Origin of the sequence: Agathobaculum sp. Marseille-P7918 (genome assembly GCF_964248325.1) — a bacterium.
Classification (GTDB): domain Bacteria; phylum Bacillota; class Clostridia; order Oscillospirales; family Butyricicoccaceae; genus Agathobaculum.
In genome coordinates, this window is sequence record NZ_CAXTXI010000004.1 from 110819 (window position 1) to 218644 (window position 107826).

Below are 107826 nucleotides of genomic sequence, written 5' to 3' on the forward strand. Positions count from 1 at the left end.
CAGCGTCGTCGTCGCAGTAGGCGTCGTCCTCCTCTGCCTGCCGAAAGCGGCACAGCCTGCCGTCCGCCGTGCCGAACCACAGCTCGTTATCCAGAATGGCCAGACACTGTGCGGGTACATTGGTCCAGTAAAACCATGTGGGACTGCCGTCGGTATCGGCAAGCGTGCCGTCCGCAATATAAACATGTTCGTTGACCACCAGATAGTATTTGCCCTCAAAGACAATTGCGCAGGCGTTTTCCAGTCCGGGCTCGGTTTCCAGACGGGGTGTTACCACATCTGACACAGAATGGATGGTTCGCTGCTCGGCAACGCTTGTGCCGAACACACCCTGCACACCGTGAGCGGACAGAAACAGCGGCAAATCGTTCAGGGAGGCGAAGCTGCGTGAGCAAATGGCGCCTTCGCCCTGCGCACCCTGTGTCAGCGGATAAAGCGCCGTACCATCGTCGGTGAGGGTGAACGTGCGCCGGTAGCTGGCGGATTCCTGCGCACCACCGGCCTTGACAATGAGCTGGCTTTCATACTGCTTGAGATAACCGACAATCGCGGAGGCGTCCGTGCCCATACGGGTATAGCCGGTATCCGGGAAGTAGGTTGGGTCGTACAGGCCGCTTTGCCAGTCGCAGGCAGGCTCGTCCGGGTTGCCCGCGAGAAATACGCGGGTGTCGTTTTTGCCGCCGTACAGCCCCGCAAAGCGGCAGCGGTTGATTTTGTCAGCATAGCCTTCGACCGTTTTGGAAAAGGTGATGGCGACATTTGCCAGTCCATTGCCGCTGGCGGGGGGAGCGGCAAGCGTCACCAGTCCGGTGGAACGATCGACGGATGAAACCGTTACCGCTTTGTCGTCAACCGCGGCAGTCACCGTGGCATCATCCAAATCCTTTGCATCCACCTGAAACTGCGTCGCCGAGCCGTTTCCGATGAAGGTGTTGATGCGCTTGGGGGTCAGCAGGTTGACTGCTTCATAACTGGTGCCGCCGCCGGTTGGCTGCGCGGAAATGGTTGTGGTTGGCACATAGGCGATGTCCTGCACGCGCACAGCTTCCCAGCCATCCTCGGATTGCTTGCGGCGCACGGCGCGGAAGGTTGCGCCGTCGAGCAGATAGAGCACGCCGCTCATCACGAATGACTGAGTGAAGTCCTCCTTCATATCCGCGCACAATTCGGTTTGTGTACCGTCCGCCTGCCGGACATACAGCTTTTTGCCCGCGTGTACTACGCAGCCCGCACTGTCCGGCAGGGGAAACAGACCGTAGATTGCCCCGTCAAAGGTGTGCTTGGTTTGCCAGCCCGTGCGCTTGACCAGATAGTCGTTCTGGTCGCAGATAAGATTCTGCATATCAGGGGAGCGCGAGAGCGACAGCTTGGTTGGATGGGTGCGGAAATCCACGCCGCCGAAGCTGCTGACGATAGTTTCATGCACGGTTTCGGGCTGCGGAAATTGATAGGCGCGCATCAGATCATCTCCTGTACGGCGGTTAGCTGCGCCGGGCAGTGACTCAGCAGACGCTCGGCATATTCCGAGGCAGTCCAGTTGAATTTTGCTTTGTCATCATCGGCCACAAGCAATGCAGCCAATCCATAAGGAAAGCATTCGCTGACAAGGCAGTTATCCGCGGGGATGTCCTCCTCCAGTGAAGTTAAGCGCGGCGGCACGGTCAGCAGCTCTTCGTGCTGTGCCGCGCGCAGCGCATTGATTTCACGCAGGCTGTTTGTGAGCAGCTGATTGAGTGCGCCAAGCGCAAACTGCTCGTAGTATGCGCCGGTGTCGCGTGTTTCTCCCAAGAGATTGAGCGCAGCGTAGTAGCATTCAGTTCCGGTCATAAAAACTCCTTTCCTCCGGTTGCAGTCACCGGAAAGCGGCGGCTGCGGCCACTGCCGGAGCAGTGGCCGAACAGCCGGTCATGGGTTAGCCTGCGACCACAGGGGACGGATATTTGCTTTCTTCGGTTGCATAGGCGCGGATCTGGCAGCCGTCCTCGGCGGTCAGTTCGGTTTCCGCTACATAATCCTTGGCGGAATCCGAGTAGCGCGGGTCGGAGCCGTCCAGCGTATAGCGGATCGTGCCGGAACCGGTGATTTTTTTGCCCGAAATGCTCGGTGCGGCGGAAATCGAACCGGATGCCACCAGCGCATACACACCGCCGCACTTCGCGCCCAGCACGTAGGCGTCGTAGTAGTGACGGCCCTCAATGAGCGCACCGGACACGCCGACCGGGTCTTCGTGTACCTTCGCGTCCGCAATCTTGTACGGCATGAGCACCGCATCCTTGTGCGTAACGAGGAAATAGACGTTGTCCGGCAGGTAGCTCTTGGGTACGCGCACGACGTTCATACCGAACACCTCGCCGCAGACACCCTTGGCGATGGACTGACGCGCGAGTACGTCCACACCTGCGAATTCGTCCGAGGTGCAGACCAGCTTGTACATTTCGCTGGTCAGATACAGATAGCGATTATCGTCCGGCACCAGCGCGTCGTCGAGCGCCTGCGAAGCGTCTGCAATCTTGGAAATGATGTTCGACTTGGTCGGCTTTTCGCTTTCCGCCAGCGTGCCCGCCATGGTGACAAAGCGCTGGAAGGCATATTTGTCTGCCGCAGGCGTGGACTTTTCGTTCAGCTGCAGGCGCAGCATGTCGGCCGCATTCTTGACCAGATTCTGGTCGAGGTTGTTGCCTTTATCGATGGTCAGCGTGAAAGCCTTGTCCTGCGTCATGGTCAGTTCCTGTACAACGTCCTGCATTTCGGTCACGTCGCCGTAGCGCTTGAGGCCACCGTCGCGGTCGTAGTCGACCTCTTCCACCGTGATCGGCGTGTACACCTTGAGGGTTTTCACACCGGTCAGGTCAAAGGTCTCGGCGGTCTTGCCCTTGATGAAGGATGCGCGGGTGAATACTTCTGCAATCTGATCGGAATATTTGGTTGCAAGATTGATAGCCATAAGTATAATACCTCCTGATTATACGATTTGTTTACTTTCCTAGCAGTGCCAGCGTGACCGGGTCAACGCCCGACGGTTCGCCGTCACTCTGCGCAGGACCGACCGCGGCGCGGCGGTTTTTCTGGTTCATCTCGAGCGCGGCCAGTTCATCCTTGAGCGTCAGGATCTCCCACTTGCGGTAGGCAGAGACGAGCGAGCCTTCCTGCTGCGCCCATTCCCACACCTGCGGCGGGATTTCTTCCGGACGCACATTCGGATATTCCTCGACAAACGCCGCATAAATCTGGCCGTTAGGCATGCCGTTTGCCGCGCGGTTACGGCGAATGTAAGCGTTCTGCTTGGACAGCCCCAGGCTTGCCGCCTGAATCAGCTCATCCAGCGTCAGCTCACGCATCTCGCCGTCGACCGGCACCGGATAGGTCTGCTGCCCAGCCTGTGCCGCCTGCTCGTTGGGCGGCACCTGTGCGGTCTGCGCGGTGTCGACCGCAAACGGGTCGACGGGTGCGGTCGGGGCTGCGCCGGTCTGCTGGTTACTGGTCGTTTTCTGTCTGGTTTGCATTTGTATTTGCCTCCTTTTGCTGCTGTCGCTGCATGCGGAGTGCGTGCAGCAGGTCGTTTTTGCCGCGCACCTGATAATCAGGCACGTTTTCCAAATACACAAGCGGGTCGGTGATGACGCCGCTTTCGAGCAGATGGTCATTGGTCATGGTCTGCATGGTTTCCGACCAGTAGCTCGCCGCACCCACATCCACCTGCAAGCGCAAATCCTGTCCGGCGAGCTGGGAGAAGTCAAAGCTCTGTCGGTAGGGTGTCTCGCCCTCCTCGTCAGCCACGACAAGCGTGCGGATGCCGTAGTGCGCGCCCATCAGGTCGAGGAAGATACGCGCCCAGTCCTCGGTGAAGCGGTAAAACTCCATTTTGGTCAGCTCAAGCGGGGCGGCGGTCGCGTTCTGCACCGCCACAATAGCCGAGGTGTTGTCCGGCTTTACTGTGCCGAGCGCGGCTTCACTGGCGCCCATCAGCTCGGCGGTATCGCTCATCATCTGTTTGAGCAGCCCCAGCACCTGCGAGGAAATGTCGGGTGCCTTGAACGCGGTTGCAATCGCCTCGTTCGGGTTGCCGCGCATGCCGACCGCCTTGCCCACATCGTTGGACCAGCCGTTCGGGAAACGGGTCATGTCGTAAATGATTTTGGGGAACGCCACCTGCTTGATGCACTGCACATACATGGAGTACAGCTTGTTGATGGCGATTTGGTTGGGGATGGCCTCGGTCAGTGGGCTTTCGCCGTGGCACGAGCCGCGTACGCGGTTCCAGCACAGGTGCGTGACCGGATAATAGCGGTAAGGCAGTTCCTTTTCGCGCATGACGGTCGCGGTGCGCGTGGTTTTGGTGAACGCAATGCCATGCTCGGTCCGACGCATGTGCAGCAGCACGGTCACACGGTCGTTTTCGCCGTTTAAGCGATAGCGCAGATAGTCCTCGGTGTCGTCCGGCACGATGGCCTCGGCTTCGGCTGCGGACAGGCCGTTTTCCCGCGCTTCCTTGCGCACCTCGTCTACATCGCGGCGCATGGAAAGAATCAGGTATGGCTGGCGCTGCACCTCGTCGGAGGCTGGGTTGCCGAAGCAGACGTTGGTGGAATCAATCAACTCGGCCACGATATCGCCTTTCACCGCCTGTCCGGTTTCGAGCGCAGGGTCAAAGTGCATGTAGAAGCATGCGTCGCCGTCCACGCAGGCGTTTTTGAGCAGCGGGCGGCCAAGCGCTTTCACGCCCGAGCGTTCGATGGCCGACGCGAACGCGCGCTCGAGTACACGGGCGGTCTTGCGGCCGTCGCCGTCCATGTCGAACGGCTGGGCGCGTACCGCTACATCGTCCGAGACCAGCATGGACACAAACAGGTTGACGCAGCGGCGCAGCACGTTGAAAATCAGCGGGTCGAGCGACTGCACGCGCAGCCCCTCCCACTGACGGCCGAGGTAGAACGCCTCGTTGCGGCGCACGCGGTCGTACAGGTCAATCGAACGTTTATAGTCGCGGTCGCGCTCGTATTTCCGCCAGATGGCGGTAGGGGACGGGTCAAATTTCATCGCTGCTGTCCTCCCGTCCGTAAGCCATCAGCGCGGCCAAATCGCGGCTGAGCGCATCGTCCGCGGGTGTGGGCGTATCGCTGTCGCCCTTTGCGGAACGGTGCGGCAGACGCAGACCGCCGGATACGACCGCGCCGGTCAGCACCAGAAGTGCCGCGCCGATGCAGTAAAGTAAAATGGTCATTGGGTTCCTCCTTTTAATAGGCGAGAAATTCGCCGACTTCACAGTCATATGCCGTGGGGCGGACAGGTGCGGGCGGCTCGTACACGGTTGCGGCATAACCGCGCAGCGCGTCGGGCGCGTGGGTCAGCTCGTGCGGCGTGTTTGCCACGTCGGACGGATTGCGCGCATCGTGCTGCAAGGCAGGCAGCGTGCGAATCAGGTTGCGGCAGGTGTCGAAGATGGTCAGTCGCGGGCGGGGCTGACCCTGCTCGTCCTTGCGCGGGGCGAGCAGTTCATGCAGCGCCAGCCAGCCGGCAACGCGCTCGTTACAGCTTTTTTCAAAATCCAGTCCGCAGTCTGCAAACAGCTCGACCGCGCTTTTGCCGGTCTCCTGCCGCCGGTTCCACAAGTCAGGCGGGGCCAGGCGGCAGTCGATATGCTCGCCGGAAAGCTCGCAGGCGAGAATAGCTGCCGCGGCTTCTGAGATAATCAAACCGGACTGATATAACTCTCTGTATACGACGCTGTACCCGTCCGGGCTTTGCGCAATCCAGAGCGCGGCCAGCATGTCCAGACCGTAGTCGATGGTCAGATACCGCCGCCAGTCACGGGGGATGGGGTATGGCCGCACGACATGCAGGGCGGGGCTGAACTCGCTGAAGTATCGTCCTTCGTCCAGCTCCCACACACCGTCCAGCAGCGCGCGCCGGTCGCGTACCGAAAGCAGCCGCAGCCGCTTTTCATAGCCTGCGTCCGCGCGGTGCAGGAAGGGGTTGTCCGTAAGCCGCGCGGGCAGGAACAGCCGCGAGCCGCCGTCAAATTCGGTTTGGGTGTCGGGCGGCATCGGGTCGATGTAACGCGCTTTGACCCATTGATGCCCCACGCCGCCCGGATTGGTCGTGCTTTTGACCTGCTTGGGGTAGTCGTTCGCCCCGCGCACACGCGAGATGAGATAGGTGAACTGGCTTTCGGTGAAGTGGGTCAACTCATCGAAACGCAAAACATCGTATTCCGCACTCTGGTACTTGGTCACATCGCTTTCCGCGTCGCAGTAGCCGAACTCAAGCGTCGAGCCGTTTTTGAACTGCCATAGATGGTCGCTGACCTTGTAACTGGCAATCGACCGCGGGAACAGCCGCAGAGACGCGGGCACGAGCGAGCGCTCCAGCTCCGGCATCGTGCGCCGCAGCATGAGCTGCCGCGAGCCGGGGTAGCAGACGGCGAAGCGCAGCGCGTCGAGCAGCTGCCCGTGGCTTTTACCGCCACCTGCCGCGCCGCCGAACAGTGTTTCAAACGCGCCCGACTGCACGAATGCCGCCTGCCGTCGGGTTACGGGGAATTCGTATCGTCTACTATGCGGAACACGATCTCGATCGGTGCAGCTTCCTGCTCTTCGCCCACCAGCATCGCGCCCTTGCCGACTGTCCGGTCGAGGATCTCCTTGATCGCGCTCAGTCGGCTGTTTGCCGGTGCATCGGCGTCCCCGGCGATCTCGTAGAGCATCCCGACGAGTCTCCCGGGGTCGTCTGAACTTCGCAAGATGGCATCAACTCCTTCTGGGGTGGATTTGCTTGTCTTCCCGTGAGACAAAGAATAGCCGACAAACGGAAAAATAACAAGAACAAATGTTTGATGTTTTTCAGGCTTGCAATTTATTGCCCTCTGCGGTATCCTGAATAGGAAATGGGAATATACAGGGGGAAAAAGAAACATGCAAAACATCAAACTGATCGCGCTCGATTTGGACGGAACAGCGCTTACACCGAACAATACGGTGTCTGATGCAACGGTTGACGCAGTGCGTCGTGCGCGGGAGGCGGGCGTGCATGTCGTGATTTCGACCGGACGTATCTGTGGTGAGGCGCGTGATTTTGCCGTGCAGATGAAAGCGGACGATTTGATGGTGACCGCCGGCGGCGCGTCCATTTCGCGTGTGTCTACCGGACGGTGCATGATGCGCATGTCCATGCCGTGGGAGCCTGCCGTGCGTGCGGCGGCGGCGGTGGAGCGCATCGGGTTGATGGTGATGGTTTACGTAGGAGAAACCCTGCTCATTACCCCTTATGATGAAATGGAGTTTGCTAAATACAGATCCAACGAGGGTTATCTTGCGGTCAAGCAGGTTGTGCCTTCAATTGCGGAGTTTATCGCGGAGGGACATGTGTCGGTGGATAAAATTTTCGCCCGCAGCAAAGATCCGGTCACTCTGCAGATGGTGCGCGATCAGATTCGGCAGATACCGGGCGTGCGCGTCATGAGCTCGGCGGAGGACAATATTGAAGTGGTCACGCCTGCGGCAGACAAAGGCACGGCGCTGGGGATGCTGTGTCGGGAGCTGGGCACCGATCTGTCTCATGCGGCGGCCATTGGTGACAGCGAAAACGATCTGGAAATGCTGCGCGCGGTCGAGCTGCCCATCGCCATGGGCAACGCCAATGACGCGGTTAAGGCAATCTGCAAGCGGCATACGCTGACCAATGCGGAGGACGGCGTGGCTGCGGCGATTGATCGGATTCTGGCGGAGAACGGATAATCGTGCGAAACACATCATTTTTGCGGAAAATGGTGGTATCCGGCGCGTAGATATGCTATAATAATTTTGTATGTAATATTTGCCCCATCAAAAGGAGACATATTTCATGAGTTTATGGTTTGCTATTTTGCAGGGTCTGGTACAGGGCCTGACCGAGTTTCTGCCCGTGTCATCGTCCGGTCATCTGGTGCTGGTGCAGACTCTGTTTGGCGACGGTGTAGAAACCAACTATATGCTGTTTAATGTGCTGCTGCACTTTGGCACATTGCTGAGCGTTATCGTGGCCTTCTGGAAGGACATCAAAGAGCTGTTTGTGGAGTTTTTCGGCTGGATTCATGACGGATTCAAGATTAACGGCCATCCGTACCGCCGTTTTATTGTCATGCTGCTGCTGACCATTGTGCCGATGTTTGCGATTCTGCCGGTCAAGAGCAAGCTGGAGGAAGCATTTTCCTCTCCGCTGTTGGTAGGCCTTCTGCTGCTTGTGACGGCAGCCATATTGTACCTGTCGGAGAAAGCGCCGAAAAAGCATAAGACCGAGGAAAACGCCACTTGGCTGGATGCGCTGATTGTCGGCATCGGCCAGTGCTTTGCCGTTCTGCCCGGCCTGTCCCGTTCGGGCACCACCATCTGCACCGGTTTGTTCCGCGGTTTTTCGCGTGATTTTGCGGTGCGTTTCGCGTTTATCATGTCCCTGCCGGTGATTCTGGGCGCGAATATTCTGGAACTGGTCGACGTGTTCAAGGACCCGGCGGCGGCAATGGGCGATGTGTCCATTGCCTGCTATCTGGTGGGTATTATAGCGGCGATGCTGTCCGGCCTTGCGGCGATTCGCATGGTGCGCTTTGTTTCCAAGCGCGGCAATTTCCGACCGTTCGTGGTGTATTGCACTCTGATCGGTACCATCACCATCGTGGTAAGCCTGATAAAAATGATATAATGCCGTCTGCGGGCGCATATACCGCAGAGGTTGAGAAAAGTTCCGGATAACGGGACTTTTCTTCGCACTTATCCGAAAAATACCGGCCATTGGCCGGCATCATCCGCACACTGAGACGTGCGGGAAAGCAAATAAAGCGAGGGAAAAACACTTTGGCTGCAAAGAAAACCACAACCAAAAAGACTTCGTCGCGCGGGAAAACAGCCGCGCGGCGTGCGCCCGAGCCGGAGCCGGTTATGTCCCGTGCCACATGGGGCGCAATCTGGGGCGTACTCGGGCTTTTATGCCTGCTGGCGATTCTGCCGATTGACGGCGTGCTGCTCGACTGGCTGCACCGCGGCATCGGCGCACTGATTGGCAAGGGCGGCTATCTGCTGCCGTTTGCGCTGCTCGCGCTGTCAGGCCTGCTGTTTGCGCGGCAGAAGGGGCCGGTGCGGCTGCGCGGTACGAGCATCGCGCTGCTGCCGCTGTTTATCGGCAGCATTGTCCATGCATTTGCCTGTGCAAATGAATATGATTTCTCCATGAAAACGCTGTTCGACCTGCTGACAACTGGCATGGAGGGGAAGTCCGGCGGCTTGCTGGCGGGCGGCCTGTATATTGTGCTGGAGTGGGCGCTGTCCTCGGTTGGAGCGCTGCTGGTGCTGCTGGTGCTGACGGTCGCGGCGATTCTGGTCGCGTGCCGCATCACACCGCAGGCTTTACTGGAAATGTTCCGCCCGCCGGAATATGAGTATGAGGATGAAGAAGAGCGTGAGCGCTATGAGGCGCCGCGCAAGCTGCCCAACGTACACGAGGCGGTCAATGCGCACGCGCAGCGCCGTGAGGAGCGCCGTGCGGCCCGCCGAAAGGCAGATATCGATATTCCGCTCGACACCGAGCCGCCCGGCGAGGACAAGCCGGGGGCGGACCCGGATGCGCCCGTGCGCCGCACGCATGGCGGCAAGCCGATGGCGCCGGATGAATATCTGCGCTCTTTGAAGGAGGAAACCACGGGCGAGCAGGTGAGCATCCTTGACCTTGTGGAAAACCGTGAGGAGGAGCCGCCGGCCGAGCCTGCGCCCAAGCCGGAAAAGCCGGAAAAGGCGGAAAAAATCAGTGAAAATGAGCAGGCGGAGCTGAGTGAGCAGATGGACGAGAGCCAGAAGGCGCCTGTGCCGGTGTATGACTATCCGCCCATTGACCTGCTGAGCAAGGGAAAACATACCTCGGTTGCCGGTGCAGAAGCAGAGCTGAAGGAAAATTCCGAATGCCTGATTGATACGCTGGAATCGTTCAATATCGATGCACAGATTATCGGCATCGTGCGCGGCCCGTCGGTTACGCGGTTTGAGCTGACCATCCCGCGCGGCATCAAAATCTCGCGCATTACCGCCCTGTCGGACGATATTGCGCTGTCGCTGGGTGCGGCAAACGTGCGTATCGCGCCCATCCCGGATAAAATCGCGGTCGGCATCGAGGTGCCGAATAAGACGGTCAACACCGTGTTCATCCGCGAGTGTATTTCGTCTCCCGCGTTCACCAACGCGCGCAGCCGCCTGTCCTTTGCCGTCGGTAAGGACATCACCGGCAAGCCGGTTATCGGGGATATTGCCAAGATGCCGCATATGCTGATCGCCGGCACCACCGGTTCGGGTAAATCTGTGTGCATCAACTCGATGCTGATTTCGCTTTTGTACAAGTCCACGCCCGAAGAGGTGCGCCTGATTATGGTCGACCCCAAGATGGTCGAGCTGGGCAACTATAACGGTATCCCGCACCTGCTGATTCCGGTCGTGACCGACCCGAAAAAGGCGGCGGGTGCGCTCAACTGGGCGGTTGGCGAGATGGAACGGCGCTACAAGCTGTTTGCCGACCATCAGGTGCGCAATCTGGTGGGCTATAACGACCTGATGCGCGCCGAACGCGCGAAGGTCGAGCAGGAGGAGGGCGGCACGCCTGAGCAGTATCAGGTATTGCCGCAGATTGTCATTGTCATCGACGAGCTGGCCGATCTGATGATGGTCGCCGCCAAGGAGGTCGAAACCTCGATTTGCCGTATCGCGCAGAAGGCGCGCGCGGCGGGCATGCATCTGGTTGTTGCGACGCAGCGCCCCTCGGCGGATGTCATCACCGGCATCATGAAGGCGAACATCCCGTCCCGTATCGCGTTTGCGGTGGCCAGCCAGATTGAGTCGCGCATTATTCTGGATACGACCGGCGCGGAAAAGCTCATCGGCAAGGGCGATATGCTGTATGCGCCGCTGGGCGAAGGCAAGCCCACCCGTGTGCAGGGCTGCTTTATCTCGTCCGACGAAATTGAAGCGGTCATCGCGCATATCAAGCAGACGAGCACTGCCGAATATAATGAGGAGATCCTCGAACATATCGAGCGTCAAGCCGAACAGGTGGACAGCAAGGGCGGCGGCGCGTCCGGCGATGCGGGCGGTGACGAGGACGAGATGATTGAGGAAGCGATCGACGTTATCATGGACTGTCGGCAGGCGTCCACGTCCATGCTGCAGCGTCGGCTCAAGCTGGGCTATGCGCGTGCCGCGCGCATCATCGACCAGATTGAGGAACGCGGCATCATCGGGCCGTCGGAAGGCTCCAAGCCGCGGCAAATCCTGATAACCAGAGATGAGTGGCAGGAAATGAAGCTGCGGCGGCACGATATCCCATAACCATGCAAGGAGGAATCCCTATGTCTTTTACAAAAATCAACATCGCAGAACAGAGTTTTAACCCGTTTGAGTTAATCAGCAAGCAGTGGATGCTGATTTCCGCCGGTACAGAGGAAAAGTGGAATACCATGACCGCCAGCTGGGGCGGCGTGGGCGTCATCTGGGGCAAACCCTCGGCAACCTGCTATATCCGCCACAGCCGTTATACCAAGGAGTTTGTTGATAACTCAGAGTATTATACGCTGTCTTTTTTACAGGATGGCCACCGCGACGCCTTGAATCTGCTGGGCAGCAAGTCCGGCCGCGATATCGATAAGATGCATGACAGCGGCCTGACGCCGGTCATGGTGGACGGGCAACCGGCTTTTGCCGAGGCGGAGCTGGTGCTGGTTTGCCGTAAGCGCTGCAAGAGCGAAATTGCACCCGAGGACATTCTTCAGCAGGAGACGCTCGACAGATGGTATGGCGATAAGGATTACCATACCATGTATATCGGGGAAATTGTCGCGGCGTATCGAGCGGAAAAATAAAAAACGTCACAGATTGTTCACCAAACCGACAAGCCTTCGGGCCTATACTGGAAGAAGGAGGGCGGCGGAGCATGTCTCCGCTGTCTGTATTCAGCCCGAAACCGGAGGGAATCGCAGTGAAAAAAAGAATATGCAGTCTGCTGCTGACAGCGGCGCTCATGTTAGGGTTGCTGCCAAGCGCATTTGCAGGCTATGAAAACTTTACCGCGCAGACAACATACACGCTGGGACAGTTCACCGACGTGGCGGATAACGCCTGGTATGCGGATAATGTGCGCGCGGCCTATGAATATGGTCTGATTAACGGTCAGTCTGCCACCCGCTTTGCACCGGACAGCTCACTGACCGTGGCGGAGGCCGTTAAGCTGGCAGCCTGTCTACACAGCATTTACAACACCGGCAGCGCGGAATTTGCATCCTCCTCCCCATGGTACCGGACCTATGTGGATTATGCGCTGCAAAACGGCATCCTGACCGCCGAGCGTTCGGACTATACGCAGCCGGCGTCGCGCGCGGTGTTTGCCTCCGTGCTGGCGGCGGCGCTGCCGGCCGATGCGCTGGGTGCCATCAATACGATTGAGGACGGAGCAATTCCGGATGTATCGAGTTCCGCATCCTATGCAGATGCGGTTTACCAGCTGTATCGCGCCGGCGTGCTGACCGGCTCGGACAGTGCAGGCCGTTTTATGCCGTCCAGCACAATCAAGCGCAGCGAGGCCGCCGCTATCGTCACCCGTATGGCGGACCCCAGCCTGCGGCGCACGTTCTCGCTCGCGGTATCGACCGAACTGACGGCGAGTGAAATTTTTGAGCGCTGTATGCCGGCGGTATTCAAGCTCTATTCTTATGATGCGCGCGGCAATGTGCTCAGTATGGGCAGCGGCGTAATCATCAGCGCGAACGGCGATGCAGTCACCTGCGGGCATATCGCCAACGGGGTGCAGCGTCTGGTCGCGGAAATGAAGGACGGCACCAAGCGGGAGGTCACCATATACGACATTGACACAACCGCGGATATCTCGCATATTCGCGTGGTAGGCAGCGGTCTGCCCTATCTGGAAACCTCAACCGATGTGCAGACCGGGGATACCGTGTATGCGCTCGGGTATCCCGGCGGCGGCAGTGCGAAGGTGACCAGCGGCGTGGTGACCAATCCGCGCAATCAGGACTACCTTACCACGCTGATTGAGAGCACCGCTTCGGTCATCAGCGGCAACTCGGGCGGCGCGCTTGTGGATGGACAAGGCCGTCTGATCGGCGTTACGGTCAGCAGCCGCGGCAGCGGTACACCCTCGTATTCGGTCCCGATTTCGGTTTTGGAGACGCTGGAGGGAAGTACAGCGGTCAGTCCGGCGGTTTATACCAGCACGCACCAGCCGGATGCATCCAATTGCTATGCCAAGCTGTATCCTGTGCCGGATTTTGGAGCGATTACCGGCGTGCCACTGCTCGGCAGCGTTAAGGATCGCGGCACAACGTATTTTTATTACCGTTTATCCGACCTGAGCGGGGACGGTACACAGCAGATGCTGCAATACTTTGCCGCGCTCAATGGCAATACCTTTTATCAGTTCTCGGACGGTGTATTCACCTCCTCGGCGGGGTATCTGCTGTCTGTTAAAATGGTGGAAACAAATTATCGCGGGGTGCAGGCATTGGGCATCTGTGTGTCCGGTATCTCCTCGCAGCCGATCGGCGGCCTTGTACAGGCCGCCGATCTTTCTTTTGCAGGTATTTGTGCATCCTGCGGCTTTTCATGAAACTCTCCCGGCATTTCGTTTGATTTCACAAAAAGTGCGCTAAAAGTGCCAATTATGATAAAATTGTTAATTTTTTTGTTTAAAAATGCGAAAGAAATGATAATATATACAAGTATAATCTCCTGATTTTTGCGGAAATAACAATAAAATCCATCAATTTGCACAAGAAGGAGGGGGCAAATCGGTGAATTCCTACAATGGAACACAAAGCGTCCGGCATGCTATAATATTCTTGCGCGATTGAAGTGTGTTTAAGAGAGCACCAAACGAAATGGAGGAAAGACCCAAATGAAGAAGTACGTTTACATGTTCCCGGAAGGCAACGGAAAAATGCGTGAGCTGCTTGGCGGCAAGGGCGCGAATCTGGCCGAAATGACCGGACTCGGCATGCCCGTACCGCAGGGCTTTACCATCACCACCGAGGCCTGCACCCGGTATTATGAGGACGGCAAGACGATCTATCCGGACATTCAGGATCAGATTCTTGAGTACCTCGATAAATTGGAAAAGGTCACCGGCAAAACACTGGGCGATCCGGAGAAGCCGCTTCTGGTTTCGGTTCGTTCGGGTGCGCGCGCTTCCATGCCCGGCATGATGGACACCATCCTGAACCTCGGCATGAACGATGAAATCTGCGACGCAGTCGCAAAACTGACGAATAATCCGCGCTTTGCGCGTGACTCTTACCGCCGCTTCATTCAGATGTTCTCGGACGTCGTGATGGAGCTGCCCAAATCCACCTTTGAGACCTTCATCGACCAGGTTAAGGAGAAGAAGGGCGTCAAGCTGGACAACGAGCTGGACGCAGACGATATGAGCGAGCTTATTGTTCTGTTCAAGGACCACTACAAGAAGTCCCTTGGCGAGGACTTCCCGCAGGACCCCAAGAAGCAGCTGATGGAAGCGGTCCGCGCGGTATTCCGTTCGTGGGACAACCCGCGTGCCAACACCTACCGCCGCATGAACGATATCCCGCACTCTTGGGGTACCGCAGTTAACGTACAGTCCATGGTATTCGGCAACATGGGCGATACCTCCGGTACGGGCGTTGCGTTCACCCGCAACCCGGCAACCGGTGAAAAGAAGCTGTACGGCGAATTTCTGATGAACGCACAGGGCGAGGACGTTGTGGCCGGTATCCGTACCCCGCAGCCGATTTCCGCACTGGCGGACACCATGCCCGAAGTATATCAGCAGTTTGTGGATATTTCCTCCCGTTTGGAGCAGCACTACGGCGATATGCAGGATATGGAGTTTACCATTGAAAACGGCAAGCTCTATATGCTCCAGACCCGTAACGGCAAGCGTACCGCACAGGCGGCGCTCAAGGTTGCAGTTGACCTCGTGGACGAAGGCGTCTGCACCAAGGAGCAGGCCATCATGAAGGTGGAGCCGAAGCAGCTCGACGCGCTGCTGCACCCGACCTTTGTTCCGGCGGCTCTGGAGGCAGCCACCCCGATTACCACCGGCCTGCCGGCATCTCCCGGCGCTGCCTGCGGCGCGGTATATTTCACCGCGGAAGAGGCTGCGGCGGCTCATAAGACCGGTCTCAAGGTTGTTCTGGTCCGTCAGGAGACCTCGCCGGAGGATATCGACGGCATGGCGGTTTCCGAAGGCATCATGACTGCCCGCGGCGGCATGACCTCGCACGCAGCGGTTGTTGCACGCGGCATGGGCACCTGCTGCGTGGCCGGCGTCAACGGCATCAAGGTTTCCGAGGAAAACAAGACCCTGACCTTTGCCGATGGCACGGTCGTCAAGGAAGGTGAGTTCATTTCGCTCGATGGCTCGACCGGTAACGTATATCTCGGCAAGATTGATACGCAGGACGCGGAGCTGACCGGCGATTTCGGCCGCTTCATGGGCTGGGCGGACGAAATCCGCACGCTCATGGTCCGCACCAACGGCGATACCCCGCGCGATGCAACGCAGGCGCGCAAGTTCGGCGCGGAAGGCATCGGCCTGTGCCGTACCGAGCATATGTTCTTTGAACCCGAGCGCATCAAGGCAGTGCGTGAGATGATCATTTCCGATACCGTGGAGCAGCGCAAGACCGCGCTGGCCAAGATTCTGCCGATGCAGCGCGGCGACTTTGAAGCCATCTACCGCGCAATGGGCGGTCTGCCGGTAACCATCCGTCTGCTCGATCCTCCGCTGCACGAGTTCCTGCCGCAGGAGGATGAGGATATTCAGGAGCTGGCAAGCGAGATGGGTATTCCGTTTGAGAAGCTCAAGGCCAAGGTTGCTGACCTGCACGAGTTCAACCCGATGCTCGGCACCCGCGGCTGCCGTCTGGACGTGCTGTATCCGGAGATTGCCGAGATGCAGACCGAAGCCATCATTTCCGCTGCGATCAACGTTTGGAAGGAAGACGGCCTGAAGATCACGCCCGAAATCATGGTGCCGCTGGTCAGCGAAATCAACGAGCTGCGCTTTGTCAAGAAGGTTATCAAGGCCAAGGCGGATGCGCTGATTGAAGCATCCGGCCTCAAGATGAAGTATATGATTGGTACGATGATTGAGACGCCGCGTGCGGCCGTAACTGCCAACGAGATTGCGCAGGAGGCTGAGTTCTTCTCCTTCGGTACCAACGACCTGACCCAGATGACTTACGGCTTCTCCCGCGACGACGTGGGCCGCATTCTGGAGACTTACTTCGAGAAGAAGATTCTCGAGTCCGACCCGTTTGCCCGTCTCGACCAGAACGGCGTCGGCAAGCTGATCCGCTACGCAGTAGCAGAAGGCCGCCGCACCCGTCCGGACATCAAGCTGGGCATCTGCGGTGAGCACGGCGGCGATCTGTCCTCCGTCGAGTTCTGCCACAATGTCGGCCTGAACTATGTATCCTGCTCGCCCTTCCGTGTGCCGATTGCCCGTCTGGCGGCGGCGCAGGCCCGTGTGAAGGAGCTTGGCATGGCGTAATCGCCTGTTCGGCAAGAGAACGATAAAAATATTGTCCTGCTTCCGTTTGTGCTGTTTATGCAAATGGGAGCAGGACATTTTTGTGTGCGGGGTGTTTCCCGGGGAATCGGATGTGTCCGTCAAAATGATTACAAGTAAGTAAAGCAGACGTCTTTTGTGTTGACAGAACGGTTTTACACCTCGTATAATAAGACAAATCAGAATTGCGGAGGATCGTCCTATGAAACGAATCCCATTTGCGTTGCTGGGCATCTCGCTGGCCGGTATGCTGGCGCTCAGCGCGTGTTCTTCAACCAATCAAACGGCAGGTACGAACACGACCGGACAAGGCATCACCGATGCGCAAAGCGGCAGCGGACAGACCACCGAGCAAGCCGGTGTGCTCAGCAGCTTTTCTGCCACCGATTTGGATGGAAATACCGTTGATCAGTCGGTTTTGGCGGATTATGATTTGACCATGGTCAACGTATGGGCAACCTTCTGTGGTCCCTGTATCAATGAAATGCCTGATCTGGGTGAACTCGCACAGGAATATGCCGATAAAAAGGTGCAGATCATCGGTCTGGTGTCCGATGTGCTCAATACGGACGGAACGATCAGTGAGGAGCAGGTGCAAACCGCCCGCGATATCGTGGAGCAAACCGGCGCAAGCTATCTGCATCTGCTGCCTTCCGAGGACTTGTATGGCGTTCTGGGGCAGATTTCCGCTGTGCCGACCACGTTTTTTGTCGACAGTGAAGGGAAACAGGTCGGTTCGGCTATCGTCAGCGCGCAGAGCAAGGACAAATGGGTGCAGACTATAGATGCGATGCTGACAGAGGTGCAGGGATGAGCTTTCTTCGCCGTAACCGCGCCGCTGTAATTACGTTGGCGGTTGCTGTGCTGTTTCTTGTGCTGGGCGTACTGCGCGAAGAAACGCAAATCGTATTCCGCAAGGCGGTCAATATCTGTATGGAGTGTATCGGCCTTGGGTAAGCTGCGCGACCATGCCCGCACGCTGGTCCAGCTGCTTTTCGCTGCTTTGACAAACGGTTACGCCGCCGGTTTTGCCAAAGGCAGCATCTATAAGGGACAGAGCAAGCTGATTTGCGTGCCGGGGCTTAATTGCTATTCCTGTCCGGGCGCGCTCGGCTCCTGCCCGATTGGCTCATTTCAAGCCGTCATCACCAGCCGCACCAACAAATTCACTTTTTATGTGATAGGCTTTCTGCTGTTGTTCGGCGCCTTGTTCGGCAGACTGGTCTGCGGCTGGCTCTGCCCGTTCGGGCTGGTGCAGGATCTGCTGCATAAGATACCCTTTCCCAAAAAGCTGCGCCGACTGCCGGGCGATCGTGTGCTCAAATATCTGAAATACGTCATTCTTGTCGGGTTTGTCATTGTTTTGCCGCTGACTGTGCTGGATATCGTGGGACAGGGCCAGCCGTGGTTCTGCAAATATATCTGCCCGTCCGGTACGTTGTTTGCTGGAATTCCGCTGATTGCATCCAACCCGCCGCTGCGCGCAGCGCTCGGCTGGCTGTTCACCTGGAAGGCAGCCATTCTCGTCGTGCTGCTGGTGCTGAGCGTGGCGGTATACCGCCCGTTCTGCCGCTATTTGTGTCCGCTCGGCGCGATTTACGGCTTGTTTAATCCGATTGCACTGTACCGGTTCCGGATTGACGCGGAAAAATGCACGCAGTGCGGCGCTTGCCGGCAGGCCTGCAAACTGGATATCTCTGTGTGGCAAACGCCAAACAGCATGGAATGCATCCGCTGCGGCGATTGTCGGCGCGCCTGTCCGCATGGTGCGATTGAAACGGTCAATCCCTGCCAAGGACAGCGGCGAAAAGATGCCTGAAGCGGGATGCATGTATTTTTTCCGCGGAGTCGGATAAAGATAATTGTCAACCTCTGTTTCATCGTGGTATAATAGGGATACCATTTACTTCAACGCATTACACCAACACGCAAATCTTTAGGGGGAATTTTCTTGACTGCTGTATATGCCATTCCGGTATCCGCCGTGAATCCGGACGACAGCGCATCTCGTGCCCGCTTATCCCGTGGTCGCCTGGAACAGATGGACCGACGCCACGGAACAGCCAGAGCGCAGGGCTTTGCGGCATCGCTTTTGCTGGAATATGCGGTCTCGCAGCAGTATCCGTGGGTGGTTCACCCACTTGCCATTTCGATTGCTGAGGGCGGGAAACCGTATCTGGTATCCGAACCCGGCATCCATTTCAGCCTGTCTCATTCGGGCGACTGGGCGGTGTGCGCGCTTAGCGACCATCCGGTCGGTGTGGATATTGAGCGCTGCGAGCCGGGGCGGCGGGATGTTGCCTCCCGCTTTTTCCACCGTGAGGAGGTGCGTTACCTCAACACGGTTCTGCCTTCCGCGCGGGATGATGCATTTTATAAGCTCTGGACACTCAAGGAGAGCTTTGTCAAATCCACCGGACGGGGACTCGACCTGCCGCTGCGCAGCTTCTGGATTGACATTCATCGCATGCCGCCGCGGCTGGACTGTGACGAGGTCGCCGGCAGCTATTCGCTTTTCCTGCCCGAGTTTGCCGACCGGGATTACCGTCTTGCGGTGTGTGTGGAGAAGGCGAACGCAGAGCAGCCGGTTTTGCACATCATGAACTGACATATCCAAAGAAAAAGGACGATGCCTGTCGCATCGTCCTTTTTTCTTATGCTTTTTTCTGTTCGTATGCAGCGCGTACTGCGGTCGCGAGTTGATCCGAGCAGCTGGTTCCTTTGCCGCTGCACGAAATGCCTTTGAAATACCCCTCGATTTGGTCGACGGTCATACCCTCCACCACACGGCTGATGGCCTGTAAATTGCCGTTGCAGCCGCCTTGAAAGGAGACGTTGTGCACCTTATCCCCGTCCAAATCGAATGAAATCTGCATCGGGCAGACGCCGCGCGGCTTGTAATCGAAATGTTGCATATTTGCTTTTGTCCTCCTTACAGCAGCGTGCGGATATGGTCCGCCGCCTGCATGAATGTATCCGCCTGATAGTATGCGCGCGTTTCCTGCGGCTGCGGCAGACCGGTCCAGTTGAGCCAGATTCCCGCCACGCCGACATCCATTGCGCCTTGGACATCATGCCGGAAGTTATCGCCCACCATCACGGCCTCGTGCGGCAGACAGCCGCATTTTTGCAGCGCCAGCCAGAAAATCGGCGCGCCCGGTTTATCCATGCCCGCCTCCTCGCTGGAAACCAGATAGTCAACGCGGTCCGCAAGACCGAGATACTCCAGTTTTTCCATCTGGATATCCGCCATCATATCCGTGCAGACGGCAGTCTTAACGCCGGCCTGCCGCAGATCGTCCAGCAGCTCGGTCACGCCCGGGCGCAGCTCCATTTTTTCGAGCACCGCATCCCAGTAAACCCGATGCGCCTTGCGCGCATAACGAATCGCATTGCAGCCCAGCCGCTCGAGCGCGCCCTGCGCGAACAGCACGCGGTCGTGTATCGGCGGCATGCCGGGCTGCTGCCGCCCCAGTCGGTGGCGGTTGACACGAAACGCCTGCGCAAAGTCCTCGCCGGAGAGCCCCAATTCCTGTTCCGCCCAGACGGCAAGCCGCTCATACGCATAGGCGTCACACACGCCGAAACTGCCGTACAGCGTATCGTCCAAATCAAAAAGTACCGCTTTCAGTCCCATAAATCCCTCACAACAGTTTTTCGTTATACACCGCGCGGCTGCCGCCGACGAATTTGGCGCGACGGCGTGCGCAAAGCAGGATGGCCTCGCCAATGTGCTTGACCTCAATGCGCAGCGGCACGACAACCGGCTTGATGTGCATGCCAATCAGCGTTCCGCCGATGTCCATGCCCGCGTATGCGGACTGCTTGAGGCTTTCCACTGCGACCGGGTCGGCAAACCGCTTGTAAGCGGTGGTTCCGAACGAACCGCCCGCCTTGGGCTGCGGAATAACGTTGACCTCATCCAGTCCGAACCGTTCGCACGCGGCCCGCTCAACAATGAGCGCGCGGTTGAGGTGCTCGCAGCACTGCGCGGCAAGATAGACGTCGCGCTCATGCAGTACGCCATAAATGCCCTCAAACACCGCTTCGGCCACCTCTACGCTGGAATGCGTGCCGATTTTTTCTCCGCACACCTCGCTCGATGAGCAGCCGACCACAAACAAATCGCCTGCGCGCAGCTTTGCTGCGTCGCACACCAAAGCTGCCGCCTTGGCGCTCTGTTCTCTGATTTCAGAAAGCTCCATATTTTATGCCTCCTTTGATATTTACAGTATACCACAGTTTATCCATGCTTTCACCGTCTTTTTTCCTGCGGCATACATTGAGATTGAGGCAAGGCCTCAAACCGATAAACAAGGAGCAACCTGCATATGAATACGACCAATCCTTCGGGCGATCAGGCGCTGCCTGCGGACAGCATTGATCCCCGTCTGCTTTCGCTTGCCATGGCATTCGTGCCGGCGCAAAGCTTTGATACGCCGTATGAACCCGCGCTGGCCTTCAGCCGCGGTACGATTTTTCCGGCGCTCGATAAACCCTTCCTCGGAGAGGAGGCCGTTCCGCAATGACCGAACGCGAAAAACTGCTCAGTCGTGTGCGCATGTATGATTTTGCGCTGGTGGATGTGATCCAATACCTTGACGGCCACCCGAAAAACGCTGCGGCATTGGCTTATTACAGCAAAATGCGCACTGCCTTTGATAAGGCCGCAGCCGAATACGAGGATGCTTTCGGCCCGTTGACCGCACGTGAAGTGGATACCCGTGTCGGCAACTGGCGCTGGATTGACGACCCGTGGCCGTGGGAAGGAGAGGATAACTAATGTGGTCATACGATAAACGCTTACAATATCCCGTTAACATCAAAAATCCCGATCCGCAGACGGCAAAAATTGTCATTACACAACTTGGCGGACCGGATGGCGAGATCGGTGCGGCGATGCGCTATCTCAACCAGCGTTATGCCATGCCGTACAAAGAGGGCAAGGCAATTCTGACGGACATCGGCACAGAGGAACTTGCGCATCAGGAAATGATCGCAGCCATCGTCTATCAGCTGACGCGCAACCTGACCCCCGAGCAGATCAAGGAGGGTGGATTTGACGCCTACTTCGTCGATCATACGACCGGAATTTATCCGCAGTCCGCGGCGGGCATTCCGTTTTCGGCCTCTGCGCTGCAAAGCAAGGGCGACCCGATTACCGACCTGTTTGAGGATCTGGCGGCCGAGCAAAAGGCACGCACAACGTATGACAACCTGCTGCGTTTAATTGATAACCCGGATGTACGCGAACCGCTCAAGTTCCTGCGAGCGAGAGAAATTGTACACTTCCAGCGCTTCGGCGATGCGCTGCGTGTGGTACAGGATCATCTGGACAGCAAAAACTACTATGCATTCAACCCCGCGGTGGATCTGCGCAAATCTGCGCGCAAAACCGCAGCGTCTGCGGAGACAGACACCGCCGCCACATCGGACTGACGGCGGACAGTCGGTGCATCCGAACGCGGAAAATACGGTGTGAAGAATAAATAACTGCCGAGAAAAGGGTGCTGATGGAATCGTCAGCACTCTTTTCGTCTTGAAAATAGAGGGGAGTTGGTGCAGGAGCGATTTGCTTAATGAATACGCTTTTTGTGCAGTATTCTGCTTGACATGCAGGCAGCGACAGACTATAATGAACGATGTTCATATTGGGGTGATGGAATGAATACAGTCGTGACATCAAAGGAAGAAATTCTGAAAACAAGCCGGGAACTGATGCAGCAGCAGGGCTGGTCAGCGGTCAATATTCGCTCGGTTGCGGCGGCATGCGGTGTTTCGGTCGGGTCCATTTACAATTATTTTGCCTCCAAAACAGAGTTGGTGGGCGCTGTTGTAGAAAGCGTTTGGTGCGAGATTTTCCATCGTCCGGAGGACGAGGCGGTATTTCAGGATATCCGGACATGCATCGCCTGGATGTACGAGCGCATGGAATACGGCTGCAAGCAATATCCCGGTTTTTTTGCGATGCATTCGCTGGGCTTTATGCAGGAGGATAAACCGGATGGAAGACGGCGGATGCAGCAAACCTGGCAGCATATTTTAGATGGATTATGCGCGGTTTTAAAGCGGGATATCAACATTCGGCCTGATGCTTTCGATGAACAGTTCACGGCTGAGAAGTTCGCGAATATCCTGTTTTCGCTGATGCTGTCTGCGTTGCAGCGGCAGGAGTATGACCCCTCGGTCGTTCTGGAAATTGTTCGCAGGACGCTTTATTGATGCATCCTGTACTGCGGTGGGAATTTTGTCTTGAAAACTGAACGATGTTCACGGGAAAGGAAGCAAGATATGAAAGTGAAGCGTAATACACTGCTGCTCATTGCCTGTCTGGTATGGTGTGCAGCGGGATTTAATATTTTCCGTATCGGGGTTCTGGCCTATCCGGCCTATATCACGGTATGGAATCTGCTGTTGTCCGTGGTGGTTTTCGCTGTTTTCCAAAAGTTTATTTTCGGGAAACTGGTGCAGAAGCACACGGCGCGCATTACTGGCTATGCAGAGGAGCGGCAGTTTTTCCTCAAATTTTTTGACGGAAAGGCCTTCGGCATCATGGCGGTGATGATGACCGGAGGTATCGGTTTGCGGGTGTCCGGCATTGCGCCCGACCGGTTTATCGCAGTGTTTTATTCCGGATTGGGTGCTGCGCTGCTGCTGGCCGGCATTTGGTTTGGCTGCAACTATGGTAAAGCGGCCTTGGCCGCTGTCAAGGTGCAGGAACGAGCAGAAGGAAAGGATGTGTAACACATGCAGGCAATTATGGAAACACTTTTTGATATTGTATATCTATCTTTGGTCATTACTGTTGGAGTTTTGATGATTCGGGGCAGTAAGGGCAACCGCCAGTTCCGCTTGTTCGGATGGATGGCTGTCATATTGGGGAGCGGCGACGCCTTTCATCTGGTGCCGCGTGCGGTGGCGCTTTGCACGACAGGTCTGGAAAACTATACGGCTGCATTGGGGCTGGGGAAGTGTGTCACTTCCATTACCATGACGATTTTCTATGTGCTGCTGTATCGTGTCTGGCGGCAGCGGTATCAGGTCACCGGACGCGGCGGTTTAACGGCAGCGGTGTACGGTCTGGCCGGGCTGCGCATTGTTCTGTGTCTGATGCCGCAGAATCAGTGGTTAAGTGCGGACGCACCGCTTTCCTGGGGCATTTACCGCAACATTCCGTTTGCGCTTTTGGGGCTGCTGGTGATCGTACTGTTCTATCAGGCGGCGAAAAAGCATCAGGATCGTGCCTTTCGTTGGATGTGGCTGACCATCGTGCTGAGCTTTGCGTTCTATATTCCGGTGGTTTTGTGGGCCGATGTTGTGCCGGCGGTCGGGATGCTGATGATTCCCAAGACCTGCGCATATGTATGGGCCGTACTGATGGGTTATTTCGCCATGAAGCGGGAGTGCCGATAGGGAAAACAGAAAACGGCATGGCGAAAAGCCATGCCGTTTGTATTTAATAATGGTTCTGATGAGAGACGCCGTGGGGCGTCTCTTTTGCATTCAGTTGAGAATCTTGAGAAACAGCTCCCGGTTGAACTGTTTGTGGAACTGCTCAACCTGATCGGCAATGCTTTCGCAGCATTGCTTGACTTCGGGATTGGCCGAACCGTTGGCGTTGCGCTCTTTGAAAACATGCCCCCACTCGGTCAGGTCAATCTTAAAAATGAAGTTGCTCGGAATGCTCAGCATATACAGCCCGCGCTTGACGTCCGGATTGTCCGCCATATCCTCTCGGATATATCCGTTGACCGCCTTGACGTATTTCACCCCGTCGTGCTCGATGGTCTGCGGTACCGCAAGTCCAAGTTCCTGCAAAGCAAGGTCGGTCGGCAGAATTTTGTCCTGATACCACGCCGACATTTCGTAAGAAAAGGAGGCAAGGCGGGTGCTCGAACGGATGATGCGGTTGTTAAAGCGCTTGGCATGTGCGTCCCAGTCATCCTGACCGGCGCGGTGCAGTCCCTCCACGGTGACAGACATGTCGATAAACCGCAGCATGGTGGTATGCTTCCAGCCCCATTTGGTGAGCTTGTCCATCCAGTCGGCGAATTCGGCAAATGCATCCGCCTGAGCGCTGTCATATTCCCGCAAGCCGCCGTCCGCACGCAGTACCGTGCGGCAAACTTCCCGAATATGCAATTCCTTTTCGCGTGTCCATGACCGCTTGCTCATGAACATGGAAACGATTGCGTCGTCGATGCCCGAAATCTGATTCAAATACGTTTTCATCGGTGTTCCCTCACTTTTTTACGTTGATTATAGCATGTTTGCAATCGCGCCGCAATATCAGACCGTAGAAATCCGTGCGGGCCGCTGCTCTACAGCACAGCAGCGGCCTGCACAAAGCGCGCGCGGGATGCGCTTGGAATCGTTATGCATTTTCTTGGAGCGCGTCGCGCAGTTTTTCCAGTGCCCGTTTTTCAATGCGCGATACATACGACCGTGAAATGCCGAAGCGTTTGGCAATTTCGCGCTGCGGCAGCGGTGCGGCCATGCCGAGTCCATACCGGAGCCGTATGATTTCTCTTTCGCGCGGGGAGAGCGATGCGGCGAGCGCGCGATGCATGGCAAGATAGCGGTCATGCTCTTCCACCGCTGCAAGGCCGTCGTCCTCGCAGCAAATGATATCCTGCAAGGCCAGCGCATTGCCGTCTCCGTCGGTTTCGAGCGTGTCGGATAGCGATAATTCTCCTGCATTTTTTCGTTTTTGCCGGAAGTGCATCAGCAACTCGTTTTGAATGCATTTGGAAGCATAGGTTGCCAGACGGATGCTCTTATCCGGGCGGAATGTGCTGACCGCTTTAATCAGTCCGATGGTGCCGATGGAAATCAGGTCATCCTGTTCGGCGCTGGAGGCGTAGTATTTCTTGACAATATGCGCCACCAGCCGCAGATTGTGCTCAATCAGCTGTTCGCGGGCTTTTTCGTCTCCTTCCTGCTGCATTTTTCGCAGCAGCTCTGCTTCTTTGTCCGGCGGCAGCGGCTTGGGGAACGACCCGTCCGCGCCCTGCACGCGCAGGACGAGAAAAAAGAATGCGCCGCCCAGCGCAAACAGGGCGGGAAACAGCATGCAAACGCACCTCACTTTTTTCAGGATACCGTTACGTTATGCATGTCGATGGCTGTCCTATGACGCAGAAAATAGGGCTTGTAATTTTCATACGAATCCATTATAATATGGTAGTATTCATGGCAAAAATGCACGAGGAGGTGTAAGCAATGCCAGGTGCTCAGGAATACCTGACAGCGATTGGTCAATTCGCGCCGCTTGTTGTCCTGATCGTTTTGTTCTATTTTCTGATGATCCGTCCGCAGCGTAAGCGCGATAAGGCCGAACGCGAGATGCGCAATTCGATTGATGTGGGCGATGAGATCTCCACGATCGGCGGTTTTATCGGCCGTGTTGTCAGCGTGAAGGATGATGTGCTGGTAATCGAAACATCCAGCGATCGTACTAAGCTCAAGATTTACCGTTGGGCGATTCGCGGCAAGGAGGCTCCGGCGACGGAAACGGTCGAGGCGCCCAAGGATGCGGATAAGAACGCAAAGTAATAAACAGGTTTCTTGCCGAATAGGATAAAGCAAAATCATTCGGCGGGAGGATGCGTAAGTTATGAGAAAAACCAATGAAGGACCTTCGCCCGTCGGCGTGTTGTTGCCGGCGGCAGTGGTCGGCCTGCTGACAACCTTGCTGCTGATGCTGATTGGTGCGATTTTTGTGCATCGTCGAGTATTGGCAGAACAGGCAATCGCCCCATGCGCATTAATCTTTTTGGCAGTGGGCTGTGCAATCGCCGCACTGATTTCGGCAAAGCGCGCTCCGGGAGGGAAATTCCTGTGGGCGATGGGCGCCGGCATTCTGGTTTTTCTGATTCTGCTGTTGGTGAGCATCATTCCGCTCGCCCAGCCGATGGATGTTGTGCGTATGGCGGTCAGCCTGCTTTGTGCGCTGGCAGCTTCGGCGCTCGGCGGCTTTGCCGGCGCCAATATGCGTAAACGGAACAAATATCGTCATTTAAAAAAGTAGGAGGGAAATTTCCATGAAGCATGTATCTACGCTGACCTCTGCAACCCTGAAGCAGACTGCAGCACACGGCGGCTGCGGCGAGTGCCAGACTTCCTGCCAGTCCGCGTGCAAGACCTCTTGCACGGTGGCAAACCAGAAGTGCGAGCACGCGAAGTAATCGCGGGTTTTATGAAGTCAATCGCAAGGCGTGCCGGTTGCGGCGCGCCTTGTTTGTTGCGTATCGGAGGAAGATTAAAGAAATGATTCATCGTTATCAAAAAAACGGTTTGAATTTTGTGCTGGACGTCAATTCGGGCGCAGTGCATGTGCTGGATGATATCAGCTATGCGGTGTCCGGCCTGATTGACGAGAATATGGCGGATACCTGCCCGCAGCAGATTGTGGACGAGCTTTCGCAGTATCCGGCGGACGAAGTGCGCGAGGCGTACAGTGAGCTGGCAGAGCTGAAAAAGGCGGGCCAGCTGTTCGCGCAGGATGATTACATCGATGTGAGCAAGTATATTCCGGTCGGTGCACCGGTCAAGGCGCTGTGCCTGCATGTCGCGCATGACTGCAACCTGCGCTGCAAATACTGCTTTGCATCCACGGGTGACTTTGGTCAGGGACGCAAGATTATGCCGCCGGAAATTGCTAAAAAGGCGATAGATTTTGTTATCGCGCGCTCAGGCAAGCGGCATAATATCGAGGTGGACTTCTTCGGCGGCGAGCCGCTCATGGCGTGGGATACGGTTGTGCAGACGGTGGATTATGCGCGCAGCTTGGAGGAGAAGTTCGATAAAAAGTTCCGCTTCACCATCACCACCAACGGTTTGCTGCTCGATGAGGACAAGCGCGCCTATATCAACGAAAATATGGATAATGTTGTGCTGTCGCTCGACGGCCGTCCCGGGGTCAACGACGAGTTCCGCAAGACCGTGTCGGGCGCAGGGAGCTACGATGTTATCGTGCCCAAGTTCAAGGCGCTGGTGGATGCGCGCGATCCGGAGAAGGATTACTATGCGCGCGGCACGTTCACTTCGCATAATCTGGATTTTGCCGACGATGTGGTGCACATTGCGGACGCGGGCTTTGACCGCCTGTCGGTTGAGCCGGTAACGGCGGAGTGCGGCTGCGGCTACGATTTAACCGAAGCGGATCTGCCAAAAATTGAAGCAGAATACGACCGCCTGACCGAGATTATGCTCGAGCGCAGAAAGGCGGGCAAGCCGTTCTCGTTTTTCCACTTCATGGTCGATTTGGATCAGGGTCCGTGCGTGGTCAAGCGTCTGCGCGGCTGCGGCGCGGGCTATGAATATGTGGCCGTCACGCCGGACGGCGATATCTATCCCTGCCATCAGTTTGTCGGCAAAGACGAATTCAAGCAGGGCAGCGTGCTTGACCAGTCGTTCGACATGGACATAGCGGCCAAGTTTGCGGGCATGAACATTTATACCCGCCCGAAGTGCCAGAAGTGCTGGGCGAAGTTCTACTGTTCAGGCGGCTGCTCGGCGGCAAACTACAACATGAATCATGATATGAATGATTCGTATGATCTCGGTTGCGAGATGGAGCGCAAGCGATTGGAATGTGCAATTTATCTGAAAGCGGCGGAGAAAATTTGCGCAGATTAGTCAATGCGACAAAAATGTATCAAGAAACCGTAAAAGTCGTTGCGGACACCTGCAAAGCTGCCGTATAATGACTACTGTATTTTTCAATGTCCCTCGGTGAAGGAGATGATGATATGCCGCAGAACGTATTGGTGTCCGTGCTGGGTGAGGGGGAATATCTGCCCCATCTGGTTCGTGCCATTCTGGAAAAAGAGGTAATTCCGGCGCGCAACCTGTTCCTGTCCTCTAAAAATCAGGTAGCCTGTCAGGCGGCCGAGGGCTATGATGTGCGCATCTGTGAGGATGACCTTTCCGCTGTGATCAAAAGCGAAATCGTTTTGGTGACAGCGTCCAAGCGCGAAATGCCGACCCAGTTGGCTATGATCTCCAGCAGCTCGCAGAAGCGTGTGGTTGTTACCGTGTGCGATAGCGAAAAGGTCGACTTGGCTTATGTAGCCGATCGCATCGCAGCCGCAACCGAGCTGATTGCCGCCGTGCTGCATCGGGACGAGAACGGAAAGCTGTACGCCACGTATGAGATCAGCCAGAAGGCGCGCCTGTTCCTGCATCAGCCGTGCCGTGATTTGGTCAACGCCATGTGCGAGCGAATCAATGAAATGGGCTGAGTTCTAAAACGGTCAAACCGGGAATATGCTGTATCATGACCTTCCACGAGGGGGAGACGGATGAATAAACAGCATATTCTCGGTTTTTTTGATGATCTGGTGCGCACGCCCGCGTTTCTGTTTCTGTGCGCGATGTTTTTGTGCGGTGCGGTAGCGGGCGGGCTGACCGGTCTGCGTGCCAGCGAAGGGGACAGCGCAGTGGAGCTGACAGCGTTTCTGGCGCAGCTGCCGGGACAGGCACTCAAAAGCGTGCTGTGCGCGCTGTTGTGGATTATGCTTGCGCCGCTGTGTGCGCTGCTGCGGCCAGCACCGCTGTTCCTGTCCGCTGTGGTAGCCGCCCGCGGCTTTGTGCTGGCGCTGACGATGGCGGTCGGGCTGGGACAGGAGGAAGGGGCGCTGCTGTCCCTCGGCATGGCGGCGCTGCCCGCAATGCTGGGCGTGCCAGCGCTGCTGGCCGCCTGCTCCATGGTGTGGCAGAGCGGGGAGGCAATGGGACGGTATTCGCTGCGCGCCTGCCGCGCACCGTTTGCGGTGTGTTTATTGCTGGCGGCAGCGGGTGCGCTGCTGCGCGTGGTCTTTGCGCTGCTGTGGAACATATGACAAGAGCCGGACGCATCTGCGTCCGGCTCCTGTTTATTCGGCGGGACAAAGCTGCGGGGAGAGAAATGCCGCGCTTGCCGGGAGATTGTCATACATACAGGTAGTCCGCCATGACAGGCTGTAAGCCGTGGGCCTCAATGGCCTGATAGACCTCGTCGACCGAGCGGTCGTCCGAAATTTCAAACTGCTCGTCGCCCTTGTCCTCGCCCGAGTGGCCGCCGATGCCGACGTCCACGCCCGCCGAAATCTTGGTTGCGGCGATGCCGATGATGTTATCGCGGAAACCCGCGCGTTCGCGTGTCGAGATGGTGATGGACGCGAACGGCATAAAGATGCGGTAGGCACACACGACCTGCAGCAGCTGCGGTTCGTGTACGTCCTTGGGATTGATTTTGTCATTGTTGATAATCGGACGCAGACGCGGGCAGGAGAAGGCAATCTCCGCGTGCGGATATTTGCGCTGGAGGAGGTAGGCGTGCAGGCCGGTAGCAAAGGCATCTTTGCGGAAGTCGGAAAGGCCCAGCAGTGCCGCAAAGCCCACACCGCGCATGCCGCCCATCAGAGCGCGCTCCTGCGCGTTCAGGCGGTAGGGGAAAATGCGCTTGTGGCCGCCGAGATGCAGGGTTTGGTACTTATCCGCATCATAGGTCTCTTGGAACACGGTGACGTAATCCACGCCGCACTCGTGCAGATAAGCGTATTCGTCAACGTTGAGTGGATAGATTTCGATGCCGATGACGCGGAAGTATTGGCGCGCGAGCTTGACCGCCTCACCGATGTATTCCACTGGCGACATCGTGCGGCTCTCGCCGGTCAGCAGCAGGATTTCCTGCAATCCGGTTGCGGCGATGGCCTGAAGCTCCTGCTCGATTTCATCCATGTCGAGCTTAGCGCGGCGGATTTTGTTGTGGCAGTTGAAGCCGCAATAGATACAGTAGTTTTCGCAATAGTTGGCGATGTACAGCGGGGTGAACATCTGTACCGAGTTGCCGAAATGCTTGCGCGTCTCCATCTGTGCGCGCTGCGCCATCTGTTCCAGAAACGGTAAGGCGGCAGGGGAGAGCAGCGCGGCGAAATCCTCGGGCTGGAGCACATCGCGGTTTAAGGCACGCTGTACATCGGCGGCGGTGTAGGAATCCGCATCGTAGGCGTTCATGCGGGAGATGACTTCGTCTTGAATCTCCGAGCCGATGTTGTCCATGCCGGGCTGATAGGCCATGTGGTCGGTCTCGGCGGTGATATATTTTGCGGAGATAACCTCCGATTTGTTTTCATACATGACAATAATCCTTTCTTGGTTTGTGCTTCCCCCAAGGCGGTGCGGGCAATGCCGCTGCGCGCGGCGGGCGCATAAGAAGGAGACAACCTGCGGTTTTCCCCTTCTTGTGAATCAACCGCTTTCCCTTCAGGGCGCGCTGCGCGCGCAAAGCAGAGTTCCGGTTTTTGCTTGCCGCCCATTTTACAGAATCAGAACAGCAAGGGCGGTTGCCACCCCAGAGGAGGTGCCTCAGTCGCGCAAAAAGCCTGTCAGCGGGGAGGATGCCGAGGCGCACTCGCGCACACGGCCCAAACCGGACAAATAAGCCGTGCGGCCGGCCTCGATTGCCTTTTTGAATGCCTCGGCCATCGCCGGAATATCGCCTGCCGTGGCGATTGCAGTGTTTGCCATCACGGCGGCCGCACCCATTTCCATCGCTTCGCACGCCTGCGACGGCCGGCCGATGCCTGCATCCACGATGACCGGCAGGTCGATTTCGTCAATCAGAATTTGAATGAACTCGCGCGTGGCAAGTCCCTTGTTGGTACCGATGGGTGCGCCGAGCGGCATCACGCAGGCCGCACCCGCGCTGACCAAGTCGCGCGCAACGTTCAGGTCGGGATGCATGTACGGCATGACGACAAAGCCCTCTTTTGCGAGGATTTCGGTCGCGCGGATGGTTTCCTGATTGTCGGGCAGCAGATATTTACTGTCGCGCATGATTTCGATTTTGACAAAATCGCCGCAGCCAACCTCACGCGAGAGCCGCGCGATGCGCACCGCCTCGTCCGCGTTGCGTGCCCCCGAGGTATTAGGCAGAAGAGTGACTCCCTTGGGGATATAATCGAGGATGTTCGCCGTGCCGCCTTCGTTGGCGCGGCGCAGCGCGAGCGTGATAATCTGTGCGCCTGCATTGTGTACGGCGGCGTTGATTAAATCGAGCGAATATTTGCCTGAGCCTAGAATAAAGCGGGAGGTGAATTCGTGTCCGCCCAGAATCAGCTTATCTTCCATGGTTGTTCTTCTCCTTTATGTGAAAAGTTGTGTTAAGGTTCGGTATGTCCGAGCAGCAGACGCAGCACCATAGTGGCTTGCTGCGCAGCGCAGACGGCGACACGCGGCGCCATCAGTCCAATACCGTCCGCAATGTCGCTCGTTCCGTCGCCGCAGACGTACAGCCGACCGAAGCGGCGCTCGGTGCGCATCAGGTTTGCTGAACCGCAGCCCGCCATGCCGCTGCCCGAAACAATAGGCGTGTCCGGCAAACGCTCCAGCAGTGTTTCAATCAGCATGGCTTTTTGGTCAGCGCGGTCGAATGCTTCGCAGACAACGTCGCAGCCTGCAAACAAGCGCGCGGCGTTGGCCGGGACGATGCGTTCAGTGTGCGGTTCGTATTGCAGATAGGGGTTGATGGCTTCCAGCTGTTCGAGCAGCGCCAGCGTTTTGGGGATGCCGATGTCCTTCATCGTGTAGTGCTGCCGGTTGAGGTTACTGATTTCCACCGTGTCGAAATCCACCAGCACCAGCCGTCCCACACCCAGCCGCGCCAGATGCACGGCAATGTTGGAGCCAAGTCCACCCAGTCCTGCGATGCCGACTGAAGCGTGGTCGAGCTTTTGCTGGATGTCCGCGCCGTGCCGCTCGACGAGCGCGGCGTGCAGTTCTTCTTTGGTCAAATGCATGCTTTCAGCCTCCGCCGACAAACTGCACAATTTCAATTACATCGTCCTCGTGCAGTGTCTCTTGTGAAAAGCGTGTGCGCGGCACAATTTGTCCGTTGCGCTCGACCGCGACGCGCTGCGGGTCGTTTCCGCGCTGCTCCAAAAGAGACAGCACAGTCATACCCGCGGAACAGGTACACGCCTCGCCGTTTATTTTCATAAAATCCCTTCTTTCAGGAAATAAAAATACCCCGGTTTCACCATGCGGTAAAACCGGGGCATTGAGTTTTTGCGATGCGACAGCTTCCCTACGATGGTGCTAACCAACAGGTTCAAAAGGTTAGGCTCTCGCCCTCTCAGCCGCTCATCACGGCACCCTTGCTTGCAAATCCAGTATAGACCAGTGAAAAGTGGTTGTCAAGGCGCAAATTCTCTGCTACAATAAAAGAAAACAAATGTTCGATGGGAGGGGGACGCCGTGGAGCGCACGATTTTGCACTGTGACTGCAATTCGTTTTACGCATCGGTCGAGACGCTGCTTGACCCGACGCTGGCGGAAGGGCCGAGTGCGGTCTGCGGCGACCCGGAGAGCCGCCACGGCATCATCCTTGCCAAAAACGAAAAGGCCAAGGCGTTCGGTGTGCAGACGGCGGAAACCATCTGGCAGGCAAAACGCAAATGTCCTGACCTGCGGCTGGTCCCGCCGCACCGCGAGGAATACGTCAAGTATTCGCGCCGCTGCAACGAGTTGTACCTGCAATATACCGATTTGGTCGACCCATTCGGCATTGATGAATCCTTTCTCGACGTGACCGGTTCGATGCACCTGTTCGGCACGGGCGAACAGATTGCGAACGAACTGCGCCGCCGTATGCGCGAGGAAATTGGGCTGACGATTTCGGTCGGCGTGTCGTTCAACCGTGCGTTTGCCAAGCTCGGAAGCGACTACAAAAAGCCGGATGCGACGACTGTCTTTTCTCCGGAGAACTTCCGGGAGCGCGTCTGGCCGCTGCCGGTTAATACGCTGCTGTACGTCGGCAAGCGCGCCGCCGCGCGGCTCGACGGGCTGGGCGTGCATACGATTGGTGACTTAGCCGCGTGTGAGCCTGCATTTGTGCACGGTATTTTCGGCAAGCAGGGGGATATGCTGCTGCGCTATGCCCGCGGCGAGGATGATGAGCCGGTGCGCTCGTTCTATGCCGAGCGCGAGGTCAAGAGCGTGGGCAACGGCATGACCTTTGCGCATAATCTGCTGGGCGAAGAGGCGTGCCGCATGGGATTGACCGCACTATGCGACAACGTCGGCCGCCGTCTGCGGGCGCGCGGGATGGTGTGCCAGACCGTGCAGATTGGCATCCGCGACCCGGAGTTTCACAACCGTTCGCGGCAGATGACGCTGGCGCAGCCGACCAACTCCACCCGCGTGCTGTTTGAGACGTCGCTTGCGCTGCTGCGCGCGCATTGGCCGATGGATAAGCCGGTGCGGCTGCTGTCGGTCACAGCGGCTAACCTGCTGTCGGAAAATCAGGCTTGTGAACAGCTTTCCCTGTTTGACAGTCCGCAGCAGACGCAGACACGGCAAAAGCAGCGCGAACTGGATAAGACCGTGGACGCATTGCGGCAGCGGTTTGGGAACCGGTCGGTCATTTTTGCAAATTCTGTTCGTAAACCAAAGGAAAACGGGAAAAAAGATGAAAAAGAGCCATGATTTTATCATGGCTCTTTTTTCGTCCACGCCTGACGCAGCAGTGCTGCGGCCTGGTTGATTTGCGCCTCGGTCATACCGGCGTAACCGAGCACCAGCGTCGCCTTGGGCGGCTGAACCGGTGGGGTGTAATAAGCGGACAGACCGTACACCCGCACGCCGACGGCCGCGGCCCGCTCCATCAGCTCACGTTCCAGCATGCCGTTTCGCATGTGCAGCAGCAGGTGCAGGCCCGCCTCCGAGCGGGATACCTCATGCGGCAGGTCGGCCAGTTCACGTGCAAGCGCCGCCAGCAGCGCGTCGCGCCGCGCCTGATATACCTTGCGGCTGCGGCTGATGTGCCGCTCAAAGGCGCCGGTGCGCAGAAAGGCCGCAAGTGTGTGCTGCTCGAAGCTCGGCACGGTGGATGAGTAGAGTGAGAACCGCTCGCGGTAGCGCGCCATCAGCGCGTCCGGCAGCACCAGATAGCCGATGCGCAGGCCGGGCGCAAGACTTTTGGCAAAGGTGTTCACATACACGACCCGCCCCGCGCGGTCAAGCTCACCCAGCGCGGGGATGGGACGCGAGGCATAGCGGAATTCGCTGTCGTAGTCGTCCTCGATGATATAGCGGTCGGGCGCAGCGGACGCCCAGCGCAGAATCTCGAGCCGCCGTGCGGCGGGCATGACCGTGCCGAGCGGGAAGTGATGCGAGGGAGTCAGGTACACGACCGATGCGTCGGACGCGGTCAGTGCGTCCGCGCGCAGACCGCTTTTGTCCAGCGGCAGGGGACGTACTGCTGCGCCGCCCGCGGCAAAAATCTGATAGAGTTTGCGGTAGCCCGGATTTTCCAGACCATATACGCGGTCGCGTCCCAAAAGCTGGATGACCAGCTGCATCAGGTATTCCGAGCCTGCGCCGACCAGAATGTTGTCGGGCGAGACGTTAATGCCGCGGAAGTCGTATAAATAGCGCGCGATTTGCTCACGCAGTTCGGGTGCACCACAGGGGTCGGTTGCGCGCAGCAGCCGGTCGGAATATTCGCTCAGCACGCTGCGGCTGAGCCGCGCCCATGTGGAAAATGGAAAGCAGCCGTTGTCCACAATATTGGTGCGGAAGTCGTAAAGATAGTGCTGCTCTTCCGCGGGGGATGGCTGTACCGCGACACGGGGCGCCTGCGTCTGCGCGGGCACGGCAAGCTGCGGCTGCACGAAGTAGCCGCGGCGCGGCGCAGAGGCGAGATACCCTTCGGCCAGCAGTTGTCCGTAGGCGGTTTCCACCGTGATTTGGCTGACATGCAGGTTAGCGGCGAGCTGGCGCTTGCTGGGCAGCCGGTCGCCGCCTGCCAGTGCGCCCGACATGATATCCGCGCGCACCGCACGGTATAGCTGTTCGTACAGCGGGGTCTTGCTGTGCGGGTCAAGATGATAGGTGAGCATAGCAGATTCCTCCGTATCGCCTGCGGAAAGAAAAAATCCCTCCAAACTGGCATTGCTGTTTTTACAATACCAGTATGGAGGGATAATGTCAAATCAAACCTGCCGTGCGCAGGATAAACAGGATAGCGGTGAGTGTGACAGCACTCAGCGCTGTGCTGAGTACAACGATGGACGCAGCCAGAACATGGTCGCCGCCCATATTTTTGGCCATTACATAGCCGGATACCGTGCTCGGCGCGCCGCACAGGATGACCAGCGCGACCATTGCCTGGTCGCGGAAGCCCATCCACGCCGCAATGGGCAGGAAGATGACCGGCAGCAGAATCAGCTTGATAAAGGTCGCAGCGCAGGTCGGGGCGAGCTTTTTGATGGCCTTGGCGCCCTCGAAGCCTGCACCGATGCTGATGAGTGCGACCGGCGTGGCGCAGGAGGCCAGCATATCCAGCCCCTTGGACAGCATGGGCGGGAAATCCACTTGCAGCAGCGAAAACGGCAGGCCTGCCAGAATACCCAAAATGATGGGATTGGTGATGATGCCGCCCAGCGTGCGTGACACAATGCCCTTGCGCTGAGCGTTTTTGGCGTCCGGCGCGGTGACGGTCAGCACCAGCACCGAAAAAATGTTGTACAGCGGTACGCTTGCGACAATCATCAGCGGCACCAGTCCCGCGTCTCCGTACAGGTTTTGCACGAACGCCACGCCCAAAATCGCCTGTGAGCCGCGAAACGCGCCTTGTGTGAACGCGCCGACCATGCTTTTATCCGGCAACAGCTTTGCCGCGCCGAACCAGATGGCAAAAAAGTAAACCACCGTGACGCCTGCGCAGAACAGGAAGAACCGAAGGTCGAACTGTTCGGTGATGCGTCCGGCCGCGATGTCCCGGAACAGCAGAACGGGCAGCAGCACCTTGAACGAAAGCCGGTCGAGGTCGGCCAGTGTCTGCTGCGAAAAAAAATGCCGGCCGCGCAGCACGCGGCCCAGCAAAATGATTGCAAAAATAGGGACGGTTGCGTTGAGGCAGAAAATCAGATTATCCGTTGTATTCCCCTCCTACGGCGGATTCCTCCTGCCGGAAGAAATCCTGCAATTTTTCCAGACTCTGCGCGAGTACCGCCGCCTGTTCGGGCGACAGTGTTTCCATCACGGACGCAATCATGCGCTCATGAAATGCCTTATGATATTCATAGGCGGCGCGGCCTTTTGGCGTAAGCGTGATGTTGACCACGCGCCGGTCGGTGCTGCTGCGTGCGCGGCTGACCAGCTCCTTGGCCTCCAGCTTATCGCAGGCAACGGTCAACGTGGCGAGCGTGACGCCGATAGACCGGGCGACCTCGCTCATACGCACCGGTTCCATCGCCCCGATTTTTTCGATGATATGAATTTCCGTAATCGAGATGGCGCTGCCCAGACCACCTGCCATGGCGCGCTCCTCGATTTTGTTGATGCGGCCGAATACGTCGACCAGAAAGGAGTTGAGCTGTTCCGCACTGGACATATTCGCACCGCCTTTCTGATAATTCGCTAAGCTAACCTAAATATTAGCATAGCTAAGTGAAAAAAGCAACAAAAAGCCGCCTGCTTCGACGACAGAGCGGTTTTGCTTTTTCTGTTGAGTGCAGCGGCGATTCATTGTATAATGAAGAAAACAAATGTTCTATCAAGGGAGTGGGGGACAGGATGGATTTGCTGCAAGGACTGAATCAGGCCCAGCGGGAGGCGGTCACCGCGACGGAGGGCTTTGTGCGCGTGATTGCGGGAGCCGGTTCGGGCAAGACCCGCGCACTCACCCATCGGTTCGCCTATCTGGTGTGTGAGCTGGGGATTCTGCCGGGGAATATCCTGTGCGTCACCTTCACAAACAAAGCGGCGGCCGAAATGCGGCAGCGCATTCATCAGCTGACCGGAGATAACGACACCGGCCTTATCAACACCTTTCATGGCTTTTGCGTTTCGGTTTTGCAGGAGGACAGCAATGCGGTGCAGTATCCCAAGAGCTTTCTGGTGCTGGATAATGCGGATATCGATGCGATGCTGCAAATCATCTATGAAGAACGCGGACTGACGCTGCGCAACATGACCTTTTCCGCTGCACGGGATATGATTGAGATACGCAAGCTGTTCAAGGACCCGACGTATTACGAGGATATGATTACCTTGCCGCTGGATACCTTGCGGGAGAAGTACGAGCGGGCGACCTCGACCACGGATATCATTTTTTACGGCTATTTATATCAGGAGAAAAAGTGTTTTGGGCTGGATTACAATGATTTAATCAAGTTTTCGCTGTATATCTTCCGTGAGCATGCGGATATTCGGCGCAAGTGGCAGCAGCGGCTGGAATACATTATGATTGACGAATTTCAGGACATCGACCAGCTGCAATATGAGCTGATGGAGGTGCTCTGCGGATATCACAAAAACCTGTTTATCGTAGGCGACCCCGACCAGACGATTTACACCTGGCGCGGCGCGAACGTCAAATACCTGCTGGACTTTGACAAAGCGTTTCCGGGCACGAAAACCATCATGATGATGCAGAATTACCGCTCCACACCACAGATTTTGGCGGCTGCGAACGCCCTGATTGACAAAAATCAGCATCGCATGAAAAAGGAGCTGCTGGCCACGCTGCCGGACGGCGCGCCGGTCCTGTGTCACTTCGCGCAGACGCAGGAGGCGGAAGCCGCGTGGATGGCGGAGGAGATGCAGCGCCTACACGAGGAGGGTACGGCGTACCGGGACATGGCGGTGCTGTATCGGGCGCATTATGTGACGCGCGCGGTGGAGGAAGTGCTGCTGCGGGAAAAAATTCCGTATACCATTTACAGCGGCGTGCAGTTTTTCAGTCGCATGGAAATCAAGGATGCGCTCAGCTATCTGCGCATGATCGTCTATCAGGATGACTTGTCCTTCCGGCGCATCGCTAATGTACCCAAGCGCAATCTGGGCAAACGGCGCATGGCCTTTTTGCAGGAGTACGCGGAGCAGCACGGCTGCACATTGTATCGCGCTTTGCAGGATAATATCGAAGATGCACTGTTCAAAGGCACGCGCGCACGGCAGTTTATGTCGCTTGTGCAGTCCTTTGCAGAGGGGTATGAGGGACGGCCTGTGTCCGAAGTTTTGTCAGCGGTGCTCAACGCAAGCGGCTATGAAGCCATGCTGCGCACCGAAGGCAGTCAGGAGCGGCTGGATAATCTGGCGGAGCTCAAGCAGTCGGTCTATCTGTACGAAACCACCTGCGGCGAGGAGTGTACGCTCGAGCATTACCTGTCCCATGTGGCGCTGCTGACCAACAGCGATACGGCAGAGCAGGGGGACAAGGTCAAGCTCATGACCGTGCATGCTGCCAAGGGACTGGAATTTCCCTATGTGTTTTTGTGCGGCATGAATGAGGGGATTTTTCCCTCGCGTAAGGTGCGCACGCTGCCGGGGATGGAGGAGGAACGCCGTCTGGCATTCGTGGCGCTCACGCGCGCGGAGCGGCGGCTGTATCTGTCCGAGGCGGACGGCCGTAACTTTGACGGTTCGCCGCGGTATCCGTCGCGGTTTGTGCTGGATATCGGCCGCGACTGCATCGCTTTTACCCATCCGCCGCAGGAAGGGCTCATTCGTGAAACGGAGGACTATATCGCGGCTACGCAGCGCTTTTTCCCGGCGCAGGACAGCGATACCGTGTTTCCGGTCGGCCAGCGGGTCAAACACCTGCTGTTTGGCGAAGGAACCGTGCTCGAAGTGGACAGGGACAACGGGGCGCATCTGGTGCAGTTTGACGATATGCCTACCCCGCGCAAAATCTCCTTCCGTGCAAAACTGGAACGGTGCTGACGCATTGCGCACAGCGCAGATAAAAAAGGCTTGTTTTCCTTGGAAAACAAGCCTTTTGCAGTAATATGCCTCTTATCCGTGCCGGCAAACGGATAAGGGGAATTTTTTTATGGTCAGGCAGTTGCCCGTTTTTGTACAATAAACACAGGATATGGCCCATGAATTGGAATGGAGGAACAAAATATGGGAAATATTTACGGATATATCCGGGTATCCAGCGTGGACCAGAACGAGGACAGGCAGCGTATTGCACTGCAAGGCAAGGGTGTACCGGATTGCCGTATCTACATAGACAAACAAAGCGGAAAGGACTTTGAGCGTCCGAAATATAAGCGATTGATAAAAAAATTAAAGCCGGGCGACTTGCTTTATGTTTTGAGCATCGACCGGTTGGGACGCAATTATAAAGAAATACAGCACCAGTGGCAGGTGCTGACAAAGGAAATCGGTATTGATATCTGCGTGCTGGACATGCCCCTGCTGGATACACGGCAGGGAAAAGACCTGATGGGAACGTTCATTGCAGACCTTGTGCTGCAAATTTTGTCCTTTGTGGCGGAAAGCGAGCGCACCAATATCCGTAAGCGGCAGGCAGAAGGGATTGCAGCGGCCAAAGCGCGCGGGGTAAAGTTCGGCAGACCACCTGCTGCAACACCGGAAAATTTTGGTGAAGTACATCAAGCGTGGAGAGACAGGAAAATGACGCTCAAACAGGCAGCACGGGCGTGCGGGATGCCGCCCAGCACGTTTTATGCAAAAGCATTACGTCAAGAAAAAGGCACTTAATTCAACCTGACAAATAATACAATAAAGTGTACTTTTTGGAATTACAGCAAGGATAAGCACCCATGAAAATGATACTACCAAAAGTAAGTTTTTTCAAGTGTTTCCATAAACTTTAGGTCGCCGTTTTTCCTCATTTGTAAAAGTACACTTTTCAAAACTGTGAAAGGGGTGAGAGGGCAAAGCCTTGCCAAAATACAGACTTCATTTTGAAATAAGGAGGAAATGCGAAGATGAAAAAAAGAATGTTGTCAGCACTGCTGGCTGCATCCATGGTGCTGACAATGGTTCCGGCAGCATTTGCAGCGGATACCGTAGAGGATATTCCGTGGAGCGGTGAAGGGACATATAAGCTGAGCGAAGAAGCTACCCTGAAAAGTGTGTATACCATCGAAGCGGATACGAATACGGTCTATACCATTGATGTGGATACATACACTCTGAAGGTAGACACATTGAATGTAGGTCAGAACAGCGGTTTGATTATCAACAGCAGCAATGCGGACAAGGGCGGTTCTGTCCAAGCATCCAATGCTGATGGAAAAATCACCTTTCATGTGGACGGTTCGCTGGAATTGGGTCCGAATGTGACGTTTAGCAGCCCGATAGAGATTTATAAGCTCACGCCTGACACGGCGACGGTGAAGAGCGTAATGCCGATGAACCGTGCCGCTATGAATCAGGAGGACAATGGTAAGGTGGTCATCAAGGGCGGCACTTATACGGAGCCGGTCACGATTGGTGAAAATCTGGAAGCTGTCGTGCCGGAAGATGCGGCAGTCGATGGTCAAATTGTCGTTGAGAATGGTGCCACGCTGAATGTAGACGGCAATGTTAAAACGATTTCTGTTCAAGCGGGCGCTTCTGTGGTAATTAACGGTAAGGTCGAGGTGCTCGAATTGCCGGCTGATATGAATGATGCCGATATCACGATTGATGCAGATGCGGAAATCGGCAGCACCCAGACCGGCAATATCTCTTCCATTTTTGTTGCCGTCTATCCCAGCGGCGGAAACCATGGCACGGTAGAAATTTATTCGCTGGACGGAGATACCAGATACAATGCAACAGACATGGGTACGCTTGACGGAACCGATCCAGTTGGCAATTTGTACAGCGTGCGCGCTGATGCCGGCGCAAAGCTGGTAGCGAAAGTCACGCCGGAGACCGGTTATCAGGCAAAGTATGTGGTATTCCAGCCGGGCAATCTGGCTGGCTGGGGCGAGTTCAACACCATGGAAGCGGTAGGAGACAATACATTTGTTGAAGATATGCCCATGGAGAACGTTGCGCTGACGGTACAATACGAAAAAATTGGCGGCAGCTCCGGCGGTTCCGGCGGCTCCAGCGGCGGTGGCGGCGGCACTGCCACGGGTACTTATTCGGTAAGTGTGGCAACGGCACAGAATGGCACCGTATCTGTTTCCCCGAAGAATGCGTCCAAGGGCGCTACCGTTACGGTTACTGTTACACCGGATAAGGGCTATGAGCTGAGCAGCCTGACGGTTACCGATCAGAACGGCAAGGCTGTCACTCTGACCGAGGCCGGTAACGGCAAGTATACTTTTAAGATGCCGGATTCCCGCGTGACGGTAAAGGCAACCTTTACTGAAATCGGCGAGCAGCCTGCGGAACTTCCGTTTGGGGATGTTGCCTCTTCGGCCTGGTATGCAGAAGCTGTGCGTTATGTATATGAAAACGGCATGATGAACGGTGTTTCGGCGAACTCCTTCGGTCCGAATGCGACGACAAACCGCGCAATGATTGTTACCATCCTGTACCGTCTGGAGGATACACCGGCAGCTTCGTCTTCCGGCTTCACGGATGTAGTATCGGGTTCGTATTATGCGGATGCGGTTAACTGGGCCGCTGCAAACGGTATTGTCAACGGTGTCAGCGCAACCAGCTTTGCCCCGAATACCGCTGTGACTCGTGAGCAGATGGCAGCAATTCTGTATCGTTATGCGCAGTTCAAGGGTTACTCTGTGACGGCGTCGAACAGCCTGAACAGCTATGCAGATGCTTCTCAGCTCAGCTCTTACGCAATCGCAGCCATGCAGTGGGCGAATGCGGAAGGTCTGATTACCGGCAGCACAAGCACAACACTCAACCCTGTGGGCAATGCAACGCGTGCAGAGGTTGCAACCATTCTGATGCGTTTTTGTGAAAATATCGCAAAATAATGAAAAGGCAAGGATATTCCCATAACGAGTACCGTTTCGTATCGTTTCCGGCGGTATGAATGGTATAAAGTTTTTAGCTATCCCTTTCCTGAGGAGCGGCGCAGCACAGGCAGCGCCGTTCCTCTTTTTTGTAATTAAAATATAAAAAAAGCAGCTTTTCCGAAGAAAAGCTGCTTTTCGTTGGCAGCCGAAGAAGGATTCGAACCCTCACAAACAGAGTCAGAGTCTGTCGTGCTACCTTTACACAATTCGGCTGTATTTTCTTTTTTCATCCTTGCGACTTGTATATTATACTATGGCAATACGTGAGTGTCAAGTGTTTTTTTGAAAATTTTATTTTTCCTAAAAAGGAGAGGTCAACCTCTTTGGGTTGACCTCAAACCCCGTTTTTGACGGCTCATTTTTGGGAAGAAGCAGCAGCGTTTGTGATTTCATATCGCCGGTTGCGCAGCCAAAGGACTGCGTCGGCGGAAACCATCAGGACGTTGAGCAAATAGAGAAAGAGAACCGCGTCAAAATGGTAAAGCAGTTTGTTGGCGATGCCCGCCAGATATCCCAGAATGAGTACCAGAAGGAAGAACAGACTTTTTCCTTGGGTGGAGCGGGATTTCCAGGAGCGCACGATGGAAAAGGGCCATGCCGCCCCAAAGCACAGCAGCATCAGCGCTTCCAGACCGCTCAACTGCGGTACACCCCTTTGATAGTGGACTGCTCCAGAATATGTCCTTCCATCTGGCGGAACATCTCATGGAACCAGAAGCCGTCCTTCAGGTCCAGCATCGAGTCCAGTGCATAGACATGCAGCTCATAGGTGTGCGGCTCATTGGGGGGCGCCATACCGCCATAGCAGGCTGAAAGGTCGGGACTTTGCTGTCCGCCCTGGATGCTCACCCAACTGTTAAGACCCTGCACGAAATCCGCATTGGCCTGGCTGTCATTCTCCTCCAGCTTGGTGCGGGTGATGTTAGCCGCTACCCAGTGAATCCAGGAAAAGCCGCCGCTGACGGGGCAGGCATCCTTATCTTCTAAAAAAAGCGCAAAGCTCTTGGTGCCCTCGGGGGCTTCCAGAATCTCCAGCGGCAGGGAGTAGCTGGGTACACCGTTTTCGTTATGATGTTCGCCGTGCTTGCCGAAGCGATCCTCGATGATTCCGTCTACAATACCATGACTGATTACTTTCATGGGAAAAACCTCCTTGTGATGTTTGACAGGGTTATCATAACAGGGTTTTTCCCAAAGGTAAATTACCCACTTTTTTGTGGGTATCCGCTTTTTTTATAGCAGGCCTCGTTCCCGGAGCGGTTCCTCCATCCCGTGGCGCATCATATAGTCAATGCCGATTTCCTGCATGATCTTCAGTGCAGCCAGAATCTGCTCTCCCTGGGGATGGGTCAGATAATATTCCGTTTTGAGAGGATAGCCGCCGGACACCTCTTTATCGACAAAACCAAAAGCGGTCAGCTCCTTGAGATGCTCCAGCAGCATTTTCTGCGTAATGCCTTCGATATCCCGCTCCAACTGGGCCAGCGTGGTTTTTCCAAAGCGCAGACGCCACAAAATAATGGGTTTCCATTTGCCTTTGATCATGTCATGCACCAGTTCCAGCGGACAGGTGTAAGTCTCGCGCAGTTTCATGCGGTTTCCCCTCCCTTGCTTTTATTATCGTGTTCCGTATGCGTTGGATGCTTTTGCGCTCTCGGATTTAAAATGCCATCTGCTCCGAGGGAATTCTGTCCTGCTCTGTCACGGGACGAATCGGGCGGCAGGGCGTGCCTGCTGCAACGACGCCGGCCGGAATGTCGTGAATGACTACGCTGCCGGCGCCGATAACCGAACCCTTTCCGATGGTGACGCCCCCGCAGACCACAGCGTTGGCGCCGATCCACACATCCTCCTCCAAGCGGATAGGCTTGGAGGTGCTGATCCCTTCGGAGCGCTGGCCGGCATCGATGGAGTGACCGGCGCAGCTGAGACACACGCCCGGGGCGATAAATGCGCCGGCGCCAATATGGACGGGCGAGGTGTCCAGAATCACACAGTTGTAATTGATGACCGTAAGGCCGTGGGTGTGGATGTTGAATCCGTAGTCACAATGAAAGCTGGGTTCGATAAAGGTCAGCGGATGGCAGGTGCCGAACAGCTCGGCCAGAATATCCTGTCGTTCCTGCTTTTGGTCAGGAGCAGAGCGATTGTATTCCCAGCAAAGCCGCTGTGCTTTTGCTTTCAATTCCGGCGGGATAGCGCGGTTCTGTGCCGCATACCCCTCCGGGGATTGCAGAATATTGCGTATTTCCATCTTGTTTTCTCCTTTTCCGTATGACAAGCCATGGCCGCGAATGGTGCGCAGCTGTGGTCGGTGAGGTAAAACAAAAACCGACTTGCTAAAACAAGTCGGTTTTACTTGGTGGAGACGGTGAGGATCGAACTCATGACCTCCACACTGCCAGTGTGGCGCTCTCCCAGCTGAGCTACGCCCCCATCAAAATGTCCGTCAACAGATTCTGACGACAAAATATATTATACGCAGGTTTTGTGCGTATGTCAAGAAGGAAATGCAATATCCTGCAATATTCTGCGGGATTTTTTAAGCAGACAGCAAAACACCCGTGCGTGGAGAGGGCACGGGTGTTTTGCGTTTGTAGGATAGGAATGGTTATCAATATGGTGGCAACTCCGGCAAAGCCGGAATAGCTTGCAGAAAAATCAGCGCTGGATACGGCCCGAGCCGTCGCCGCCGGCGAGCTTCTCAACCTCGGCAACGGTTACCATGTTGTAGTCGCCCTCGATGGAGTGCTTGAGTGCGGAAGCCGCAACCGCGAACTCGACCGCCTCCTGCGTGGTCTTGCCGGTCAGCAGGGCGTAAATCAGACCGCCGCCGAAGGAGTCGCCGCCGCCAACGCGGTCGATGATGTGCAGCTCGTACTTCTTGGAGAAGCAGTATTCGTCGGAAGCTACATCATACAGCATGGCGCTCCAGCCGTTGTCAAACGCAGAATGGGACTCGCGCAGGGTGATGGCAACCTTCTCAAAGCCAAACTTGTCAGCCAGCTGCTTGGCAACCGACTTGTAGCCCTCGCGGTTGATTTCGCCTGCGTAAATGTCGGTCGCCTCGGCCTCGATGCCAAATACGTCCTTAGCATCCTCCTCGTTGGAGATGCATACGTCGACATACTGGCACAGCTCGGTCATCGCCTCGCGTGCCTGCTCGCGGGTCCACAGCTTGCCGCGGTAGTTCAGGTCGCAGGAGATTTTTACGCCGTGCGCCTTGGCTGCCTGGCAGGCCTCGCGGCAGATTTCCACTACATTCGGGCCGAGCGCCGGGGTGATGCCAGTGAAGTGGAACCAGTCTACGCCCTCAAAAATCTTGTTCCAGTCGAAATCAGCGGTAGTTGCTTCCTGAATGGCGGAGTGTGCACGGTCATAGATGCAGACCGAGCCGCGCTGGGATGCGCCCTTCTCGTTGTAGTAGATGCCGACACGGTCGCCGCCGCGGGTGATCATGCTGGTGTCTACGCCGTAGCGGCGCAGGGAGTTGACCGCCGCCTGACCGATTGCATGTGTCGGCAGCTTGGTGACGTAAGCCACGTCCAGACCGTAATTGGCCAGCGAAACGGCAACGTTGGCCTCGCCGCCGCCGAAGGTGAACTCCAGGTGGTCAGCCTGTACAAAACGCTCATAGTTGTACGGCTGCAGACGAACCATCAGCTCGCCGAAAGTAACGATTTTCATGTGATTTCCTCCGTGTTTTTATGATTATTGTTTGCCGACCAGATGAATCGCAAAGCCGCAGATTTCATCCGACAGATAGATAGCATTCAGGGTGCCGTCCGCCTTATATTTGGCGGTGGCGTCGTTGAAGACAATGCCGCGCGTTTCCAGCTCAGCCTTGGCCGCCGCAACATCCGGTGTGCCGATGGCGATATGGCCGTTTTTGCCCATATACGGCTCCTTCATCAGCTCGATGTCGCCGGCAAAAAAGGAGCTGTTGCCCTCCTTGACCGAAAAGCCGAACAGGGCCTGAAACAGTTCCGCGGCTTTCTGCGCCTCTTCCTTGTTTGCAGCGTTGATGCCAATATGTGCGAGCGAATACTTAACCATTGCGCGCCTCTTTCACGATCTCAACCGACTTCTTGCACAGCTCAGTGATTTCGTCCCACTTGCCATTGTCGATGAGGTCGGCGGTGACCATATACGAGCCGCCGCAGGCAGCGATAACCGGATTCTTGACATAGTCCGCGAGGTTTTTCAGCGAGATGCCGCCGGTCGGCATAATCTTAAACATCGGGAACGGTGCGTTCATGGCCTTAATCTTGGCAATGCCGCCGGACTGCTCGGCGGGGAAGAACTTGAGCACTTCCAGACCGAACTTGTAGGCGGTGTGATAATCGGTCGGGGTGGTGCAGCCGGGGAAGATCTGGATGCCGACCTTCTGGCAGTAAGCAACGATTTCGGGGTCCATGCCGGGGGTAACGATGAACTGCGCACCGGCAGCCATAGCTTCGTCGACCTGCGCGGTGGTGAGCACCGTGCCGGCGCCGACCAGCATTTCCGGGAAATTCTCACGCATGGCCTTGATGGCGATGGCCGCGCCTGCCGCACGGAAGGTAACCTCCGCTACCGGCACGCCGCCTGCAATCAGGGCCTTGGCCAGCGGGATTGCGTCACGCTCGGGGTGGTTGAGCTTGATGACCGGCACAACGCCGATGGACTGAACCTTTTTTTCCATTTCATTCATTGCAATCTTCCTCCGTGTTTCATAATATGGAATGCCGTTTCATAGATTTATTTGATGCTTTTATTATAAAACTTTACCGTCAGATTGCAAGAGTTTTTCACAAACAATCTATGCAAAGTTTCCCTTGTTTTTTTGGTGAAAATACATTAAAATGGAACAAAGTTTTATAATGCGGAACGAAAGGAGCCTCATTATGGCAGAATCCTCGTCTGTGCAGTCGCTCGACCGTGCGTTCGATTTGCTGGAGCTGCTGTGCAAGAGCAGGAATGGAATGAGCATCGGTGCGTTGTCGGCCGAAACCGGCCTGCATAAAAGCACGGTGCACCGTCTGCTGTCGAGCATGTGCACACGCGGCTATGTGCAGCGTGATGCGGCGACCAGTATTTATCGCGCCGGCATGCGTTTGTGCGAACTGAGCAGCTTTATCATGGACAATCTGGATGTGGTGGAGCGTGCGCGCCTGCCGATGGAGCGTCTGAGCCGGGAAACGGAGGAGACGGTGCATCTGGTGATGCAGGAGGAGCGCGACATCGTTTATATTCATAAGGTGGAAAGCGACCGCGGTGCGATTCGCATGTTTTCGCGTATTGGTATGCGCCGGCCGCTGTATTGTACGGGAGTGGGCAAGGCGATTCTTGCCACCTGGCCGGACAGCGAGGTGCATGCCCTCTGGCAGCAAAGCGACGTTAAGCCGTGGACGGCGCATACCATTGTGTCCGAGGACGCCTTTTTCCATGAGCTGGAGCGAATACGCCGGCTGGGCTATGCGCTTGATGATGAAGAAAACGAGCTGGGTGTGCGCTGCATTGCCGCCGCCATTCCGGACTATCGCGGCCGTGCGTCCTATGCGGTTTCGGTTTCCGCGCCAATCAGCCGCATGTCGGATGAGCGCATCGGATTGCTGCGCGGTCCGCTGCTGGCAGCATGCCATGAAATAGCGGCGGCTTTGGGCGGGAGCATGAGCCGGATGTGATACACTGGCGTAACCGGATGGAGTTTCCGGAATGGAAGAACAGGAGTGAATGAATGGCAGTTACATTGGCGGAAATCGCGGCGCTGGCAGGCGTTTCGCGCGGCACGGTGGACCGTGCGCTTAATAACCGCGGACGGGTAGACCCCAAGGTGGCCGCGCGGGTGCGGCGTATCGCGGTGGAAATGGGATACCGCCCCAACCGGGCGGGCAGGATGCTGGCATTGGCCAAGCATCCGATTAAAATCGGCGTGATTGTACAGTCGGTGGAAACCATGTTTATGCATATGGTATATGAGGAAGCCAGCCGCGCCTGTGCGCGCTTGAAAAGCGAGGGGGCGGAGGTGTTGCTGCGCCCGTTGGAGGGGGTAGACGCTTCGCGTCAGCTCGACGCGATTGACGAGTTGGTTGACAAAGGCGTGAACGGCCTTGCGGTAACGCCGGTAGAGGATGACGCGGTGCGCGCGCGCCTGCGGGCGCTGTCCGATGAGATGCCGGTGGTCACGTTTAACACGGATTTATCGGAATCCGGCCGCTTGTGCTATGTCGGATCGGATAATTATGCCTGCGGACGCGCCTGCGCAGGGCTGATGAACCTGCTGCTCGCCGGCGGCGGCGAGGTGCTGGTGGTGGCGGGACAGGAAAACAACCTGTCGCACCGGCAGCGGGTAGAGGGCTTTTGCGATGAAGCCGCGTCGCACTTTCCGGATTTGAAGCTGCTGCCGCCCGAGACCTGCGGGGACGATCAGCAGCTTGCTCATGATATTGTATGCCGAACGGTGCAGGAGCATCCGCAATTGCGCGGTGTGTATGTTTCCGTCAACGGACAGATTGGCGCGTGCGACGCGCTGCGCGAACTGGGTCTGCAGGGGAAGGTGCATCTGATTTGTCATGACCTGTCCGAGGTCAACGCGGAAAACATCCGCGCGGGATTGATTGACTTTCTGATTGACCAGGACGCGCATTTGCAGGGCGTGCGGCCGGTTGAGCTGCTGCTCGACTATTTGCTGGTGGGAGAAAAACCCGAAAGCGAACGCATTTTGGCGCGGATTGATATTCGCAACCGGTACAATGTATAACGGCAGCGAAGGAGGAATCGGCGCATGATGGAACAGATACAGCTGCCGCACGGCGTTTTGACCCATTTCGGCGTGGCGGCGGGGGAGAAAAAGCCCGCGCTGGTGCTCTGTCCGGGCGGCGGCTACGAATTTTGCTCGATTCGGGAGGGCGCACCGGTTGCACGGGCGTTTGCGCGGGACGGCATCGAGTCGTTTGTGCTGGAATATGACTGCACAGATGTGCCGCTCGGCAGACAGCCGGTGCGCACGCTGTCCGCAGCGGTTGCATGGGTGCGGAAGAATGCTGCACGCTTCGGTATAGATGTAAACCGCATCGCGGTCGGCGGTTTTTCCGCGGGCGCGCATCTGGCGGGCACACTGGCGGCCGTTTGGAACAAGCCGGAGTGGTTTGACGCGGGTACAGACCTCGCGCTGCACCGACCTTTTGCGGCGGTACTGGGGTATCCGGTTGTAACCGCGGGCGAATATGCGCACCGCGGCAGCTTTGTGCGTCTGGCAGGGGAGGACGAGTCACAGCAACAGGCATTTTCGCTGGAAAAGCTGGTGGATGCGGACACGCCGCCGGTGTTCCTGTGGCACACACTGACCGACGCAACCGTACCGGTCGAAAATACGCTGCTGCTGGAAGATGCGCTGCGCAAAGCAGGCGTGCCGCATGAGGTGCATCTGTTTCCACATGGTGTGCACGGACTGGCGCTGGCGGATTTTGAAACCTACGACCCGGCGCGCGGCCGCCGCCCGGACCGGCATCTGGCCCGGTGGCAGGCATTGTGCGCAGAGTGGCTGAAGGAGTTATGACCATGGAAATACGACACACGCAGCGGTCGGACCTGCCGGTGCTGCTTGAGATTTTTGCGGGTGCGCGTCGCTTTATGGCGGAAAACGGCAATCCGAACCAGTGGGGCGACCATACACCCACGCGCGAAACGTTGGAGCAGGATATTGCGGCGGGGTGCAGCTATGTCTGCATACAGGATGGATGTATCGCAGCGACGTTTTTCCTCTCCACAGCGGGCGAGCCGACCTACCGCGTGATTCGAGAAGGGGCATGGCTGGATGACGCGCCCTATGGCGTGGTGCACCGCATCGCGGCGGCCGAGCAGGGCCGCGGCGCGGCGGCGTACTGTCTGGAGTGGTGTCTGGAGCAGTGCGGCAACATCCGCATTGACACACATCGCGACAACAAGCCAATGCAGCGTCTGCTCGCGCGGCTGGGGTACACCTATTGCGGGCTGATTGATTTGGAAAACGGCCGCGGAGAGCGGCTGGCCTTTCAGAAACGGCGGGAATAAGCGTAAAGAAACCACCTCGAAAAGAGGTGGTTTTCTTTTTGATAAAAATAAAATGAAAGATTGACTTTAACAAAATTAAAGTATATACTGAGGATACCAGAAGGAGGTGGGTGCATGGCGATTGAGGTAATCCCCGGCTGGATGGCGCAGCTGGAGGAAGAGGACGTGGCGTTTATCAAGCGGTTTGTCCTTGCGTCCGGGTCGCTCAAGCAGATTGCGGGCGAATACAGCGTGACTTACCCGACCGTGCGCCTGCGGCTCGACCGGCTGATTCAGAAGATTGAACTGGGCGAGCGGGAGGATGAGGATCCGTATGTTGCACTCATCAAGCGGCTGGCGGTGAATGACAAGCTGGATTTTGATACCGCGAAGATTTTGATTCACGAATACAAAAAGCGCCGCGCGGACGGCGCGGCGAATGGGTAGAGAGGTGCGTTTGTATGGCAAAACTCGATACGATGTCAATTGTAGTGACCGCAATCAACCTGTGTCTGTGGCTTGCGATTCTGGTGGGGCTTATCGCGCTGCAGGCATGGTTGTCGCGGCGCAAGGCGTGGTGGCCGGGGCTGGTGATGCCAGTGCTATCGTTCTTGATGTCGTTGCTGATTGTGGTGGGTAACTTTGTGTTTTTGTCGCAGAGCAGCATGGTGAGTGGAACACAGGTAGTCGATGAGCAGACCGGTGCGGTTGTCTATCAGGCGCAGCAGGTGCAGCAAGCGCATGACTGGGCGGCGGGCGATACCGCGCGGCTGGGCGTGCTCCTGCTGGTTAGCAATATTCCCACAATCGTGCTGCTGGCAGTTTATTTTCTGTGCCGCCGCAGCCAAAAACACAAAAAGCAGCTGGATAAGATGAACATTCAAGACCTGTAAGCCAAGAAAGGAGGGAAGATGATGTTTGTGCCGTTTCGTATTTTGATGATGGTGTTGCTGCTTGCAGCCGTCATTGTCCTGCAAGTGTTTTTGTCACGCCGCAAGGCATGGTGGCCGGGATTGGTGCTTCCTGCGCTGGAAGTGGCCTATTCCATTTTTGCAATCGCTTCTGCCATTGCCGGATATTATGAGGTATATGGCAAGGGTGTGCCGGTGACAGCCTCGCTCATTTGTGACACCTTCTTAGCGTTTGTGCAGTGCAACATTTTTACACTGGTGCTGCTGGCAGTTTATTTTCTGTGCCGCCGCAGCCAAAAACGCAAAAAGCAGCTCGACAAGATGAACATACAAGACCTATAAGCACAAAAAACCGCCGTTTCGGACAGACGCATCCAAACGGCGGTGATTTTTTATGATTCGGGCAACGCTTTGCGGCGTGCGGGGGACAGATAGCCGCCGATAGCGGCAGCCATTTCTCTGGAAGCGACGACTTTGTCGGCAAGTGTGACAATCCATGCGATGCGCGTGCGCGGCATGGCTGCAAGAGGAAACATGTGCCGTGCGATGGCATCGCACTCTTCGTTTGAAAGGCCGAACATGCATCTGGCGCGCTCTGCCGCGATATGTCCATGCACAAAGGCGTGCATGCGCATGATGCGCTGGATGCCGGAATACCGGTGCAGATAGCGGCGGAATAAATCACCGCGCCAGTCATAGCCGAAAAAGTCATGCAGCAACGCTGCACGGACGACAGAAGCGGTTTCGTCCTCGGACAGACGCATCCGACGGGCGATGGCATAGGCCGCCTCCGCTACGGCAACCGAGTGGTCGTATACCGAATTTTCGGCGCCGTGATGCTGAAACAAGCGCAGCTGCTGAAAGCGTGGATGCTCCAGAATATGCCCCACGAGCTGCTGAATCTCGCTGTCCAATGGACTCACCCCTTTCGTTATTTTCTGTCTCTATTATATGTCGCACGCTGCACAAAAACAAGCACTAATTTGTTACATTATTGTGACATTTTACTCGAGGGGTTGGAGCAGCCGCCGGGTGACACGCCGATGCAGCGCAATCGCGGCGACAAGGCCGACGGCTTCGGCAAGCGGAAACGCAAACCACACGGCGGTCAGGCTCAGTCGGGACAGCAGCACCGCTGCGGGAAGGATAACGATAAACTGGCGTGTAAGCGCGACCCAGAGCGATTCATTGCCGCGTCCCAGTCCCTGCATGCAGCCCGACAGAATGACCGACGCGCCCGCAAAGCAAAACGAAAGAGAAATGATGCGGATGGCGGGCACACCGATGAAAAGCATGGCGTCCGATGCATCGAACAGACGCAGCAGCGGCACGGGTATCAGTTCAAACAGCACGGTACCTGCCGCCATAATGCCGATGGCGAGATACAGCGCATAGCGTGTGATGCGCTCGATGCGGCGGCGGTTTTTCGCGCCGAAATTGTAGCCAATCATCGGAATGAGCGCGTTGTTCAAGCCGTAAACCGGCATGAACAGAAAGTTTTGCAGCTTGTAATACACGCCGTAAAAGCTGACGGCGGTCTGGGAAAACGGCATCAGAATGCGGTTGAGGCCGACGGTCAGAATGCTCAGCAGCGACTGCTGCACCGCTGCGGGTAAGCCGATACGCACGATTTCACCAAGGATGCCGCCGTCCGGCCGGAAACCGCGCAGGTGCAGTCGGACGTCGTGGTTGAAGCGTACGTTGATGAAAAAGCCGATGCTCATTGCAATGATTTGGGACAGAACGGTGGCAAGCGCCGCGCCTGTCGTGCCGAGGGCGGGAAAGCCAAACAGGCCGAAAATCATAATCGGGTCGAGAATGCAGTTGAGTACTGCGCCGATGAGCTGTGTAACCATATGGTAGACCGTGTTGCCGGTCGCCTGCATCAGCCGCTCGGCCACGAACAGCAGGAACACGCCGCAAGAGGCAACCGTGACCACGGTCACATAGCTGGTACCCATGTCGATGACAGCGGGTACGTCAGTGAACAGAGTGATAAAACCGCGTCCGAACAGCAGACCGAGCACGGCAAACACCAGCCAGAAGCACACGGACAGGAATACGCCGTTAACGGCGACCGCGTTGGCCTCCTCCTGCTTTTTCTGCCCCAGCCGCCGTGACAGCAGTGCGTTGACGCCCACGCCCGTGCCGGTCGCCACCGCAATCATCAAAAGCTGCACCGGAAAGGCGAGTGAGACAGCGGTCAGCGCGTCCTCGCTGATACGCGCGACGAATGCACTGTCCACAATGTTATAGAGGGCCTGCACCAGCATAGACAGCATAATTGGGAAGGACATTGTTATAATCAGCCGTCCTTCGGGCATGGTGCCCATCTTGTTTTCCGACGCCATCAAACCACCTCGATTCTGCTTCTATCATACCAGAAAACGCGCAAACAAAAAAGACCTGCCTCGGCAGGTCTTTTTTTCACTTGTGTTACAGTGCAACCGGTGTGTCCAGCACCATTTGCCGGTAGGGCAGTTCTTCAAAGCCCAGCATGCGGTAGAGCGCCGCGGCGCGTGGATTGTCCTCGGTCACTTCCAGCCGATAGCGGGCGGCGGTGTTGTATTTTTCATGCACCGCGGCAATCATTTTGCTGCCCACACCCTTGCCACGCAGCATCTCGTCCACCATCAGCTCCTCCAGCCAGACACACAATCCGCCCGCCTCGTTCGACCACGTCAGCGCCAGCAGGCAGTAGGCCACCGGACGGCCGTCCTCCTCCGCAATCAGGCAGTCGGCATACGGGCTGCCGTGCAGCAGCAGCTCGAAGGTGCGTTCCGCATTTTGCACGGGAATCTCATGGCAGACGGCGGGCGAGTGATAAAACGCCTGCACGCTGCGGATAAAGTAATCGCGGTCGCCAGACTCAATCGACCGGATAAGCATAGTAAAACCTCCTGTTTCCACAACAAAAAGCGCCGTATAGCGGTCCCATCCTATGGCATGGAGAGGACACTTTCCGTTCGGCCAATCATACAAAGTGCAGCAGGGTTTCCACATCCTTGCGCTTGGGGCAGACCGGCTGCTCTGCCGGATGGCCAATAGCAATTAGTGCGGCGACGGACTGCTCCTCGGGCAGCTCCAACACGCTGCGCACCTTGTTTTCGTCAAAAATACCCATGATAACCGTACCGAGTCCCAGCGCATGGGCCGCCAGACAGAAGGTTTGCGCGGCAACGCCCGCGTCAAACGATTGCCAGTGTGTGCCCTGCGAGGTGGAGAACGAGCCGTCTCGCTCATAACCCGAACGACCGGTTATCGTAGTAAGAACAACCAGCGCCGGGGCGTGCAATGTCGTTTTCTGGTTGAATGCAAAATCCATCATGCATTCGTCTGCCAGCTGCTGCTTTTTCTCGCAATCTGTGACCACGGTATAGCGTGTGATTTGTGTGTTCTTCCAGCTCGGCGCATATGCCGCCGCTGCGACGATTTGCTCTATCAGCGCTCGCTCAACCGGCTGTTCGGTGAATTTGCGGATGCTGCGGCGCGTTTTGATACATTCCAATGCTTCCATATGCGTTGACTCCTTTTGCTGTTTGGATGAATTCATTGTACCAAAAGTACACCGTATATGCAACTAAATATCACAAAAACATAACCAAAATAAAACAATTATTCCCTGCTGTCTTCCAGCACCTTGATGCAATACCGGCGGGTGCGCGGGCCGTCAAATTCGCAGAAGTAGACGCCCTGCCATGTGCCGAGCAGCGGACGGCCGTCTTCAATCAGTACGGTCTGGCTGGCACCGACGCAGCTTGCTTTGAGGTGCGCGGCCGAGTTGCCCTCCGCGTGGAGAAACTGCGGCCGGTCGGGGAATGCCGCGGCCCAGCCGAGCAGCAGGTCGTGCTGCACGTCCGGGTCGGCGTTTTCGTTGATGGTGATGCCGGCCGTCGTGTGCGGACAGTAGACAACCGCAAGGCCGCTCTGTACGCCGCTGTCCCGAATGACTTCCCGCAGGCTGGCGGTCACGTTATACATGCCCTCGCGGTCGGTGCGCAGGGTAAATTCCTTAGCTTTCATGCTCATTCACTCCTGTTCTCGTGCAGATAGGTCGCTTCCAGGTCGGACAGATGCAGCTTGACCGCAAGCGGGTATTTCTCATACGCATGCGCCAGTGCAAAGCTGCCGCCGCGCACCGAATCGTCAAACCCACCCATGTGCCAGCGTACCGCCATGGCCTCCTCGGTTTTCAGACGCAGAAAACGCTCGATGAGGTAGACTGATTTTTCGCCGTGGCCGTAAGGGAACTGGTCATCAACGGCATAGACCGGCACCTTTTCCCATTCGCCGTGGTCGTTTTTGCGGTTGCGAAGCTCAGTCTTGTAAAAGCCCGCTTTGCACAGGTCGTGCAGCAGCGAGACAAGCGTGAAACTCTCCAGGTTGTCGGTTTCCGGGTTGTAATGCTTGGAAATCAGCACATTATAGACGTTCAGCGAGTGGTCAAGCAGACCGCCCTCGTAGGCCGCGTGAAAGCGGGTGGACGCAGGCGCGGTGAAAAAGTCGGTCGTCTCCATCCATGCGAGCAGCTTATCCGCGCCCGGCCGATGGATGTTTTTCTGATAGGTTTCGATAAACAGGTCTTTATTGGTCATTTTGTTCCTCCATTCGGGCGCGGGCAAAGGCCAACAGCGCCTGCTGCGTGTTGTCCAGCGTGCCGTCCACAACGGCGTCGAGCAGTCTGTGCAGCATTTCTCCGACCGCAGGGCCGTGCAGGCCCAGTGCGGTCATATCGTCTCCGTTCACCGCGAGCTGCCGCAGCGACAGGCAGGCGTCCTGCGCGAGCACTTCGTTCAGCCGCCGTTCGGTTTCCCATAGTTCCGCCACGTTTTCCGGGTGCGTCCCCTGTCCGACCGCATCGCCCTTTTTGATTGCCAGCAGGTCGCGGAAGCGGCCCTCCCCGATTTGCACCAGACGGCGGCGCACCAGCTTGTCGCTGTCGCCCAGCGGGCGGTCATGCTGCTCGACCAGCAGCAGGATGCGTGCCGTCTGTTCGCCGGAAAAGCGCAGGCGGCGCAAAAGCGATGCCGCGATATCGCGGCTCACCTTGGGGTGGCCGTAAAAATGGCCGACGCCGTTTTCATCCACGGTTTTGCAGGCGGGTTTGCCGCAGTCGTGCAGCAGCATTGCCCAACGCAAACAGGGTTCGGCGGGCGCCTGCCCCACCGCGCGGGCACTGTGCTCCCAAACGTCATATAGATGGTAAGGGTTTTGCTGCGCGCAGCCCACCATCGGGGCAAGCTCGGGCAGCACTGCCGTTAAAATGTCGGAAAAGTCCCGCAGCGCGCGTATCGCAAACCGGCCGCACAGCATGCCGGTCAGCTCTTCGCGGATGCGTTCGGCCGCGATGCAGGACAATCGCCCGACCTGCCGCCGCATCGCGGCAGCGGTTTCGGTTTCGACCGTAAAGCCCAGCTGCGACGCAAAACGTACGCCGCGCAAAATGCGCAGCGCGTCCTCCTGAAAGCGTGCGTCCGGGTCGCCCACGGCGCGCAGTATGCCATCCTGCAAATCATCCAGCCCGCGAAACGGGTCGCACAGGCCGCGCTGCGGATGCCACGCCATCGCGCCGACGGTGAAATCCCGCCGCGCAAGGTCGGCGGTCACGTCGGGGACAAAACGAACCCCGTCCGGATGCCGTCCGTCCGAATAGCCGCCGTCCGCGCGGAAGGAAGTGATTTCCAGCGGGCCGCTGCCTGTCAGTACAGTCAGCGTGCCGTGCTTGAGGCCGGTTTCGAGCACCCGTTCTCCCGCGAAAACCGCCTGCATCTCGGCAGGCTTTGCCGCTGTGCACAAATCCCAGTCGTGCGGCTCAGCGCCGCGCAGACTGTCGCGCACGCAGCCGCCGACTGCCCATGTTTCATATCCCGCGTCCTCCAGCAGCGTGATGGCGCGTGCAGCGTGTGCGGGCAGATCAATCACGGTTTTCCTCTTTCTGATGCAGCTTATAGGATGTGCCGTCCGGGTTGATTACCACGGTGTTGTCCAGCTGAGATTTCAGGCTCTGGCGAAAGCCTGCCACATATTCCGCGCGCAGCGCCTGCTGCTCGGCTTTTTCCTCGTCGGTCAGTCCCTCGTTCTTGGCTTTTTTGGCAAGCGCATTGATGCGCGCAATTTTTTCATCGGTCATAACCGTATTCCTCCATCAAATTGAATGTGTCCTTATTATAGCAAACGGCGCGCGCAAAGTCGAGCGAAGGATGTGCATGCTTGACCGACTTTTCCCAGCGTGATACAATACTCTTGTATCAAAAATCCCTGCAAAGGAGTTTTATAGATGAAAATTGAAACCAAATGCCTGCATGAGGGCTACAAGCCCGAAAACGGCGGTCCGGGTGTGATGCCCATCGTCCAGTCCACCACCTATCGCTTCGATTCGACCGCACACATTGCGGGCCTGTTCGATATGCCGACCGAGTATATGTATTCGCGCTTTGCCAATCCGACCTGCGACGCGGTTGAGAAGAAAATCGCCGCGCTGGAAGGCGGCGCAGCTGCGATGCTGACCTCGTCCGGTCAGGCGGCCAGCCTGCTGTCCATTCTCAACCTGTGCTCGGCGGGCGACAGCTTCATCGCCGTTTCCACCATCTACGGCGGCACGATTAACCTGTTCGGCGTAACGCTCAAGAAACTCGGCATTGAGTGCATCTGGGCGGATGCGGAAGCCTCCGAGGAGGAGATTCAGAAGCTGTTCAAGGATAACACCAAGGCGGTGTTCGGTGAAACACTGGCAAATCCGGCACTGACTGTGTTCGACATTGAAAAGTGGGCGAACATTGCGCACAAAAACGGTGTGCCGCTGATTGTGGATAATACGTTTGCCACCCCGATCCTGTGCCGCCCGTTCAAGTGGGGCGCGGATATCGTTATCCACTCAACCACCAAGTACATGGACGGCCATGCCGTACAGGGCGGCGGCGTGATTGTGGACAGCGGCAAGTTTGACTGGGCGGCTTCGGGCAAGTTCCCGGATTTCACCGAGCCGGACGAAAGCTATCACGGCGTCGTTTATACCCGCGACTTCGGCAACATTGCTTACATTATCAAGGCGCGTATGCAGCTCATGCGTGATTTCGGCTGCTATCCGGCGGCGCACTCTGCATTTCTGCTCAATCTTGGTCTGGAAACCCTGCCCGTGCGCATGAAGCAGTACTGCGAGAACGCACTGACGGTTGCAAAGCATCTGGAAAAGTCGGATAAGATCCTCTCTGTTCGTTATCCCGCTCTGCCGGGCAACGAGCATTACGAGCGCGCGCAGAAGTATCTGCCGCTGGGCACTTCGGGCGTCATGAGCATTGATATCAAGGGTGGCCGCGCTCCTGCGATGAAGTTCATGGACAGCGTAAAGCTGGCCTGCAACGAGGTGCATGTTGCGGATATCCGCACCTGTGTGCTGCATCCGGCATCCGAAACCCATCGCCAGCTGACTGACGAGCAGCTGGTTGCCGCGGGCATTGAGCCGGGGCTGGTGCGTCTGTCGGTCGGCCTGGAGAATGTCGAGGATATCATTGCCGATATCGATCAGGCGCTGGCGCAGCTGGACTGAGCGCAGGCCGGTTGGCTGTTTTGAAAAGAATATAGGATATAAAAGCAGGCCGCAGCATGCGGCCTGCTTTTATATATTAGTATGGCGCGGCAGAGAGCGTTCCGAAAAAAAGAATAGATGGAATTATTTGGTTCATTCGATTGGAAAAAATTTTAACGGTTTATACACGCGTGAAAGTGGTATATAGCCGGAAAATTCATAGACATTTACTCGAATATATGATATACTGACCCTATTGAGTAGCATTTTGCCCAATATAAAAAAGAATGAAATAAATGAACTTATTGATAATTTATATCAAATAAAAAAATCTATTAAATTTCATAAAATACTATTGACAATTTCGCGGAACAATACTATACTGATGATGTTCCAATTAGAGAAAGGAAGGAACGACTTGAGAATCACACATGAAGCGGATTATGCAATCCGCGTGACCTATTGCCTGGCGCTGGCAGGGGGCAAGCAGTGTGCAAAAGATGTGGCAGAGTCGGCAGGTGTAACGCTGCGCTTCGCACTCAAGATTTTGCGCAAGCTGACCCAGTCCGGTATCACCAAGTCCTACAAGGGCGTGGCAGGCGGGTACGAACTCAATCGGCTGCCTTCGGAAATCTCTCTTGGTGAGATCATTGAATGCATTGACGGGCCGATTGCAATCAACCACTGCCTGGCCAATGAATTTCAGTGTACTCGTGTAGGCAACCGGAAGGAATGCGATTTTCATCGCGTGTTCTCCGAGATCAACCGGTCTCTGCGGGAGCAGCTTTGTTCCATTACGATGGATCGTTTTCTTCCGTCCCCAAAATAAAATCATTCAAAAAGGATATTAGGAGGAAAAAATCATGAAGAAGTTTGTTTGTTCCGTATGCGGTTATGTTTACGAAGGCGAAGCAGCTCCGGCTGAGTGCCCGGTTTGCCACGCTCCGGCTGAGAAGTTCAAGGAGCAGTCCGGCGAGAAGACCTGGGCGGCTGAGCACGTTGTCGGCGTAGCACAGGGCGCTCCGGAAGACATCATGAAGGATCTGCGTGCGAACTTCGAGGGCGAGTGCACTGAGGTTGGCATGTATCTGGCAATGGCTCGCGTTGCACACCGCGAGGGTTATCCGGAAATCGGCCTGTACTGGGAGAAGGCTGCTTACGAGGAAGCGGAGCATGCTTCCAAGTTTGCGGAACTGCTGGGCGAAGTCGTAACCGACTCTACCAAGAAGAACCTCGAGATGCGTGTTGAGGCTGAGAACGGCGCTACCGCTGGTAAGTTCGACCTGGCAAAGCGCGCTAAGGCGCTCAATCTGGATGCAATCCATGACACTGTACATGAGATGGCTCGCGACGAGGCTCGCCACGGCAAGGCTTTCGAGGGCCTGCTGCAGCGTTACTTCGGCTAAGAGAAGCTGTCAGGAAGGAACCGGAATTTCCGGTTCCTTCTTTTTTGCAGAAAAAAAGCGGCCTGCCGGTGCAGACCGCTTTTCATATCGTTAGAAAAATGCCGAACCGACCGACACGAGTAATGCAGTCAGCAGACCGGCCACACCAATGGCAAGGCCGCTCATCGCGCCTTCGGTTTCGCCCAGTTCAATGGCACGCGAGGTGCCGACCGCGTGGGCAGCGGTGCCGATGGACAGGCCCATCTGCACGGCGTTGCGCACGCCGATGCACTTGAGGAAAGTCGGCAGCAAGATGGCGCCCACGATGCCGGTGAATACCACGGCAATCGCAGTGATTGATGACAGACCGCCCAGCATCTCGGAAAGTGCAACGCCAATCGGCGTGGTGACCGATTTGGGAACCAGCGAACGGGTTGTCGCGTCGGACAAGCCGAACAGCCGGGAGAATAACAGCACACTCAGGATGGATGTCAGCGAACCGACCAAGGCGCCGGCCAGAATGGGAATTAGATTCTCTTTCAGCACATCCAGCTTGCGGTAAATCGGCACGGCGAGCGCTACAGTCGCCGGGGTCAGGAAAAAGGAAATCAGCTGACCGGCGCTTTCGTATGTTTGATAGGAGGTGCCGGTCACCACCAGCAGCGTCCCCACCAGTATGGCGGAGATCAGCAGCGGATTGCACAGCGGCGAGCCGGTTTTCTGCTGGATTTTAACGCCCAGTGCATAGCAGGCGATGGATAATGCCATCCAGAAGGTGGAGGAGGAAAGCAGGTTAGTCATGGTCAAACGCCTCCTCACTCTCACGGTGCTGTAAACGGAACACGATGTGCACGGTGAGCGCAGTGGCCGCGGCGGTGCAAAGCGTGGTCAGCACGCATACCGCAAGCATAGCCAGAATTTCGTTCTTGATCTGCGCGAAAATCTCCAGCACGCCCAAGCAGGCGGGCAAGAAGAAAAACGCCATGTTTTGCAGCAGAAAATCTGCGGAATGCTCGACATGGTCCATACGGACCGGGCCGAAAATCAATAGCAGAAGCAGCAGTGTCAGTCCGAGCACATTGCCGGGCAGCGCGCCGTGCAGGAGGATGGATAGCGCGTCGCCTGCGACGCAGCAGGCGATCAGGACGCCCAGTTGCCGAATGTAGTTCAAGGGGTTTCGTCTTCTTTCTCGGTTTCGTAGTCTGCGGTCATGGCGCCCAGAAGGGTCTGGTAGATCGCCTCCGCGTTGGTTTTGAAGGTGCGCTCAAGCATCGCGGCCTGTCCGCGGCTGACCACATCCATCTCGATAGCGAACACCTGCTCCATTTCCATGCGAATGGTCAGGTCGTTTGCGGCGCGCTCGGTCACCGTCGTATGAATCGCAGCGTCCCGGCGGATTTGGCGCACGACACGCAGCGCGGAGCGCTGTGCGGCTTCGCGCACCGGATAGGGAAGCTGCTTTTCAAACACGCGGATGGCTTCGCGGCCTTTGTCAGTAATGCGGTAGGCGGGTTCCCCATCGCCGGGGACCTCTTCGATGTGGCCGGTCGGCACCATCTCATAAAAGGCTTCGCTCAGCTCAAAGTAACCGAAGCCTTCATCGCACCAGGTCGTCAGGTCCACAACCGTGCTGAAATTGACCGGAAAGGGCAGCAAATCCATAGAAAACAGAATGAGAAATTTGATATCCTCTTTGGAATGGATAAAACCGTGACGGACCATAATGCGCAAGCCTCCTCTGTTGACAAAATCGCTTAAAGTAGTATACCCCAAAAAGCAAGAAAAAGCAATCGGCTGAGCGGACAAGGATGCGGGCGTCCAAGCGGTTTGTGTTTGTTTGTTTTTGACGGAAAAGCGCACAAAGAACAGGCGAACGCATGTACGATTTTTGGCGGCGAGGACGGTAAAAATCGGTTGAACAACAAGGGCGCGCGCGGTATAATGAAAAGACGGAAACTATCGCAACGGGAGAGAAATACTATGCCGGAAGTCGTTTTGCGCGTCGCAACCGAACAGGATGCGGCCGATATGCTGGCGCTGTATGCGCCGTATGTAATTCAAACCACGGTGTCGAGCGAGTACGCGCCGCCGTCGCTGGAGGAATTTCTCGGGCGCATGCGCACTTATGGCCAGCGTCTGCCGTGGCTGGTGTGCACGGTAGACGGGGAAGTGGTCGGCTACGGTTATGCTTCGCCTCACCGTACCCGCGCGGCGTATCAGTGGTCGGTCGAGACGTCGATTTATGTCGCGCAGGAGTGGCATCGCCACGGCATTGCCGGCGCGATTTACGCGGCGCTGTTTGAGCTGCTTGCCATGCAGGGATACTATAACATCTATGTTGGCATTACTTCGCCCAACGAGCGCTCAATGAAGTTCCATAAGGCGATGGGCTTTATCATCTCGGGTGCATATCAGGAGAGTATGTACAAGTTCGGTCAGTGGCGGGATGTGCTGTGGATGGGCAAAAGCCTGCGTCCGCATGAGGGCGAACCGCAGCCGACCGTCCCGTTCCCCGAAATCAAGGACAGTCCGCTGGTCGCCCGCGCGCTGCGGCAGGCGGAGCAGCGCATTCATCTGTAAAACGCAAAGGAGGTCGGGCGCATGGCGGATAAACTGCATCAAAACCATCGGGAGCGCGTGATGGAAAAGTTCCGCCGCTTCGGGCTGGATGTGTTCAGCGACCATGAAGTGCTCGAGCTTCTGCTGTTTTTCGCTATTCCGCGTGTGGATACCAACCCGACCGCGCACCGGCTGCTGGAACGTTTCGGTTCGCTGCATGCGGTGCTGGAAGCGCCGGTCGAGCAGCTTTGCGAGGTACAGGGCATCGGGCCGCGCTCGGCCGACCTGCTCAAGCTGTCGTTTGCACTGTGCGCGCGATATCAGCAGGACGTGGCCAAGAGCGAGCGGCACAGTGATAAGCTCAACAGCTATGAAAAAATCGGAGAGTATTTCATGCCGCAGTTTGCGGGAGAACAGGATGAGGTGCTGCTCGCCGCCTATCTGGACGGGACAGGGCGCGTCATCAAGTGCGAGGAAATTGCCCGCGGCGGGCACGCACATGTGCCGGTGGACGCTTACAAAATCGCAAGCGGCGCGCTGATTTGTCATGCGGCAGGCGTTGCGGTTGCACACAATCACCCGAACGGGACGGCGACACCGTCCGAAGCGGATATGCTTGCTACGCGGCGGCTGGAGCAGACCCTGTCGGGACTGGGATTGCAGCTGGTTGATCACTGCGTGGTCGCCCGCGGAAAATACATATCCATTTGCAGGCTGCGCGCCGGTCAGATGGGACAGAGGAGGTAGAATATGCCGGATTTTCACATTGTAAGTCCGTATAAAATGGCGGGCGATCAGCCGGAAGCGGTCGCAAAGCTGGTTGAGGGTATCAATAATGGCCTGACCGAGCAGACTCTGATGGGTGTGACCGGTTCGGGCAAGACCTTCACCATGGCCAACATCATCGAGCAGACCCAGCGGCCGACGCTGGTGCTTGCGCATAACAAAACGCTCGCCGCGCAGCTGTGTACCGAGCTGCGGGAGTTTTTTCCGGATAACGCGGTTGAGTATTTTGTCTCTTATTATGACTATTATCAGCCCGAGGCATATATCGCCTCGACCGACACTTATATCGAAAAGGATTCGGCCATCAACGATGAAATCGACCGCCTGCGCCACTCTGCGACCTCGGCGCTCTCCGAGCGGCGGGACGTGATTATCGTCTCGTCTGTGTCGTGTATTTATTCGCTGGGCGACCCGATAGATTATAAGAAGATGGTTATTTCGCTGCGTCCCGGTATGGAAATCAGCCGCGAAACACTGATTCACCGGCTCATTGACATTCAGTATGAGCGCAACGACATCGCCTTCGAGCGCAACCGCTTCCGCGTGCGTGGCGATACGGTAGAGATTTGGCCGGTATATTCGGATGAGGACGTGGTGCGCATCGAGTTTTTTGGGGATGAGGTTGACCGTATCAGCCGCATCAATCCGCTCACCGGCGTGGTGCTGGGAGAACTCGGACACACGGCCATTTTCCCCGCCAGCCACTATGTCACGCCCAAGGATAAATTGCAGGCTGCCATCAAAGATTTGGAGGAAGAGCTGGAGCAGCGCATCCAATATTTTGAGGAGAACGGCAAGCTGATTGAGGCGCAGCGCATCGGGCAGCGCACGCGGTACGATATCGAAATGTTGCAGGAAATCGGCTTTTGCAGCGGCATCGAGAACTATTCGCGCGTGCTATCGCGCCGAGAGCCGGGCAGCGCCCCGTTTACCCTGATTGACTACTTTCCGGAGGATTTTTTGCTGATCGTGGACGAGAGCCATGTCACGCTGCCGCAGGTGCGCGCCATGTATCACGGCGACCGCGCCCGCAAGGAGAGTTTGGTCGAAAACGGCTTTCGTCTGCCCTCGGCTTATGACAACCGCCCGCTCAACTTCGAAGAGTTCAACGAGCGCTTAAACCAGATTGTTTATGTCTCCGCGACGCCCGGCGAATATGAGCTGTCGCGCTCGGGGCAGGTGGTGGAACAGGTCATCCGCCCGACCGGCCTGCTCGACCCGGAGGTGGTCGTGCGTCCGGTCGAGGGACAGATTGACGACCTGATTGGCGAAATCAACACGCGCACCGCCAAGGGAGAGCGCGTGCTGGTGACAACGCTGACCAAAAAGATGGCCGAGGATTTGACCGGCTATCTGGAAACCGCGGGCATCAAGGTGCGTTATATGCACCATGACGTGAAAACCATCGAACGGCAAGAGCTGGTGCGCGATCTGCGGCTAGGCGTGTTCGATGTGCTGGTCGGCATCAATCTGCTGCGTGAGGGTCTGGATATCCCGGAGGTGTCGCTCGTCGCCATCCTCGACGCGGATAAAGAAGGCTTCCTGCGTTCCGAGACCTCGCTCATCCAGACCATCGGCCGCGCCGCGCGTAATGAGCACGGTATGGTCGTGCTGTATGCGGACAGCATCACGCCTTCGATGCGCCGCGCGATGGACGAGACCGAGCGCCGCCGCGCCTTGCAGGACGCGTTCAACAAAAAACACGGCATTACGCCGAAATCGGTCAAAAAGAAGGTGCAGGACGTTATCGAAATTACGTCCAACGTGCCGACGAGCAGCAAAAAGAAGCTGCGCACCAAGGGCGAGCGGCAGCAGGAGATTGCCCGCCTGACAAAGCAGATGAAGGAAGCGGCCAAGATGCTGGAATTCGAGATTGCCGCGCAGCTGCGTGACCAGATTCGGGCGCTGGAGGAAGGAAAATGAGGATTTTCACACTCATGGAGGATACCGTGTGCGCGCCGGACTTTGCCTGCGAGCACGGCCTGAGCTTTTTTATCGAAACGGGCGGCCGTAAGCTGCTGTTTGATATGGGGCAGACCGATTTGTTTTTGAAAAACGCGGAGACGCTCGGTATCGACCTGTCCGCGGTGGACATGGCCTTTGTCTCGCATGGGCATTACGACCATGGCGGCGGACTGACGGCGTTTCTGGCAATCAACGACCATGCGCCGGTTTATGTGCACGAAAAGGCGTTCGAGCCGCACTTTTCCCACAAGCCGGAGGGTATCAAGGACATCGGTCTGGACATGGCGCTGGCAGCGAATCCGCGTCTGCGGTGCGTCAGTGGAGTGACGCAGATAGATGAAACGCTGACCCTGTTTTCCGATATCACCGGTACGGACTGTGTGCCTGCGGGCAACCGCACGCTGTACGAGCGGGAAAGCGGAGCGTATGTCCCCGACCGTTTTCTGCATGAGCAAAGTCTGATCGTGCGTGAAGGGGATAAGGCAGTGCTGTTTACGGGCTGCGCACATCGGGGCGTGGTCAACATTTGCGCGCGGGCGAAGGAACTGCTCGGCCGCGATCCGGATGTTGTCATCGGCGGCATGCACCTGTTCAGCCCGTCGACCGGCAAAAGTGAGCCGGACGAGAATATCCGCGCGGTTGCAGAACGCCTTGCGGACACAAACAGCCGCTACTATACCTGCCACTGCACCGGCCCGCACGCCTATGACGTGCTGCGGGAAACGCTCGGTGCGCGCATCGCGTTCCTGTCTGCGGGCAGTATCATTGAGGTGTGAAAATGAATTTTAATATTTGCGCACAATATAAGGCGATCAAGTTACATAAGCCGGTGTTGTTAGGTGGCGAGAAATATATCAAGGATCCTTATCGCCAAAAGTTGGTGAAGTTGACACCGGAAGAGGTTGTGCGTCAGAAAACGGTTCGGTTTTTAGAGCAGGAGCTGAAGGTACCGCTTTATTGCATTCGTTTGGAGCAAAGTATGCGGCATTATCAGGTGGATTCCAATATCCGTGCGGATATCGTAATCGAAGGTCAGCGCAAGCGGAAAAATGAGGTCAACCCAATCGCCGTAGTCGAATGTAAAGCAGAATATGTTGCGCTAACCGAGCCGGTTGTGCAGCAGGCAATGGATTATGCGGATAGCATGGGCTGTGATTACATATTTTTGACCAATGGCGTGACTATGCGCGTTGGTAAATGGGTTGAGGAAAAGAAAGTCTATCTTTGGCTGGAAAAACTGCCAACCTATGTGGAAATGTGTCAAGGAAAGTTTAAACCGGTGCAGCAGACTGAACCGTTCGTGCGTGCGCCATTTGGACAGTGGGAGCAGGCAATTGAAGAATGCTATCGGCTTAATGAGTTCGGCAAAGATACGCCAAAGAAAATGCTACCGTTCATGATCAACCTTCGGCAGTGCTTATTGGATGTTTCCCATACATTGCCAAAACGGCAGTACCGACTGTTTGAAGTGCTGGAGGATTGGGGAAACCGAGAACTTTCGTTTGGAAATCATAGCGGCGGAAGTTATTATGGCCTTTATCGGTCATTTCTAATTCGATATAAACGACAGAAAATTATTGTTAGTTTTGGTTTTAACTGTTTTGGAACTAGTACCATTTTGTGTGTAGGAATAGAGGAGCGTGCGCATTCACATCACTCTTTGCAATTATCTATGGATAAAAATTTACTGTGTCACGGCAATCGTTTTCAAGTGACACATTCAGGACGAATTGGTGTAGGAAATATTGGTAGCGGCAAGATCGAGGAACTGAGAAAAGGCTTGGAAAAATGTTATCCGGATATTTTGGTTGACAACAAAATTGTTCTGGGAACACTGATCAATGATAGGTTGTTTTATCTTGATGATGCCGCGGTTGTTACGCTGATGGAAAACCTGATTTCATATGCTTTAGTACGGGATGAGTACAGAGAATATTTGATTCGAAGAAATAAAAGAATTAGTAACAAATGAAATAAGGTGAGAACGAAACATTATGCACGAATATATTCATGTCAAGGGTGCGCGTGAGCACAACCTGAAAAACATCGATATCAAGATTCCGCGCGACAAGCTGGTCGTGCTGACCGGTCTGTCCGGTTCGGGCAAGTCGTCGCTGGCGTTCGACACCATTTATGCCGAGGGCCAGCGCCGCTATGTCGAGTCGCTGTCCAGCTACGCGCGGCAGTTTTTGGGGCAGATGGACAAGCCGGACGTGGATTACATCGACGGTTTGTCGCCCGCCATTTCGATTGACCAGAAAACCACTTCGCAGAACCCGCGTTCAACGGTCGGCACGGTCACGGAGATTTACGACTACATGCGTTTGCTTTGGGCGCGCATCGGCACGCCGCATTGTCCCAAGTGCGGCAAGGAGATTCATCAGCAGACCATCGACCAAATCATCGACCGGCTGATGACGCTCGAGGAAAGAACGCGCGTGCAGATTCTCGCGCCGGTCATCCGCGGCAAAAAAGGCGAGCATGTCAAGGTGTTCGAGGACGCCAGACGGCAAGGCTATGTCCGCGTGCGGGTGGACGGCGAAATGCGTGATCTGTCCGAGGAGATTAAGCTGCAAAAGACCAAAAAGCACAACATCGAGATTGTTGTCGACCGTATTTCGATTCGCGCGGATGTGCGCAGCCGTCTGACCGACTCGGTCGAGACCGCGGCGGCGCTGTCGGGCGGTCTGGTGATTGCGGACGTGGTCGGCGGCGAGCCGATCACCTTTTCGCAGAACTATGCCTGCGAGGACTGCGGCATTTCCATCGAGGAACTCACCCCGCGCATGTTCTCGTTCAACAACCCCTACGGCGCATGTCCGGTGTGTACGGGACTGGGCATGCAGATGCGCGTCGACCCGGACCGCATTCTGCCCAACCGCAAGCTGTCCATCCGCAAGGGGGCCATCCGCGCCTCCGGCTGGGGCAGCGCCGAGCCAGGCACGATTGCGGGTATGTACTTCACGGCGCTGGGCAAAAAGCACGGCTTCACGCTCGACACGCCAATCGAGGAGATGAGCGACGCGGCGGTGCACGAGCTGCTGTACGGCACAGGCGATGAGCCGCTGGAGCTGTCGGTCAGCCGTGTGTCGGGCGGCGTGATGCGCCAGCCGTTCGAGGGCATTGTGGTCAATCTGGAACGCCGCTACAAGGAAACTTCAAGCGACTATGCACGCAGTGAAATCGAAGAGTGCATGAGCGAAATTCCCTGTCCCGCGTGCCACGGCCGCCGTCTGCGGCCCGAGGTGCTGGCGGTCACGGTCGGCGGACTGAATATCGCGGAGTTTTCCGAAAAGTCGGTCGTTAAGGCGATGGAATTTTTGCATACCTTGCAGCTGACCGAGATGCAGCACAAAATCGGCGACCGCGTCATCAAAGAAATTATGGACCGATTGGGCTTTTTGCAGTCGGTCGGACTGGAATACCTGACACTTTCGCGCTCGTCCGGCACGCTGTCGGGCGGTGAGAGCCAGCGCATCCGGCTTGCCACCCAAATCGGCTCTTCGCTGATGGGTGTGCTGTATATTCTGGATGAGCCGTCCATCGGCCTGCACCAGCGCGACAATGACAAGCTGCTTGCCACCCTGAAACGTCTGCGCGACCTTGGCAATACGCTGATTGTGGTCGAGCACGACGAGGACACCATGCTTGCGGCTGACTATATCGTGGACATCGGTCCGGGCGCGGGACGAGGCGGCGGCGAGGTCGTGTTCGAGGGCAAGGTGGATGACTTGCTGCAATGTGAAACCTCGCTGACTGGACAGTACCTTTCCGGCCGCAAGTGCATTCCGGTGCCCGCGGTGCGCCGCAAGGGCAACGGCAAAAAACTGACGGTTAAGGGCTGCGCGGTTAACAACTTAAAGCACACGGACTTTACCATTCCGCTTGGGACGTTCACCTGCGTGACCGGCGTGTCCGGCTCGGGAAAATCCTCGTTTGTCAACGAGATTCTTTACAAAAAGCTCGCTGCCGAACTGAACGGCGCCAAGACGCGTGCGGGCGCGCACGATAAATTTATCGGCCTTTCCTATCTTGATAAGGTCATCGACATCAACCAGTCGCCCATCGGGCGCACGCCGCGTTCCAACCCCGCGACCTACACGGGCGTATTCAACGACATTCGCGACCTGTTCGCCAAAACGGCGGATGCCAAGGCGCGCGGCTACGGTCCGAGCCGTTTTTCCTTCAACGTCAAGGGCGGACGATGCGAGGCCTGCGCGGGCGACGGCCTGCTCAAAATTGAGATGCACTTTTTGCCGGATGTGTACGTGCCCTGCGACGTGTGCAAGGGCAAGCGGTATAACAAGGAAACGCTAGAGGTGCGCTACAAGGGCAAGAACATCTATGAAGTCCTTGATATGACGGTGGACGAGGCGTGTGAGTTTTTCGCTAACGTCCCCAAAATCGCACGGCGGTTGGAGACCATGCGCGAGGTCGGTCTGGGGTATGTCAAGCTCGGCCAGTCCTCCACCACGTTGTCGGGCGGCGAAGCGCAGCGCGCCAAGCTCGCCACCGAGCTGAGCAAGCGCTCGACCGGCAAGACCATCTATATCCTCGATGAGCCGACTACCGGCCTGCACGTCGCGGATGTGCACAAACTGGTCGATGTGCTGCAAAAGCTGGTCGATGCGGGCAATACCGTGGTCGTCATCGAGCACAATCTGGACGTTATCAAAACCGCGGATTATATCCTCGACCTCGGTCCTGAGGGCGGCGACGGCGGCGGCCGTCTGGTGGTGGCCGGCACGCCGGAGGAAGTCGCGGCTTGCCCGGATTCCTACACCGGACAGTATCTCGGACGGATGTTGGAACGGCAGAATGCGGCGAAAACAGAAGAATAAAGCGGCTTTTTGCGTGAAAAAAGCGGGCATTTCCCTGTGAAATGCCCGCTTTTGACAATTTGCATAAAAATGTTGAGCTTTGTGGCGCGTTTTGGTATAATAATGGTAATATAAAATAAATGAGGGAGACATATGAAAACAAAGCGATGGGTAATCGCCGACCCTGCCGAGGCGCGCGTGCGTGCGCTGTCGGAAGAGGGCGGGTATGCCCCGCTGGCTGCAGCCGTTCTGGTGGCGCGCGGCATCGACACGCCCGAGGCCGCAGCCGATTATCTGAGCTGTGATACATCCGGCCTGTACGACCCGTTTCTGCTGGCGGATATGGACAAAGCTGTCGCGGTAATACGCGGTGCAATCGCGCGCGGCGAGCATATTGTGGTATACGGTGACTATGACGTGGATGGTGTGACTGCCACCTGCACACTGGTGGATTATCTGCGCAGCTGCGGCGCGGCCTGCGAATATTACATCCCCAACCGCTTGCGCGAGGGCTATGGTCTGTCCCGCGCGGCGATGGAGGAATTGTATGAGAAGGGGACTCGTCTGCTGATTACGGTCGACTCTGGCATCACCGCTGACGAGGAGATCGCGGTCGCGCGCGAGCTTGGCATGCAGGTGGTTATCACCGACCACCATGAGTGCCACGACGCGCTGCCCGCAGCGGATGCGGTGGTCGATTACAAGCGGTCGGACTGCACCTACCCGTTTGACAGCCTTGCCGGTGTGGGTGTAGCGTTCAAGCTGATCTGCGCGCTCGAGGGCAATGCGGAAACCGTACTCGAGCGGTATGCGGATTTGGTGGCGCTGGGCACGGTCGCGGATGTGATGCCCATTACGGGCGAAAACCGTATTATCGTGGCGGCGGGCCTGAAGAAAATGGCCGCAACCGGCAATGTCGGTCTGGAAATGCTGCTGCGCGAGGCAGGTATGAAGCACAAACGCCTGACCTCCTCGACCATCAGCTTTGTGCTGGCCCCGCGTATCAACGCGGCGGGCCGTATGGGACGCGCGGAGCTTGCCGCCGAGCTGTTTTTGACGCATGACCCGGTGCGCGCGCAGGCGCTTGCTGCGCAGCTTTGCGAGCAGAACAAGCTGCGGCAGAATGAGGAAAATCAGATTTTAACGCAGGCGCTTGCCCGTCTGCGCAAGGAATACAATCCGCTGGAGGATAAAATCATCGTGCTGGCGGAAAAAGGCTGGCATCACGGCGTAATCGGCATTGTCTGTTCGCGCCTGTGTGACCGGTACGGCTGTCCGGTCGTGCTGATTTCGCTTGACGAGGACGGCACGGGCAAAGGCTCGGGCCGCTCGGTGGGCGGGTTTAACCTGTTTGATGCGCTGACCTCGTGTGAGGACCTGCTCGAGCGCTACGGCGGGCACGCGCTTGCCGCCGGCCTGACCGTCGACGCGGATAAGGTGGATGCGCTGCGCGAGCGGCTGCGCGCTTATGCCGAGGCCCACGTCACCATGGCGGAGCTGGTGCCGCAATTGCACATTGACTGCATGGTGCGCCCCGAATGGCTGACCGAGGAGAATATCGAAGCGCTGAACGTTCTCGAGCCGTACGGCATGCGCAACGTCGAGCCGGTGTTCTGCATGAAGGACATGGTGGCGGAGGACATCACGCCCATTTCGTCCGACCGGCATGTGCGCATGATGCTGGTCAAGGACGGCGTGCGCTTTTCCGCAATCTGGTTTGGAACAGGCGCAGGCGGACTCGGCTTTGTCGAGGGAAACTACGTCGACGCCGCTTTTCATCTGGAGATTAACGAGTTCCGTGGCCGCCGCACCGTGCAGCTGACGCTGTGCGACGCGCAGCTGAGCGACTGCGAGCATCTGGCCGACCAGAAGCTGCTCAATGTGTACAATACCTATATGGCCGATGGGCCGCTGACCGCGCGCGAGGCGCGCCTGCTGCTGCCCGACCGGAAGGATTTGGTGGCGGTGTGGCGGCATATCGTGTGCCGCGCGGAGGACGGTCGCCTGTCTGTGCCGGACGGCGCACTTTCGCGCCGCGTGGCGTGGGAGAGCCGCCGCGACATCAATATCGGCAAGCTGTTTGTGTGTCTGGATGTGTTTTCCGAGTCCGGACTGATCAGTTATCATTTCAAGGAAGGGATGCTCAACATCCTGCTTAAGCCTTACGAGGGTAAGGCGGATATATCCGGTTCGGTCGTTCTGGCCACGCTGCAAAGCATGGCGGGCTAACGGAATGGGGGAACGAAGTATGCAAAACAAACTGGATTTTTTAATCGAGCGCGTGCAAAAGCAAAACCCGCAGGCGAATATTCGAAAAATCCGTGCGGCTTATGAGTGCGCGGCTGCTGCGCATGAGGGACAAAAACGCAAAAACGGTGAGCCATATATCATCCATCCGGTTTCGGTTGCGGAAATCGTGGTGGAAATGGGGCTGGATACCGACTCGATTTGCGCGGCGCTGCTGCATGACTGTATCGAGGACACCGACTTCGGCTACAAGGAAATCGAAAATAAATTCGGTACGCCGGTTGCCGAGCTGGTCGACGGCGTCACCCGTCTGGGCATGCTGCGCTACTCCAAGGAGCAGGAGCAGTTTGAGGACCTGCGCAAGATGTTCCTCGCCATGGCGAAGGATATCCGCGTCATTCTCATCAAGCTGGCGGACCGTTTGCACAATGCGCGCACCTTCCAGTATCTGCCTGAGCGCAAGCAGCGCGACAAGGCGCTGGAAACGATGGAAATTTACGCGCCGATTGCCCACCGTCTGGGCATGAGCCGCATCAAGTGGGAGCTGGAGGACCTTTCGCTCAAAATTCTCGACCCTATCGGCTACAACGAGATTGTCGAGGGCTTGAAAAAGCAAAGCGAGCAGCAGGAGGAATTCCTCAAGAGCATTCAGGAGCGCATCAGCGCCAAGCTCGCGGAGGCGCATATCAAAAATACAATTTCCGCGCGTGTCAAGCACATCTATTCGATTTACCGCAAGATGTACGCCCAGCACAAGACGATTGACGAGATTTACGACATCTGCGCGGTGCGTGTGATCGTGGACACCGTGGCCGACTGCTACAATGTGCTCGGCTATGTGCACGACCTCTATAAGCCGATTCCCGGGCGTTTCAAGGACTATATCTCCACGCCCAAGCCCAACGGCTATCAGTCGCTGCACACGACAGTCATCGGGCGCGCGGGCGTGCCGTTTGAAATCCAGATCCGCACCACCGAAATGCACAAGATGGCGGAATACGGCGTGGCAGCGCACTGGAAATACAAGCAGGGCCTGACCAAAAAGGGCAATGAGGAAACCTTCGCATGGATTCGTCAGCTGCTGGAAGCACAGCAGGACACCGAGGCCGAGGACTTCATCAAGAACATCAAGGTCGACCTGTTTGCCGACGAGGTGTTCGTCTTTACGCCCAAGGGCGACGTGGTCAACATGCCTGCGGGCGCGACCCCGATTGACCTTGCCTACGCCATTCACTCAGCGGTCGGCAACCGCATGACCGGCTGCAAAATCAACGGACGTATCGCGCCGATTGACAGCCAGCTGAAAAACGGCGATATTGTCGAAATCCTGACCTCCAAGGAGGCGCATGGACCGAGCCGCGACTGGGTCAAAATCGTCAAGACCACCGAGGCGCGCAACAAGATTAAGCAGTGGTTCAAGAAGGAGTGCCGCGAGGAGAATATCGTCAACGGCCGCGAGGACCTGGACCGTGAGCTGCGCGCGAATTTGTTGTACAACGGCTTTTATGAGAACGAGGAAGTGCGCAAGAATACACTCAATAAGTTCTCTTTCAACACGCTTGACGAGCTGTATGCCGCCATCGGTTACGGCGGCATCACGCTGACCAAGGTCATCAACAAGGTCAAGGACGATGTCGGTAAGCTGCGCCGCCAGCGTGAGCAGGCCGAACGCGCGGCGCATCCCCAGCCGGAGCAGCAGCCCAAGCGCGTCACCCGCTCAACGACCGGCGTAGTGGTCGAGGGCATCGACAACTGTCTGGTCAAGTTTGCGCGCTGCTGTACCCCGATTCCGGGCGACGAAATTGTCGGCTTTGTTACGCGCGGCTACGGCGTGTCCATCCATCGGCGCGACTGCGTCAATGTCCACATGCAGGAGGACCCGGACCGCTGGGTGCGTGCGTGGTGGGATGAGGATTTGGCCATTTCCGACCGCTCCAACCGCTTCTCTACCGGCTTGCAGATTTCCACGCGCAGCCGTATCGGCGTGCTGAGCGATGTGACTGCGGTGCTCGCCGCCTGCAAAATCAACGTGCACGAGATTTCCGCGCGCGACCTCAACGACGGCTACGGCGTTATCAACGCGATGGTGGACGTTGCAGGCGTGCACCAGCTTGACAACCTCATCAGCCGCTTGCGCTCCATTAAGGGCGTAGTAGATGTGACGCGCACGGTGGACACTAACTGACAAAAGATAAATCCAAAAGGAACAACCATGCAGAAGAAATATTTCTTTTTTGATATCGACGGCACGCTGAGCGTTGGGCAGACTATGGTCATGCCTGAGAGTGCGGTGCGCTGTCTGGAACAGCTGCGCGCCAACGGGCATTTTACAGCACTCGCCACCGGTCGCTTACAGGCATCGGCGGCACGGTTTGCCGCGCAGCACAGTTTTACGGATTTTGTTGCGGATGGCGGATACAGTCTGACCCTCGGCGGCAAGATTGTGGAGATGAAGAGTCTGCCTGCGGCAGACTGCATCGCGCTGATTGACCGTCTGGAAACGGCGGGCATCCCATGGGCGGTCACGCCGGTCAATGAGCGCATTTGTGTGACCACGGATAAACGCTATCTGGACGCTGCGCCGCCTGAATACTTTCCGACGCGGTACGACCCGGCATTTGATTACCGCACGTTGCAGGTGCTGTATAAGGTCAACATCGCGTGTACGGCGGAGCAGGAGTGCAACATTGATTTTGGATCGCTGCCAACCGTGCGGTACAATCGTGATATCCTGCTCGTTGAGCCAACCGAAAAGCAAAATGGCATTCGCCGTATGGTGGAGCGGCTCGGTATTCCGAATGAGGACGTGGTCATCTTTGGGGACGGCACGAACGACGTGTGTATGTTTGGACAGGGCTGGTTCTCGATCGCGATGGGTAACGCACGTGATGCGCTCAAGCGCATGGCAGATTATGTGACCGACCCGGTCGATCAGGATGGCCTGTGGAATGCCTGCCGTCATTTCGGCTGGATTTAAGGAGAGACGCACATGTTGTTTGATACGCACGCACACTACGATGATGAACGCTTTGACGAGGACCGCGACGCGCTTTTAACCTCCATGCCGGAGCACAATGTCGGCCTGATTCTCAATCCGGGCTGCGATGTGGAGACTTCGCGCAAGGCAGTGAGCTATGCACAAAAATACTCGTTTGTATATGCTGCGGTCGGAATTCATCCGGAAAATATCAACGAAAACTGGAATAATGACCTTGCGGTCATCAAAGAACTGGCTGAGACCGAGCCGCGCGTGCGCGCCATTGGGGAGATTGGGCTGGACTACTATTGGGAAAAGGACGAGCGCGCCCGCGCGCGGCAGCAAGTCGTATTCGCGCATCAGATGGAGCTGGCGCGCGAGCTGGACAAGCCGGTGATTGTGCATGACCGTGACGCACATGCGGACTGTCTGGAAATTGCACGGCGGTATGCCGGTACGCGAGGCGTATTCCACTGCTTTGCGGGCAGTGTCCAGATGGCACGTGAGCTGCTGGACTTAGGCTATTACCTGTCGTTCACAGGTGTGATTACCTTCAAGAATGCGCGCCGCGCCATTGAGGTGATCCGCGAGGTGCCGCTGGACCGGCTGATGGTCGAGACGGATGCACCCTACATGGCGCCCGAGCCGTTTCGGGGTCGACGCAATTCGTCGCTGTATGTTTATCGTATGGCCGAAACGATTGCGCAGATTAAAGGGATGGATGCCACGGAAGTGGAACGTGTAACGATGGAAAACGGCAAGCGGCTGTTTGGCATCAATTGAGTCAGTTGACAACAGAATACACAAAAAAGCCCGCCAATGGCGGGCTTTTTTCTTGGAGCGGATGATGGGAGTCGAACCTGCGCAGAGGGTGCAGAATATCAGGCGTTTTCGGTATCTGTGTTGCATTTCGTGTTGCATAATGCTTCAAAATAGCGGTCAATTTGGTCATCAACGGCCTTGCGTTTGTCCGAAAAGGTGTGCTGGTAGACGGTTTGCAGCACAGCATTCGTTGACCAGCCGCCGCGCTCCATGGCGTACTTGTCCGGCACGCCCAGCTGCAACATGACCGAGGCGTTCAAATGCCGCAAGTCGTGAAAGCGCATGTGCGGCAGCCCGGCCGCGTCGATTGCTGCGACAAAGCGGTTATAGATCACCGCGCCGCTTTCCTTGATGATTGGTTCGTCCGGCTTTCCTTTGCCGATCAGCTGCCGCAGATAGGGCGGTAGGCGCAACCGCCGCGTGCTGGTGAAAGTCTTTGTTTGCTCGCGCACTTCCTCGTGATCGCCGACATGCAGCACCGTGCGCCGGATCGTCAGGATGTCGCCGCTGATGTCGCCGTAGCGCAGGCCGCGCACCTCGCTCATGCGCAGCGACAGCCAGAGCGCTAGCAGGGCAGGCAGCTCGACCGATGTGCCTTGCACGGCATGGATCACCTGCTCGGGTGTGGGCAGGGTACGCAGCTGTCGCTTTTTAGCGGGCAGCGTGACGCGCAGTCGAAGGTCGGGCGCAAACATGGCGCACGCGGCTGAAATCAGGCCGTAGGCGTTGGCGACAGTCTTAGGTGAGCACTCTACCGCTTCGCGGTTGATCGCGCTTTGTACGGCCGCTGAATCCAGCGCAGCGAGTGACAGCTTTTGCAGCGCCCCAAACCGGTGCTTGGCAATTGACCGATAGGCCTGTACAGTCGTGGGGGAGAGCACATGCTCCTTGGAGTCGATGTACTGCTCGATGGCCTGCGCAAGCGTCAGCTCCGCAGCAGTGCCGCCCTTGCGCTTGCGGGTGAGGTATTCGCTGGCCAGAAACTCCGCTGTGCGCTTGTCCGGATCAGTAAAGGATTTGTATTGCCGCTTGCCGGAGGCATCTTTGCCGGTATAGACCAGTACGCGGTAGTTGCCTGATGGTAATTTCTTTGCTGTTGCCATTGCGAAAACCTCCAAAAAAGGAACGTTTGTTCGACTTGAGTGGGCGTAAAAATGCAGACCACAACAAAACAGTGTTCGGTTGTGGTCTGCGGGGTTATTTTAGCGCTCAGCTTCATCGGGAATATATTCCATAATATCTCCAGGTTGACAATTTAGAAGCTTACAGAGACGCTCTATGATTTCGGTAGTGACATATTGATTTTTGATTAGACGATCAACCGAATTTGCGTGAATGCCATTAAGCCGCAACCAGCGTTTGTTGATACCTTGTTGCTCCATCAAGGAGAAAAGCTTTTCATATGTAATTGGCATATTAAATTTCTCCTATGATTATAACTGAATGGGTTGTACGTTAAAATAGACAAAATCAATAATTTTGATATCACGATTTTGAATATTTCGTTCATTGAAAACTTGTCTATTATAACGTACAATATACATGGTGATAGCAAGTCACTGTGTGTTCCTTAATAACTCAACAGCAAGGGTGCGCTCCTATGAAGCCAGCGCCGGGTAGTTGCAGACCGTTAGGTATCCCATAGCGAAGAGTAACAGCAAATGTACATGGCTCAAGTGTGCAAAATGTAGTGCCAAGGAAAGATTAGTTAATAGATTCGGCTGCTTACAGTCCTAAAATCTGTTTTTTCTTTGCGTCAAATTCTTCTTGAGTTAGCACACCAGCATCCAAGAGTTCTTTTAGCTCATAAAGCAGATTAATTTGGTCATCAACTTCCTTTTGCGTATTAGTTGACTGTGCCGTAGGCGTAGGCTGTTTGAGGTCTATTAAAAGATTATGCAGGCGTTCACTAACATTTTTCGCCTGATTCTTCTCAAAAGCAACTTTAAACTGTTCCCTGATAGTGTCAACTGTGATAGTACCAAGAGCAAGCCCTGAAGAGAATGTAATATCATTGATCTGATCGAGCGCAACACTTATCAGGTTTTCTCCAATGAATTTCTTTTGGGCAAGAATAAAGCGGCGATTTGTAACAGCATAAGCATAGTTGCCATCGTGTTTTGACGCAGATTGGTAATTATGCAGACCTTCAAATACGAACAGTACTTGTTCATCTGGCTGCAATGCGTTTTGGATAAGTGTGAAGTGCTTTACATCCCAACTTTTCATTGAACCTTGCCCAAGATGATTTGCAACGCAAAACTGAATCATTTCTTCTGCGGTTCGCATCTTAAATCCCCCTTAAAGATTGACAAAATTAGCCAATCTTGTATAATGGTATTGGAGGACTGTGTGAAACACTCCATATTTGCCCGTTCCGGTGGTGGTGCACTGGGGCGGGCGCTTTTTATGTGTCCAATTTGAACACCGGTATTTTGTACATGATATGCAATATATTGATTTGCCCTTGCCAAAACCCAAGATGTGGTGTATTATTGAAAATACAAACACTTGTTCGATTTCTGGAGGAGATCAAATGACGGATCGAGAAAAATATATGCTCAAGCTGATTCGGACTTCGGCTGATCCGTCAGCTGCCATGGAAAAGGTCAGGAAGATTCTTTCTTCTGATCCGTCTCCAACACACGAAGCGCAGCGTCCTGCAGGGCAGGAGAAGCGTTTCTGAACAATTCAAGCAGCTCGTTTTCTTCGGCGCTTAATCCTGCGTCCTCTTCGGAGGGCGCATTTTTTTTATCAGTAGCGCCGAGCAGATAGTCGGTCGATACTCCGAAAAAGGCTGCAAGCTGCTTTACGGTGTCGGTATCAGGATCGCGTTTGCCGTTTTCCCAGCTGGAAACCGTGTTCTGGGCAACGTTAAGTTCCTTTGCAAGGTCGGCTTGGGATAGCCCAGCCTCATCACGCAAAGATTTTATCCGTGTCATTGATATCACCACCTATTGTGATGCAATAATATCACAAAAAGTAATATCAAAAAATAGATTAGCACTATACGAGAAAAAATTGCTTAAATTCTATTGACATATCACTTAGAGTGATATATATTTATAATCACTAAAAGTGATAAGGGGGTGAGAGGGATGGAACAAGAGTTGGACGAGCGCTTTTGGGTATGTGTCTCACGCCATTGCGTAGCCGCGCATGAAAGCGCATGCGAGAAAACGCCTGTGCACTGGGGAAAAATCTGTGAACCGTGTCAGTATGTCCACCGGTGCTTCAAGACGGACTGCGGCGGTTATTGGCCGACAGCCAATGCGATATTAAGACAAAAAAGCGGCATTGGCTGTCAATTCATGCGGCCGTGGAAGGATTAGTAAACGGATTTTTGATAAACCGGGCATTCAAAATTTTCCTGAGATGCACCGGGGCAATCTCCCAGCGCACCAGCGCTGCAAGAGTAACCGTCCTTGCTGTAGTAGGTTCCGGTGTCTCCACATACTTCTATCTTTTCATAATCAACTCGGACAGACACCGGTTTTTTACTCAGCGGGCAACTACACTGATAGGTTTTTGAAACCATAGTTCCACCTCCTTCCTGCTTCCATGGTAACACATGGAAGCAGAGGGGGCAAGGAGCGATAGGGAGGTGAGAGGGTGAAGAAAACAGTTCTTAACAGAATTTTGAGATTGGAGAAGCGAGTAGATAGTTTGACAGAGATGCAGACTGTCAGCACGGAGCATTTTCAATGTTTAGATCTCAAGAACGTGGCGCGAATGGTGGATACATTGGCTACCTCACGGAACCGTTCTTTGTTTGAGCATCAGGAAATCTATCGGGGCTTCAAATTTGACCGTTGGTTATCTATTGCGGCATTAGTCGTGTCAACCATTGCCCTATGTACGGCGATGCTGAAATGAGAGATGCTGCAGCAGCTACACCGGCAAAGAAAAGCGTCATATTACTTTTCCAGTGCTTGGAGCGCCGGGATTCAAATTCTTCCTGTAATGGGTTCTTCAGGGTGACAAGTGTATGCATATCCATATTGTCATCGCTAAAGTCAAGCTGATAGTCAAGCTGATCCTGTAGGTCTAGGTAATCTTCAAGAGATGTATTTTTGATAATTTTATCAACATACCGATAGCGGATAATGGCTTTGCACAGCTTGTATTGCTGTTTGGTCATTGTCTAGCATCTCCCTTCCGCTTCCATGGTAACACATGGAAGTGGAAGGGGCAAGAAGCGATAGGGAGGTGATAGGGGTGAAGTTTATTAGGGAGTATGGCTTACCCATCCTTGTATCAGTGGCCACAACTCTTTTATTCCATGTATTAATAGGTTGGTGACTAATGTAACTAAAAAGAAGCGATAGGGAGGTGAGCGTTTGGATCAATCCTTGCAATTTCATGATGAAATCATCTTGAGGTTTAGGCAGGGTCGATTGCAGGAAGTCATTATCGACGGTATACGGCAAAATGATGTGAAAGCCTTTTCAATTGCGGCATCTCCGACGCAAGTCGCTTCCTACCTGATTGAGCATTCGACCGTATATTCAGATTCCTGAGAACAAGAACCGGAAAGGGGTGAATAACATGAAAACCATCAAGCGATACCGCGAAGAGCGCGGTATCAAGCAGACCGAATTGGCCGCGCACTTCGGTATTGCGCAGTCAACCGTGGTCAAGTGGGAAAGCGATGGTAAGTACCCACCCGGCCGAGTGATGGCCGAGCTTGCGGCCTTCCTCGGCTGCACGACCGATGAGCTGTATGAAACGAAAAAGGAGGTGAGCTGAGTTGAGCAAACAAGGTGATTTGCAATTCGTTGCAAACATTGAGAAGTATCGTGTTTTGTCGGGGCTGCCGGACCACACAGCGCTTGCCAAGCGAATCATGGTATCGCGGCAGCTACTGCACCGGCGATTGGAACAGCCGGGCGATCTGACGGTTAACGAACTGCGTCGGATTTCGACTGTGCTGGGCATGCCCGCAGAGGAAATGCTGTCACTGTTCAAGTGATGGGTGCATTATAGCATGAAAAAGGGAGGAAAACCAGTTTGTCAAAATACAGAAATATCTATCAAACTGCGCGCGAGCTGAAAGGTTTGACGCAGGAAACCGCAGCTGAGCGACTGGACATCTCGGTTGAGAGTCTGGGTGCGTATGAGCAGGATCGCCGACGGCCGCCAGATAGCACGGTTTTACGCATGGCACAGCTTTACGATTTCCCGTATCTGTGCTACCAGCATATCGCCGCAGGTGATTTGGGCGGCGTACTGCCTGAGGTGCAATCTAAACCGCTGGAGCAGGCGACGATGCGTCTGGTGCGGTTGATTGGCAAGTTTGCCAAAACGGGCCGACTGGATCAGCTGCTTGAGATCAACGAGGATGGCGTTATTACATCTGAGGAACGCCCGCTGCATGATGCAATCATGGCAGAACTGCGGGAGATCATGGCGACATATCTCGAATTGGATTGTGCGGCGCAAAAGGAAAGCGCCCAGAGCGGCGGCAACCGCGACTGAGCGCAAACAAAATTGAACTTACTTACAGGATACCGGAAAAGCCCGGCGCTGTCAAGAGGGCCGCGCCGGGGGAAAGGGAAAACATGAAACTCGTAGAGGTGAAATTTGAGATCCCGGAAGAACTTGAGCCGCGTATTGCGGCGTTAGCTGCGGAAATGGGACTATCTTTTGATTTGGCCGCGCAGCTATTGCTGTGGGACGGATTTGTCACGCACTTGCGCAGCTCGATTGAGCGGGCGGAACGAGAATTGCGAGAGCAATTGACAGGGGAGGTGGCGGTATGATCTACGCCATCCTTGCCATGCTCGGGGTAGGCTGCGCCTACCTCGCCCTTGGCATGCTGGTGGACAGGCTCACCCAGCCGATGGAAAGGCGGTGGCGGCGGTGAAGACGGAAGGTATTTCCCCTGCAAAAGCGTTTGGGGCGGCATTACGTGCCATTCGACGCAGAAACGGAGAAACACAGGAAAAAGCTGCCGAAGCAATCGGGATAGCGAAAAGCTCTTTTGCGAAATACGAGCGTGGAGAACATGAACCAAGTTTTTGCGTGTTGCAGCGCATTGTCGAGCACTATAAAGTCCCAATAGAATACTTTTTGAAGTTTAACACCCCAGCAACGTCAAATTTGACTTTACTGCTGGACATTAGACAACAGTGCGCCGAGCTGGAGCAGCTACTCGCTCGTGCCGCTGAGCTGACGCATGCGCTGCGCGTGCTGGCCGAGAAGGGAGGCGGCGCGCCATGATGTTTCAGTTCAATACAGAGGTCGCCAAAATCACCAAAAGTGCGGACGAAGCCGCATTTGTGCATCACATTTACTACTGGGTCGTCTGGAACCGTGCGCGCGGTCAAAACCTGCGGGACGGAAAGTATTGGACATATTCCAGCATGCAGGACTTTTGCAAAGAGGATTTGTTTGACTATCTCACGCCGCGCCAGATGGAGCGGGTCGTGCGCAACTGCATCGAAAAAGGCTTGATTGAGACAGCCTGTTTTAACGAAGATGGACGGGATAAAACCAAGTGGTATACCATTACCGAAACGGTGAAATGCATTTACGCAAATGGTGAAATGCAATCAACCGAATGCGTGGACACATTCCACCAAACGGTGAAATGTATTAAAGGAACAGATAAAAGACCAGATAAAAGAAATACAGATATACTTCCCCTTTTTGACCGTTTTTGGGGCGCGTACCCACGCAAGGTGAGCAAGGCCGATGCCAGAAAGGCCTTTGCGAAACTCAACCCCGACGGGGAACTGGTGGAAGCGATGCTGCGGGCGCTGGACTGGCAAAAGCGCCTGCCGGAGTGGACGAAGGACGGCGGGCAGTTCATTCCGTACCCTGCGACATGGCTCAACGCCCGCCGCTGGGAGGACGAGCCGGAGGGCAGCCCCACGCCGCCGACGCCGCCTGAACGCAAGGAGGACGAATACACATGGCTTTGACGGAACAAGCGCTCAAGCTGTACAACGACGCCGAGCAAAGCGTACTCGGCGCACTGATTGCGGACGCGCCGATGAACGCCGCCGACGTGTTCCGGCAGGTACGCTCGGAGGACTTCCTCAACGGCGAGCGGCGGTACATCTTCGACACCTGCCGGGCGATGTTCGCCCGAAATGACCAGATTGACCCGTACACCGTGCGCGCCGCGTGCGGCACCGAGTACATCGAGCTAGTCAAACAACTGGCCGACATGATGATGACGCCCAGCAACTGCGCCGCCTATGTCCGACAGCTGCGCGACTGTGCCATCCGCTACCGGCTGGACGCGCTGCTGCACGAGACGCGGTCGCACATCGCTTACGCCGCGCCGCTGCCCGAGGTGGCCGCGCTGGTCGAGCGCATGCAGACCGTGCTGGCGTCGGGCAGTGAGGATCGCGGCAGCGACATGAACGCGCTGCTGCTGGACTACTTTTCCCAGATGGACGAGCGGCCGAAGTTCCTCGATTGGGGCTTCCCGTCGGTCACGCAGGCGCTCGAAACCGAGTTAAACCTCGGGCAGTATGTCATCCTGTCCGCAGAGCCGTCGGCAGGCAAAACCGCGTTTGCGCTGTCAGTTGCGGTGGCGCTCGCGCGGCAGGCGCGCGTGACGTTCTACACACTGGAAACGGACAAGCGCCGTCTGATGCAGCGCATCATGGCGCGTACCGCGCTGGTTGATTTGGGACACATCAAGGCGCGGCGGTTCACTGCACCCGAGCTGGAGGCACAGGCACGCGCCAAGGCCAAGCTGTTAAACCTGCCATTTCGCATTGTGCATGCGAGCGGCTGTACGGCCGAGCAGATTGCAGCCGACGTCAAGGCATCGCGCACCGATGTTGCCATCATCGACTATTTGCAGCTGATCGAGCCGTCCGACCCGCGCGCGGATGAGTACACCACAATCACGCACAGCACCAAGACGCTGCAACAGCTGACGCGGTCGGGGCGCGTGGTGCTGGCGCTTAGCCAGCTCAACCGGTCGGGCGACCTGCGTGGCTCGGGACAGATTTTGCAGGACGCGGACGCAGTGCTGCGCATCGGCACACCCGATCGGAAGAAGCTAAAAACGCCGGAACAGTTCAAGGCGTGTGATGCCGACCAGCTGCGCGTCATCAAGATTGCGAAAAACCGCGACGGATCGCGCCGCACACTGCCGTTCTGGTTCGAGGGACGGTATCAGCGGTTTGTCGAGCAGTGGGACGGCTTCGACGAGGCGCAGGTCATCCAGATGGAGGACGACCCGTATAAACAGACGAAAATCGAAACCGCATAGGAGGTACATACATGAGCAAGTTGATTTACCAAGAGGCGAACGAGGACGAGGAGGACGACGAGACATGAAAACCATCTCAATCGTCAACCTCAAAGGCGGTGTCGGCAAGACGGTGACTGCAGTCAACCTCGCGGCGATCCTCGCCACCGAGTACAATGCGCGCGTGTTGCTGATCGACGCTGACCATCAGGGCAACGCCTCGCGGTTTTACCGCATCCCGGCCGAGCCGGGCACGCTGGCCGACCTGTTCGAGGGCATGTGCCTGTGCTATTCCGACCTTGTCCAGCACACGATCTACCGCGGGCTGGACGTCATCCCGGCGGACATGTCGCTCGCGGCGCTCGACCTCGACGGCAGCCTGCCGGGGGATGCAAACGGCGGCACGCCGCGCGACCGTGCGCTGCGCGTGCTGACCGACCTGCGCGATGCGGTCATCGAGGACGACGCCTATGATTATCTTGTTATCGACTGCCCGCCCGCGTTTTCGGTCGCGTCGATCAGCGCGGTGGCAGCGTCGAGCGATATCGTCATCCCGGTCAAGCCGGGCGCATTCGAGATCGACGGCATGGCCGAGCTGCTGCGGCAAATTGACAGCATCCGGCGGGTCAACGGCGCAGTGCAGGTGGGTGTGCTGCTGACCATGTGGCACAACGCGGACGTGGTCCGCCAGGGCGAGGACTGGCTGCGGGCAAACTGCCCCGTGCCGGTGTTCCAGACCCGCATCCGCCGCACGGACAAGGTGGACGAAAGCACCTTTGCGCGCGAACCGGTTTGCCAGTGGTCGCCGACCTCGGCCGCTGCGCGCGATTACCGCGCGTGGGTGCGCGAGTATCTGGGAGGTGGCGCAGATGGCGCGGAAAGTTAACGTCGGCGCGATGGTCGCGCACGATGTGTTCAAATTGGACACATCGCCGATGCAGGTCGTCCAGATCCCGCTCTCGCAGCTGCTCGTCAACGAACACAACTTTTTCACAGTCGAGGATGTGCAGGAGCTTGCAGACGATATTACGCTGAACGGGCTGTACAGCCCGCTGACCGTGTGCGTGGCAGAGGAGGGCAAATACCGCATCGTCGCCGGACACCGCCGCCGCAAGGCGCTGGAGCTGCTGGGACGCAAGGACGCGCCCTGCATCGTCAAGAATTATGATGGCGAGGACAGTGAGATGGTCGCGCTGATCCAGTCCAACCTGACCAGCCGCGAGCTGACCTACTACGAGAAAATGCAGGCGGTAGTGCTGCTGGAGAAGGCGCTGCGCAGCATGAAGGAGCGGGGCGTAGAGCTGCCCGGCCGTCTGCGCGACCACCTCGCCGAGCAAGTAAGCGAGAGCGCGTCTGCCGTTCACCGCATGCAGTACATCCACAAGAACTTGTCGCCCGCGCTGCTGGAAGCCTTGCGGCGCGAGCAAATCGGCGAGTCGGTCGCGGACGAGCTGGCGCACAGCCCCAAGAAGGTGCAGACCGAGTTCGAGCAGCGACTGGCACGCGGCGAGACTTTCCGCGCGCAGGATGTCAAGGCCGCGCGGGACAAGCCAACCGTGTCGGACGGCGTGGTCGATGCATTCCTGCTGCGGCACATTGCAAAAGGACACGAAGCCGCGCTGTACCGTGTTCTGCATGACAGCCAGAGCATGGCGGCGAGCCGGTTGATAGAGGAAGTCAAGGATGCGCTGGTTTTTCGCGGATACATGGGCGGCGATTCAGAAGGCGTGCAGTATGTCCTCACAATCAGCGGGCTGGAGGTGAAAAAGCCGTTTCAGGGCAAGCTGTCGTGGTCGCAGATCGTGCAGCGTCTGCGCGGCATGGTGGAGAGCGGCAAGATCGCGCCGCCTGCGGACGAACACACGCCGGAAGAACAGACGCTGCGTCAGCTGGACGAGCAGATGCAGCAGGCGACCGCAGAGCTGCCGCAGGTGGATGGTAACGGTCATGTGTGCGTGACTGGGCTGAACTCATACGGTGTATGCGGTTCGGCGCAGTGCTGCGGTCAGCCGTATGCGTGTTGCATGGCTTGTCCAGAGCCGTGCAACATCCGCTGCGGATATCTGCCAAAGCCGCAGCCCGCACCGGTTTGGCACCCGTACCCGGACGAGCGCCCGGAGGAAGGGCAGACGGTGCTGACGCTGAGTCATAACAATTACAATCGGGGCAATTATGCCGCCTATGTCTATCGCGCGGGCGGCTGGTACTTGCCCGAGTTCCCGGATGATGGCCTGATGACGGTAGATGTGAGATGGTGGTCTGCCGAGCTGCCGCCGGAGGTAGTCAAATGAACCTGTCCGACTGCACAAAGGCCGATTTGCTATGGATCATCAAAACAATGTGCAAATATGATTTGTCCGACCGCAATCTGCGCCTTGCACTCAATGATCTGGAATTTGAAAAAGAACAGGAGCGGCTCGACCGTGCGGATCAGGCGCTTCAAACCGCATCTGCCGCGTTACAGCGGTATATCGAATTGCTCAAACCGTATGAGGGCATGCCGCTCTTGGAGGTGCCGATGGACGTTTTGCAGCAGGCCGACGCCGCGCTGGCTGAGTCTCGCGCCGCGAATAAGCAGTGGGCGAAGTTGATGGGAGTGAAAATAAAATGAGCCTAAAGCCGATCTTGTTTGACACCAAAATGGTGCTCGCGCTGCTGGAAGGCCGAAAGACGGTGACGCGGCGCGTCGTGAAACCGCAGCCGCCTGCCGCTTCGACAGTTTCCAAAATCGGAAAAGCGTATGGGTGGTCGCGTGGGAAAGATAGTCAGCCCAAATATCTCATGAAGCAGCCATACCAGCCCGGCGATGTGCTGTATGTGCGAGAGACATTTCGAGTTGACTACTTGTCCAATATTGTCGGGAGCGGTCGTGTCCGGTATAAGGCCGATGGTTCGTATGCAGACATTCATTTTTCAGCCGACCGATACGATATGATGCGTCGGGCGCATCGAATGGTCTGGAGGTCGAGCGAGAACATGCCGCGAGAAGCTGCCCGTATCTTTCTGCGGGTGACTGGCGTGCGGGTTGAGCGGTTGCAGGATATCTATCTGATAGATTGCGAGAAAGAGGGCGTACAGCTCAATTTTATTCAGGAGACAAATTTGGTCATGCAAGGCATCTTGGCAAGAAAAAAGTTCGCCGAGGTGTGGGACAACACTATCAAACCCGCTGATCGTGTCCGCTGTGGCTGGGAAGCTAATCCGTGGGTGTGGGTGATCGAGTTCGAGCGGGTTGAGAAACTGGCAAAAAATGACCTTGACGGCGAAAATCCTTGACAAATCCGAAATCTGCGGATATTCTGAAAAATCATCAAAACGGGCATGGGAGGCTGCGGCCTCCCTGTATCCGTTTCGGTTTGTGTCCAATTTGAACACGGAGGTAGAAATGGCCAAAAGGCGCAAAACAGTCGTCGCAGGGCGACTGGTGTTTGAAACAGCATACACGGCCGCGCTGCCATCGGACGCGGAGCATGTGAGGCAGGCGAAGATGAAGATGTCGAGCGCAGCGCGACGACGGCTTAACCTTAAGGCTGCGTGCCGACAGCTTGAGCTGCTGATTGCCGCCAACTTCACGCGGCACGATCTGGTTGTCACACTGACCTATGACGATGAGCACCTGCCGCAGAGCCGCGCCGAGGCGGTGAAGAATCTTAAAAAGTTCTTTCGGGCGTTGCGGGAAACACGGCGACGGCAAGGACTGCCCGACTTGAAATACATCTATGTGACGGAAAGCAAGCACGAACACGGCCGCTGGCATCATCATGTGATCTTAAACGGAACAGGCAACGACATGGAAACGATTCGGTCGCTATGGACATACGGTGAGCAGGTCAACATCGAACCGCTCGACGATACCCAATACCGTGCGCTGGCCGAGTATCTCGCCAAGGAACCGCGCGAAGCTGGGTCATCCAATGGTAAGCGCATGTGGACGCCGTCGAAAGGACTGACGCGGCCGACCGTACAATCCGATTGGATTGACGACCGCGCGACGCTGGAGCCGCCGCCCGGCGCGACTGTGCTGGAATCGGTCACCGAGCGCAACGAGTGGGGCGAATATGTGTATCTGAAATATCTGCTGCCCGACCCGAAGCCACGACGATGTCGAAAGAGCCGCCGGAAGAAAAACGAATAGCCTATTTCTTTTTCTCGAAACCCATGTATATATAACGAACAGGGTCATAGAAACCGCGCCGACGGCGTAGACAGGAGGCAAAAACGAGTGTACAATAAAAATCAGAGAATAAAGATCGTGTGCCCGCGATGTGGCCGCACGACGAGAGTCCAGGTCGTTCCTGGCGAGACCAAGCTGCAGCATTTCCCGCTGTGGTGCGAAAAATGCAAACAAGAGTCCACCGTCGATTTTGACGGCGTGAGCCAGAACCCGTTGAGGTCCGAGCCGACTGCGTAACATCCCCGTGAGGGTGTTGCGAGGTCGGCTTTTTCTTTTGCCCGAAAGGAGGGCGTGCCATGAAACCCATTGCCGAGATTGCGGACGAGTACGCCGCGAACGTCGAGAGCATGAAGCGCCAGCGCGCGGCTTTGTACGAGCGCATGCAGGCCGAGCCGCAGGCGGAGGTGCGCTTCCGGCTGTACCGGTCAATCAACTCGATCAGCAAGGCCATCGGCGACAGCCAGTACGCGATTGCGGTCATGCGGGGGAATATCCGTGGCTAAACCGTGGGCGAAAGCGTTCTACAACTCAGCGGCGTGGCAGCAGACGCGGCTGGCCTACATGACACACCGGCACGGCTTGTGCGAACGCTGCGGCGCGCCCGGCCTGATCGTGCATCACCGCAAGGCACTGCGGCCGCAGGACATGAACAACCCAAAGCGCACGCTCGGCTGGGATAACCTCGAGCTGCTGTGTCACCGCTGTCACGACCTCGAGCACATGGCAAAGCATCCGGCGGCGCGCTGCCGGTTCGATGCGGACGGAAATATACTCCCCCCATTCCCGAAAAATCGCTGACCTCCCTCAGACCGCATCCCCAGAGAAGAATTTTGCTGAGTGGGGCATGCGGGAGGGGTGTAGCAGAAAGGAGCGGCGAAATGCCCAAAATCACGATCGACACAAGAATCAAACGCGAGCGCGAGCAGCTCGAAAAAATCTTTGCAGGGCTGGACGAAAACCGCCGGAATACCGCCGCTTCCCTGATCGAAAACGCGGCTTTTATGGCCGTGACGCTGGCTGATCTGCGCAAAACCATCACGGAAGAGGGTGTCGTTTCCAAGTACCAGAACGGCGAAAACCAGTGGGGCACCAAGAAGTCGCCCGAGGTCGAGGTGTACAACACGATGGTCAAAAACCAGACCGCGATCATCAAGACGCTGTGCGATATGCTGCCCGCAGGCGACGCTGAGGGTGACGCGCTGCGCGCATGGCAGAAAGCCAACGGGAGGACGTTGCGATGAACGTATGCAGAGCCTGTCCGATGCTGAACAGCCAGGGCGTGTGCGACACGGCGCTGCGCCGTCCCGAGTATATTCGCCGCTGCCCGCACGACAAGCTGCGGCGCGCTGTTTACAAGGCGCAGCGCAAGAAGGGGCGACCGCCGGATGGCTGATCCCCGTCTGGCGCGCGAGCGCCTGCTGCGCCGCATGGAGCGCGAAGCGAAGAAAAATCCCGCACCGAAGGGCGAGCACTGGCTCGAGCAATACGCTTGCGCGGTGCTGACCGGTGATATTCTCGCCTGCCGCAAGGTGCGTCTGTTGTGCGCGCTGCTGCTGGATAAGATTCGACGGCCGGAGAAGTACAAGCCGTGGGTGTTCGATTTGGACACCGCGAATGTCCACATCGCATTCGTCGAGCGGTTCTGCAAGCAGCCGCAGGGACAGCTTGGCGCGCCGCTGACGCTTGAGCTGTTTCAAAAGGCGCGCTGGCAGGCGATCTTCGGCTTTGTCCACCGGGACACCGGCCTGCGGCAGTATCAGGAGGTCATGATTGTCGAGGGGCGCAAGAACGGCAAAACGACCGAGTGCGCCGCGCTCGAGCTGGATCTGCTGGTCAACGACAACGAGGGTGCGCCCGAGATTTATTCCATCGCGACCAAGCGGGAGCAGGCGGCGAAGTCGTACAACGCCTGTGTCAACATGCGCAAGCAGTCGCCCGAGCTGTTCCGCGCCATCCGCAAGCGGCAGGGCGACCTGTATTATCCGGCAAACCTCGGTACCATTTCGGCGCTGGCGTCGGCCGCCAACAGTCTGGACGGCCTGAACGCCCACGGCGTGCTGGTGGACGAGCTGGCAGCGATCAAAAACCGCGCGATCTACGACGACATGAAGCAATCCATGTCCGCCCGCGAGCAACCGCTGCTGTTTTCCATCTCGACCAATGGCTTTGTGCGCGAGTGCATCTTCGACGCGCAGTATACCTATGCCGCGGGTGTGCTCGAGGGCACGATTACGGACGACACGTTCCTTGCGTGGATTTACGAACTGGACGAGCGGGACGAATATCACGACGAAAAAAACTGGATTAAGGCAAATCCCGGTCTCGGCACGATCAAGAAGGTCGAATATCTGCGGCAGATGGTCAAAAAGGCCGACAATGACCCGTCTTTCCTGCCGACCGTGCTGGTTAAGGACTTCAACCTCAAGGAAAACGCCGCAACCGCGTGGCTGACGTGGGCGGAGTGCTCCAACCCCGAGACCTTTGACATCGCATTCGATTACTGCATCGGCGGCATGGATGCGGCCGACAGTATCGACCTGTGCGCCGCAACGGCCATCTGCCAGCGGCCGGGCGATCCGAAGATTTACCGGCGCAGCATGTACTGGCTGCCGCAGAGCGTCTTGGACGCGGACGCGGCTGCCGGCAACCGCCGCGAGCGGGACAGCGTGCCGTATTCGCTCTGGGTCAAGCGCGGCCTGATGCGCGCCGTGCCGGGCAACAAGGTGGATAAACAGGTGTTGCTCGACTGGTTTAAAGAGCTGCGCGACGAGGACGACCTGTATGTGCGCTACATCGGCTATGACCCGTGGCACATCGACGACAGCCTGCTCGACCGCTTCAAGGCCGAGTTCGGCGCGGAGTGTATGATCCCCGTGCGGCAGGGCACGCTGTCGCTTTCCCAGCCGATGAAGGACCTCAAGGCTGACCTTGCCGCCGGTCTGGTGGTGGATAACAACAATCCGGTTGATAAATGGTGTCTGGTCAACACCGAGGTGCGTGCCGACATCAACGGCAACATCCAGCCGGTCAAGGTGACCGACGGACGCCGCCGTATCGACGGTACGGTCGCGTTGATCTGCGCCTATAAGGTGCTGCAGGACAAGCGCGACGACTATGTGAACATGAACGAGGAGGCATGACATGGGGCTTTTTGAAAAGCTGTTTCCGCGGCGGCCGCCGGGCGGGGATGCGCGGGCGTTCTTCAAGACGCTCACCGCCTATCAGCCGGTTTACACGACCTATCGCGGCGGGCTGTACGAGATGGAGCTGACGCGCGCGGCGATCGCGACCTTTGCGCGGCATTGCAGCAAGCTACATCTGGAGCTGACAGGCGATGCGCGGCCGGAGCTGGCGCGCGTGCTGGGGCAGCAGCCCAACCCGTGGATGGACGCGAGCAAGTTTTTGGCGCGGCTCGCCACCATCTACATGGTGCAGAACAACGCCTTTATCGTGCCGATGGAGGACGCGGCGGGCAGGCTCGTCGGGTATTTCCCCGTGCTGCCGCAGCAGTCCAGCATCCGCGAGGTGGACGGCGAGCCGTATCTGCTATACCGCTTTTGGGGCGGGCAGAACGCCGCGATCGAGCTTTCCCGCGCGGGGATTTTGACCCAGCACCAGTACGAGGACGACTTTTTCGGGTCGGATAATCGGCCGCTCGCCCCGACCTTGCAGGTTATGCACACACAGGATGAGGGCATTGTAAACGGTATCAAGAACGCGACCACCATCCGCTTTCTCGCGCGGCTTGCGGGCAACCTCAAGAAAAAGGACATCGACGCCGAGCGCGAGCGCTTCGCGGAAGATAATCTTCGGGGCAACGACACGGGCGTGATGATGTTCGACAGCAAGTACGCGGATGTCAAGCAGATCGAGAGCACGGCGCTCGTGGTCAACCCGCGCCAGCAGGAGCTGATCCGTCAGAGCGTATTCAGCTACTTTGGCACGAATGAGAAGATTCTCACCAATACCTACACTGAGGACGAGTGGAACGCCTACTATGAGGGCTGTATCGAGCCGTTTGCCATTCAGCTTTCGCTCGTGCTGACCGCGATGACCTTTACGCCCGCCGAGATTGCGCAGGGCGCGGGCATCATCGCGACGGCGAACCGCCTGCAATACGCGAGCAACAACACCAAGCTGAATATTGTGACGCAGCTCTTTGACCGCGGCTTTCTCACCCACAACATGGGCCTTGAGATTTTCAACATGCCGCCGGTCGAGAACGGCGACCGGTATTTCATCCGCAAGGAATATGCAGAGGTGTCCAAATTGAACACCGAACCAAAGGAGGGCGAGGACAATGGCGATCACGCCGGAGACCCGTGACTACCGCACGTTTGAGGTGCGGGCGCTGCCGCAGGAGGGCGGCGACGGGCAAAAGCAGTGCCGCGTCGAGGGGTACGCTGCGGTTTTCGATGAGGAAACCGTGCTGTACGAGTACGACGGCATCCAGTACAAGGAAGTCATCGACCGGAACGCATTTTCGGGAGCAGAGATGCGCGATGTCGTGATGAATTTCAACCACGGGGGCAAACCCGTGGCGCGGACGAAGAACGGAACGTTGACCCTGACAGTCGACACCAAGGGTCTGCACATTGCAGCTGATCTCGGCGGCACCGAGGAAGGGCGGAGGCTCTTTGATGAAATCCGGGGCGGCTACATCGACCGGATGTCGTTCGCGTTCACCGTCAACAAGCAGGAATACGACCGCGCCAAGCATCTGCGCCGCATTACCGGTTTCCGGCGCATTTTCGACGTGGCGGCGGTCGACATCCCGGCTTATGACGGCACCAGCATTGCGGCGCGCTCGTGGGCTGCGGCGGAGGCCGAGCACGAGCACGCGGAGGCGGACAAACGCCGCAAGCTGGCACTCAAGCTCAAACTCAGCGGAATCACAAAGGAGGAAACGTGATATGCCTATCAATGCCAACGCCAACACCGACCGCCTGACCCAGATCGAGCAGCGTCTCGCTGCCATCCAAACCGCGCTTGATGCGCCGGACGCCGACCTCGATGCGCTCACCGCCGAGGCCGACGGCCTGATCGCGGAGCGCAAGAACCTGCTCGACAAGGCAGAACAGCGTCGCCAGCTGCTCGGCCGCATCGCCACCGGCACGGCGGGCAACGAGGTGCGCCGCTTCCCGACGGCGCAGCCGCCCGAGGAGCGTTCTTTCGGCTATGACAGCCCGGAATACCGCACCGCATGGCTGCACACGCTGATGCGCTGTGACCTGACCGAAACCGAGCAGCGCGCGTGGACGACCGCGACCGGCTCGGCAGGCCCGGCCGTGCCGACGCAGACGGCAAACCAGATTCTTTCGAAGGTGCACCAGTACGCGCCGCTGCTGGACAAGATCACGCTGCTGCGCGTGCCGGGCAATGTGACATTTGCGGTTGAGGGCGAGGAGCCGGACGCCGCCTACCACAACCAGAACGACGACATCACTCCGAGCGAGGACGGACTGACTCCGATCACGCTGTCCGCATACGAAGTGACCAAGCTCGTGCAAATCTCCAAGTCCGTGCAGAAAATGGCAATTGACGCTTTCGAGAGCTGGCTCACCGACATGATCGCGAAGAAGATCGCCAAGCAGATCACCGCGACCATCCTGACCGGCACCGGCTCGAGCCAGGGCAAGGGCATCGAAAAGGCCAACACATGGGCAGAGGGCAATTCGGTGACCGTTGCAAGCGGCGGAACGCTTACCACGGCGGATGTTTTGAATCTCATTTCGCTGCTGCCCGGCGGCTACGACGCGAACGCAAACTTTGTGATGAGCAAAAAGACGCTGTTCACGGACTTTATGCCGCTGCAGGACAAGAGCAAAAACGACCTTGTGCGTATCGAGGGCGGCAGCTATTACATTTATGGCTATCCGGTGCTGATTGACGAGCGCGTGGCCGACCACGAGGCGTATCTCGTCGACCTGTCCACGGTCATCGGCAATATGCCGGAGGACGTGACGATCACGAGCGATTTTGACCTGACCAAGAATGCGTTCCTGTTCCTCGGCAGCGCGATGTTCGACTGCCAGCCCGCGCAGGCGGACGCGGTGCGCAAGCTGGTCAAGGCTGCGGGTTGAGCTGATGGAGCTGGAGCGGTTCAAAACCTACGCCCGCATTGACCATGCGGACGAGGACGCGCTGATCGAGGCCATGCTGACGGCGGCGGACAATGCGGTGCGCGACATGACGGGCAAAGACCCGCCCCAAACGGGTGACGAGCTGTTCGACATGGCGGTTTTGCAGCTGGCCGCGCACTGGTACGAAAACCGCACGCCGGTGACCGACACGGCGGTAAATGAAGTGCCGTTTACCTTGCAAGTGCTGCTAAACCACATCGCCTTGTCCAGCCGCTACCCGGAAAAGGAGGCCGCCGATGAGCCTGACCAATGACCTCAAGCACCGCCTGACGGTGTTCAACAAGCAGCCGTTCACCAACGATATCGGGGAATCCGATTACGAGTACGCCCCGGACGGCACAATCTGGGGGGCGCTGACGGTCGTGTCCGGCCGCACCGAGACCCTGCCGGGCGAGACCGAGCGGGCGGCGGTGACGCACAAGCTGACCATCCGGCCGCGCGCCTGCCGCTTGACGACCTCGACCTACTTCGAGTATCAGGGGCAGCGGTACGACGTGCAGTATTGGCAGCCGCACTACAAGCGGCGCGACCGGCTCGAGGTGTTTCTGAAGCTGGTGATCGAAGATGGCGCGTGATGGCATCGACCTGTCCGAGCTGGACGAGTTCACCGACCGGCTCATTCAGTCCTCCAAGGAGGCAAGCAAGGCGCAGCGCAAGTTTTTACAGCAACAAGGCAATAAACTCAAGCGCAAGACTAAGGCGCAGGCACGGCTGGCCGGTATCCAGCAGCACAGCGGCAATTATATGAAGGGCATCAAACGCGGCAAGGTCTGGAAAGAGCGCAACGGCGCGCAGGCCGTGCGTGTGTACTCGAATGCACCGCCCGCGCATCTGATTGAGGACGGCCACGACCAGACGGTTAATCCCGGCAAGGGGAAAGGCAATGGTCACGGCGTCAAACCCGGCAAGGGCATCGGCCGCAAGGTGGGCCACGTAGAGGGCCGCGAGGTGTTTCTCAAAGCTTATGAGGCGTTTGCACCCGAGTATGAACGCGCCAGCGAGGAGGTAGTGGATGAGATGATCCGAAAGATATGAAAATTCGAGATATCCGCGGGGCGCTGGCTGCATTTGTTTTGCCCCTTGTGCAAGGCGCCGAGGTGATGCGGCCGGATGACAAAAAGCCGCTCAAGCGGCCATCCTTCAAAATCGACGTGCTGCCGGTCAGTGGCGGCCCGGCCTGCGACGGTGCGCGCGAGTATGAGGCCGACATCGACATCTGGTACTATCCCAAGTCCGGCGACCGCCCGCGCGACGAGTGCGACACGGTAGCCGAGCAGCTGCTGGACACGCTGGGCGAGGGCTTTGCGGTTGGCGGCATCTGGCTGCCGCTGGATGAGGATATCACGATCGACACCTCGCAGGGCGTGCTGGTCGCGCAGTTCGGCATCTCATGGGTCGAGACCGCTGCCGAGACCGGCGAATACATGGAAACCCTCAACTACAACGGAGAGGAGCTGACAACTTAAATGGCAATCACCATGCCGAAAATCGAGGTGACGTTCCGGCAGCAGGCGACTTCGCTCATTGCGCGCAGCGCGCGGGGCATCGCGATCCTGATTATCCGGGACGACACCGACAAGGGCTTTACGCATAAACAGTATGCAGACCTTGCCGCTTTGCAGGCGGACAAGGCGCTGTACACGACCGAGAACTACAACGCGATCAGCGATATGCTGAGCTTTGCGCCTTATCAGTCGCATGTGTTCAGATTGGACACCGAGGGCACGCTGGGCGACACGCTTTCTGAAATCAGCCGCACGGTCAAAACCGGCTGGCTGACCATTGCGGGGCAGAGCGCGGAGGACGGCGCGGCGCTTGCAAGCTGGGTCAAGTCGCAGGCGGCCAAGGCCAAGAGCTACAAGTGCATCGTGCACAATATCACGCCGCTGCCGGACGACATGCACGTTGTCCATTTCGTGAACGAAAAGGTGACGTTCACGGACGAGCGCGGCGAGCAGGACGGCGTCGCTTACCTGCCGAGCCTGCTGGCCATCCTTGCAGTGTGCAACGTCGAGCGCGGCTGCACGAACTATCTGTGCAGCAATCTCGCGTCCGTGCAAGAGGTCGAGGACAATGACGCGGCGGTCGGTGCGGGCAAGTTCATTCTGTTCCACGACGAGGAGAGCGCGGTGCGCATTGGTCAGGGCATCAACTCCCTGACCTCCCTCGACGGCAACACCAAAACCGAGGACATGCAGTTCATCGAGACGGTCGAGGCGATGGACCTGATGCGCGACGACATTACATCGACGTTCCGCAGCACTTATCTGGGCAACTACCGCAACACGCGCGACAACCAGATGCTGTTCATCGCGGCGCTCAACTCGTCCTATTTCCGGCAGCTCGCGCAGGAGCTGATTCTCGACCCGGACTACGCAAACGCCGCCAGCATCGACGTGGAAGCGCAGCGCGCGGCGTGGGTGTCGAGCGGCAAGGCCGAGGCCGCCGACTGGGACGACGACAAGGTAAAGGCCACGCCGTTTAAGCGTACCGTGTACCTTGCGGGCAATGTCAAGATTTTGGGTTCGATGACCGACCTCATTTTCCCCATCAATTTGTTTTAGGAGGTGCTGAGCGATGCCGGAATTTAACCCCAATCACATCATGCACGGCAACGGCGGCGCGGCGTGGTGGATCGGCAAGAAGCTGACCACCTTGCAGAGTGTCGAAGCCAAGGTCACGGGCGACTTTGAGGACATCAACGTCTGCGGCGACCCGGCGACCTACAAGGTTTATAACGGTTACGCGGGCGAGGGCACGCTGACGGTTTTGAAAATCGACAGCGACATCCTCATCCAGATGGCCGAGGCGTTCCGCACGGGTGTGATGCCCGAGATCACGGTCATCACCGCGCAGACGCAAAAAGGCACAAACAAGGTCGAGCGCGTTTCCTATACCGACATCACGGTCGATGAGTTCATGCTCGCCAAGTTCGAAAAAAAGGCCAAAACCGAGCAGGAAATTCCGTTCAAGTTCGGCAACTTCGAGGTTTTGGAGACGTTATAAGGAGGATTTTACATGGACAAGAAACTGCTGGACGCGCTCGCGGCGCGGGCGGAACAGCGCGCACAGGCGCAGTACGAGGGAAAGCACTTCGAGATCGGCGGGCAGATGGTCGAGTGCAAAAAGCTGTCCAGTGCAAAGCAGCTGGAATATTACGGCGCGCTGGCCGAGGCGGGTGGCGCGGCCGACATGATCGGCGTGTGTACGTCGCTGATCTATGATTCGTGCCCCACGCTGCAAGACCCGGAGCTGCACAAGATGCTCGGCGTGATCGACCCGTATGACGCGGTGCGCCAGCTGATGAGCGTGCGCGAGATTGACACGCTCGGCGGCAAGCTCATGCAGTGGAACGGGCTGCTGCCCGACAAGGCGGACGGCCAGACCGCGGAGGACATGGCAAAAAACTCGTAGCGCGCGACCCGTTCCTCGACCTCGCAGCATTTTATGCGGTGCAAGGCATCACCCCGGACGAACTGCGGCGCATGAGCGTCCTAGACCGGGCGGTGCTGCGGGTCGGGCGGGCGCGCTATTATGAGGAAATGCGCCTGCTGACGGCGGCGGGCGTGGCCACGGCATTCTCACCGGAAAAGGAGGGCGCGGGCGATGGCGAAAAGTAAGGTCATTAACACCGTGCTCAACCTGCGCGACAACATGTCCGGCGGATTGCTCAAGGCCGCGCGCAACGCCAAAAAGGCGGGCGCGGACATCGACGACAGCATGATTTCTGCCACCCGGCAGGTGGTGGCGTTCAAGAATAAGGCGGTCGACGGCATCACCAGCTTTGCCAAGACCGCCATGGGCGTCGGTGTCGCGGGCGTCACCGCGCTGACGACGGCCTTTATCGCGCTCGACGGCGCGACCGAGGAGTACTGCATCAACCAAGGCAAGCTGTTGACGGCCTTTGCCGATACGGCAACCGGCGCACAGGGCGCGCGCACAGCGTACTCCGAGCTGTATAAGATACTGGGAGACAGCGATACCTCAACCGAGGCCGCGCAGGCGCTGTCCACTCTGGCGAAAAGTCAGCAGGACGTGACAAAATGGACGCGCGTTGCTGCCGGTGTGGTCGGCAAATTTGGCGACGGCATCAGCATCAATAGCTTGTTTCAGGATATCGGCGAAACCACGGTCAGCGGCTCAGTAACGGGCGCGCTGGCAGACGCCTTGAACTGGCTGAATATCTCAGAGGACGAATTCAACGAGCGGCTGGAGGCCACCGGCACGACCGCCGGACGTACCACGCTGATTTTGGATACCCTGACGGCGGCCTACGACGGCTATGCGGATGCGTTTTACCAAAACAACACGCAGCTGGTCAAGAGCCGCGCATACCAGACGCAGGTCAATAACACGCTGGCTAAGCTGGGCGAAGCGTCGGCAACCGCGAAAAACGGCGTGATGCAGCTGCTCGGCGCACAGGAGGACGGCTCGTACCGCGCAGGCTCGGCGCTTGAGTGGCTCGACCAGAAAGCGACGGCGTTTTCCAATTGGGTTGCCGGACTGAATGTGGGCGCGCTGACTGATCAGTTTGATCAGGGCTTTGCCACTGCGGTCGAAAAAGCCGGGCAGGCGTTCGATTGGGTGCAGGAGAACGGCGATACCATTATTTCTGTACTCAAGACGATCGCCGCGGCGTGGGGCATTGCCAAGGTCGTACAGTTTACCGGCAGTGTAATCAGTGCCGGAACAACGATTTTTAACTTTGTCAAGACGGCTGGCGTGCTGATCTCTGCCAACCCGATTGTAATTGGCATTGGTCTTGCGATTGCTGCGGGTGCGCTGCTGATTGCAAACTGGGACAAAATCAAGGCGGGTGCAAGCGCGCTATGGGAAAAAGCAAAAGAGACGTTCGGCGGCATCAAGGACAGCATCGTCGGTGCGTTTGACAGTGCAAAAGAGAAGGTTTCCGGCTTTTTCTCATGGCTGGATGACAAGATCGAGAGCATCCCGCTGCTGGGCAGCCTGTACAGCGGTGGCAAGTCTGCGTTGTCATGGATCGGCGGCAAGCTGACCGGCAATGCGCTCGGCACGAGCTACTGGCGCGGCGGTCTGACGCGGGTCAACGAGCGCGGCGGCGAGATTATGAACCTGCCGAGCGGCACGCAGATCATCCCGCACGACATCTCCGCGCGCATGGCGGGCGGGCCGCGCGTGACCGTACACGTTACGGTCGCGGGCAACGTCATCGGCAACGAGCAGTACGCGGACGAGATGGGCGAGCGGATCGCGGACAAGGTGATCCGCGCGATCGACAACATGTAATGGGCGGGGGAGCCATGCAACTCCCCCAACATCATCCCGCTGCAGGTGCGTGAGCCGGGCGGATGGAGGAGGTGGCGGTAATCGCCTACAAGGTCATATTTTCGGTCAATAACAACGAGGAAGTGTTCACGCTGCCGCATGTGCCGGTGGACTTCCCGCTGCCGCAGCCCGAGCAGCACAACGAAACCTATACCGGTTTGAGCTACGACTACCGCCGCATCGGCACGCTCGGCTTGCGGTCGCTCAGCTGGTCGAGCTTTTTCCCCGTCGGGAAGCGATACAGCTGGATGCCTGCCGAAGCGCTCGAGGACGGCTGGGCATACGTCAGCTTTTTCGAGCGCTGGCGCGACCGCAAGGTGCCGTTCCGCGTGATTGTGCTGGACAGTGGCGGCGTGTGCCGTCTCAACATGCCCTGCACGGTGGATGCGTTTGAGCCGTCCGTGCGGCGAAACGGCGATATTGCTTATACAATTTCCATCACGGAATACCGGTTCATCGTATAGGGGACTTCAAAAGTCCCCTATATACGGCGGGCAATACCCGCCGATACCCGAATGACGCGCCCCATGGGCGCTGGATCGGGGTATCGCAAAGCCCGGCAAAGCTGGCCTTTGCGAAGCGGCTCACAGAGCCGCGGATTGAATACGGCTGTCGCCGGAAAGGGGGAGGGGTTATTGGCTTACGGATATGTGGACGAGCACCGGCTGTACCTTGAGCGCAGCGGCGAGGCCCGCGACATCACGGCCTTTGTCGGTGACCTGACCGCGACGGACGACATCACCGCGCTGTCGGTCGAGCTGACTGGCACGCAGCTCGTCAGCCCGTGGGACAAATACGTCCCCAAACTCGCGCTCCAGCCGGGTGACAAGCTACGCCTGCGAAACGAAGCAGCGCAGCAGGATGTGTTCGTCGGGCAGCTGGTGACGGTTGGGCTGGACGGCGGGCTCACGGCCTACGACCGCGGCTGGTATCTCGGCCGAAGCGGCATCATTTTGCAGTGCAGCGGCATGGCGGCGGACGAAGCCATCCGCGCGGCGTGCAGCAAGGCGGGCGTGGGGGTCAAGAGCGTGTGCAGTCTGCCGACCAAAATCAGCGAGGTCTGGCTGGGCGACGCGGTGAGCGACATCATCGCGGACATTTTGGAGCGGTGCAGCGCGGAGACCGGCAAAGAGTATCAGGCACGCATGTCACCGGAGGGTCTGGTCGTGCGTGAGCTGTCGACCACGGCCATCAAGGCGTTTCACCGTCCTGCGTGGAACCTGGCGCCCTTTGACATCACATGGGCGCTGGGGCAGGTCAGTGGCGAGGACAGCATCGCGGAGCTGTACAACGCGGTGGTGCTCGCCGCCGAGGACAGCGGCAAGGTGTACATCGGCGCGCAGGCGAGTAACGCCGCGTCCATTGAGCAGTACGGCTTTTTGCAGTACATTGAGCGCGTCAGCGAAAACCCCGGCACCGCGCAGCTTGGCCAGATGGTACGAACGCTCTTGGCCCAGAAAGACCGCATCGGCCGCACGCGCACCATCAGCGAGATTTGGGGCTGCGACGAGGTGACAAGCGGCACGGTGCTGAATTTCAACTCCCCGGCCTTCGGCATCGAGGGGCGCAACCGCGTCACGCGGGTTGTCCATCACTATGGCGGCGCAGGGCACACGATGGAGCTGGAAATCACCGCCCTCGACGAGCTGCGTGCGGCGGGCAGTACGGATGCCGTATCCGTCTGGGGACTGCCTGACACCATCGGCGCAGGGTCATCCGGCACGGGCGGAAACGGCAGCGCGTCCAGCTTTGTCGCGGTCGCGCGCAGCCAGGTCGGCTACAAGGAAAGCCCCGGCAACATCAACAAGTACGGTGCTTGGGCGGGCCACAACGGCGTGGCGTGGTGCGTGTACTTTGTCTGCTGGTGCGCCGACCAGTCGGGCGCGCCTATCCCGACCGGGTACGGCTACGTCGGCGATATGGCGGACTATTTCCGGGCGCGCGGGCAGTACAAGACGGTGGCAAGTGGCTACATTCCCAAGGCGGGCGACCTGATGATACAGGGCACGCGGCACATCGGCATTGTGACCGGCGCGACGCGGGCGAGTGTGCAGACCATCGAGGGCAACTGCTCGGACAGCGTGCGCGCTATGACGCGCTACTATTCGGAAATCACAGGGTTTTGCACACCTTGGGGATAAGGAGGGCGTATGGCATACGAGACGAAACTCGCGGAAGCGATTATGAAGCATGGTGGAAGACGCGCCAAAAAGTCGCCTTATGCGGCGGCGTGGTACGAGGCGGTGTGCGAGCAGGAACGTCCGCAGCCGCTGATTTTCAGCGCAGTGGACGGCAATGTGCGGGCAGAGGAGGGGGTAAACCTCACGCTGACCGCGACCGCCGCCGCGCGAGACTGGCAAAAGGGCGAGCGCGCCGCTGCGATTTTGTCCGGCGGCGGGCTACTCATCCTAGACCGTATTTAAGGAGGCTAAACCATGGCAGACGCGAAATTTTCCTTTTCCCCGACCGAGCTGCAAGGCATCTCGGCGGCAGAGGTCGGTCGCGTGCCCGCGTTCGACTTCGACGAGCGGGGGCGCGGTGCGTTCCGGCTGGTGGACGGTGCGCTGGTCGAGCGGTCGGGCGTGGAGGCGGTCAAGCAGTGGTTCGCGCTCATGCTGCGGCAGCCGCCGGACGCAATTCCCGTGTACCGCACGGACGCATCCACCGCGCTGGGTGTCGACCGCACGCTGCTGCAAAAGCGCGCGCCGCTGGGCTTTATCACTGCCGAAATCGAGCGGCAGGTGCGCGAGACGGCAGCGTTCAACCCTGCCATCCGCACGGTGGACAGTTTCGTTTTCACTCGCCTGCGGCGCGGCTTGCAGGTGGAATTTACCGCGCACTTGCGCACCGGAGAGGATACGGAGGTGACGGCCTATGTCGACAGCGAATGAGATTTTGACCGACCTGCTCACGGCGATGCCGGACAGCTACCAAAAGACGGTCGGCTATCCGACCCACGACCTGCTGGCGGCGGTTTCCCTGCGCATGGAGGGCACGGACGCGGAAGTCGCGGCGATGCGCGCGGCGCTCGACCCGGAGAACCTGACGGGCAGCGACCTCGACCGCTATGTGTTCCCGCGCGCAGGTCTCGAGCGGCGGCAGGCGACCTTTGCGACCGGCACGTTGACCGTCACGGGAACGGGAACGGTAAACCAAGGAGATTTGTTCGAGTCCGGCGGCGGCATCCAGTTTGCGGCAAGCGAGACCGTACAGATTACCGGCGAGGGGCAGGTGCGCGTCACCTGCCGGGTGGACGGCGCAGCGGGCAACCTGCCCGCGCACAGCATCACGCAGATGCCGGTCACCTTGCAGGGCATCGCGGCTTGCGACAACCCGGAGCCGACCATAGGCGGCTACGACGAGGAGGACGACGCGGCCTACTACGCGCGCTATCTGCTCAAAATCCGCACGCCCGCGACCTCGGGCAACATCTATCATTACCAGAGCTGGGCGCTGGAGGTCAGCGGCGTGGGCGCGGTCAAGGTGTTCCCGCTGGGACATGGCGCGAACACGGTGGACATGGTGCTGGTGGACAGCACCGGCCAGCCCGCGCCGGAGGACTTGGTCGAGCAGGTGCAGGACTACATCGACCCCGGCAGCACGGGGCGCGGCGAGGGGCAGGCGCCAATCGGTGCGCAGTGCTACGTCGAGGCGGCGGCGAAAAAGGAAATCTCCCTTTCTGGAACGGTGTCCAAATTGAACACCGCCGAGGAGGAGACGGTCACGGCGGGCATCAAAGCGGCGGTGACCGCGTACCTCGCGGAAATCGTGTTCCGGCAGGACTACGTCAGCTTTGCCCGCATTACCGACCGCATTCTGGACGTGGAGGGTGTGCTTGACCTCGAAAACCTGCAAGTCAACGGCGGCACGGGGAACGTCGCCGTCGGCGAGCGGGAGTGCGCGGTGCTGGGGGAGGTGAGCATCAGCTATGCGTGAGTTCGACGACATGTTGCAAAGCCTGCCGACCGCCTACCGGCGCGACGCATGGGTGATTGCGCTGCTCGGCGCGGTGCAGGCGGTGGATGAGGGTCAGCGGGACGCGGCGCGCGAGGCGGCGGCGCAGCTGTTTCTGGACACCATGACCTATATCCTGCCGGTCGAGGAGCGCATCGCAGGGCTGACGCCGGGCAAAGGCGACACGCAAGCCGAGCGGCGCAGCGTATTGCAGGCGAAGTGGCGAAGTGCGACCGGCAAGTGCGACATCGACCTCATCCAGCGCGTGTGCGACGCATGGGAGAACGGCGAGGTCGAGGTGGACTACCAGCCGGGCGAGATTATCTTGCGGTTTGTCGGCGCGTACGGCGTGCCAACCGAGCAGGCGCAAGACGCCTTGCAGGCCGCGGTGCTTGAGGTCATCCCGGCGCACCTTGCGCTGCAGTACGTTTACCGTTATCTGCTGGTGCGCGAGGTGCACGGCATGACGATAGACGAGCTGCAGAGCCACACGCTGCATGATTTTGCTTTTTAGGAGGCGGGCATGAGTAAATTAACCGAAGTTTTGAAGCTGTTCTGCTACGACCCGGAGACGGACGGCAATCTGACGTTTAACGTCACCGAGGCGCTCACAAAAAACTGGGAGAAGATCGACCAGCTGGTGTTGCTGGCCGTGGCGGCGGCCGCGGCGTACGATCCGGAGGGCAGCTACGCCGTGGGCGACTACTGCACGCACGGCGGTAAGCTGCACAAGTGCGGCACAGCAATCCCATCCGGCGAGGCATGGAACGCGGAACACTGGACAGTGACGACCGTTGCGGCGGAGTTAGCGGGAAAGGCAGATAAAACGCCGCCGCAGGAACACGAAATATCCTTTCGGTCGGGATGGAGCAACGCCGCAAAATCATCTTATTGCAAGACACAAGAGGGAATTTGTGTTGTAAATTGTGCGGTATATGGAACAGGTGCAGCAAGTGATAATTTCATTGCAACACTTCCTGCTGGATTTCGTCCTAATGCAACTGTATGCTGTGCGGCTCACGCGTATAAAGGTGGCATCCGAGGAATTGCAGAAGCACAAATTGCTGCAAATGGAGATATTTCCATTTATTCTCCCGTTGAATTTGATTATGTCTCATTTGGAGCCACATTCCAAGCACAAAACTAACCCATTTGCAAGGAGGGAAATGGCATGCATTACAAACACTGCTGCGTCGTGGATGCAAAAGGATTCTACAAAGATTATGTGCTGGTACAAACGGAAAATGAAGAGCAAACCGTGGTCGGATATACCATGCAAGATGGAGATATGCTGGTCGATTCCGAGACGACGCCGGATAGAAAGCTGCACGCGGGCGGCGCGGGCTTTGTAAAGCCCCGCTGGGACGCAGAAACGTGGGTCGAAGGCGCGACTGCCGAGGAGCTGGCCGCGTGGGAGGCGGAGCACCCCGATCCGGTGTCGCTGGAGGAAAAGCGCGAAGCCAAACATGCCGAAATATCCGCGGCAAGCCAGGCTGCTATCTATGCGGGCATGGACGTGGAAACTACGCAGGGCACAGAGCATTTCTCGCTGACTGAGAAAGACCAAATCAACCTCACAACCGCGAAAAACGAAATTGACAAGGGTGCATCTGTTTACCTATACCATACAGATGACACGCTTTGCCGCATTTTCACGGCGGATGAGATTACCGCGATTGCGCAGGCTAGTATCGCGCATAAGATTTACCACACAACCTACTGCAACCATCTGTTTGAATGGATCAGGCGCGCGGACGCAGCGGAGCTGGCGGGCATCACCTATGGCGCAGAGCTGCCGGAAGATCTCGCGGCGCACATGCAGGAGATTCTGACGCAGGCAGGTGCGGTAGCGGAAACGGAGGCTGTAACGTGAGAAAACTGCTGTTACATATTGTGCTGGCTATCATCGGAGGGCTGGTATACATGGGTATCGAAACCCTCTGGCGCGGGCACTCCCACTGGACGATGGGCGTTTTGGGCGGGGTGTGCTTTGCCCTCATTGGCCTGCTGGACGAGTGGCAGGACCACCCGCCGCTCTGGCTGCAAATGCTGCAAGGCGCGGCGATCGTGACTGTGCTTGAGCTGCTGGTGGGGCTGGTGGTCAACCGCTGGCTCGGCTGGAATGTCTGGGACTATTCCGACATGCCGTTCAATCTTTGGGGGCAGGTGTGTTTGCAGTTCGCAGTCGCGTGGTTTTTCCTCAGCGCCGCGGCCGTGTGGCTCGAGAACGCCCTGCACCGGCTGGCGGCGTGGCTTGCACACCGGCGGGGGAGGTGAACTTTTGCCGGGTTGACCAAAGGACGTAAAAAAGCGCCCTCACGGGGCGCGGAAGTGAGAGGAGGGGAGGCCGTTGTCTCTCTTGGTACATAGGAGGAAGTATGAGTATCCTTGAGCTATTCGCCAGCGGGAGCGGCCTGCTTTTTCTGGTGCTGTCGCTGGTCGAGATTGCGCCGATCAAGGTGAATCCGTGGTCGGCGATTGCACGGGCACTCGGCAGCGTCATCAACCGCGACGTTATCGCGCGGCTGGACGACATCAGCCGGATGCAAAAGGACACGCGGCAGCGGCTGGATGACCACATTAGGCTCGATGACGAGCGCGACGCGGACATGCACCGCGCAAAGATTCTGCGGTTCAACAATGAGCTGCTGCGGGATATCCCGCACACGCGCGAGGAATTTATTGAAATTCTCGCCGAGATAGACGGGTATGAGGCATTTTGCCGTGCGCACCCGGACTATCAAAATAACAGAGCCGTCCACGCGGTTGCAAATATCAAACGCGTTTATGCCGAGCGGCTGGAAAAACGAGATTTTTTATAAGGAGGAAGTACAATGAAGGTAAACATTCCGGTAAGATTCAGAAACCCGTGGTTTTGGGTCAGCGTTGCGTCGGTGGCTATCACCGCGATTGGCGTAGACCCGCAGTCGTTCACAAGCTGGTCGGCTGTATGGGAGGGAATGAAATCCGTTCTCAATAATCCGGTGCAGCTGGTTACGCTGGCGCTGGCAGTGCTGGGCGTATTTATCGACCCGACAACCAGCGGCCTGACCGACTCTGACCGCGCAATGACCTATGACAAGCCGCTGGAAAAGTGAGGTGCAGATATGAGCAGCATTCGTTGCGATATTTACGACCCGAAGGAGTATGGCATCTGGTTTGCAGCGACACCTTACGGCGCGGCCAGCAAGCCCGCCAAAACGCTCAAACAGTGGGCGGCAGAGGAGCAGGCTGACGTGGTGTACAACCTCTGTCTGTTCAACATGACCGGCAGCGGCAGCGACCAGTACGGTGTGATTAAAGGCCGCACGCTGCAATACTTACGCGCCAAGAACGTGGATTGCGGCTATGGTGGAACGGCGGAACGCCTGACGGTCAGCCCCGGAAATGTGGTCGCGGGCGTCAAGGTGGCAGTGCAGGATGGCGTGGTGCTGTCCGGGCTGGACAAGTCCACCTACCGCAGCCGCAACATGATTGGCGTGCTGGCTGACGGCCGCATCATCGTCGTGCAGTCCTCGGACGGCTGCACCGAGGAGCAGGTGGCGCGCTATGCGGCAAAACAACATAATATTAAGCTGCTGCTGGTGCAGGACGCGGGCGGCAGCACTGGCATGTACCGCGTTTTGGACGGCTATCTGTTCGCCCCGGAGAAAGAGGGCACGGACGGCAGACCAGTGTGCAGCGTAGTATGTATGAGAAAGAAGAACAAGGAGGAGCAACCTATGGGCAAGAAAAA

At 57.1% G+C, this 107826-nt stretch carries 134 protein-coding genes, 2 tRNA genes and 1 riboswitch (2 of these 137 only partly in view); of the genes, 90 read left to right on the forward strand and 46 right to left on the reverse strand.

Features of this window, described 5'->3' with window-relative positions:
• The 8 genes from ACESSO_RS07410 to ACESSO_RS07445 all read right to left on the reverse strand — a co-directional run.
• Window positions 1-1459 carry the 5' portion of a hypothetical protein gene (locus tag ACESSO_RS07410; RefSeq protein ID WP_373164406.1) on the reverse strand. 362 nt of this gene lie to the left of the window's left edge, so only the first 1459 of its 1821 coding nucleotides appear in the window; it begins with the start codon at window positions 1457-1459; its stop codon lies off the left edge, out of view.
• Complete coding sequence (locus ACESSO_RS07415) at window positions 1459-1827, reverse strand: hypothetical protein (RefSeq protein WP_373164407.1); 369 nt, start codon at window positions 1825-1827, stop codon at window positions 1459-1461. The genes ACESSO_RS07410 and ACESSO_RS07415 overlap by 1 nt, the downstream gene beginning before the upstream one ends.
• Window positions 1828-1912: 85 nt before the next feature.
• Window positions 1913-2944, reverse strand: coding sequence for a chitobiase/beta-hexosaminidase C-terminal domain-containing protein (locus ACESSO_RS07420; protein ID WP_373164408.1), 1032 nt, complete (start codon window positions 2942-2944; stop codon window positions 1913-1915).
• 31 nt (window positions 2945-2975) lie between these two features.
• Entirely contained in the window at window positions 2976-3503 is a 528-nt protein-coding gene (locus tag ACESSO_RS07425; RefSeq protein ID WP_373164409.1) for a hypothetical protein, read from the reverse strand.
• Entirely contained in the window at window positions 3475-5037 is a 1563-nt protein-coding gene (locus ACESSO_RS07430) for a hypothetical protein (RefSeq protein ID WP_373164410.1), read from the reverse strand. The genes ACESSO_RS07425 and ACESSO_RS07430 overlap by 29 nt, the downstream gene beginning before the upstream one ends.
• Window positions 5027-5221 carry a hypothetical protein gene (locus ACESSO_RS07435; RefSeq protein ID WP_373164411.1) on the reverse strand — a complete coding sequence of 65 codons (195 nt, stop codon included), beginning with the start codon at window positions 5219-5221 and terminating at the stop codon, window positions 5027-5029. The genes ACESSO_RS07430 and ACESSO_RS07435 overlap by 11 nt, the downstream gene beginning before the upstream one ends.
• A 13-nt stretch (window positions 5222-5234) precedes the next feature.
• On the reverse strand, window positions 5235-6509 hold the full coding sequence (locus ACESSO_RS07440) for a phage terminase large subunit (RefSeq protein WP_373164412.1): 1275 nt from the start codon (window positions 6507-6509) through the stop codon (window positions 5235-5237).
• A gap of 20 nt (window positions 6510-6529) precedes the next feature.
• Window positions 6530-6703, reverse strand: coding sequence for a hypothetical protein (locus ACESSO_RS07445; protein WP_373164413.1), 174 nt, complete (start codon window positions 6701-6703; stop codon window positions 6530-6532).
• Window positions 6704-6911: 208 nt separating this feature from the next.
• Between ACESSO_RS07445 and ACESSO_RS07450 the strand changes: the two genes are divergently transcribed.
• The 10 genes from ACESSO_RS07450 (at window position 6912) to ACESSO_RS07495 (ending at window position 19174) form a co-directional block, all read left to right on the forward strand.
• On the forward strand, window positions 6912-7733 hold the full coding sequence (locus tag ACESSO_RS07450) for a Cof-type HAD-IIB family hydrolase (RefSeq protein ID WP_373164414.1): 822 nt from the start codon (window positions 6912-6914) through the stop codon (window positions 7731-7733).
• Window positions 7734-7839: 106 nt separating this feature from the next.
• A complete protein-coding gene (locus ACESSO_RS07455) occupies window positions 7840-8673 on the forward strand; it encodes an undecaprenyl-diphosphate phosphatase (RefSeq protein WP_373164415.1) in 834 nt (277 codons plus the stop codon).
• A gap of 152 nt (window positions 8674-8825) precedes the next feature.
• Window positions 8826-11336, forward strand: coding sequence for a DNA translocase FtsK (locus tag ACESSO_RS07460; protein ID WP_373164416.1), 2511 nt, complete (start codon window positions 8826-8828; stop codon window positions 11334-11336).
• Between the two features lie 20 nt (window positions 11337-11356).
• On the forward strand, window positions 11357-11866 hold the full coding sequence (locus ACESSO_RS07465; protein ID WP_373164417.1) for a flavin reductase family protein: 510 nt from the start codon (window positions 11357-11359) through the stop codon (window positions 11864-11866).
• Between the two features lie 116 nt (window positions 11867-11982).
• Window positions 11983-13626: a trypsin-like peptidase domain-containing protein gene (locus tag ACESSO_RS07470; protein WP_373164418.1), complete on the forward strand. Its 1644-nt coding sequence runs from the start codon at window positions 11983-11985 to the stop codon at window positions 13624-13626.
• Window positions 13627-13914: 288 nt separating this feature from the next.
• Complete coding sequence (gene ppdK / locus ACESSO_RS07475) at window positions 13915-16548, forward strand: pyruvate, phosphate dikinase (RefSeq protein ID WP_373164419.1); 2634 nt, start codon at window positions 13915-13917, stop codon at window positions 16546-16548.
• A gap of 220 nt (window positions 16549-16768) precedes the next feature.
• A complete protein-coding gene (locus ACESSO_RS07480) occupies window positions 16769-17380 on the forward strand; it encodes a TlpA family protein disulfide reductase (protein ID WP_373164420.1) in 612 nt (203 codons plus the stop codon).
• Window positions 17377-17523: a CD1871A family CXXC motif-containing protein gene (locus ACESSO_RS07485; protein ID WP_373164421.1), complete on the forward strand. Its 147-nt coding sequence runs from the start codon at window positions 17377-17379 to the stop codon at window positions 17521-17523. The genes ACESSO_RS07480 and ACESSO_RS07485 overlap by 4 nt, the downstream gene beginning before the upstream one ends.
• Complete coding sequence (locus tag ACESSO_RS07490; RefSeq protein ID WP_373164422.1) at window positions 17516-18385, forward strand: 4Fe-4S binding protein; 870 nt, start codon at window positions 17516-17518, stop codon at window positions 18383-18385. Before ACESSO_RS07485 ends, ACESSO_RS07490 begins: the two co-directional genes overlap by 8 nt.
• A 132-nt stretch (window positions 18386-18517) precedes the next feature.
• Complete coding sequence (locus tag ACESSO_RS07495; RefSeq protein ID WP_373164423.1) at window positions 18518-19174, forward strand: 4'-phosphopantetheinyl transferase superfamily protein; 657 nt, start codon at window positions 18518-18520, stop codon at window positions 19172-19174.
• A 46-nt stretch (window positions 19175-19220) separates the two neighbouring features.
• Here ACESSO_RS07495 and ACESSO_RS07500 read toward each other — a convergent pair whose 3' ends face one another.
• From ACESSO_RS07500 to ACESSO_RS07510, 3 genes are read right to left on the reverse strand one after another with little or no spacing between them, the layout of a single operon-like run.
• Window positions 19221-19481: a TIGR03905 family TSCPD domain-containing protein gene (locus tag ACESSO_RS07500; RefSeq protein ID WP_373164424.1), complete on the reverse strand. Its 261-nt coding sequence runs from the start codon at window positions 19479-19481 to the stop codon at window positions 19221-19223.
• 17 nt (window positions 19482-19498) lie between these two features.
• The gene (locus ACESSO_RS07505) at window positions 19499-20203 is read right to left on the reverse strand and encodes an HAD family hydrolase (RefSeq protein ID WP_373164425.1); all 705 of its coding nucleotides are present in this window, start codon (window positions 20201-20203) and stop codon (window positions 19499-19501) included.
• A gap of 7 nt (window positions 20204-20210) precedes the next feature.
• Window positions 20211-20771 carry a TIGR01440 family protein gene (locus tag ACESSO_RS07510; protein ID WP_373164426.1) on the reverse strand — a complete coding sequence of 187 codons (561 nt, stop codon included), beginning with the start codon at window positions 20769-20771 and terminating at the stop codon, window positions 20211-20213.
• Between the two features lie 126 nt (window positions 20772-20897).
• Here ACESSO_RS07510 and ACESSO_RS07515 point away from each other — a divergent pair, with 126 nt between their 5' ends.
• From ACESSO_RS07515 to ACESSO_RS07540, 6 genes are all read left to right on the forward strand, one after another.
• Window positions 20898-21095: a spore coat associated protein CotJA gene (locus ACESSO_RS07515; RefSeq protein ID WP_125116521.1), complete on the forward strand. Its 198-nt coding sequence runs from the start codon at window positions 20898-20900 to the stop codon at window positions 21093-21095.
• Window positions 21092-21349, forward strand: a complete 258-nt coding sequence (locus ACESSO_RS07520; protein ID WP_297274786.1) for a spore coat protein CotJB — start codon at window positions 21092-21094, stop codon at window positions 21347-21349. The genes ACESSO_RS07515 and ACESSO_RS07520 overlap by 4 nt, the downstream gene beginning before the upstream one ends.
• Window positions 21349-22005, forward strand: a complete 657-nt coding sequence (locus ACESSO_RS07525) for a manganese catalase family protein (protein WP_373164427.1) — start codon at window positions 21349-21351, stop codon at window positions 22003-22005. Before ACESSO_RS07520 ends, ACESSO_RS07525 begins: the two co-directional genes overlap by 1 nt.
• Before the next feature lie 225 nt (window positions 22006-22230).
• Window positions 22231-22788 (forward strand): TetR/AcrR family transcriptional regulator, encoded by a 558-nt coding sequence (locus tag ACESSO_RS07530; protein WP_373164428.1) that lies wholly within the window; start codon window positions 22231-22233, stop codon window positions 22786-22788.
• Window positions 22789-22857: 69 nt separating this feature from the next.
• Window positions 22858-23310, forward strand: a complete 453-nt coding sequence (locus ACESSO_RS07535; RefSeq protein WP_373164429.1) for a hypothetical protein — start codon at window positions 22858-22860, stop codon at window positions 23308-23310.
• Window positions 23311-23313: 3 nt separating this feature from the next.
• Window positions 23314-23979, forward strand: a complete 666-nt coding sequence (locus ACESSO_RS07540; protein ID WP_373164430.1) for a hypothetical protein — start codon at window positions 23314-23316, stop codon at window positions 23977-23979.
• Between the two features lie 90 nt (window positions 23980-24069).
• Here ACESSO_RS07540 and ACESSO_RS07545 read toward each other — a convergent pair whose 3' ends face one another.
• A complete protein-coding gene (locus ACESSO_RS07545) occupies window positions 24070-24798 on the reverse strand; it encodes an FAD-dependent thymidylate synthase (RefSeq protein WP_373164431.1) in 729 nt (242 codons plus the stop codon).
• Between the two features lie 142 nt (window positions 24799-24940).
• Entirely contained in the window at window positions 24941-25639 is a 699-nt protein-coding gene (gene sigK / locus ACESSO_RS07550; RefSeq protein ID WP_373164432.1) for an RNA polymerase sporulation sigma factor SigK, read from the reverse strand.
• 149 nt (window positions 25640-25788) lie between these two features.
• Between sigK and yajC the strand changes: the two genes are divergently transcribed.
• The 6 genes from yajC to ACESSO_RS07580 all read left to right on the forward strand — a co-directional run bounded on the left by yajC (window position 25789) and on the right by ACESSO_RS07580 (window position 29411).
• Window positions 25789-26121, forward strand: coding sequence for a preprotein translocase subunit YajC (gene yajC / locus ACESSO_RS07555; protein ID WP_373164433.1), 333 nt, complete (start codon window positions 25789-25791; stop codon window positions 26119-26121).
• Window positions 26122-26182: 61 nt separating this feature from the next.
• Window positions 26183-26596, forward strand: a complete 414-nt coding sequence (locus ACESSO_RS07560) for a TIGR04086 family membrane protein (protein ID WP_373164434.1) — start codon at window positions 26183-26185, stop codon at window positions 26594-26596.
• Between the two features lie 13 nt (window positions 26597-26609).
• Entirely contained in the window at window positions 26610-26753 is a 144-nt protein-coding gene (gene scfA / locus ACESSO_RS07565; protein WP_078096990.1) for a six-cysteine ranthipeptide SCIFF, read from the forward strand.
• Between the two features lie 82 nt (window positions 26754-26835).
• Window positions 26836-28206, forward strand: a complete 1371-nt coding sequence (scfB, locus tag ACESSO_RS07570) for a thioether cross-link-forming SCIFF peptide maturase (RefSeq protein ID WP_373164435.1) — start codon at window positions 26836-26838, stop codon at window positions 28204-28206.
• 113 nt (window positions 28207-28319) lie between these two features.
• Window positions 28320-28811, forward strand: a complete 492-nt coding sequence (locus ACESSO_RS07575) for a hypothetical protein (RefSeq protein WP_373164436.1) — start codon at window positions 28320-28322, stop codon at window positions 28809-28811.
• Between the two features lie 60 nt (window positions 28812-28871).
• Window positions 28872-29411, forward strand: coding sequence for a hypothetical protein (locus ACESSO_RS07580; protein ID WP_373164437.1), 540 nt, complete (start codon window positions 28872-28874; stop codon window positions 29409-29411).
• Between the two features lie 88 nt (window positions 29412-29499).
• Here ACESSO_RS07580 and thiH read toward each other — a convergent pair whose 3' ends face one another.
• The 4 genes from thiH to thiS form a co-directional block, all read right to left on the reverse strand.
• Complete coding sequence (gene thiH / locus ACESSO_RS07585; protein WP_373164438.1) at window positions 29500-30690, reverse strand: 2-iminoacetate synthase ThiH; 1191 nt, start codon at window positions 30688-30690, stop codon at window positions 29500-29502.
• Between the two features lie 228 nt (window positions 30691-30918).
• Complete coding sequence (locus tag ACESSO_RS07590; protein ID WP_373164439.1) at window positions 30919-31683, reverse strand: thiazole synthase; 765 nt, start codon at window positions 31681-31683, stop codon at window positions 30919-30921.
• A 32-nt stretch (window positions 31684-31715) separates the two neighbouring features.
• On the reverse strand, window positions 31716-32351 hold the full coding sequence (gene thiF, locus ACESSO_RS07595; protein WP_373164440.1) for a sulfur carrier protein ThiS adenylyltransferase ThiF: 636 nt from the start codon (window positions 32349-32351) through the stop codon (window positions 31716-31718).
• Window positions 32352-32355: 4 nt separating this feature from the next.
• On the reverse strand, window positions 32356-32550 hold the full coding sequence (gene thiS, locus ACESSO_RS07600) for a sulfur carrier protein ThiS (protein WP_373164441.1): 195 nt from the start codon (window positions 32548-32550) through the stop codon (window positions 32356-32358).
• A gap of 67 nt (window positions 32551-32617) precedes the next feature.
• Window positions 32618-32720: riboswitch (TPP riboswitch) on the reverse strand.
• A gap of 88 nt (window positions 32721-32808) precedes the next feature.
• Here thiS and dinB point away from each other — a divergent pair.
• Window positions 32809-34038 carry a DNA polymerase IV gene (dinB, locus tag ACESSO_RS07605; RefSeq protein ID WP_373164442.1) on the forward strand — a complete coding sequence of 410 codons (1230 nt, stop codon included), beginning with the start codon at window positions 32809-32811 and terminating at the stop codon, window positions 34036-34038.
• Between the two features lie 5 nt (window positions 34039-34043).
• Here dinB and ACESSO_RS07610 read toward each other — a convergent pair whose 3' ends face one another.
• The 3 genes from ACESSO_RS07610 to ACESSO_RS07620 form a co-directional block, all read right to left on the reverse strand.
• Entirely contained in the window at window positions 34044-35453 is a 1410-nt protein-coding gene (locus ACESSO_RS07610; protein ID WP_373164443.1) for a PLP-dependent aminotransferase family protein, read from the reverse strand.
• Window positions 35454-35541: 88 nt separating this feature from the next.
• Window positions 35542-36483 (reverse strand): AEC family transporter, encoded by a 942-nt coding sequence (locus ACESSO_RS07615; RefSeq protein WP_373164611.1) that lies wholly within the window; start codon window positions 36481-36483, stop codon window positions 35542-35544.
• A 1-nt stretch (window position 36484) separates the two neighbouring features.
• Window positions 36485-36949, reverse strand: coding sequence for a MarR family winged helix-turn-helix transcriptional regulator (locus tag ACESSO_RS07620; RefSeq protein WP_373164444.1), 465 nt, complete (start codon window positions 36947-36949; stop codon window positions 36485-36487).
• A 182-nt stretch (window positions 36950-37131) separates the two neighbouring features.
• Here ACESSO_RS07620 and ACESSO_RS07625 point away from each other — a divergent pair, with 182 nt between their 5' ends.
• The 3 genes from ACESSO_RS07625 to ACESSO_RS07635 all read left to right on the forward strand — a co-directional run bounded on the left by ACESSO_RS07625 (window position 37132) and on the right by ACESSO_RS07635 (window position 42248).
• A complete protein-coding gene (locus tag ACESSO_RS07625; protein WP_373164445.1) occupies window positions 37132-39282 on the forward strand; it encodes an ATP-dependent helicase in 2151 nt (716 codons plus the stop codon).
• A gap of 183 nt (window positions 39283-39465) precedes the next feature.
• Entirely contained in the window at window positions 39466-40068 is a 603-nt protein-coding gene (locus ACESSO_RS07630) for a recombinase family protein (RefSeq protein ID WP_373164446.1), read from the forward strand.
• 230 nt (window positions 40069-40298) lie between these two features.
• Window positions 40299-42248, forward strand: a complete 1950-nt coding sequence (locus ACESSO_RS07635) for an S-layer homology domain-containing protein (RefSeq protein WP_373164447.1) — start codon at window positions 40299-40301, stop codon at window positions 42246-42248.
• 181 nt (window positions 42249-42429) lie between these two features.
• Here ACESSO_RS07635 and ACESSO_RS07640 read toward each other — a convergent pair.
• The 9 genes from ACESSO_RS07640 to eda form a co-directional block, all read right to left on the reverse strand.
• Window positions 42430-42503 (reverse strand) — tRNA-Gln (locus tag ACESSO_RS07640).
• A gap of 142 nt (window positions 42504-42645) precedes the next feature.
• Window positions 42646-42930 carry a hypothetical protein gene (locus tag ACESSO_RS07645; protein ID WP_373164448.1) on the reverse strand — a complete coding sequence of 95 codons (285 nt, stop codon included), beginning with the start codon at window positions 42928-42930 and terminating at the stop codon, window positions 42646-42648.
• Entirely contained in the window at window positions 42927-43430 is a 504-nt protein-coding gene (locus ACESSO_RS07650) for a YbhB/YbcL family Raf kinase inhibitor-like protein (protein WP_373164449.1), read from the reverse strand. The genes ACESSO_RS07645 and ACESSO_RS07650 overlap by 4 nt, the downstream gene beginning before the upstream one ends.
• Window positions 43431-43523: 93 nt before the next feature.
• Window positions 43524-43883 (reverse strand): winged helix-turn-helix transcriptional regulator, encoded by a 360-nt coding sequence (locus tag ACESSO_RS07655; RefSeq protein WP_373164450.1) that lies wholly within the window; start codon window positions 43881-43883, stop codon window positions 43524-43526.
• 67 nt (window positions 43884-43950) lie between these two features.
• Window positions 43951-44544, reverse strand: coding sequence for a sugar O-acetyltransferase (locus ACESSO_RS07660; protein WP_373164451.1), 594 nt, complete (start codon window positions 44542-44544; stop codon window positions 43951-43953).
• Between the two features lie 106 nt (window positions 44545-44650).
• A tRNA-Ala gene (locus ACESSO_RS07665) sits at window positions 44651-44726 on the reverse strand.
• Window positions 44727-44951: 225 nt separating this feature from the next.
• Window positions 44952-45977, reverse strand: coding sequence for a PfkB family carbohydrate kinase (locus ACESSO_RS07670; protein WP_373164452.1), 1026 nt, complete (start codon window positions 45975-45977; stop codon window positions 44952-44954).
• Window positions 45978-46001: 24 nt separating this feature from the next.
• Window positions 46002-46346 (reverse strand): VOC family protein, encoded by a 345-nt coding sequence (locus tag ACESSO_RS07675; RefSeq protein WP_373164453.1) that lies wholly within the window; start codon window positions 46344-46346, stop codon window positions 46002-46004.
• Window positions 46339-46983 carry a bifunctional 4-hydroxy-2-oxoglutarate aldolase/2-dehydro-3-deoxy-phosphogluconate aldolase gene (gene eda / locus ACESSO_RS07680; RefSeq protein WP_373164454.1) on the reverse strand — a complete coding sequence of 215 codons (645 nt, stop codon included), beginning with the start codon at window positions 46981-46983 and terminating at the stop codon, window positions 46339-46341. The genes ACESSO_RS07675 and eda overlap by 8 nt, the downstream gene beginning before the upstream one ends.
• 193 nt (window positions 46984-47176) lie before the next feature.
• Here eda and ACESSO_RS07685 point away from each other — a divergent pair, with 193 nt between their 5' ends.
• From ACESSO_RS07685 to ACESSO_RS07715, 7 genes are all read left to right on the forward strand, one after another.
• Window positions 47177-47956 carry an IclR family transcriptional regulator gene (locus ACESSO_RS07685; protein WP_373164455.1) on the forward strand — a complete coding sequence of 260 codons (780 nt, stop codon included), beginning with the start codon at window positions 47177-47179 and terminating at the stop codon, window positions 47954-47956.
• A gap of 53 nt (window positions 47957-48009) precedes the next feature.
• Window positions 48010-49032 carry a LacI family DNA-binding transcriptional regulator gene (locus tag ACESSO_RS07690; protein ID WP_373164456.1) on the forward strand — a complete coding sequence of 341 codons (1023 nt, stop codon included), beginning with the start codon at window positions 48010-48012 and terminating at the stop codon, window positions 49030-49032.
• Window positions 49033-49056: 24 nt separating this feature from the next.
• Window positions 49057-49830, forward strand: coding sequence for an alpha/beta hydrolase (locus ACESSO_RS07695; RefSeq protein WP_373164457.1), 774 nt, complete (start codon window positions 49057-49059; stop codon window positions 49828-49830).
• A 2-nt stretch (window positions 49831-49832) separates the two neighbouring features.
• A complete protein-coding gene (locus tag ACESSO_RS07700) occupies window positions 49833-50324 on the forward strand; it encodes a GNAT family N-acetyltransferase (RefSeq protein ID WP_373164458.1) in 492 nt (163 codons plus the stop codon).
• A 114-nt stretch (window positions 50325-50438) separates the two neighbouring features.
• A complete protein-coding gene (locus tag ACESSO_RS07705; RefSeq protein WP_373164459.1) occupies window positions 50439-50750 on the forward strand; it encodes a DUF2089 family protein in 312 nt (103 codons plus the stop codon).
• 14 nt (window positions 50751-50764) lie between these two features.
• Window positions 50765-51196 carry a hypothetical protein gene (locus ACESSO_RS07710; RefSeq protein ID WP_373164460.1) on the forward strand — a complete coding sequence of 144 codons (432 nt, stop codon included), beginning with the start codon at window positions 50765-50767 and terminating at the stop codon, window positions 51194-51196.
• Window positions 51197-51217: 21 nt separating this feature from the next.
• A complete protein-coding gene (locus ACESSO_RS07715) occupies window positions 51218-51556 on the forward strand; it encodes a hypothetical protein (RefSeq protein WP_373164461.1) in 339 nt (112 codons plus the stop codon).
• Window positions 51557-51606: 50 nt separating this feature from the next.
• Here ACESSO_RS07715 and ACESSO_RS07720 read toward each other — a convergent pair whose 3' ends face one another.
• The 8 genes from ACESSO_RS07720 to ACESSO_RS07755 form a co-directional block, all read right to left on the reverse strand.
• The gene (locus ACESSO_RS07720) at window positions 51607-52128 is read right to left on the reverse strand and encodes an HD domain-containing protein (RefSeq protein WP_373164462.1); all 522 of its coding nucleotides are present in this window, start codon (window positions 52126-52128) and stop codon (window positions 51607-51609) included.
• Window positions 52129-52218: 90 nt separating this feature from the next.
• Window positions 52219-53565 carry an MATE family efflux transporter gene (locus tag ACESSO_RS07725; RefSeq protein WP_373164463.1) on the reverse strand — a complete coding sequence of 449 codons (1347 nt, stop codon included), beginning with the start codon at window positions 53563-53565 and terminating at the stop codon, window positions 52219-52221.
• Between the two features lie 85 nt (window positions 53566-53650).
• Window positions 53651-54103 carry a GNAT family N-acetyltransferase gene (locus ACESSO_RS07730; protein ID WP_373164464.1) on the reverse strand — a complete coding sequence of 151 codons (453 nt, stop codon included), beginning with the start codon at window positions 54101-54103 and terminating at the stop codon, window positions 53651-53653.
• 85 nt (window positions 54104-54188) lie between these two features.
• Window positions 54189-54731 carry a nitroreductase family protein gene (locus tag ACESSO_RS07735; protein ID WP_373164465.1) on the reverse strand — a complete coding sequence of 181 codons (543 nt, stop codon included), beginning with the start codon at window positions 54729-54731 and terminating at the stop codon, window positions 54189-54191.
• Window positions 54732-54829: 98 nt separating this feature from the next.
• On the reverse strand, window positions 54830-55237 hold the full coding sequence (locus tag ACESSO_RS07740; protein ID WP_373164466.1) for a secondary thiamine-phosphate synthase enzyme YjbQ: 408 nt from the start codon (window positions 55235-55237) through the stop codon (window positions 54830-54832).
• A 2-nt stretch (window positions 55238-55239) separates the two neighbouring features.
• On the reverse strand, window positions 55240-55809 hold the full coding sequence (locus ACESSO_RS07745; RefSeq protein ID WP_373164467.1) for a hydrolase: 570 nt from the start codon (window positions 55807-55809) through the stop codon (window positions 55240-55242).
• Window positions 55799-57136 carry a CCA tRNA nucleotidyltransferase gene (locus ACESSO_RS07750; RefSeq protein ID WP_373164468.1) on the reverse strand — a complete coding sequence of 446 codons (1338 nt, stop codon included), beginning with the start codon at window positions 57134-57136 and terminating at the stop codon, window positions 55799-55801. The genes ACESSO_RS07745 and ACESSO_RS07750 overlap by 11 nt, the downstream gene beginning before the upstream one ends.
• A complete protein-coding gene (locus ACESSO_RS07755; RefSeq protein WP_373164469.1) occupies window positions 57129-57344 on the reverse strand; it encodes a DUF896 domain-containing protein in 216 nt (71 codons plus the stop codon). The genes ACESSO_RS07750 and ACESSO_RS07755 overlap by 8 nt, the downstream gene beginning before the upstream one ends.
• Window positions 57345-57491: 147 nt before the next feature.
• Here ACESSO_RS07755 and ACESSO_RS07760 point away from each other — a divergent pair, with 147 nt between their 5' ends.
• The 3 genes from ACESSO_RS07760 to ACESSO_RS07770 all read left to right on the forward strand — a co-directional run bounded on the left by ACESSO_RS07760 (window position 57492) and on the right by ACESSO_RS07770 (window position 60145).
• A complete protein-coding gene (locus ACESSO_RS07760; RefSeq protein ID WP_373164470.1) occupies window positions 57492-58760 on the forward strand; it encodes an O-acetylhomoserine aminocarboxypropyltransferase/cysteine synthase family protein in 1269 nt (422 codons plus the stop codon).
• 397 nt (window positions 58761-59157) lie between these two features.
• Window positions 59158-59568, forward strand: coding sequence for an Rrf2 family transcriptional regulator (locus tag ACESSO_RS07765; RefSeq protein WP_297283994.1), 411 nt, complete (start codon window positions 59158-59160; stop codon window positions 59566-59568).
• Between the two features lie 34 nt (window positions 59569-59602).
• Window positions 59603-60145 carry an NADH peroxidase gene (locus tag ACESSO_RS07770; RefSeq protein ID WP_297275085.1) on the forward strand — a complete coding sequence of 181 codons (543 nt, stop codon included), beginning with the start codon at window positions 59603-59605 and terminating at the stop codon, window positions 60143-60145.
• A gap of 90 nt (window positions 60146-60235) precedes the next feature.
• Here the strand turns inward: ACESSO_RS07770 and ACESSO_RS07775 are convergent, their stop codons facing one another.
• From ACESSO_RS07775 to ACESSO_RS07785, 3 genes are read right to left on the reverse strand one after another with little or no spacing between them, the layout of a single operon-like run.
• The gene (locus ACESSO_RS07775) at window positions 60236-60925 is read right to left on the reverse strand and encodes an LrgB family protein (protein ID WP_373164471.1); all 690 of its coding nucleotides are present in this window, start codon (window positions 60923-60925) and stop codon (window positions 60236-60238) included.
• Window positions 60918-61295 (reverse strand): CidA/LrgA family protein, encoded by a 378-nt coding sequence (locus ACESSO_RS07780; protein ID WP_373164472.1) that lies wholly within the window; start codon window positions 61293-61295, stop codon window positions 60918-60920. Before ACESSO_RS07780 ends, ACESSO_RS07775 begins: the two co-directional genes overlap by 8 nt.
• Window positions 61292-61846, reverse strand: a complete 555-nt coding sequence (locus tag ACESSO_RS07785; RefSeq protein ID WP_373164473.1) for a DUF4364 family protein — start codon at window positions 61844-61846, stop codon at window positions 61292-61294. Before ACESSO_RS07785 ends, ACESSO_RS07780 begins: the two co-directional genes overlap by 4 nt.
• A 258-nt stretch (window positions 61847-62104) precedes the next feature.
• Between ACESSO_RS07785 and ACESSO_RS07790 the strand changes: the two genes are divergently transcribed.
• The 10 genes from ACESSO_RS07790 to ACESSO_RS07835 all read left to right on the forward strand — a co-directional run bounded on the left by ACESSO_RS07790 (window position 62105) and on the right by ACESSO_RS07835 (window position 76261).
• The gene (locus tag ACESSO_RS07790; RefSeq protein ID WP_373164474.1) at window positions 62105-62704 is read left to right on the forward strand and encodes an N-acetyltransferase family protein; all 600 of its coding nucleotides are present in this window, start codon (window positions 62105-62107) and stop codon (window positions 62702-62704) included.
• Window positions 62705-62725: 21 nt separating this feature from the next.
• Window positions 62726-63430, forward strand: coding sequence for a RadC family protein (locus ACESSO_RS07795; protein ID WP_373164475.1), 705 nt, complete (start codon window positions 62726-62728; stop codon window positions 63428-63430).
• A 3-nt stretch (window positions 63431-63433) separates the two neighbouring features.
• Window positions 63434-65392 carry an excinuclease ABC subunit UvrB gene (gene uvrB / locus ACESSO_RS07800; protein WP_373164476.1) on the forward strand — a complete coding sequence of 653 codons (1959 nt, stop codon included), beginning with the start codon at window positions 63434-63436 and terminating at the stop codon, window positions 65390-65392.
• The gene (locus ACESSO_RS07805) at window positions 65389-66210 is read left to right on the forward strand and encodes an MBL fold metallo-hydrolase (RefSeq protein WP_373164477.1); all 822 of its coding nucleotides are present in this window, start codon (window positions 65389-65391) and stop codon (window positions 66208-66210) included. The genes uvrB and ACESSO_RS07805 overlap by 4 nt, the downstream gene beginning before the upstream one ends.
• 2 nt (window positions 66211-66212) lie before the next feature.
• Window positions 66213-67406 carry a type I restriction enzyme HsdR N-terminal domain-containing protein gene (locus tag ACESSO_RS07810; protein ID WP_373164478.1) on the forward strand — a complete coding sequence of 398 codons (1194 nt, stop codon included), beginning with the start codon at window positions 66213-66215 and terminating at the stop codon, window positions 67404-67406.
• Between the two features lie 22 nt (window positions 67407-67428).
• On the forward strand, window positions 67429-70275 hold the full coding sequence (uvrA, locus tag ACESSO_RS07815; protein ID WP_373164479.1) for an excinuclease ABC subunit UvrA: 2847 nt from the start codon (window positions 67429-67431) through the stop codon (window positions 70273-70275).
• Between the two features lie 132 nt (window positions 70276-70407).
• Window positions 70408-72483 carry a single-stranded-DNA-specific exonuclease RecJ gene (recJ, locus tag ACESSO_RS07820; RefSeq protein ID WP_373164480.1) on the forward strand — a complete coding sequence of 692 codons (2076 nt, stop codon included), beginning with the start codon at window positions 70408-70410 and terminating at the stop codon, window positions 72481-72483.
• Between the two features lie 19 nt (window positions 72484-72502).
• Window positions 72503-74686 carry a bifunctional (p)ppGpp synthetase/guanosine-3',5'-bis(diphosphate) 3'-pyrophosphohydrolase gene (locus ACESSO_RS07825; protein ID WP_373164481.1) on the forward strand — a complete coding sequence of 728 codons (2184 nt, stop codon included), beginning with the start codon at window positions 72503-72505 and terminating at the stop codon, window positions 74684-74686.
• 27 nt (window positions 74687-74713) lie between these two features.
• Entirely contained in the window at window positions 74714-75478 is a 765-nt protein-coding gene (locus tag ACESSO_RS07830; protein WP_373164482.1) for an HAD family hydrolase, read from the forward strand.
• Window positions 75479-75490: 12 nt separating this feature from the next.
• Complete coding sequence (locus ACESSO_RS07835; protein ID WP_373164483.1) at window positions 75491-76261, forward strand: TatD family hydrolase; 771 nt, start codon at window positions 75491-75493, stop codon at window positions 76259-76261.
• Window positions 76262-76359: 98 nt separating this feature from the next.
• On the opposite strand, the gene ACESSO_RS07840 is transcribed toward ACESSO_RS07835, so the two are convergent.
• The 4 genes from ACESSO_RS07840 to ACESSO_RS07855 form a co-directional block, all read right to left on the reverse strand.
• Entirely contained in the window at window positions 76360-77403 is a 1044-nt protein-coding gene (locus ACESSO_RS07840; protein ID WP_373164484.1) for a site-specific integrase, read from the reverse strand.
• A gap of 99 nt (window positions 77404-77502) precedes the next feature.
• Window positions 77503-77715: a helix-turn-helix domain-containing protein gene (locus tag ACESSO_RS07845; protein WP_373164485.1), complete on the reverse strand. Its 213-nt coding sequence runs from the start codon at window positions 77713-77715 to the stop codon at window positions 77503-77505.
• A gap of 310 nt (window positions 77716-78025) precedes the next feature.
• Entirely contained in the window at window positions 78026-78589 is a 564-nt protein-coding gene (locus tag ACESSO_RS07850) for a PH domain-containing protein (protein WP_373164486.1), read from the reverse strand.
• Between the two features lie 320 nt (window positions 78590-78909).
• On the reverse strand, window positions 78910-79242 hold the full coding sequence (locus ACESSO_RS07855) for a helix-turn-helix domain-containing protein (RefSeq protein WP_373164488.1): 333 nt from the start codon (window positions 79240-79242) through the stop codon (window positions 78910-78912).
• A 156-nt stretch (window positions 79243-79398) separates the two neighbouring features.
• On the opposite strand from ACESSO_RS07855, the gene ACESSO_RS07860 reads away from it, so the two are divergent.
• Entirely contained in the window at window positions 79399-79632 is a 234-nt protein-coding gene (locus tag ACESSO_RS07860; RefSeq protein WP_373164489.1) for a hypothetical protein, read from the forward strand.
• Here the strand turns inward: ACESSO_RS07860 and ACESSO_RS07865 are convergent.
• Together ACESSO_RS07865 and ACESSO_RS07870 are read right to left on the reverse strand one after the other, a co-directional pair.
• Entirely contained in the window at window positions 79629-79838 is a 210-nt protein-coding gene (locus ACESSO_RS07865) for a hypothetical protein (protein WP_373164490.1), read from the reverse strand. The two genes, ACESSO_RS07860 and ACESSO_RS07865, sit on opposite strands and share 4 nt — an antisense overlap.
• Window positions 79839-80120: 282 nt before the next feature.
• Window positions 80121-80441: a hypothetical protein gene (locus ACESSO_RS07870; protein ID WP_373164491.1), complete on the reverse strand. Its 321-nt coding sequence runs from the start codon at window positions 80439-80441 to the stop codon at window positions 80121-80123.
• Between the two features lie 199 nt (window positions 80442-80640).
• Between ACESSO_RS07870 and ACESSO_RS07875 the strand changes: the two genes are divergently transcribed.
• From ACESSO_RS07875 to ACESSO_RS08085, 43 genes are all read left to right on the forward strand, one after another.
• Window positions 80641-80820: a hypothetical protein gene (locus ACESSO_RS07875; protein ID WP_297274521.1), complete on the forward strand. Its 180-nt coding sequence runs from the start codon at window positions 80641-80643 to the stop codon at window positions 80818-80820.
• A gap of 28 nt (window positions 80821-80848) precedes the next feature.
• The gene (locus ACESSO_RS07880; protein WP_373164492.1) at window positions 80849-81049 is read left to right on the forward strand and encodes a helix-turn-helix domain-containing protein; all 201 of its coding nucleotides are present in this window, start codon (window positions 80849-80851) and stop codon (window positions 81047-81049) included.
• A gap of 1 nt (window position 81050) precedes the next feature.
• Window positions 81051-81272, forward strand: coding sequence for a hypothetical protein (locus tag ACESSO_RS07885; RefSeq protein WP_290572767.1), 222 nt, complete (start codon window positions 81051-81053; stop codon window positions 81270-81272).
• A 38-nt stretch (window positions 81273-81310) separates the two neighbouring features.
• Complete coding sequence (locus ACESSO_RS07890) at window positions 81311-81778, forward strand: helix-turn-helix domain-containing protein (protein ID WP_373164494.1); 468 nt, start codon at window positions 81311-81313, stop codon at window positions 81776-81778.
• An 83-nt stretch (window positions 81779-81861) separates the two neighbouring features.
• Window positions 81862-82062, forward strand: a complete 201-nt coding sequence (locus tag ACESSO_RS07895) for a hypothetical protein (RefSeq protein ID WP_373164495.1) — start codon at window positions 81862-81864, stop codon at window positions 82060-82062.
• A 91-nt stretch (window positions 82063-82153) separates the two neighbouring features.
• The gene (locus ACESSO_RS07900) at window positions 82154-82522 is read left to right on the forward strand and encodes a helix-turn-helix domain-containing protein (RefSeq protein WP_373164496.1); all 369 of its coding nucleotides are present in this window, start codon (window positions 82154-82156) and stop codon (window positions 82520-82522) included.
• Window positions 82519-83226 carry a hypothetical protein gene (locus ACESSO_RS07905; protein ID WP_373164497.1) on the forward strand — a complete coding sequence of 236 codons (708 nt, stop codon included), beginning with the start codon at window positions 82519-82521 and terminating at the stop codon, window positions 83224-83226. The genes ACESSO_RS07900 and ACESSO_RS07905 overlap by 4 nt, the downstream gene beginning before the upstream one ends.
• On the forward strand, window positions 83217-84536 hold the full coding sequence (locus ACESSO_RS07910) for a replicative DNA helicase (RefSeq protein ID WP_373164499.1): 1320 nt from the start codon (window positions 83217-83219) through the stop codon (window positions 84534-84536). Before ACESSO_RS07905 ends, ACESSO_RS07910 begins: the two co-directional genes overlap by 10 nt.
• A gap of 64 nt (window positions 84537-84600) precedes the next feature.
• On the forward strand, window positions 84601-85401 hold the full coding sequence (locus ACESSO_RS07915) for a ParA family protein (RefSeq protein ID WP_373164500.1): 801 nt from the start codon (window positions 84601-84603) through the stop codon (window positions 85399-85401).
• The gene (locus ACESSO_RS07920; RefSeq protein ID WP_373164501.1) at window positions 85385-86806 is read left to right on the forward strand and encodes a ParB/RepB/Spo0J family partition protein; all 1422 of its coding nucleotides are present in this window, start codon (window positions 85385-85387) and stop codon (window positions 86804-86806) included. The genes ACESSO_RS07915 and ACESSO_RS07920 overlap by 17 nt, the downstream gene beginning before the upstream one ends.
• Entirely contained in the window at window positions 86803-87126 is a 324-nt protein-coding gene (locus tag ACESSO_RS07925; RefSeq protein WP_373164502.1) for a hypothetical protein, read from the forward strand. The genes ACESSO_RS07920 and ACESSO_RS07925 overlap by 4 nt, the downstream gene beginning before the upstream one ends.
• The gene (locus tag ACESSO_RS07930) at window positions 87123-87791 is read left to right on the forward strand and encodes a hypothetical protein (protein WP_373164503.1); all 669 of its coding nucleotides are present in this window, start codon (window positions 87123-87125) and stop codon (window positions 87789-87791) included. Before ACESSO_RS07925 ends, ACESSO_RS07930 begins: the two co-directional genes overlap by 4 nt.
• Before the next feature lie 109 nt (window positions 87792-87900).
• Entirely contained in the window at window positions 87901-88650 is a 750-nt protein-coding gene (locus ACESSO_RS07935; protein WP_373164504.1) for a hypothetical protein, read from the forward strand.
• A gap of 117 nt (window positions 88651-88767) precedes the next feature.
• Entirely contained in the window at window positions 88768-88926 is a 159-nt protein-coding gene (locus ACESSO_RS07940; protein WP_297274542.1) for a cysteine-rich KTR domain-containing protein, read from the forward strand.
• 59 nt (window positions 88927-88985) lie between these two features.
• A complete protein-coding gene (locus ACESSO_RS07945; RefSeq protein ID WP_373164505.1) occupies window positions 88986-89192 on the forward strand; it encodes a hypothetical protein in 207 nt (68 codons plus the stop codon).
• Window positions 89185-89487 (forward strand): HNH endonuclease, encoded by a 303-nt coding sequence (locus ACESSO_RS07950; protein WP_373164506.1) that lies wholly within the window; start codon window positions 89185-89187, stop codon window positions 89485-89487. Before ACESSO_RS07945 ends, ACESSO_RS07950 begins: the two co-directional genes overlap by 8 nt.
• Before the next feature lie 80 nt (window positions 89488-89567).
• Complete coding sequence (locus ACESSO_RS07955) at window positions 89568-89930, forward strand: hypothetical protein (protein ID WP_373164507.1); 363 nt, start codon at window positions 89568-89570, stop codon at window positions 89928-89930.
• Window positions 89927-90082, forward strand: a complete 156-nt coding sequence (locus ACESSO_RS07960) for a hypothetical protein (RefSeq protein WP_373164508.1) — start codon at window positions 89927-89929, stop codon at window positions 90080-90082. Before ACESSO_RS07955 ends, ACESSO_RS07960 begins: the two co-directional genes overlap by 4 nt.
• Window positions 90075-91829 carry a terminase large subunit gene (locus ACESSO_RS07965; RefSeq protein ID WP_373164509.1) on the forward strand — a complete coding sequence of 585 codons (1755 nt, stop codon included), beginning with the start codon at window positions 90075-90077 and terminating at the stop codon, window positions 91827-91829. The genes ACESSO_RS07960 and ACESSO_RS07965 overlap by 8 nt, the downstream gene beginning before the upstream one ends.
• Window position 91830: 1 nt before the next feature.
• Complete coding sequence (locus tag ACESSO_RS07970) at window positions 91831-93015, forward strand: phage portal protein (RefSeq protein ID WP_373164510.1); 1185 nt, start codon at window positions 91831-91833, stop codon at window positions 93013-93015.
• On the forward strand, window positions 92990-93601 hold the full coding sequence (locus ACESSO_RS07975) for an HK97 family phage prohead protease (protein WP_373164511.1): 612 nt from the start codon (window positions 92990-92992) through the stop codon (window positions 93599-93601). Before ACESSO_RS07970 ends, ACESSO_RS07975 begins: the two co-directional genes overlap by 26 nt.
• A gap of 1 nt (window position 93602) precedes the next feature.
• Window positions 93603-94772 carry a phage major capsid protein gene (locus tag ACESSO_RS07980; protein WP_373164512.1) on the forward strand — a complete coding sequence of 390 codons (1170 nt, stop codon included), beginning with the start codon at window positions 93603-93605 and terminating at the stop codon, window positions 94770-94772.
• 4 nt (window positions 94773-94776) lie between these two features.
• On the forward strand, window positions 94777-95085 hold the full coding sequence (locus ACESSO_RS07985) for a head-tail connector protein (RefSeq protein WP_373164513.1): 309 nt from the start codon (window positions 94777-94779) through the stop codon (window positions 95083-95085).
• Complete coding sequence (locus ACESSO_RS07990) at window positions 95069-95407, forward strand: head-tail adaptor protein (protein ID WP_373164514.1); 339 nt, start codon at window positions 95069-95071, stop codon at window positions 95405-95407. Before ACESSO_RS07985 ends, ACESSO_RS07990 begins: the two co-directional genes overlap by 17 nt.
• Complete coding sequence (locus ACESSO_RS07995) at window positions 95397-95867, forward strand: HK97 gp10 family phage protein (RefSeq protein ID WP_373164515.1); 471 nt, start codon at window positions 95397-95399, stop codon at window positions 95865-95867. The genes ACESSO_RS07990 and ACESSO_RS07995 overlap by 11 nt, the downstream gene beginning before the upstream one ends.
• Entirely contained in the window at window positions 95864-96298 is a 435-nt protein-coding gene (locus tag ACESSO_RS08000) for a DUF6838 family protein (protein ID WP_373164516.1), read from the forward strand. Before ACESSO_RS07995 ends, ACESSO_RS08000 begins: the two co-directional genes overlap by 4 nt.
• Window positions 96299-97396: a phage tail sheath C-terminal domain-containing protein gene (locus ACESSO_RS08005; protein ID WP_373164517.1), complete on the forward strand. Its 1098-nt coding sequence runs from the start codon at window positions 96299-96301 to the stop codon at window positions 97394-97396.
• Window positions 97397-97409: 13 nt separating this feature from the next.
• On the forward strand, window positions 97410-97838 hold the full coding sequence (locus tag ACESSO_RS08010) for a phage tail tube protein (protein ID WP_373164518.1): 429 nt from the start codon (window positions 97410-97412) through the stop codon (window positions 97836-97838).
• A gap of 12 nt (window positions 97839-97850) precedes the next feature.
• Complete coding sequence (locus tag ACESSO_RS08015) at window positions 97851-98246, forward strand: hypothetical protein (RefSeq protein WP_373164519.1); 396 nt, start codon at window positions 97851-97853, stop codon at window positions 98244-98246.
• A 71-nt stretch (window positions 98247-98317) separates the two neighbouring features.
• Window positions 98318-98452, forward strand: coding sequence for a hypothetical protein (locus tag ACESSO_RS08020; protein WP_373164520.1), 135 nt, complete (start codon window positions 98318-98320; stop codon window positions 98450-98452).
• Window positions 98439-100097: a hypothetical protein gene (locus ACESSO_RS08025; protein ID WP_373164521.1), complete on the forward strand. Its 1659-nt coding sequence runs from the start codon at window positions 98439-98441 to the stop codon at window positions 100095-100097. Before ACESSO_RS08020 ends, ACESSO_RS08025 begins: the two co-directional genes overlap by 14 nt.
• A gap of 62 nt (window positions 100098-100159) precedes the next feature.
• A complete protein-coding gene (locus ACESSO_RS08030) occupies window positions 100160-100600 on the forward strand; it encodes a hypothetical protein (RefSeq protein WP_373164522.1) in 441 nt (146 codons plus the stop codon).
• Window positions 100601-100771: 171 nt separating this feature from the next.
• Window positions 100772-102277 carry a CHAP domain-containing protein gene (locus ACESSO_RS08035; RefSeq protein ID WP_373164523.1) on the forward strand — a complete coding sequence of 502 codons (1506 nt, stop codon included), beginning with the start codon at window positions 100772-100774 and terminating at the stop codon, window positions 102275-102277.
• 9 nt (window positions 102278-102286) lie between these two features.
• Entirely contained in the window at window positions 102287-102559 is a 273-nt protein-coding gene (locus tag ACESSO_RS08040) for a hypothetical protein (RefSeq protein WP_373164524.1), read from the forward strand.
• Between the two features lie 12 nt (window positions 102560-102571).
• The gene (locus ACESSO_RS08045; RefSeq protein ID WP_373164525.1) at window positions 102572-103027 is read left to right on the forward strand and encodes a DUF2634 domain-containing protein; all 456 of its coding nucleotides are present in this window, start codon (window positions 102572-102574) and stop codon (window positions 103025-103027) included.
• On the forward strand, window positions 103011-104072 hold the full coding sequence (locus ACESSO_RS08050; RefSeq protein ID WP_373164527.1) for a baseplate J/gp47 family protein: 1062 nt from the start codon (window positions 103011-103013) through the stop codon (window positions 104070-104072). Before ACESSO_RS08045 ends, ACESSO_RS08050 begins: the two co-directional genes overlap by 17 nt.
• Window positions 104065-104604: a hypothetical protein gene (locus ACESSO_RS08055; RefSeq protein ID WP_373164528.1), complete on the forward strand. Its 540-nt coding sequence runs from the start codon at window positions 104065-104067 to the stop codon at window positions 104602-104604. Before ACESSO_RS08050 ends, ACESSO_RS08055 begins: the two co-directional genes overlap by 8 nt.
• Before the next feature lie 9 nt (window positions 104605-104613).
• Window positions 104614-105237: a hypothetical protein gene (locus ACESSO_RS08060; protein ID WP_373164529.1), complete on the forward strand. Its 624-nt coding sequence runs from the start codon at window positions 104614-104616 to the stop codon at window positions 105235-105237.
• Between the two features lie 24 nt (window positions 105238-105261).
• Window positions 105262-105963 carry a hypothetical protein gene (locus tag ACESSO_RS08065; protein ID WP_373164530.1) on the forward strand — a complete coding sequence of 234 codons (702 nt, stop codon included), beginning with the start codon at window positions 105262-105264 and terminating at the stop codon, window positions 105961-105963.
• Complete coding sequence (locus ACESSO_RS08070) at window positions 105960-106367, forward strand: hypothetical protein (RefSeq protein WP_373164531.1); 408 nt, start codon at window positions 105960-105962, stop codon at window positions 106365-106367. The genes ACESSO_RS08065 and ACESSO_RS08070 overlap by 4 nt, the downstream gene beginning before the upstream one ends.
• Before the next feature lie 101 nt (window positions 106368-106468).
• Complete coding sequence (locus tag ACESSO_RS08075; protein WP_373164532.1) at window positions 106469-106912, forward strand: hypothetical protein; 444 nt, start codon at window positions 106469-106471, stop codon at window positions 106910-106912.
• Window positions 106913-106924: 12 nt separating this feature from the next.
• Window positions 106925-107188, forward strand: a complete 264-nt coding sequence (locus tag ACESSO_RS08080; protein WP_373164533.1) for a phage holin — start codon at window positions 106925-106927, stop codon at window positions 107186-107188.
• Between the two features lie 9 nt (window positions 107189-107197).
• On the forward strand, window positions 107198-107826 hold the 5' end (the start) of the coding sequence (locus ACESSO_RS08085; RefSeq protein WP_373164534.1) for an N-acetylmuramoyl-L-alanine amidase. 814 nt of this gene lie beyond the right edge of the window; only the first 629 of its 1443 coding nucleotides appear in the window; it begins with the start codon at window positions 107198-107200; its stop codon lies beyond the right edge, outside the window.

Bases quoted from the DNA above. Each gene is read 5' to 3' on its own strand.
- ACESSO_RS07575 (WP_373164436.1), top strand. From the start codon at position 28,320: ATGCCGCAGAACGTATTGGTGTCCGTGCTGGGTGAGGGGGAATATCTG.
- ACESSO_RS07525 (WP_373164427.1), top strand. From the start codon at position 21,349: ATGTGGTCATACGATAAACGCTTACAATATCCCGTTAACATCAAAAAT.
- ACESSO_RS07860 (WP_373164489.1), top strand. From the start codon at position 79,399: ATGGAACAAGAGTTGGACGAGCGCTTTTGGGTATGTGTCTCACGCCAT.
- ACESSO_RS07415 (WP_373164407.1), bottom strand. From the start codon at position 1,827: ATGACCGGAACTGAATGCTACTACGCTGCGCTCAATCTCTTGGGAGAA.
- ACESSO_RS07945 (WP_373164505.1), top strand. From the start codon at position 88,986: ATGAAACCCATTGCCGAGATTGCGGACGAGTACGCCGCGAACGTCGAG.
- ACESSO_RS07805 (WP_373164477.1), top strand. From the start codon at position 65,389: ATGAGGATTTTCACACTCATGGAGGATACCGTGTGCGCGCCGGACTTT.
- ACESSO_RS07770 (WP_297275085.1), top strand. From the start codon at position 59,603: ATGAAGAAGTTTGTTTGTTCCGTATGCGGTTATGTTTACGAAGGCGAA.
- ACESSO_RS07810 (WP_373164478.1), top strand. From the start codon at position 66,213: ATGAATTTTAATATTTGCGCACAATATAAGGCGATCAAGTTACATAAG.
- ACESSO_RS07850 (WP_373164486.1), bottom strand. From the start codon at position 78,589: ATGCGAACCGCAGAAGAAATGATTCAGTTTTGCGTTGCAAATCATCTT.
- ACESSO_RS07870 (WP_373164491.1), bottom strand. From the start codon at position 80,441: ATGACCAAACAGCAATACAAGCTGTGCAAAGCCATTATCCGCTATCGG.
- recJ (WP_373164480.1), top strand. From the start codon at position 70,408: ATGAAAACAAAGCGATGGGTAATCGCCGACCCTGCCGAGGCGCGCGTG.
- scfB (WP_373164435.1), top strand. From the start codon at position 26,836: ATGATTCATCGTTATCAAAAAAACGGTTTGAATTTTGTGCTGGACGTC.
- ACESSO_RS07580 (WP_373164437.1), top strand. From the start codon at position 28,872: ATGAATAAACAGCATATTCTCGGTTTTTTTGATGATCTGGTGCGCACG.
- ACESSO_RS07745 (WP_373164467.1), bottom strand. From the start codon at position 55,809: ATGACCAATAAAGACCTGTTTATCGAAACCTATCAGAAAAACATCCAT.
- ACESSO_RS07955 (WP_373164507.1), top strand. From the start codon at position 89,568: ATGCCCAAAATCACGATCGACACAAGAATCAAACGCGAGCGCGAGCAG.
- ACESSO_RS07725 (WP_373164463.1), bottom strand. From the start codon at position 53,565: ATGGCGTCGGAAAACAAGATGGGCACCATGCCCGAAGGACGGCTGATT.
- ACESSO_RS07730 (WP_373164464.1), bottom strand. From the start codon at position 54,103: ATGCTTATCCGGTCGATTGAGTCTGGCGACCGCGATTACTTTATCCGC.
- ACESSO_RS07420 (WP_373164408.1), bottom strand. From the start codon at position 2,944: ATGGCTATCAATCTTGCAACCAAATATTCCGATCAGATTGCAGAAGTA.
- ACESSO_RS08040 (WP_373164524.1), top strand. From the start codon at position 102,287: ATGGCATACGAGACGAAACTCGCGGAAGCGATTATGAAGCATGGTGGA.
- thiS (WP_373164441.1), bottom strand. From the start codon at position 32,550: ATGAAAATAAACGGCGAGGCGTGTACCTGTTCCGCGGGTATGACTGTG.
- ACESSO_RS08005 (WP_373164517.1), top strand. From the start codon at position 96,299: ATGGCAATCACCATGCCGAAAATCGAGGTGACGTTCCGGCAGCAGGCG.
- sigK (WP_373164432.1), bottom strand. From the start codon at position 25,639: ATGCTGTTTCCCGCCCTGTTTGCGCTGGGCGGCGCATTCTTTTTTCTC.
- ACESSO_RS07920 (WP_373164501.1), top strand. From the start codon at position 85,385: ATGGCGCGGAAAGTTAACGTCGGCGCGATGGTCGCGCACGATGTGTTC.
- ACESSO_RS07450 (WP_373164414.1), top strand. From the start codon at position 6,912: ATGCAAAACATCAAACTGATCGCGCTCGATTTGGACGGAACAGCGCTT.
- ACESSO_RS07705 (WP_373164459.1), top strand. From the start codon at position 50,439: ATGGCGATTGAGGTAATCCCCGGCTGGATGGCGCAGCTGGAGGAAGAG.
- ACESSO_RS07865 (WP_373164490.1), bottom strand. From the start codon at position 79,838: ATGGTTTCAAAAACCTATCAGTGTAGTTGCCCGCTGAGTAAAAAACCG.
- ACESSO_RS07675 (WP_373164453.1), bottom strand. From the start codon at position 46,346: ATGGTTAAGTATTCGCTCGCACATATTGGCATCAACGCTGCAAACAAG.
- ACESSO_RS07425 (WP_373164409.1), bottom strand. From the start codon at position 3,503: ATGCAAACCAGACAGAAAACGACCAGTAACCAGCAGACCGGCGCAGCC.
- thiH (WP_373164438.1), bottom strand. From the start codon at position 30,690: ATGTATGAAAACAAATCGGAGGTTATCTCCGCAAAATATATCACCGCC.
- ACESSO_RS07610 (WP_373164443.1), bottom strand. From the start codon at position 35,453: ATGCTCACCTATCATCTTGACCCGCACAGCAAGACCCCGCTGTACGAA.
- ACESSO_RS07840 (WP_373164484.1), bottom strand. From the start codon at position 77,403: ATGGCAACAGCAAAGAAATTACCATCAGGCAACTACCGCGTACTGGTC.
- ACESSO_RS08025 (WP_373164521.1), top strand. From the start codon at position 98,439: ATGGCGAAAAGTAAGGTCATTAACACCGTGCTCAACCTGCGCGACAAC.
- ACESSO_RS08075 (WP_373164532.1), top strand. From the start codon at position 106,469: ATGAGTATCCTTGAGCTATTCGCCAGCGGGAGCGGCCTGCTTTTTCTG.
- ACESSO_RS07775 (WP_373164471.1), bottom strand. From the start codon at position 60,925: ATGACTAACCTGCTTTCCTCCTCCACCTTCTGGATGGCATTATCCATC.
- ACESSO_RS07535 (WP_373164429.1), top strand. From the start codon at position 22,858: ATGAAAGTGAAGCGTAATACACTGCTGCTCATTGCCTGTCTGGTATGG.
- ACESSO_RS08010 (WP_373164518.1), top strand. From the start codon at position 97,410: ATGCCGGAATTTAACCCCAATCACATCATGCACGGCAACGGCGGCGCG.
- ACESSO_RS08015 (WP_373164519.1), top strand. From the start codon at position 97,851: ATGGACAAGAAACTGCTGGACGCGCTCGCGGCGCGGGCGGAACAGCGC.
- ACESSO_RS08020 (WP_373164520.1), top strand. From the start codon at position 98,318: ATGAGCGTCCTAGACCGGGCGGTGCTGCGGGTCGGGCGGGCGCGCTAT.
- ACESSO_RS07915 (WP_373164500.1), top strand. From the start codon at position 84,601: ATGAAAACCATCTCAATCGTCAACCTCAAAGGCGGTGTCGGCAAGACG.
- ACESSO_RS07685 (WP_373164455.1), top strand. From the start codon at position 47,177: ATGGCAGAATCCTCGTCTGTGCAGTCGCTCGACCGTGCGTTCGATTTG.
- ppdK (WP_373164419.1), top strand. From the start codon at position 13,915: ATGAAGAAGTACGTTTACATGTTCCCGGAAGGCAACGGAAAAATGCGT.
- ACESSO_RS07835 (WP_373164483.1), top strand. From the start codon at position 75,491: ATGTTGTTTGATACGCACGCACACTACGATGATGAACGCTTTGACGAG.
- ACESSO_RS07485 (WP_373164421.1), top strand. From the start codon at position 17,377: ATGAGCTTTCTTCGCCGTAACCGCGCCGCTGTAATTACGTTGGCGGTT.
- ACESSO_RS07510 (WP_373164426.1), bottom strand. From the start codon at position 20,771: ATGGAGCTTTCTGAAATCAGAGAACAGAGCGCCAAGGCGGCAGCTTTG.
- ACESSO_RS07590 (WP_373164439.1), bottom strand. From the start codon at position 31,683: ATGGAAGATAAGCTGATTCTGGGCGGACACGAATTCACCTCCCGCTTT.
- ACESSO_RS08055 (WP_373164528.1), top strand. From the start codon at position 104,065: ATGCGTGAGTTCGACGACATGTTGCAAAGCCTGCCGACCGCCTACCGG.
- ACESSO_RS07975 (WP_373164511.1), top strand. From the start codon at position 92,990: ATGGCGATCACGCCGGAGACCCGTGACTACCGCACGTTTGAGGTGCGG.
- ACESSO_RS07855 (WP_373164488.1), bottom strand. From the start codon at position 79,242: ATGACACGGATAAAATCTTTGCGTGATGAGGCTGGGCTATCCCAAGCC.
- ACESSO_RS07625 (WP_373164445.1), top strand. From the start codon at position 37,132: ATGGATTTGCTGCAAGGACTGAATCAGGCCCAGCGGGAGGCGGTCACC.
- ACESSO_RS07760 (WP_373164470.1), top strand. From the start codon at position 57,492: ATGAAAATTGAAACCAAATGCCTGCATGAGGGCTACAAGCCCGAAAAC.
- ACESSO_RS07635 (WP_373164447.1), top strand. From the start codon at position 40,299: ATGAAAAAAAGAATGTTGTCAGCACTGCTGGCTGCATCCATGGTGCTG.
- ACESSO_RS07925 (WP_373164502.1), top strand. From the start codon at position 86,803: ATGAACCTGTCCGACTGCACAAAGGCCGATTTGCTATGGATCATCAAA.
- ACESSO_RS07960 (WP_373164508.1), top strand. From the start codon at position 89,927: ATGAACGTATGCAGAGCCTGTCCGATGCTGAACAGCCAGGGCGTGTGC.
- ACESSO_RS08050 (WP_373164527.1), top strand. From the start codon at position 103,011: ATGTCGACAGCGAATGAGATTTTGACCGACCTGCTCACGGCGATGCCG.
- ACESSO_RS07695 (WP_373164457.1), top strand. From the start codon at position 49,057: ATGATGGAACAGATACAGCTGCCGCACGGCGTTTTGACCCATTTCGGC.
- ACESSO_RS07970 (WP_373164510.1), top strand. From the start codon at position 91,831: ATGGGGCTTTTTGAAAAGCTGTTTCCGCGGCGGCCGCCGGGCGGGGAT.
- ACESSO_RS07830 (WP_373164482.1), top strand. From the start codon at position 74,714: ATGCAGAAGAAATATTTCTTTTTTGATATCGACGGCACGCTGAGCGTT.
- ACESSO_RS07455 (WP_373164415.1), top strand. From the start codon at position 7,840: ATGAGTTTATGGTTTGCTATTTTGCAGGGTCTGGTACAGGGCCTGACC.
- ACESSO_RS08060 (WP_373164529.1), top strand. From the start codon at position 104,614: ATGAGTAAATTAACCGAAGTTTTGAAGCTGTTCTGCTACGACCCGGAG.
- ACESSO_RS08065 (WP_373164530.1), top strand. From the start codon at position 105,262: ATGCATTACAAACACTGCTGCGTCGTGGATGCAAAAGGATTCTACAAA.
- ACESSO_RS07980 (WP_373164512.1), top strand. From the start codon at position 93,603: ATGCCTATCAATGCCAACGCCAACACCGACCGCCTGACCCAGATCGAG.
- uvrB (WP_373164476.1), top strand. From the start codon at position 63,434: ATGCCGGATTTTCACATTGTAAGTCCGTATAAAATGGCGGGCGATCAG.
- scfA (WP_078096990.1), top strand. From the start codon at position 26,610: ATGAAGCATGTATCTACGCTGACCTCTGCAACCCTGAAGCAGACTGCA.
- yajC (WP_373164433.1), top strand. From the start codon at position 25,789: ATGCCAGGTGCTCAGGAATACCTGACAGCGATTGGTCAATTCGCGCCG.
- ACESSO_RS07520 (WP_297274786.1), top strand. From the start codon at position 21,092: ATGACCGAACGCGAAAAACTGCTCAGTCGTGTGCGCATGTATGATTTT.
- ACESSO_RS07560 (WP_373164434.1), top strand. From the start codon at position 26,183: ATGAGAAAAACCAATGAAGGACCTTCGCCCGTCGGCGTGTTGTTGCCG.
- ACESSO_RS07715 (WP_373164461.1), top strand. From the start codon at position 51,218: ATGTTTGTGCCGTTTCGTATTTTGATGATGGTGTTGCTGCTTGCAGCC.
- thiF (WP_373164440.1), bottom strand. From the start codon at position 32,351: ATGCATTTGACCAAAGAAGAACTGCACGCCGCGCTCGTCGAGCGGCAC.
- ACESSO_RS07650 (WP_373164449.1), bottom strand. From the start codon at position 43,430: ATGAAAGTAATCAGTCATGGTATTGTAGACGGAATCATCGAGGATCGC.
- ACESSO_RS07755 (WP_373164469.1), bottom strand. From the start codon at position 57,344: ATGACCGATGAAAAAATTGCGCGCATCAATGCGCTTGCCAAAAAAGCC.
- ACESSO_RS07505 (WP_373164425.1), bottom strand. From the start codon at position 20,203: ATGGGACTGAAAGCGGTACTTTTTGATTTGGACGATACGCTGTACGGC.
- ACESSO_RS07795 (WP_373164475.1), top strand. From the start codon at position 62,726: ATGGCGGATAAACTGCATCAAAACCATCGGGAGCGCGTGATGGAAAAG.
- ACESSO_RS07515 (WP_125116521.1), top strand. From the start codon at position 20,898: ATGAATACGACCAATCCTTCGGGCGATCAGGCGCTGCCTGCGGACAGC.
- ACESSO_RS07545 (WP_373164431.1), bottom strand. From the start codon at position 24,798: ATGAAAACGTATTTGAATCAGATTTCGGGCATCGACGACGCAATCGTT.
- ACESSO_RS07990 (WP_373164514.1), top strand. From the start codon at position 95,069: ATGAGCCTGACCAATGACCTCAAGCACCGCCTGACGGTGTTCAACAAG.
- ACESSO_RS07735 (WP_373164465.1), bottom strand. From the start codon at position 54,731: ATGGAAGCATTGGAATGTATCAAAACGCGCCGCAGCATCCGCAAATTC.
- ACESSO_RS07700 (WP_373164458.1), top strand. From the start codon at position 49,833: ATGGAAATACGACACACGCAGCGGTCGGACCTGCCGGTGCTGCTTGAG.
- ACESSO_RS07445 (WP_373164413.1), bottom strand. From the start codon at position 6,703: ATGCTCTACGAGATCGCCGGGGACGCCGATGCACCGGCAAACAGCCGA.
- ACESSO_RS07995 (WP_373164515.1), top strand. From the start codon at position 95,397: ATGGCGCGTGATGGCATCGACCTGTCCGAGCTGGACGAGTTCACCGAC.
- ACESSO_RS07790 (WP_373164474.1), top strand. From the start codon at position 62,105: ATGCCGGAAGTCGTTTTGCGCGTCGCAACCGAACAGGATGCGGCCGAT.
- ACESSO_RS07630 (WP_373164446.1), top strand. From the start codon at position 39,466: ATGGGAAATATTTACGGATATATCCGGGTATCCAGCGTGGACCAGAAC.
- ACESSO_RS07435 (WP_373164411.1), bottom strand. From the start codon at position 5,221: ATGACCATTTTACTTTACTGCATCGGCGCGGCACTTCTGGTGCTGACC.
- ACESSO_RS07930 (WP_373164503.1), top strand. From the start codon at position 87,123: ATGAGCCTAAAGCCGATCTTGTTTGACACCAAAATGGTGCTCGCGCTG.
- ACESSO_RS07710 (WP_373164460.1), top strand. From the start codon at position 50,765: ATGGCAAAACTCGATACGATGTCAATTGTAGTGACCGCAATCAACCTG.
- ACESSO_RS08030 (WP_373164522.1), top strand. From the start codon at position 100,160: ATGGAGGAGGTGGCGGTAATCGCCTACAAGGTCATATTTTCGGTCAAT.
- ACESSO_RS08045 (WP_373164525.1), top strand. From the start codon at position 102,572: ATGGCAGACGCGAAATTTTCCTTTTCCCCGACCGAGCTGCAAGGCATC.
- ACESSO_RS07540 (WP_373164430.1), top strand. From the start codon at position 23,314: ATGCAGGCAATTATGGAAACACTTTTTGATATTGTATATCTATCTTTG.
- ACESSO_RS07935 (WP_373164504.1), top strand. From the start codon at position 87,901: ATGGCCAAAAGGCGCAAAACAGTCGTCGCAGGGCGACTGGTGTTTGAA.
- ACESSO_RS07620 (WP_373164444.1), bottom strand. From the start codon at position 36,949: ATGTCCAGTGCGGAACAGCTCAACTCCTTTCTGGTCGACGTATTCGGC.
- ACESSO_RS07530 (WP_373164428.1), top strand. From the start codon at position 22,231: ATGAATACAGTCGTGACATCAAAGGAAGAAATTCTGAAAACAAGCCGG.
- ACESSO_RS07690 (WP_373164456.1), top strand. From the start codon at position 48,010: ATGGCAGTTACATTGGCGGAAATCGCGGCGCTGGCAGGCGTTTCGCGC.
- ACESSO_RS07845 (WP_373164485.1), bottom strand. From the start codon at position 77,715: ATGCCAATTACATATGAAAAGCTTTTCTCCTTGATGGAGCAACAAGGT.
- ACESSO_RS07905 (WP_373164497.1), top strand. From the start codon at position 82,519: ATGATGTTTCAGTTCAATACAGAGGTCGCCAAAATCACCAAAAGTGCG.
- ACESSO_RS07740 (WP_373164466.1), bottom strand. From the start codon at position 55,237: ATGAAAGCTAAGGAATTTACCCTGCGCACCGACCGCGAGGGCATGTAT.
- ACESSO_RS07880 (WP_373164492.1), top strand. From the start codon at position 80,849: ATGAAAACCATCAAGCGATACCGCGAAGAGCGCGGTATCAAGCAGACC.
- ACESSO_RS07430 (WP_373164410.1), bottom strand. From the start codon at position 5,037: ATGAAATTTGACCCGTCCCCTACCGCCATCTGGCGGAAATACGAGCGC.
- eda (WP_373164454.1), bottom strand. From the start codon at position 46,983: ATGAATGAAATGGAAAAAAAGGTTCAGTCCATCGGCGTTGTGCCGGTC.
- ACESSO_RS07655 (WP_373164450.1), bottom strand. From the start codon at position 43,883: ATGAAACTGCGCGAGACTTACACCTGTCCGCTGGAACTGGTGCATGAC.
- ACESSO_RS07465 (WP_373164417.1), top strand. From the start codon at position 11,357: ATGTCTTTTACAAAAATCAACATCGCAGAACAGAGTTTTAACCCGTTT.
- ACESSO_RS07910 (WP_373164499.1), top strand. From the start codon at position 83,217: ATGGCTTTGACGGAACAAGCGCTCAAGCTGTACAACGACGCCGAGCAA.
- ACESSO_RS07660 (WP_373164451.1), bottom strand. From the start codon at position 44,544: ATGGAAATACGCAATATTCTGCAATCCCCGGAGGGGTATGCGGCACAG.
- ACESSO_RS07985 (WP_373164513.1), top strand. From the start codon at position 94,777: ATGGAGCTGGAGCGGTTCAAAACCTACGCCCGCATTGACCATGCGGAC.
- ACESSO_RS07480 (WP_373164420.1), top strand. From the start codon at position 16,769: ATGAAACGAATCCCATTTGCGTTGCTGGGCATCTCGCTGGCCGGTATG.
- ACESSO_RS07965 (WP_373164509.1), top strand. From the start codon at position 90,075: ATGGCTGATCCCCGTCTGGCGCGCGAGCGCCTGCTGCGCCGCATGGAG.
- ACESSO_RS07895 (WP_373164495.1), top strand. From the start codon at position 81,862: ATGAAACTCGTAGAGGTGAAATTTGAGATCCCGGAAGAACTTGAGCCG.
- ACESSO_RS07825 (WP_373164481.1), top strand. From the start codon at position 72,503: ATGCAAAACAAACTGGATTTTTTAATCGAGCGCGTGCAAAAGCAAAAC.
- ACESSO_RS07670 (WP_373164452.1), bottom strand. From the start codon at position 45,977: ATGAAAATCGTTACTTTCGGCGAGCTGATGGTTCGTCTGCAGCCGTAC.
- uvrA (WP_373164479.1), top strand. From the start codon at position 67,429: ATGCACGAATATATTCATGTCAAGGGTGCGCGTGAGCACAACCTGAAA.
- ACESSO_RS07500 (WP_373164424.1), bottom strand. From the start codon at position 19,481: ATGCAACATTTCGATTACAAGCCGCGCGGCGTCTGCCCGATGCAGATT.
- ACESSO_RS07785 (WP_373164473.1), bottom strand. From the start codon at position 61,846: ATGGTCCGTCACGGTTTTATCCATTCCAAAGAGGATATCAAATTTCTC.
- ACESSO_RS08000 (WP_373164516.1), top strand. From the start codon at position 95,864: ATGAAAATTCGAGATATCCGCGGGGCGCTGGCTGCATTTGTTTTGCCC.
- ACESSO_RS08080 (WP_373164533.1), top strand. From the start codon at position 106,925: ATGAAGGTAAACATTCCGGTAAGATTCAGAAACCCGTGGTTTTGGGTC.